Source organism: Streptomyces sp. NPDC111656, from assembly GCF_055656965.1.
On sequence record NZ_JBVKCA010000012.1, the window covers coordinates 1 to 110642 of the forward strand.

General features: G+C 70.8%; 113 protein-coding genes (1 of these 113 running past the window's edge). 60 read left to right on the forward strand and 53 right to left on the reverse strand.

All coding sequences use genetic code 11. The features are described from left to right. From ACZ7M3_RS30695 to ACZ7M3_RS30705, 3 genes are all read right to left on the reverse strand, one after another. Window positions 1–993 (reverse strand): alpha-amylase family glycosyl hydrolase (locus tag ACZ7M3_RS30695; RefSeq protein WP_472067307.1); only part of this gene is annotated, 993 nt, incomplete at its 3' end. Next, window positions 990–2993 carry an alpha-1,4-glucan--maltose-1-phosphate maltosyltransferase gene (locus ACZ7M3_RS30700; protein ID WP_472067309.1) on the reverse strand — a complete coding sequence of 668 codons (2004 nt, stop codon included), beginning with the start codon at window positions 2991–2993 and terminating at the stop codon, window positions 990–992. The genes ACZ7M3_RS30695 and ACZ7M3_RS30700, both read right to left, overlap by 4 nt. A 77-nt stretch (window positions 2994–3070) precedes the next feature. Next, window positions 3071–3382, reverse strand: coding sequence for a DUF5133 domain-containing protein (locus ACZ7M3_RS30705; RefSeq protein WP_472067311.1), 312 nt, complete (start codon window positions 3380–3382; stop codon window positions 3071–3073). Between the two features lie 303 nt (window positions 3383–3685). Here ACZ7M3_RS30705 and ACZ7M3_RS30710 point away from each other — a divergent pair, with 303 nt between their 5' ends. Both ACZ7M3_RS30710 and ACZ7M3_RS30715 read left to right on the forward strand, forming a co-directional pair. Continuing rightward, window positions 3686–4201 carry a pep a2 gene (locus tag ACZ7M3_RS30710; RefSeq protein ID WP_472067313.1) on the forward strand — a complete coding sequence of 172 codons (516 nt, stop codon included), beginning with the start codon at window positions 3686–3688 and terminating at the stop codon, window positions 4199–4201. Window positions 4202–4335: 134 nt separating this feature from the next. Beyond that, window positions 4336–5733, forward strand: a complete 1398-nt coding sequence (locus ACZ7M3_RS30715; protein WP_472067315.1) for an FAD-binding oxidoreductase — start codon at window positions 4336–4338, stop codon at window positions 5731–5733. Here ACZ7M3_RS30715 and ACZ7M3_RS30720 read toward each other — a convergent pair whose 3' ends face one another. The 4 genes from ACZ7M3_RS30720 to ACZ7M3_RS30735 all read right to left on the reverse strand — a co-directional run bounded on the left by ACZ7M3_RS30720 (window position 5734) and on the right by ACZ7M3_RS30735 (window position 8340). After that, window positions 5734–6543, reverse strand: a complete 810-nt coding sequence (locus tag ACZ7M3_RS30720) for an SAM-dependent methyltransferase (RefSeq protein ID WP_472067317.1) — start codon at window positions 6541–6543, stop codon at window positions 5734–5736. A 30-nt stretch (window positions 6544–6573) separates the two neighbouring features. Further along, window positions 6574–7074: a hypothetical protein gene (locus tag ACZ7M3_RS30725; RefSeq protein ID WP_472067319.1), complete on the reverse strand. Its 501-nt coding sequence runs from the start codon at window positions 7072–7074 to the stop codon at window positions 6574–6576. A gap of 195 nt (window positions 7075–7269) precedes the next feature. Next, entirely contained in the window at window positions 7270–7515 is a 246-nt protein-coding gene (locus tag ACZ7M3_RS30730; protein WP_097226850.1) for a DUF397 domain-containing protein, read from the reverse strand. A 3-nt stretch (window positions 7516–7518) separates the two neighbouring features. Beyond that, window positions 7519–8340 carry a helix-turn-helix domain-containing protein gene (locus ACZ7M3_RS30735; protein WP_097227732.1) on the reverse strand — a complete coding sequence of 274 codons (822 nt, stop codon included), beginning with the start codon at window positions 8338–8340 and terminating at the stop codon, window positions 7519–7521. 295 nt (window positions 8341–8635) lie between these two features. Between ACZ7M3_RS30735 and ACZ7M3_RS30740 the strand changes: the two genes are divergently transcribed. After that, on the forward strand, window positions 8636–10048 hold the full coding sequence (locus ACZ7M3_RS30740; RefSeq protein ID WP_472067321.1) for a hypothetical protein: 1413 nt from the start codon (window positions 8636–8638) through the stop codon (window positions 10046–10048). 104 nt (window positions 10049–10152) lie between these two features. On the opposite strand, the gene ACZ7M3_RS30745 is transcribed toward ACZ7M3_RS30740, so the two are convergent. Then, window positions 10153–10965, reverse strand: a complete 813-nt coding sequence (locus ACZ7M3_RS30745; protein WP_472067323.1) for an SDR family NAD(P)-dependent oxidoreductase — start codon at window positions 10963–10965, stop codon at window positions 10153–10155. A 153-nt stretch (window positions 10966–11118) separates the two neighbouring features. Between ACZ7M3_RS30745 and ACZ7M3_RS30750 the strand changes: the two genes are divergently transcribed. The 3 genes from ACZ7M3_RS30750 (at window position 11119) to ACZ7M3_RS30760 (ending at window position 12888) form a co-directional block, all read left to right on the forward strand. Further along, window positions 11119–11601, forward strand: a complete 483-nt coding sequence (locus tag ACZ7M3_RS30750) for an ATP-binding protein (RefSeq protein WP_472067325.1) — start codon at window positions 11119–11121, stop codon at window positions 11599–11601. Beyond that, on the forward strand, window positions 11598–12188 hold the full coding sequence (locus ACZ7M3_RS30755; protein ID WP_472067327.1) for a DUF6624 domain-containing protein: 591 nt from the start codon (window positions 11598–11600) through the stop codon (window positions 12186–12188). The genes ACZ7M3_RS30750 and ACZ7M3_RS30755 overlap by 4 nt, the downstream gene beginning before the upstream one ends. Window positions 12189–12369: 181 nt before the next feature. Then, complete coding sequence (locus tag ACZ7M3_RS30760; protein WP_099925902.1) at window positions 12370–12888, forward strand: hypothetical protein; 519 nt, start codon at window positions 12370–12372, stop codon at window positions 12886–12888. A 20-nt stretch (window positions 12889–12908) separates the two neighbouring features. Here ACZ7M3_RS30760 and ACZ7M3_RS30765 read toward each other — a convergent pair whose 3' ends face one another. After that, window positions 12909–14060, reverse strand: coding sequence for an MFS transporter (locus ACZ7M3_RS30765; protein ID WP_472067775.1), 1152 nt, complete (start codon window positions 14058–14060; stop codon window positions 12909–12911). A gap of 467 nt (window positions 14061–14527) precedes the next feature. On the opposite strand from ACZ7M3_RS30765, the gene ACZ7M3_RS30770 reads away from it, so the two are divergent. Continuing rightward, complete coding sequence (locus tag ACZ7M3_RS30770; protein ID WP_472067329.1) at window positions 14528–14980, forward strand: hypothetical protein; 453 nt, start codon at window positions 14528–14530, stop codon at window positions 14978–14980. 34 nt (window positions 14981–15014) lie between these two features. Beyond that, complete coding sequence (locus ACZ7M3_RS30775; protein WP_351302054.1) at window positions 15015–15581, forward strand: hypothetical protein; 567 nt, start codon at window positions 15015–15017, stop codon at window positions 15579–15581. Between the two features lie 44 nt (window positions 15582–15625). On the opposite strand, the gene ACZ7M3_RS30780 is transcribed toward ACZ7M3_RS30775, so the two are convergent. The 4 genes from ACZ7M3_RS30780 to ACZ7M3_RS30795 form a co-directional block, all read right to left on the reverse strand. Continuing rightward, window positions 15626–16501 (reverse strand): LysR family transcriptional regulator, encoded by an 876-nt coding sequence (locus ACZ7M3_RS30780; protein WP_472067331.1) that lies wholly within the window; start codon window positions 16499–16501, stop codon window positions 15626–15628. Between the two features lie 97 nt (window positions 16502–16598). Next, the gene (locus ACZ7M3_RS30785; RefSeq protein WP_472067333.1) at window positions 16599–17279 is read right to left on the reverse strand and encodes a response regulator transcription factor; all 681 of its coding nucleotides are present in this window, start codon (window positions 17277–17279) and stop codon (window positions 16599–16601) included. Continuing rightward, window positions 17276–18490 carry a sensor histidine kinase gene (locus ACZ7M3_RS30790; RefSeq protein ID WP_472067335.1) on the reverse strand — a complete coding sequence of 405 codons (1215 nt, stop codon included), beginning with the start codon at window positions 18488–18490 and terminating at the stop codon, window positions 17276–17278. The genes ACZ7M3_RS30785 and ACZ7M3_RS30790 overlap by 4 nt, the downstream gene beginning before the upstream one ends. 210 nt (window positions 18491–18700) lie before the next feature. Further along, window positions 18701–19300, reverse strand: a complete 600-nt coding sequence (locus tag ACZ7M3_RS30795) for a TetR/AcrR family transcriptional regulator (RefSeq protein ID WP_351301963.1) — start codon at window positions 19298–19300, stop codon at window positions 18701–18703. Window positions 19301–19507: 207 nt separating this feature from the next. On the opposite strand from ACZ7M3_RS30795, the gene ACZ7M3_RS30800 reads away from it, so the two are divergent. From ACZ7M3_RS30800 to ACZ7M3_RS30815, 4 genes are all read left to right on the forward strand, one after another. Then, window positions 19508–20038, forward strand: a complete 531-nt coding sequence (locus ACZ7M3_RS30800) for a MarR family winged helix-turn-helix transcriptional regulator (RefSeq protein WP_472067337.1) — start codon at window positions 19508–19510, stop codon at window positions 20036–20038. Window positions 20039–20138: 100 nt separating this feature from the next. Continuing rightward, a complete protein-coding gene (locus ACZ7M3_RS30805; protein WP_472067339.1) occupies window positions 20139–20828 on the forward strand; it encodes a response regulator transcription factor in 690 nt (229 codons plus the stop codon). A 222-nt stretch (window positions 20829–21050) separates the two neighbouring features. After that, window positions 21051–21248 carry a ferredoxin gene (locus ACZ7M3_RS30810; protein WP_054235675.1) on the forward strand — a complete coding sequence of 66 codons (198 nt, stop codon included), beginning with the start codon at window positions 21051–21053 and terminating at the stop codon, window positions 21246–21248. Next, window positions 21245–22444, forward strand: coding sequence for an NAD(P)/FAD-dependent oxidoreductase (locus tag ACZ7M3_RS30815; protein ID WP_472067341.1), 1200 nt, complete (start codon window positions 21245–21247; stop codon window positions 22442–22444). Before ACZ7M3_RS30810 ends, ACZ7M3_RS30815 begins: the two co-directional genes overlap by 4 nt. A 60-nt stretch (window positions 22445–22504) precedes the next feature. On the opposite strand, the gene ACZ7M3_RS30820 is transcribed toward ACZ7M3_RS30815, so the two are convergent. Together ACZ7M3_RS30820 and ACZ7M3_RS30825 are read right to left on the reverse strand one after the other, a co-directional pair. Beyond that, window positions 22505–23557: an NAD(P)H-dependent amine dehydrogenase family protein gene (locus ACZ7M3_RS30820; RefSeq protein WP_472067343.1), complete on the reverse strand. Its 1053-nt coding sequence runs from the start codon at window positions 23555–23557 to the stop codon at window positions 22505–22507. A gap of 98 nt (window positions 23558–23655) precedes the next feature. After that, entirely contained in the window at window positions 23656–24336 is a 681-nt protein-coding gene (locus ACZ7M3_RS30825) for a TetR/AcrR family transcriptional regulator (protein WP_079174160.1), read from the reverse strand. A gap of 113 nt (window positions 24337–24449) precedes the next feature. Between ACZ7M3_RS30825 and ACZ7M3_RS30830 the strand changes: the two genes are divergently transcribed. The 7 genes from ACZ7M3_RS30830 (at window position 24450) to ACZ7M3_RS30860 (ending at window position 31469) form a co-directional block, all read left to right on the forward strand. After that, on the forward strand, window positions 24450–25052 hold the full coding sequence (locus ACZ7M3_RS30830) for an AMP-binding enzyme (RefSeq protein ID WP_472067345.1): 603 nt from the start codon (window positions 24450–24452) through the stop codon (window positions 25050–25052). A gap of 1 nt (window position 25053) precedes the next feature. Further along, the gene (locus tag ACZ7M3_RS30835) at window positions 25054–26331 is read left to right on the forward strand and encodes an acyl-CoA dehydrogenase family protein (protein ID WP_472067347.1); all 1278 of its coding nucleotides are present in this window, start codon (window positions 25054–25056) and stop codon (window positions 26329–26331) included. Between the two features lie 318 nt (window positions 26332–26649). Further along, the gene (locus ACZ7M3_RS30840; RefSeq protein ID WP_472067349.1) at window positions 26650–27666 is read left to right on the forward strand and encodes a phosphotransferase family protein; all 1017 of its coding nucleotides are present in this window, start codon (window positions 26650–26652) and stop codon (window positions 27664–27666) included. Beyond that, window positions 27663–28604: an NADPH:quinone oxidoreductase family protein gene (locus ACZ7M3_RS30845; protein ID WP_472067351.1), complete on the forward strand. Its 942-nt coding sequence runs from the start codon at window positions 27663–27665 to the stop codon at window positions 28602–28604. Before ACZ7M3_RS30840 ends, ACZ7M3_RS30845 begins: the two co-directional genes overlap by 4 nt. Continuing rightward, window positions 28594–29517, forward strand: coding sequence for an acyl-CoA dehydrogenase family protein (locus ACZ7M3_RS30850; RefSeq protein ID WP_472067353.1), 924 nt, complete (start codon window positions 28594–28596; stop codon window positions 29515–29517). Before ACZ7M3_RS30845 ends, ACZ7M3_RS30850 begins: the two co-directional genes overlap by 11 nt. Next, window positions 29514–30662: an acyl-CoA dehydrogenase family protein gene (locus tag ACZ7M3_RS30855; RefSeq protein WP_472067355.1), complete on the forward strand. Its 1149-nt coding sequence runs from the start codon at window positions 29514–29516 to the stop codon at window positions 30660–30662. Before ACZ7M3_RS30850 ends, ACZ7M3_RS30855 begins: the two co-directional genes overlap by 4 nt. A 15-nt stretch (window positions 30663–30677) precedes the next feature. Next, window positions 30678–31469 carry an enoyl-CoA hydratase gene (locus ACZ7M3_RS30860; protein ID WP_472067357.1) on the forward strand — a complete coding sequence of 264 codons (792 nt, stop codon included), beginning with the start codon at window positions 30678–30680 and terminating at the stop codon, window positions 31467–31469. 86 nt (window positions 31470–31555) lie between these two features. Here ACZ7M3_RS30860 and ACZ7M3_RS30865 read toward each other — a convergent pair whose 3' ends face one another. Genes ACZ7M3_RS30865 through ACZ7M3_RS30890 form a run of 6 tightly spaced genes read right to left on the reverse strand, consistent with a single transcriptional unit; the run spans window position 31556 to window position 36419 of the window. Further along, entirely contained in the window at window positions 31556–32779 is a 1224-nt protein-coding gene (locus ACZ7M3_RS30865) for a metal-dependent hydrolase family protein (protein WP_472067359.1), read from the reverse strand. A gap of 1 nt (window position 32780) precedes the next feature. Next, window positions 32781–33101, reverse strand: coding sequence for a hypothetical protein (locus tag ACZ7M3_RS30870; protein WP_472067361.1), 321 nt, complete (start codon window positions 33099–33101; stop codon window positions 32781–32783). Then, window positions 33088–34350, reverse strand: a complete 1263-nt coding sequence (locus ACZ7M3_RS30875; protein WP_472067363.1) for an aromatic ring-hydroxylating oxygenase subunit alpha — start codon at window positions 34348–34350, stop codon at window positions 33088–33090. Before ACZ7M3_RS30875 ends, ACZ7M3_RS30870 begins: the two co-directional genes overlap by 14 nt. A gap of 34 nt (window positions 34351–34384) precedes the next feature. Next, window positions 34385–34915, reverse strand: a complete 531-nt coding sequence (locus ACZ7M3_RS30880; protein WP_472067365.1) for a carboxymuconolactone decarboxylase family protein — start codon at window positions 34913–34915, stop codon at window positions 34385–34387. Next, window positions 34912–35616, reverse strand: coding sequence for an SDR family NAD(P)-dependent oxidoreductase (locus tag ACZ7M3_RS30885; RefSeq protein WP_472067367.1), 705 nt, complete (start codon window positions 35614–35616; stop codon window positions 34912–34914). The genes ACZ7M3_RS30880 and ACZ7M3_RS30885 overlap by 4 nt, the downstream gene beginning before the upstream one ends. Continuing rightward, complete coding sequence (locus ACZ7M3_RS30890) at window positions 35613–36419, reverse strand: TauD/TfdA dioxygenase family protein (RefSeq protein WP_472067369.1); 807 nt, start codon at window positions 36417–36419, stop codon at window positions 35613–35615. Before ACZ7M3_RS30890 ends, ACZ7M3_RS30885 begins: the two co-directional genes overlap by 4 nt. A gap of 236 nt (window positions 36420–36655) precedes the next feature. On the opposite strand from ACZ7M3_RS30890, the gene ACZ7M3_RS30895 reads away from it, so the two are divergent. From ACZ7M3_RS30895 to ACZ7M3_RS30945, 11 genes are all read left to right on the forward strand, one after another. Next, the gene (locus tag ACZ7M3_RS30895) at window positions 36656–37390 is read left to right on the forward strand and encodes an SDR family oxidoreductase (RefSeq protein WP_388124131.1); all 735 of its coding nucleotides are present in this window, start codon (window positions 36656–36658) and stop codon (window positions 37388–37390) included. After that, window positions 37387–38823, forward strand: a complete 1437-nt coding sequence (locus ACZ7M3_RS30900) for an aldehyde dehydrogenase family protein (protein WP_472067371.1) — start codon at window positions 37387–37389, stop codon at window positions 38821–38823. The genes ACZ7M3_RS30895 and ACZ7M3_RS30900 overlap by 4 nt, the downstream gene beginning before the upstream one ends. After that, on the forward strand, window positions 38823–40025 hold the full coding sequence (locus ACZ7M3_RS30905; protein WP_472067373.1) for a CaiB/BaiF CoA transferase family protein: 1203 nt from the start codon (window positions 38823–38825) through the stop codon (window positions 40023–40025). The genes ACZ7M3_RS30900 and ACZ7M3_RS30905 overlap by 1 nt, the downstream gene beginning before the upstream one ends. Window positions 40026–40062: 37 nt before the next feature. Further along, the gene (locus ACZ7M3_RS30910) at window positions 40063–41421 is read left to right on the forward strand and encodes an ABC transporter substrate-binding protein (RefSeq protein WP_472067375.1); all 1359 of its coding nucleotides are present in this window, start codon (window positions 40063–40065) and stop codon (window positions 41419–41421) included. Window positions 41422–41448: 27 nt separating this feature from the next. Next, a complete protein-coding gene (locus ACZ7M3_RS30915) occupies window positions 41449–41640 on the forward strand; it encodes a ferredoxin (RefSeq protein ID WP_054235694.1) in 192 nt (63 codons plus the stop codon). 15 nt (window positions 41641–41655) lie between these two features. Next, the gene (locus tag ACZ7M3_RS30920; RefSeq protein ID WP_472067377.1) at window positions 41656–43023 is read left to right on the forward strand and encodes a cytochrome P450; all 1368 of its coding nucleotides are present in this window, start codon (window positions 41656–41658) and stop codon (window positions 43021–43023) included. A 61-nt stretch (window positions 43024–43084) separates the two neighbouring features. Then, window positions 43085–44746 (forward strand): thiolase C-terminal domain-containing protein, encoded by a 1662-nt coding sequence (locus ACZ7M3_RS30925; protein ID WP_472067379.1) that lies wholly within the window; start codon window positions 43085–43087, stop codon window positions 44744–44746. Beyond that, window positions 44743–45639 (forward strand): alpha/beta fold hydrolase, encoded by an 897-nt coding sequence (locus tag ACZ7M3_RS30930; protein ID WP_472067381.1) that lies wholly within the window; start codon window positions 44743–44745, stop codon window positions 45637–45639. Before ACZ7M3_RS30925 ends, ACZ7M3_RS30930 begins: the two co-directional genes overlap by 4 nt. Next, the gene (locus ACZ7M3_RS30935; RefSeq protein ID WP_472067383.1) at window positions 45636–46154 is read left to right on the forward strand and encodes a DoxX family protein; all 519 of its coding nucleotides are present in this window, start codon (window positions 45636–45638) and stop codon (window positions 46152–46154) included. The genes ACZ7M3_RS30930 and ACZ7M3_RS30935 overlap by 4 nt, the downstream gene beginning before the upstream one ends. Further along, window positions 46154–46972 (forward strand): NAD(P)-dependent oxidoreductase, encoded by an 819-nt coding sequence (locus ACZ7M3_RS30940; protein WP_472067385.1) that lies wholly within the window; start codon window positions 46154–46156, stop codon window positions 46970–46972. Before ACZ7M3_RS30935 ends, ACZ7M3_RS30940 begins: the two co-directional genes overlap by 1 nt. 112 nt (window positions 46973–47084) lie before the next feature. Further along, a complete protein-coding gene (locus ACZ7M3_RS30945) occupies window positions 47085–47651 on the forward strand; it encodes a TetR/AcrR family transcriptional regulator (protein ID WP_472067387.1) in 567 nt (188 codons plus the stop codon). Here the strand turns inward: ACZ7M3_RS30945 and ACZ7M3_RS30950 are convergent. From ACZ7M3_RS30950 to ACZ7M3_RS30960, 3 genes are all read right to left on the reverse strand, one after another. Continuing rightward, window positions 47605–48333, reverse strand: a complete 729-nt coding sequence (locus ACZ7M3_RS30950) for an alpha/beta hydrolase fold domain-containing protein (protein ID WP_472067389.1) — start codon at window positions 48331–48333, stop codon at window positions 47605–47607. The two genes, ACZ7M3_RS30945 and ACZ7M3_RS30950, sit on opposite strands and share 47 nt — an antisense overlap. Next, a complete protein-coding gene (locus tag ACZ7M3_RS30955) occupies window positions 48323–49042 on the reverse strand; it encodes an enoyl-CoA hydratase/isomerase family protein (protein ID WP_472067391.1) in 720 nt (239 codons plus the stop codon). The genes ACZ7M3_RS30950 and ACZ7M3_RS30955 overlap by 11 nt, the downstream gene beginning before the upstream one ends. Before the next feature lie 109 nt (window positions 49043–49151). Then, window positions 49152–50159: a 2Fe-2S iron-sulfur cluster-binding protein gene (locus ACZ7M3_RS30960; protein ID WP_472067393.1), complete on the reverse strand. Its 1008-nt coding sequence runs from the start codon at window positions 50157–50159 to the stop codon at window positions 49152–49154. A gap of 64 nt (window positions 50160–50223) precedes the next feature. On the opposite strand from ACZ7M3_RS30960, the gene ACZ7M3_RS30965 reads away from it, so the two are divergent. The 7 genes from ACZ7M3_RS30965 (at window position 50224) to ACZ7M3_RS30995 (ending at window position 58582) form a co-directional block, all read left to right on the forward strand. Beyond that, complete coding sequence (locus ACZ7M3_RS30965; RefSeq protein WP_472067395.1) at window positions 50224–51774, forward strand: AMP-binding protein; 1551 nt, start codon at window positions 50224–50226, stop codon at window positions 51772–51774. Between the two features lie 35 nt (window positions 51775–51809). Then, window positions 51810–52988: an amidohydrolase family protein gene (locus ACZ7M3_RS30970; protein ID WP_351301864.1), complete on the forward strand. Its 1179-nt coding sequence runs from the start codon at window positions 51810–51812 to the stop codon at window positions 52986–52988. Beyond that, window positions 52985–54412 (forward strand): FadD3 family acyl-CoA ligase, encoded by a 1428-nt coding sequence (locus ACZ7M3_RS30975; RefSeq protein ID WP_472067397.1) that lies wholly within the window; start codon window positions 52985–52987, stop codon window positions 54410–54412. The genes ACZ7M3_RS30970 and ACZ7M3_RS30975 overlap by 4 nt, the downstream gene beginning before the upstream one ends. Further along, the gene (locus tag ACZ7M3_RS30980; protein ID WP_472067399.1) at window positions 54409–56037 is read left to right on the forward strand and encodes a methylmalonyl-CoA mutase family protein; all 1629 of its coding nucleotides are present in this window, start codon (window positions 54409–54411) and stop codon (window positions 56035–56037) included. The genes ACZ7M3_RS30975 and ACZ7M3_RS30980 overlap by 4 nt, the downstream gene beginning before the upstream one ends. After that, a complete protein-coding gene (locus tag ACZ7M3_RS30985) occupies window positions 56037–56450 on the forward strand; it encodes a cobalamin B12-binding domain-containing protein (protein ID WP_351301855.1) in 414 nt (137 codons plus the stop codon). The genes ACZ7M3_RS30980 and ACZ7M3_RS30985 overlap by 1 nt, the downstream gene beginning before the upstream one ends. 141 nt (window positions 56451–56591) lie before the next feature. Then, the gene (locus ACZ7M3_RS30990; RefSeq protein ID WP_472067777.1) at window positions 56592–57533 is read left to right on the forward strand and encodes an LLM class F420-dependent oxidoreductase; all 942 of its coding nucleotides are present in this window, start codon (window positions 56592–56594) and stop codon (window positions 57531–57533) included. After that, entirely contained in the window at window positions 57530–58582 is a 1053-nt protein-coding gene (locus tag ACZ7M3_RS30995; protein ID WP_472067401.1) for a CaiB/BaiF CoA transferase family protein, read from the forward strand. The genes ACZ7M3_RS30990 and ACZ7M3_RS30995 overlap by 4 nt, the downstream gene beginning before the upstream one ends. A 67-nt stretch (window positions 58583–58649) precedes the next feature. Here ACZ7M3_RS30995 and ACZ7M3_RS31000 read toward each other — a convergent pair whose 3' ends face one another. Then, window positions 58650–59396: an SDR family NAD(P)-dependent oxidoreductase gene (locus ACZ7M3_RS31000; RefSeq protein ID WP_472067403.1), complete on the reverse strand. Its 747-nt coding sequence runs from the start codon at window positions 59394–59396 to the stop codon at window positions 58650–58652. Between the two features lie 14 nt (window positions 59397–59410). Continuing rightward, the gene (locus ACZ7M3_RS31005; protein WP_472067405.1) at window positions 59411–60172 is read right to left on the reverse strand and encodes an SDR family NAD(P)-dependent oxidoreductase; all 762 of its coding nucleotides are present in this window, start codon (window positions 60170–60172) and stop codon (window positions 59411–59413) included. Between the two features lie 54 nt (window positions 60173–60226). Between ACZ7M3_RS31005 and ACZ7M3_RS31010 the strand changes: the two genes are divergently transcribed. Then, window positions 60227–61654 (forward strand): class I adenylate-forming enzyme family protein, encoded by a 1428-nt coding sequence (locus tag ACZ7M3_RS31010; protein WP_472067407.1) that lies wholly within the window; start codon window positions 60227–60229, stop codon window positions 61652–61654. Further along, window positions 61647–62798 (forward strand): thiolase family protein, encoded by a 1152-nt coding sequence (locus ACZ7M3_RS31015; RefSeq protein ID WP_472067409.1) that lies wholly within the window; start codon window positions 61647–61649, stop codon window positions 62796–62798. Before ACZ7M3_RS31010 ends, ACZ7M3_RS31015 begins: the two co-directional genes overlap by 8 nt. Before the next feature lie 85 nt (window positions 62799–62883). Here the strand turns inward: ACZ7M3_RS31015 and ACZ7M3_RS31020 are convergent, their stop codons facing one another. Both ACZ7M3_RS31020 and ACZ7M3_RS31025 read right to left on the reverse strand, forming a co-directional pair. After that, window positions 62884–63696, reverse strand: a complete 813-nt coding sequence (locus ACZ7M3_RS31020) for an acyl-CoA thioesterase (RefSeq protein WP_472067411.1) — start codon at window positions 63694–63696, stop codon at window positions 62884–62886. Window positions 63697–63780: 84 nt separating this feature from the next. Continuing rightward, window positions 63781–64785 carry a TIGR03617 family F420-dependent LLM class oxidoreductase gene (locus ACZ7M3_RS31025; protein ID WP_472067413.1) on the reverse strand — a complete coding sequence of 335 codons (1005 nt, stop codon included), beginning with the start codon at window positions 64783–64785 and terminating at the stop codon, window positions 63781–63783. A gap of 93 nt (window positions 64786–64878) precedes the next feature. Here ACZ7M3_RS31025 and ACZ7M3_RS31030 point away from each other — a divergent pair, with 93 nt between their 5' ends. Further along, window positions 64879–65685 (forward strand): enoyl-CoA hydratase, encoded by an 807-nt coding sequence (locus tag ACZ7M3_RS31030; protein ID WP_472067415.1) that lies wholly within the window; start codon window positions 64879–64881, stop codon window positions 65683–65685. A 104-nt stretch (window positions 65686–65789) separates the two neighbouring features. Here the strand turns inward: ACZ7M3_RS31030 and ACZ7M3_RS31035 are convergent, their stop codons facing one another. From ACZ7M3_RS31035 to ACZ7M3_RS31050, 4 genes are all read right to left on the reverse strand, one after another. Next, window positions 65790–66572, reverse strand: a complete 783-nt coding sequence (locus tag ACZ7M3_RS31035) for an acyl-CoA dehydrogenase family protein (protein WP_472067417.1) — start codon at window positions 66570–66572, stop codon at window positions 65790–65792. A gap of 6 nt (window positions 66573–66578) precedes the next feature. Next, complete coding sequence (locus tag ACZ7M3_RS31040) at window positions 66579–67679, reverse strand: acyl-CoA dehydrogenase family protein (protein WP_472067419.1); 1101 nt, start codon at window positions 67677–67679, stop codon at window positions 66579–66581. Next, complete coding sequence (locus ACZ7M3_RS31045) at window positions 67676–68107, reverse strand: nuclear transport factor 2 family protein (protein WP_472067421.1); 432 nt, start codon at window positions 68105–68107, stop codon at window positions 67676–67678. The genes ACZ7M3_RS31040 and ACZ7M3_RS31045 overlap by 4 nt, the downstream gene beginning before the upstream one ends. A 103-nt stretch (window positions 68108–68210) precedes the next feature. Further along, window positions 68211–68681, reverse strand: a complete 471-nt coding sequence (locus ACZ7M3_RS31050; RefSeq protein WP_472067423.1) for a pyridoxamine 5'-phosphate oxidase family protein — start codon at window positions 68679–68681, stop codon at window positions 68211–68213. Window positions 68682–68992: 311 nt separating this feature from the next. On the opposite strand from ACZ7M3_RS31050, the gene ACZ7M3_RS31055 reads away from it, so the two are divergent. The 7 genes from ACZ7M3_RS31055 (at window position 68993) to ACZ7M3_RS31085 (ending at window position 75251) form a co-directional block, all read left to right on the forward strand. After that, window positions 68993–71110, forward strand: coding sequence for a branched-chain amino acid ABC transporter permease (locus ACZ7M3_RS31055; protein WP_472067425.1), 2118 nt, complete (start codon window positions 68993–68995; stop codon window positions 71108–71110). Continuing rightward, window positions 71091–71801 (forward strand): ABC transporter ATP-binding protein, encoded by a 711-nt coding sequence (locus ACZ7M3_RS31060; protein ID WP_229889501.1) that lies wholly within the window; start codon window positions 71091–71093, stop codon window positions 71799–71801. The genes ACZ7M3_RS31055 and ACZ7M3_RS31060 overlap by 20 nt, the downstream gene beginning before the upstream one ends. After that, the gene (locus ACZ7M3_RS31065; RefSeq protein WP_067374631.1) at window positions 71798–72505 is read left to right on the forward strand and encodes an ABC transporter ATP-binding protein; all 708 of its coding nucleotides are present in this window, start codon (window positions 71798–71800) and stop codon (window positions 72503–72505) included. The genes ACZ7M3_RS31060 and ACZ7M3_RS31065 overlap by 4 nt, the downstream gene beginning before the upstream one ends. Beyond that, complete coding sequence (locus tag ACZ7M3_RS31070) at window positions 72502–72885, forward strand: hypothetical protein (protein WP_472067427.1); 384 nt, start codon at window positions 72502–72504, stop codon at window positions 72883–72885. The genes ACZ7M3_RS31065 and ACZ7M3_RS31070 overlap by 4 nt, the downstream gene beginning before the upstream one ends. Further along, window positions 72851–73168: a hypothetical protein gene (locus ACZ7M3_RS31075; RefSeq protein ID WP_355304732.1), complete on the forward strand. Its 318-nt coding sequence runs from the start codon at window positions 72851–72853 to the stop codon at window positions 73166–73168. Before ACZ7M3_RS31070 ends, ACZ7M3_RS31075 begins: the two co-directional genes overlap by 35 nt. A gap of 62 nt (window positions 73169–73230) precedes the next feature. Next, a complete protein-coding gene (locus ACZ7M3_RS31080; RefSeq protein WP_472067429.1) occupies window positions 73231–74526 on the forward strand; it encodes an amidohydrolase family protein in 1296 nt (431 codons plus the stop codon). Next, entirely contained in the window at window positions 74523–75251 is a 729-nt protein-coding gene (locus ACZ7M3_RS31085) for an enoyl-CoA hydratase-related protein (protein WP_472067431.1), read from the forward strand. The genes ACZ7M3_RS31080 and ACZ7M3_RS31085 overlap by 4 nt, the downstream gene beginning before the upstream one ends. A gap of 66 nt (window positions 75252–75317) precedes the next feature. Here the strand turns inward: ACZ7M3_RS31085 and ACZ7M3_RS31090 are convergent, their stop codons facing one another. Next, a complete protein-coding gene (locus tag ACZ7M3_RS31090) occupies window positions 75318–76355 on the reverse strand; it encodes an enoyl-CoA hydratase/isomerase family protein (RefSeq protein WP_472067433.1) in 1038 nt (345 codons plus the stop codon). 101 nt (window positions 76356–76456) lie between these two features. On the opposite strand from ACZ7M3_RS31090, the gene ACZ7M3_RS31095 reads away from it, so the two are divergent. Together ACZ7M3_RS31095 and ACZ7M3_RS31100 are read left to right on the forward strand one after the other, a co-directional pair. Further along, entirely contained in the window at window positions 76457–77437 is a 981-nt protein-coding gene (locus ACZ7M3_RS31095) for a CoA transferase (protein WP_472067435.1), read from the forward strand. Window position 77438: 1 nt separating this feature from the next. Beyond that, window positions 77439–78704 (forward strand): amidohydrolase family protein, encoded by a 1266-nt coding sequence (locus tag ACZ7M3_RS31100; RefSeq protein WP_472067437.1) that lies wholly within the window; start codon window positions 77439–77441, stop codon window positions 78702–78704. A 12-nt stretch (window positions 78705–78716) separates the two neighbouring features. Here ACZ7M3_RS31100 and ACZ7M3_RS31105 read toward each other — a convergent pair whose 3' ends face one another. From ACZ7M3_RS31105 to ACZ7M3_RS31165, 13 genes are all read right to left on the reverse strand, one after another. Next, entirely contained in the window at window positions 78717–79487 is a 771-nt protein-coding gene (locus ACZ7M3_RS31105; RefSeq protein ID WP_472067439.1) for an SDR family NAD(P)-dependent oxidoreductase, read from the reverse strand. Window positions 79488–79492: 5 nt separating this feature from the next. After that, window positions 79493–80641 (reverse strand): acyl-CoA dehydrogenase family protein, encoded by a 1149-nt coding sequence (locus ACZ7M3_RS31110; RefSeq protein ID WP_472067441.1) that lies wholly within the window; start codon window positions 80639–80641, stop codon window positions 79493–79495. A 20-nt stretch (window positions 80642–80661) separates the two neighbouring features. Next, on the reverse strand, window positions 80662–81819 hold the full coding sequence (locus tag ACZ7M3_RS31115; RefSeq protein ID WP_472067443.1) for a thiolase family protein: 1158 nt from the start codon (window positions 81817–81819) through the stop codon (window positions 80662–80664). Further along, on the reverse strand, window positions 81804–82640 hold the full coding sequence (locus ACZ7M3_RS31120; protein WP_472067445.1) for an enoyl-CoA hydratase/isomerase family protein: 837 nt from the start codon (window positions 82638–82640) through the stop codon (window positions 81804–81806). Before ACZ7M3_RS31120 ends, ACZ7M3_RS31115 begins: the two co-directional genes overlap by 16 nt. After that, on the reverse strand, window positions 82637–83824 hold the full coding sequence (locus ACZ7M3_RS31125; protein ID WP_472067447.1) for a CaiB/BaiF CoA transferase family protein: 1188 nt from the start codon (window positions 83822–83824) through the stop codon (window positions 82637–82639). The genes ACZ7M3_RS31120 and ACZ7M3_RS31125 overlap by 4 nt, the downstream gene beginning before the upstream one ends. Before the next feature lie 4 nt (window positions 83825–83828). Further along, on the reverse strand, window positions 83829–85418 hold the full coding sequence (locus tag ACZ7M3_RS31130; protein WP_472067449.1) for a FadD3 family acyl-CoA ligase: 1590 nt from the start codon (window positions 85416–85418) through the stop codon (window positions 83829–83831). Window positions 85419–85685: 267 nt separating this feature from the next. After that, on the reverse strand, window positions 85686–86870 hold the full coding sequence (locus tag ACZ7M3_RS31135; protein ID WP_472067451.1) for an acyl-CoA dehydrogenase family protein: 1185 nt from the start codon (window positions 86868–86870) through the stop codon (window positions 85686–85688). Continuing rightward, window positions 86867–87859, reverse strand: coding sequence for an acyl-CoA dehydrogenase family protein (locus tag ACZ7M3_RS31140; RefSeq protein ID WP_472067453.1), 993 nt, complete (start codon window positions 87857–87859; stop codon window positions 86867–86869). Before ACZ7M3_RS31140 ends, ACZ7M3_RS31135 begins: the two co-directional genes overlap by 4 nt. Before the next feature lie 2 nt (window positions 87860–87861). After that, entirely contained in the window at window positions 87862–88668 is an 807-nt protein-coding gene (locus ACZ7M3_RS31145) for an enoyl-CoA hydratase/isomerase family protein (protein ID WP_472067455.1), read from the reverse strand. 107 nt (window positions 88669–88775) lie between these two features. After that, entirely contained in the window at window positions 88776–89534 is a 759-nt protein-coding gene (locus tag ACZ7M3_RS31150; protein ID WP_472067457.1) for a FadR/GntR family transcriptional regulator, read from the reverse strand. 90 nt (window positions 89535–89624) lie between these two features. After that, window positions 89625–90392 carry an SDR family NAD(P)-dependent oxidoreductase gene (locus tag ACZ7M3_RS31155; protein WP_472067459.1) on the reverse strand — a complete coding sequence of 256 codons (768 nt, stop codon included), beginning with the start codon at window positions 90390–90392 and terminating at the stop codon, window positions 89625–89627. Then, complete coding sequence (locus ACZ7M3_RS31160) at window positions 90392–91558, reverse strand: acyl-CoA dehydrogenase family protein (protein ID WP_472067461.1); 1167 nt, start codon at window positions 91556–91558, stop codon at window positions 90392–90394. The genes ACZ7M3_RS31155 and ACZ7M3_RS31160 overlap by 1 nt, the downstream gene beginning before the upstream one ends. Before the next feature lie 135 nt (window positions 91559–91693). After that, a complete protein-coding gene (locus ACZ7M3_RS31165; RefSeq protein ID WP_355304766.1) occupies window positions 91694–92236 on the reverse strand; it encodes a hypothetical protein in 543 nt (180 codons plus the stop codon). A gap of 140 nt (window positions 92237–92376) precedes the next feature. Between ACZ7M3_RS31165 and ACZ7M3_RS31170 the strand changes: the two genes are divergently transcribed. Then, entirely contained in the window at window positions 92377–92949 is a 573-nt protein-coding gene (locus ACZ7M3_RS31170) for a YbhB/YbcL family Raf kinase inhibitor-like protein (protein ID WP_472067463.1), read from the forward strand. A gap of 253 nt (window positions 92950–93202) precedes the next feature. Beyond that, complete coding sequence (locus ACZ7M3_RS31175; RefSeq protein ID WP_095856635.1) at window positions 93203–93853, forward strand: DUF4360 domain-containing protein; 651 nt, start codon at window positions 93203–93205, stop codon at window positions 93851–93853. Window positions 93854–93956: 103 nt separating this feature from the next. Here ACZ7M3_RS31175 and ACZ7M3_RS31180 read toward each other — a convergent pair whose 3' ends face one another. Next, the gene (locus tag ACZ7M3_RS31180) at window positions 93957–94163 is read right to left on the reverse strand and encodes a hypothetical protein (protein ID WP_095856636.1); all 207 of its coding nucleotides are present in this window, start codon (window positions 94161–94163) and stop codon (window positions 93957–93959) included. Between the two features lie 196 nt (window positions 94164–94359). Here ACZ7M3_RS31180 and ACZ7M3_RS31185 point away from each other — a divergent pair, with 196 nt between their 5' ends. Then, window positions 94360–94593: a chaplin gene (locus ACZ7M3_RS31185; RefSeq protein WP_472067465.1), complete on the forward strand. Its 234-nt coding sequence runs from the start codon at window positions 94360–94362 to the stop codon at window positions 94591–94593. Window positions 94594–94789: 196 nt separating this feature from the next. On the opposite strand, the gene ACZ7M3_RS31190 is transcribed toward ACZ7M3_RS31185, so the two are convergent. The 3 genes from ACZ7M3_RS31190 to ACZ7M3_RS31200 form a co-directional block, all read right to left on the reverse strand. Continuing rightward, a complete protein-coding gene (locus tag ACZ7M3_RS31190) occupies window positions 94790–95128 on the reverse strand; it encodes a hypothetical protein (protein ID WP_472067467.1) in 339 nt (112 codons plus the stop codon). A 100-nt stretch (window positions 95129–95228) separates the two neighbouring features. Beyond that, window positions 95229–96758 carry a M81 family metallopeptidase gene (locus ACZ7M3_RS31195; RefSeq protein WP_472067469.1) on the reverse strand — a complete coding sequence of 510 codons (1530 nt, stop codon included), beginning with the start codon at window positions 96756–96758 and terminating at the stop codon, window positions 95229–95231. Next, the gene (locus ACZ7M3_RS31200) at window positions 96755–98005 is read right to left on the reverse strand and encodes an ROK family protein (protein ID WP_472067471.1); all 1251 of its coding nucleotides are present in this window, start codon (window positions 98003–98005) and stop codon (window positions 96755–96757) included. The genes ACZ7M3_RS31195 and ACZ7M3_RS31200 overlap by 4 nt, the downstream gene beginning before the upstream one ends. Before the next feature lie 208 nt (window positions 98006–98213). Here ACZ7M3_RS31200 and ACZ7M3_RS31205 point away from each other — a divergent pair, with 208 nt between their 5' ends. The 8 genes from ACZ7M3_RS31205 (at window position 98214) to ACZ7M3_RS31240 (ending at window position 107060) form a co-directional block, all read left to right on the forward strand. After that, complete coding sequence (locus ACZ7M3_RS31205) at window positions 98214–100007, forward strand: peptide ABC transporter substrate-binding protein (protein WP_472067473.1); 1794 nt, start codon at window positions 98214–98216, stop codon at window positions 100005–100007. A 4-nt stretch (window positions 100008–100011) separates the two neighbouring features. Further along, entirely contained in the window at window positions 100012–100971 is a 960-nt protein-coding gene (locus ACZ7M3_RS31210) for an ABC transporter permease (protein WP_472067475.1), read from the forward strand. Then, window positions 100968–101849, forward strand: coding sequence for an ABC transporter permease (locus ACZ7M3_RS31215; RefSeq protein WP_121417462.1), 882 nt, complete (start codon window positions 100968–100970; stop codon window positions 101847–101849). The genes ACZ7M3_RS31210 and ACZ7M3_RS31215 overlap by 4 nt, the downstream gene beginning before the upstream one ends. Continuing rightward, window positions 101846–103510, forward strand: coding sequence for a dipeptide ABC transporter ATP-binding protein (locus tag ACZ7M3_RS31220; RefSeq protein WP_472067477.1), 1665 nt, complete (start codon window positions 101846–101848; stop codon window positions 103508–103510). Before ACZ7M3_RS31215 ends, ACZ7M3_RS31220 begins: the two co-directional genes overlap by 4 nt. Window positions 103511–103542: 32 nt before the next feature. Continuing rightward, window positions 103543–104457 carry an ROK family protein gene (locus tag ACZ7M3_RS31225; RefSeq protein ID WP_472067779.1) on the forward strand — a complete coding sequence of 305 codons (915 nt, stop codon included), beginning with the start codon at window positions 103543–103545 and terminating at the stop codon, window positions 104455–104457. Window positions 104458–104589: 132 nt separating this feature from the next. Beyond that, window positions 104590–105471, forward strand: a complete 882-nt coding sequence (locus ACZ7M3_RS31230) for a hypothetical protein (protein ID WP_472067479.1) — start codon at window positions 104590–104592, stop codon at window positions 105469–105471. Between the two features lie 108 nt (window positions 105472–105579). Next, on the forward strand, window positions 105580–105831 hold the full coding sequence (locus ACZ7M3_RS31235) for a hypothetical protein (protein WP_095856645.1): 252 nt from the start codon (window positions 105580–105582) through the stop codon (window positions 105829–105831). An 11-nt stretch (window positions 105832–105842) separates the two neighbouring features. Continuing rightward, window positions 105843–107060 (forward strand): SPFH domain-containing protein, encoded by a 1218-nt coding sequence (locus ACZ7M3_RS31240; RefSeq protein ID WP_472067481.1) that lies wholly within the window; start codon window positions 105843–105845, stop codon window positions 107058–107060. Between the two features lie 504 nt (window positions 107061–107564). Here ACZ7M3_RS31240 and ACZ7M3_RS31245 read toward each other — a convergent pair. The 3 genes in view from ACZ7M3_RS31245 to ACZ7M3_RS31255 are tightly spaced (each overlapping or abutting the next) and all read right to left on the reverse strand, a layout consistent with a single transcriptional unit that may run on beyond the window. Next, window positions 107565–109058, reverse strand: coding sequence for an NADase-type glycan-binding domain-containing protein (locus tag ACZ7M3_RS31245; RefSeq protein WP_472067483.1), 1494 nt, complete (start codon window positions 109056–109058; stop codon window positions 107565–107567). Beyond that, window positions 109055–109612 carry a phage tail protein gene (locus ACZ7M3_RS31250; protein WP_095856649.1) on the reverse strand — a complete coding sequence of 186 codons (558 nt, stop codon included), beginning with the start codon at window positions 109610–109612 and terminating at the stop codon, window positions 109055–109057. Before ACZ7M3_RS31250 ends, ACZ7M3_RS31245 begins: the two co-directional genes overlap by 4 nt. Then, on the reverse strand, window positions 109609–110642 hold the 3' portion of the coding sequence (locus tag ACZ7M3_RS31255) for a putative baseplate assembly protein (protein ID WP_472067485.1). It continues 925 nt past the right edge of the window; the window shows 1034 of its 1959 coding nt (coding positions 926–1959); the start codon falls outside the window, past its right edge — the gene reads right to left on this strand; its stop codon occupies window positions 109609–109611. The genes ACZ7M3_RS31250 and ACZ7M3_RS31255 overlap by 4 nt, the downstream gene beginning before the upstream one ends.

The following is a 110642-nucleotide window of genomic DNA, read 5'->3' on the forward strand; positions in this document are numbered from 1 at the left end:
CTCGTCGTGGTTGCGCAGGAAGATGCCCCACTGGCAGCCGGACGGGATCGCCGGGGTCTTCGACAGGATTTCCGAGACCGGGTACCGGGATTCCCTGCGGACCGCCATGAAGATCCGCGGCATGACGGGGAAGTGGAAGGCCATGTGGCACTCGTCGCCGCCGGCGGGGAAGTCGCCGAAGTAGTCGACGACGTCCTCGGGCCACTGGTTCGCCTCCGCCAGCAGCACCGTGTCCGGATACTGGGAGTCGATCTCCTTGCGCACCCTTTTCAGGAACTCGTGCGTGGCGGGGAGGTTTTCGCAGTCGGTTCCCTCGACCTGGTAGAGGTAGGGCACCGCGTCGAGACGGAACCCGTCGATTCCGAGATCCAGCCAGAAGCGGAGGGCCGCGAGGATCTCTTCCTGGACGGCGGGGTTCTCGTAGTTGAGGTCGGGCTGGTGGGAGAAGAAGCGGTGCCAGAAGTACTGCTTGCGGACCGGGTCGAAGGTCCAGTTGGAGGCCTCGGTGTCGACGAAGATGATCCGGGCGTCCTCGTACTGTTTGTCGTCGTCGGCCCAGACGTAGTAGTCGCCGTAGGGTCCGTCGGGGTTGGTGCGGGACTCCTGGAACCACGGGTGCTGGTCGCTGGTGTGGTTCATGACGAAGTCGATGATGACGCGCATGCCGCGCTGGTGGGCGGCGTCGACGAATTCGACGAAGTCGGCGAGGTCACCGAACTCGGGCAGGACGGCGGTGTAGTCGGAGACGTCGTAGCCGCCGTCCCTGAGGGGTGATTTGAAGAACGGGGGCAGCCACAGGCAGTCGACGCCCAGCCATTGCAGGTAGTCGAGTTTCGCGGTGAGGCCCTTGAGGTCGCCGATGCCGTCGCCGTTGCTGTCCTGGAAGGAGCGGACCAGGACCTCGTAGAAGACGGCGCGTTTGAACCAGTCGGGGTCGCGGTCCCTGGCCGGGGTGTCCTCGAAAGTGTCCGGGACGGGCTCGTTGACGATCATGTGGTGGGTGACCCTCCGATCCGCGGTGAGGTGTCGACGGCGAGCACATGCGCACCGCCCGGCCCCAGTCGCACGAAGTTGGCCCTGCCCCAGTTGTAGGCCTCGCCGGTGAGCTCGTCGTGCACGGGCACGGACTCGTGCCAGTCCAGGCCGAGTCGCGGCATGTCCAACGAGACCGTCGCCTCCTGGGTGCGGTGAGGATCGAGGTTGGCCACCACCACGACCGTGTCGTCGGCCGAGCGCTTGCTGTAGGCGATCAGGGCCTCGTTGTCCGTCTGGTGGAAGTGCAGGTTCCGTAGCGCGTGCAGAGCCTTGTGGCGCCGTCTGATCCGGTTCAGCTCCGTGATCAGCGGTGCGATCGTGCGGCCCTCGCGCGCCGCCGACTCCCAGTCACGTGGACGCAGTTCGTACTTCTCGGAGTTCCGGTACTCCTCGCTGGCGGGCCCGACCGGAGCGTTCTCGCACAGCTCGTACCCGGCGTAGACCCCCCACGAGGGCGAGAGGGTGGCGGCGAGCACGGCGCGTACTTCGAAGGCGGGCCGACCGCCCCGCTGGAGATGGCCGGGCAGGATGTCGGGGGTGTTCACGAAGAAGTTGGGCCGCATGAAAGCGGCCGTCGCGCCCGACAGTTCGGTGAGGTAGTCGGTCAACTCCTGCTTGGTGGTGCGCCAGGTGAAGTACGTGTACGACTGCTGGAAGCCGACCGCCGCGAGCGTGTGCATGATCGCGGGCCGGGTGAACGCCTCGGCCAGGAAGATCACGTCCGGGTCGGTGCGGTTGACGTCCGCGATGACCCGCTCCCAGAAGACGACCGGCTTGGTGTGCGGGTTGTCGACGCGGAAGATCCGCACGCCGTGGCTCATCCAGTGCCGCAGCACCCGCAGCGTCTCCTGGACCAGCCCCGGCATGTCCTGGTCGAAGGCGATCGGATAGATGTCCTGGTACTTCTTCGGCGGATTCTCCGCGTACGCGATCGACCCGTCGGCCCGGTGGTGGAACCACTCGGGATGCTTCTCCACCCACGGGTGGTCCGGGGAGCACTGGAGCGCGAAGTCGAGCGCGACTTCGAGCCGCAGTTCCGTGGCCTGGCGCACGAACGCGTCGAAGTCGTCGATCGTGCCGAGATCCGGGTGGATCGCGTCGTGGCCGCCCTCGGGAGAACCGATCGCCCAGGGCACGCCGACATCCCGACGGCTCGCCGACAGGCTGTTGTTGGGGCCCTTGCGGAAGGTGGTGCCGATGGGGTGGACCGGCGGGAGGTACACGACGTCGAAGCCCATCCCGGCGATGGCGGGCAGGCGTTCGGCGGCGCTGCGGAACGTGCCGTGCACCGACGGGTCCAGCTGTCCGCTCTCCGAACGCGGAAAGAACTCGTACCACGCTCCGTACAACGCCCGCTTCCGTTCCACGAGAAGGGGGATCGGCAGCGAGCGGGAGACCCGTTCGCGCAGGGGGTGTGCGGTGAGAACGGCGGTCGCTTCGGGGGCCAGGGCGGCGGCGAGACGGGCCGTCGGCCGCCAGGAGTCGTCGCGCAGGGCGTGCGCCGCGGCGCGTACGATCGCTTGGCCGGACGGGTCCGGTACCGCGGCCGCGGCCCGCTCGTACAGCGCGGCGCCCTCCTCCAGGACCAGACCGACGTCGATCCCGGCCGGGACCTTGATCGCGGCGGTGCGGTGCCAGGCGGCCACGGGATCGCTCCAGGCCTCCACCAGACAGGTCCAGTGGCCCACGGATTCCGGTGTGACCTCGGCGCCCCAGCGGTCGGTGCCCGGGGCGAGTTCACGCATCGGGGCGCGCGGGCCGGGCCGGCCGCTCTGGTCGCACAGGACGACCTCGGCGCCGAGCACATCCCGGCCCTCGCCGAAGACGGTGGCGGTGACCTCGAAGGTCTCCCCGACCACCGCCTTCGCGGGGCGCCGGCCGCAGTCGACGACCGGCTGGACGTCCACGATCGGGATACGGCCGATCGGGTCACGGCCATGGGCCGGATGTGCCTCCATGTTTCGCCTCCGCCGTCCTCGCGCCCTGCCCCCTCGGTTCAGAGCTGCACCGAAAATTCCCGACACCACGGTCCGTCTCAGGGACGCCTGCCGACCGCTCGACCCGCTCCCCGCCCCTGAGGCTCCTGGGAGAGCTGAGAGCCCTGCGCGCCGCGCGCCACCGTCATCGACGACAGCGCGGCAGCCGGTGCCCCGTCCCGCAGATAGTGCTCGGCGGCGTCCACCGCCTCCCGCGCGCAGCGCTTCCCCATCAGCACGCACAGGGTGTACCCCGAGTTCTCGAAGTTGCCCCGCACCACGTGGTCGGCGGGGGCCACGAGCAACAGGCGTTCCCAGGCCCGGTATTGCTCCAGATGCCTGGCGACCTCGGCTTTGGCAGGAAGCAGCATGGGCCGGTCACCTTTCCACTCTCGCGACTGCGCACGGGACCCGGCTGAATGCCGGACGGCCGTGCACGGAAGGGCACCGACCCACTACGGAGGGCGGTGCCCTCACTCATGGTGCCTGTACGGGCACCCAGCGTCTTGTTGGCTGTTCAACAACACGGGGTCGGGCCCTCGTGTTGCACGAACGGAGTAGCACTCGCACTCTGGGACTGACTCAAAAGCGATCAGTGCTCACGCTTCGTGATCGGGGCTCGGTCCGAGAAGGGCGAGGAGAGGCGAGAGCTTCGCCGTGAGGAGCCAACGAAGATGAAACCTGCAGTGCCCTGCTACTACCACCTCGACGTGGAGGTCAGCCCGGAGCGGGTTGGCCAGGTCAAGCGCATATTGGGGGCCCATCTCCGGTACTGGAACCTGGATACGCTCGTCGATTCCGTCTGTCACTGTGCGGAAGCGCTGCTGCACACGATCGACCTGCACGCGACGGACAAGAACACCACCATCGAGATGTGGTGGAACGGTTCCCACCTCATCACCGCGGTCTCCGACAACGACCAGGATCTCCGCCCGCACAACGAGCCCCAGGGCTGTCTGGCGCAGATCGCCGCCCTCAGCGACGGCTGGGGCTGCTGCGCCACCGGCGCCGGCGGCAAGATCATCTGGTTCTCCTGGCGGGCCCGCGCTGCCGAGCATGCTCCGCTGGTCCCGACCACGCCCATGCCCAGCCTGCGGGAGGCGCGCCGAACGCCGCGTCAGGTGGCCTTGCCGGAACCGGCGCTCGCGGCGTCCCGTCATGACACGGAGGCCGTGATCGCCGTGACGTGATCACGACGACCGAGGGGCGGGGACCACCCGCCCCGGCGGTTGTGCAGAACAGGCGCGTCGGATCCATCGGAGGGAGACTGGAGCCAGGCCCCGGACACGGGTGCCCTGAACCGGCCCCAGGCGGGGGGAGGCGTATGTCCATCACGACGGCAGAGGCAGCGCGCCGGGAACTGACGGAATTCAAAGGGCAGTTGGTTGCACCCGGCGACTCCGGGTATGACGAGGCACGTACCGTCTACAACGCGATGATCGACCGGCGGCCCGCCCTGGTGGCGAGGTGCAGCAGCGCCGAGGACGTCTCCTACGTCATCGGCTTCGCCCGCGATCACGGCCTGCCGCTCGCCGTGCGGGGCGGTGGCCACCACGGCGCGGGCCTGGGGGTCTGCGACGACGGCGTGGTGCTCGACCTCTCACCGCTCAAGGACATCGAGGTCGATCCTGGGGCCCGCACGGTACGGGTCGCAGGCGGCTGCGTGTGGGGCGAGGTCGACCGTGCCACCCACGAGTACGGCCTGGCCACACCCGCCGGCATCATCTCCACGACGGGAGTCGCCGGCCTCACCCTGGGCGGCGGCATCGGGCATCTCACCCGCAAGTTCGGGCTGACCGTCGACAATCTCCTGGCGGCCGACCTCGTCCTGGCGAGCGGCGAGCGCGTGCGCGCGAGCGACACGGAGAACACCGACCTGTACTGGGCGATCCGCGGGGGCGGCGGCAACTTCGGAGTCGTCACCTCGTTCCTTTTCCGGCTGCACGAGGTGAGCACAGTCGTCGCGGGCCCGACCTTCTGGCCCGTCGAACTCGGTGCCGAAGTCCTCACCGTCTACCGCGACTTCCTCGCGAACGCCCCCCGTGAGCTGAACGGCTTCTTCCTGTTCGGCTCCGTGCCGCCCGGCCCGCCGTTCCCCGAGGAGATCCATCTGCGCAGGGTCTGCGGGGTCGTCTGGTGCCGCGTCGGGGACGACACCGAGGCGGCGGCCGCGGAGATGGTGCCCCTCCTCGACGCCGTGCCCGAGCCGCTGCTGCACGGAGCCGCGCCGATGCCGTACCCCGCGCTGCAGTCCGCGTTCGACGGGATCTACCCGCCCGGCGACCAGTGGTACTGGCGCGCGGACTTCGTCGACGAGATCCCCGACGAGGCGATCGCGTCGCACCTCGGGTACGGCGCCGAACCGCCGACCTGGAAATCGACGATGCACCTGTACCCGATCGACGGCGCCGTCCACGACATCGCGCCGGCGGACACCGCCTGGAGCTACCGGAACGCACGCTGGGCGACCGTGTACGCGGGCGTGGACTCCGATCCGGCCGGCGCCGAGCGCGTCAAGCGGTGGAGCGTCGACTACTCCGACGCCCTGCACCCGTACTCCGCGGGCGGGGCCTACGTGAACATGATGATGGACGAGGGCCAGGAGCGCGTACGGGCCAGCTACCGCGACAACTACGCCCGCCTGGCCCGTATCAAGGCCGACCGCGACCCGGACAACCTGTTCCGCCTCAACCAGAACATCCGACCGGCGCCGCGCACCTGATCACGGCTTGCGGGCCACCCCGCCGTGCACGTCCGTGGGCTCCGGCGCGGTGCCGGGCCCGGGGCGCCACAGGGGACAGGAGACGATGCCGGGTTCGATCAGCTCCAGGCCCTCGTAGTACGCGGTGATCTGCTCCGGGCTGCGCAGCACGTAGGGGACGGCGCCCGTGTCGTCGTAACCCTGCTGGGCCTGCTTGAGCGCGGCGTCGGTGTCGGTGCTGTCGTAGTGCACGAAGTAGCTGCCGGAGGGCAGGGCGGCCTGGAGGGTGCGGACGATCGACCTGGCCTCCTCGTAGTCCTGGATGTGACCGAGGATGCCCATGAGCATCAGGGCGACGGGCCGGCCGAAGTCCAGGATCCGGCTCGCCGCTTCGACGATCTTCTCGGGCTCGTGCAGATCCGCGTCGATGTAGTTGGTGACGCCCTCGGGGGTGCTGGTCAGCAGCGCCTGGGCGTGCCGCAGCACCAGGGGGTCGTTGTCCACGTAGACGATGCGCGACTCGGGCGCCACCCGCTGGGCGACCTGGTGGGTGTTGTCGTACGAGGGCAGACCGGTGCCGATGTCGAGGAACTGGCGGATGCCGAGCTCACCGGCGACGAAGGTCACGGTCCGGATCAGGTACTCGCGGGAGGCCCGGGCCATCGTCTCGATGTTCGGCGCGACCTCGCGGTAGGCGTCGCCCGCGATCCGGTCGACCTCGTAGTTGTCCTTCCCGCCCATCCAGTAGTTCCAGATGCGGGCCGAGTGCGGCACCGTGGTGTCGATCTTGGACAACGCCTCTTGGTCGGGGTTGGGCCGGCCGTCTGCCATGGATGTCTCCTGCCTCCGTCACGTGGTCTGTCAATAACCTACCGTCAACTGCCTTTCACACGGCTTGAGTTGATCGCGTGGGCCAGCGGGGCCGCGGATGGGATGGCCGAGGTCCTTGGCCTCCAGGGTCACCACGGGGACATGCTGCGCGAGGGTGTGCAGCGCCCGCTCGTACGCGTCGACCGCCTCCGTGTCGTCCGTCTCACCGGTCACGTGGACCAGGGCCCCGTCGCGTTCCGCCACCGCTTCGGCGAAGTCGAGGGCCTGGATCCAGGTCACCCGGGAGCGTCCGCGGCGCAGCGGTCCGTAGACCAGCTCGTGGACGAGACTGCCGTCGACGGCCAACCGGCCCGACGCGGCGAGGAGTTCGCGGTACGGCTGGGTGGGGTCCACGTGATGGAGCGGTCCGCGGCAGAGCCGGACCAGGAAACCGTGCCGGGCCAGCTCGGCGATCAGGGTGCCTCTGCCGATTCCGTCCGGACCGTCGACGACCAGGGTCCGGCACTGGGCGAGGGCCTGGCCGAGGATCATCCCCGCACCTCGCGACAAGGACCGGTGCGCATACCGCTCCCTCCGGGACGACCGATTCCCTCAGTGTGAACGGACGACCCGCACGGCGGGAGTGGGCGTGCGGGTTGTCCGGTTGTGCGGGCGTAGTGGTGGTGCGGGCGTGGTGGTTGCCCGAGGGCGGGCGGCTCTCCCGGCCTCAGGCGGTCTGTGAGCGCGTCAGGCGACGAGGAAGTCGGCCTGGCCGGACTTCGCGCCTTCGAGGAACGAGATCATCTCGTCCCGGGTGTACACCAGCGCGGGCCCGTTCGGGTCCGTGGACTGGCGGAAGGCCACACTGCCGTCGGGCAGCCGCTTGGCCTCGACACAACTCCCGCCGTTCGTACCGCTCCAGGGCTTCTCCCAGCCCTCGGTGCCCAGGTCGACGGCCGGCATGCCACTGTAGATGGGGCCCTTTGATCCCATGGATCACAACTCCTTACGCAATTCGGCCAGGATGGCCCTGGTCCGAGCGACCGGTTCCGCCTGCACGGACATCCGGTCGAGTACTTCGAGATAGGTGACGACATCGCCGGGCCGGTCGACATAGACCGCGCCGGCGAGGCTTTCCGTGTAGATGACGTCGGGCAGTTCGGAGAAGCCGAAGCGGAAGTGGTGGAACGGGCCGAAGGCGCCGGGGTGTGCCCCCACTCCGAAGCGCATGACCTGGATCCGGACCTTCGGCATGTCCAGGACCTCGTGCAGCCGGTCGATCTGGGCCCGCATCACCTCGGCCCCGCCCACCGGGCGGCGCAGCACCGTCTCGTCGAGGATGGCCCAGATGGCGGGCGCGTCCGGCTTGGCGAGCAGGTCCTGCCGCCTGGTCCGCAGGGCGACACGACGGGCGACGTCCTCCTTCGACTCGTTGGGGAAGCCCACGCGCATGAGCGCGGTGGCGTAGTCGTTCGTCTGCAACAGGCCCGGAACGTAGTGGGGTTCGTAGAGACGGATGACGCTGGCTTCGCTCTCCAGGCTCACGTAGGCGCTGAACCACTCGGGCAGCACGTCGCGGTACTTGTACCACCAGCCCGGCTGGTTGGCCTCCCGGGCCAGCGCGAGGAAGTCGTCGATCTCCGTCGCCGGCACCCCGTAGGTGCGCAGCAACTCCTTTACATAGGGGATCCGGAGGCCGACCTCGGCCTTCTCGATCCGGCGGACCGTCAGTGGAGTGACCTCGATCGCCCGTGCCGCCTCCTCGAACGACACTCCCGCCTGTTCCCTCAGCTGCTTCAGCCGTTTGCCGAGAACCATCCGCAGGACCGTGGGTGCGCTGCCGCCCGAGCGGTTGTCACTCACGTCCTACCTCCCGGTACGGCTGTATCACAGCGTGCAGTGTGCCACGCGGTCGTTGACAGAGACAGGGTGATGCGGATCGTTCTGAAATTATCAGAACGCCGGTTGCGTGTTGAGCCTGTCGGCGACCATAGTGACCGAGTGACCTGTCGCACAGTCCCTGGCGACATACGTTCAACTGTGCTGTGTCGTAGTGAAGTTGATGGACCGACAGATACGGGCGCAGCCGTACGGACCGTGATGCGAGACGTGGGTGGCCACCGTGAGCGACGGACAATCAAGGAGCGCGGGCAAGGGCCCCGGCGGGGCCAACTCGGCGCTGGCGGTCGCCCTCAAGGAAGCCGGTTGCTCCTACGCGTCACTCGCCCTCAGGGTCAACGAACTGGGCCGCCGCCAAGGCGCGGACTCCAACTACGACAAGGCGTCGGTCACCCGCTGGCTCCAGGGTCAACAACCGCGGGGCACCACACCGGAGTTGATCGCCACCGTGCTCTCCGGACGGCTCGGCCGCGCCGTGTCGCCCGCGGACCTCGGCTTCCACTCCGATCAGCAGCGCCCGGTCGCGGGCCGGGCCCTGGTCTATGGCGAGGACGTGACGGAGACCCTGCACACCCTGGCCGAACTGGGCTCCACCGACATCTCCCGCCGCAGCCTCCTCGGCTCGGTGCCGTTCGTCGCCGCCGCGCTGACGAACCCCCAACGCGAGTGGCTGCTGTGGCTGTTGGAGCAGCAGGAGGCCTTTCGCCCGACGGTGGTGACGACCGGGGGGCCCGTCGAGCAGGTGCACGCGATGATCGCCATGTTCGACCAGATGGACAACCACTACGGCGGTGGCGGGGTGCGCACCAGCATCGTGCACTACCTCTCCACCGAGGTCGTCCCCCTGCTCCAGCGCCGCGGCACCCCGCCACAGCTGCAACGGCAGTTGTACGCCGCAGCCGCGCGCCTCGCCGCGATGGCCGGCTGGAGCTCGTACGACGCGGGGGAGTACGGGCTCGCGCAGCGGTACATGACCCAGGGGCTGCGCCTGTGCGCCGAGGGGCGTGACCGGGTGCTGGGCGGCCAGATCCTGGCCGGGCTCTCCCATCTGACCACCAACCTCGGCCGCCCCGACGAGGGGGTGGCACTGGCCCGGGCCGGACTCGCCACCGCGAAGGGGACGGGCAGCCCGCTCGGACTGATGCGCCTGTACGCGATGGCGGCACGCGGACATGCCGCGCAGGGGCACTCGTGCGAGGCCTCGGAGGCGCTGCGCCTGGCGGAAGGGCAACTGGACATGAGCCGGGGCCCCGACCAGGAATCCGTCTGGGTGCGCTACCTCGACCACCACTATCTCCAGGCCGAGGCCGCCCTGTGCTTCCGTGACCTGGGGCTCGCCGCCCAGGCCGAACGTACGGCGAGCGAGTCGCTGAGCGCGAACGCCGACCGGCGCAGACGCCAGGCCATCAGCCGCTCGGTGCTCGCGACCGCGCATCTCCAGCAGGACCGGCTCGACGAGGCCGTCGGCACCGCCACCGAGGCGCTGGACACTCTCAGTACCGTGCACAGTGAACGGTCGATCCAGGCCCTGCGCGACTTCCGTACCCGTCTGGAGCCACGCCGCCACGAGCCGATGGTGCAGGAGTTCGAGCGCAGGTCCCGTGCGGTGCTGGGGGCGGTCGCATGACGGGGAGCGCGGCGGTCGGCCCGGTGGGTGACTTAGCGGGAGCGGTCGCTGAGATGAGAGCGGTCTTTGGGGCGGGCAGGGTCCCTGAGGCAGGAACGGCCGGCTCAGTAGCCGTCCGGCGAGGGTGCGTTCTGGGCGCGGTCGACGGGCAGGTGCGCTCCGGAGATACCGCTCGACCAGTCGGACAGCAGAAACGCCACCACCCGGGCGACCTCCTGCGGAGCGACCGGCGCTCCGCTCGGAAGTTCCGTCGCCACGAATCCCTCGTACGCCTCGGGGTCCTCCCGGCGCATCCGGTCCCAGCGCCTGCCCGGGATGAGCATCGACCCGGGGGAGACGGCGTTCACCCGGATTCCGTCCGGCCCCAGTTCACGGGCGAGAGAGGCGGCCAACTGGATCTGGGCGGACTTCGCCACCCCGTACTGGACGGGCGGCCCCGGCTTCCAGCCGGAGATCGACGAGATCACCACGACCGATCCGCCCCCGGCGGCCCGCAGATGCGGCACCGCGGCCCGGACCAGACGCGCGGCATGGCCGACGTTCACTTCCCAGGTCGCCGTCCAGTCCTCGGCGTCCGTCTCCTCGAAGCGGCCGCCGCGCGAACCGCCCGCACAGGCCACCACCCCGTCGAGCCCGCCGAAACGATTCGCCATGGCCGCGACAAACTCCTCCAGACGCTCCGGCTCGGTGACGTCCAGCGCCTGGGTGAACAGCGGGGAGTCCAGCGATGCGGCCAGCGCCGCCAGGTCGCCCGCGCCACGCGCGCAGGTCGCCACCCGGGCCCCTTCGGCGGCGAGCAGCCGCACGATCTGCTCGCCGAGACCCCGCGTTCCACCGGTGACCAGGACGCGCTTGCCGCGCACCCCCGACCACCCGGTGGGATCGCCTGGGCGCACCGGGGTCCGGCTCCCGCTCACGTTCCTCACCTGATCGAACATACATCCCATGCCACTACGTGCCTGCAACCGGACAACCCCGATACCCCCTGGTCGGCGGAGGGCCGTGCCCTGTTGGCTGCACGGGCAGCCACCGAGCACACCCCCCACCCGCGCTGCAACGAAGGAGAACCGATGACGGCATCCAGGGCTCATCGCCGCGGGCCGTCGCCCTCACCGCGGCACGACGCCGCCGTGCTGCCCAGGACGCACCCCAGCCTGGTGCGAACCACGGTCCCCGCCCAACCCACGCGCGCGGCCGGCGTGCGGGACATGGTCGCCGAGCACCTCACCCCTCTGCGCCTGGCCTCCGAATGCCTCGACAACGCTGTCCTCGCCACGGACGAGCTGTTCGCCAACGCGGTCAGACACGGCAGTCCCGGCCCCCGCGACACGATCACCGTCACCCTGGAACACATCGGGCACGAGCTGCGTGTGACGGTCGCCGACCGTTCGTCCGCACTGCCGCGACCGCGCGACCCGGGCGGCGCCGAGGAGTCGGGACGCGGACTGGCCATCGTGGCCGCTCTGACGGACGACTGGGGCATCGCACCGGCCGACCCCGGCACCACGGGCAAGAAGGTGTGGTTCACGCTGGCGCTCCGGGGCATGCCATGAAGCGATTACCGGGGCACCTCACGGTCGGCACGCCGACCGAGCCGGACGGAGCACCGGTGCAGCCGGGGCCCGCGTCCGCGGGGATCCTCCCGGCACTCGCCGCCGCGCTCGCCCGGGAACTCTCACGCCGGGCCGACGAGGAGCGGCACCTGATGCGGCAGGCACGGACGAACCCCACCCCAGGGGTCCGGCGCGGCCTCGTCGAATGCCGCAGGACCAATGCCGACGCCCTCGGGACGATCGTCCGCCGCCACGGCTGGCCGACCGCGGACCTGGTCGGCGCGCCCGCCTCGACCGCGGCCCTGATGATCCTGCTGCACGCTCCGGACCTCGACTTCCAGCTCCGCTGCCGCGACCTGATCGCCCAGGCCACCGCGGACGGCCGCTGCCCCGCCCCGCACCACGCCTACATCGCCGATCACTGCGCGGTCGAACTGGGCCAGCCCCAGTTCTACGGCACCCGGGTCGACCCCGCGACCTTCCGCCCGTATCCGATCCGGCGGCCCGAGACCCTCGAGGAGCGGCGCCGCGACGTCGGCCTCGGCCCCCTCGACGAGCAGATGCGGACGCTGCGCCGCGGCGCCTGAGAACGTGATGTGCAGCACGCACGGAAATGTCCCCCGGGTGGCAGGGACACGGGTTCTGGCTGGGCACGGCTTGATCGCCGATCAAGGAGGGCAAAAACGCTGGCCACGGTGCGTTCCGCCCATTTGACACCCCGTTGAGGGCACAGATAGGAAACAGCTCTCTGAGGTGGAGAGGTGGACCGTGCACGAACCGAACGTGGTCGGGGACTGGCAGGAGTACGACGAGCATGCCGGCCTGCGCGTCCGCGTCCATGGGGTGGAGCGGGCGGAGCCGCCGCGCGGACGCGACGACGCCGCTGAAGGGCTGACCTACTTCCGGTGCCGGGTGACCGTCGAGAACCGTGGTGGCGAGCACTTCGGCATCCATCTCGAGGACGGCCAGATGGACATCCGGGTCGGCCCCGACGGCGAGAGCGCCTTCCTGGACTGGCGGAACTCCCAGTTCATCGAGGGCTACGACGTCTACCCCCTGCGCCGGGCCACCGCGGTCCTCTTCGCCGCGGGCCCGGACGCCTCCCTGCCCCGGGTGGACATCCAGATCCAGCTGAAGGTCGACGACGAGTGGACCGACCGGTACCTGTGGGTCGGCGGCATCGACCTCTACGAGGGTTCGGTCGACGCCGCCGCCCGCTCCGACTCGGCGAGGGACAGCCTCGCCTGTCAGGTGAGCAACTTCCTGCGGGGGGAAGCGGGATCGTGACCCGCTCCCCGGGCCACTGATCAGGCCGTACGGCGTTCCGTCGTCCAGTGGAGCAGGCCCAGCACCGGCAGGGCGGCGCCCAGGACGGTGACCGCGGTCCAGCCGGCCGCGTGGTAAGCGATCGAGCCGAGCTGGGAGCCGAGCGCGCCGCCGACGAAGAAGATCGCGATGAACGCGCTGTTGAGGCGGGCGCGGGCGTTCGGGTCGAGCTGGTAGATGGTGTGCTGACCGAGGATCAGGGTGGACTGCACGGCCGTGTCGATCAGGATCGCGGCCAGGGCGATCAGCGTGATGTGGGACTGACCGAAGCCCGCGAGCGCGAAGGCCAGGGCCGCGACGGCGAAGGCGATCCCGGTCATGGGACGGACGAGCCCGCGGTCGGCCCAGTGACCGGCGAACGGGGCGACGGCCGCACCGGCCGCGCCGACGAGCGCGAAGAGGCCGACTCCGATGGGGGAGTAGTGGAAGTGGGGGCCGGTCAGGACGTACGACACGGTGGTCCAGAACGCGCTGAACGCGCCGAACATCGCCGCCTGGTAGAGACCTCGACGCAGCAACACGGGGTGCCGGCGCACCAGTTGGAGCGTGGAGCGCAGGACATGGGCGTACGGCATGGTCGTGGTCGGCGCGTGCTGCGGCAGGGCCGCGCGCAGGGCCAGGGCCAGCAGGGCCATCAGGGCGGCGGAGCCGAGGTACACCACCCGCCAGCCCGCCACGTCGGAGACCAGGCTGCTGAGGGTGCGGGAGAGCAGGATGCCGGTGAGCAGGCCGCTCATCACCCGTCCGACGATCCGGCCACGGGCGTGGTCGGGGGCGAGGCTCGCCGCGAAGGGGATCAGTATCTGGGCGACGACCGAGGTGCCTCCGCTGATCAGGGAGGCGATCAGCAGCATGGGGAAGTTGGTGGCGAGACCCGCGGCCACCAGGGCGAGCGTGGTGACCGTCAGGAGCACGCTGATCAGTCCGCGCTTCTCCAGCCGGTCGCCGAGCGGGACGAGGAAGAGCATGCCCAGGACATAGCCGATCTGGGTGAGGGTGATGAGTCCGCCGGCGGCCGCCGTGCCGACATGGAACACGTCGCGCAGCGAGGACAGCAGGGGCTGGGCGTAGTACAGGTTGGCGACCGTCATGCCGGAGGCGACGGCGAAGAGGGCGACCAGCCAGCCCGGCACGCCGTGCGCCGCCTGCGCGGTGGCGGTCTGACCCGGTGACTTGAGGACGGGAGACGACTTGGACACGGACACGGGCACCTTCTCGGGAAGGGAACCGGTGGAGCGGTTCGGGAAACGCTGGGTGGTGGTCGAGCGGCCTCGTTGCCGCTCGCACGGTTTCCTCAGCGCCGGGGGAGCCTCCGTGCTTCCCCTGCCGTGGCGATGATTTCGAATGTCAGTCATCTCCGAACGAGATGGGCTGAGACCCGACAGCCGCGGGCACGACGCGGGCCAGAAGGTGGCGGGCCGCGAGCGCCGCGTGATCGTGGAAACGATCGGCGAAGCGCGCCGAACGGGACCGTGTGCCGGGAGTGGCTCGACCGCACCGGTAACCCCTTCCTGACACTCCTCCCGGCGGAACCGTTTCACCGGGCGCCGTGTCCTCCTTCGCGGAGGGTGGTTCCACGCGGAGCCACCTGCGAAGGGGGATGGCCATGGGGCAGGTACGCGAGGGGGCACGCTTAGGGGCTTGGGCCGTTGCCGGGGTCATCGGCCTGGCGGTGTTGTACGTGATCGGGGCGTTCGCCTTCGGCGCCGCGGGGTGGATCACCGCCCCGTTCCGCGGTGAGGCGGACAAGCGCGAGAACACCGTCGGCTCGGGCGAGTTCCGGCAGACCACGTACGAGGAGTTCTTCGATCTGTGCGAGGCCGTGCAGAACGCCGAAGGGACGATCCAGGTGCTCCAGGAGGAGCGGAAGTCCGCTTCGCAGACCCGCACGACGCAGATCGACCAGTCGATCACCGCGCTGAAGGCCAGCCGGATCGAGTCGGTCAACGACTACAACTCGAAGGCCGCCCAGGAGCACCGCGCGCCCTTCCACGACAAGGATCTGCCGTACCGGCTGGATGCCACCGCCGAGCGCACGACGTGCACCAACTGATCCCCATCTCATCCCGGGAAGAGGGCAGCACCGCATGAAGAAGTTCGTACGCATGGCCCTGGCCACCGTCATCGCGCTCGTTGTGGGTCTGGCTCTGACGTCCTGCACCGAGGACTCCAGCCAGGACAAGGAGAACCAGCGCAAGCAGGACACCTACGACCACCTCGTGGCCCAGCAGCCGGCGGGCCGCATGGAGTACTCGCCGACCCGCGAAGCGATCAACCAGTGGATCAAGACGTGGGGGAAGCGGGGCAAACTCTCGTACGTCTACATCCAGAACGCCAACGGCGAGTACGGGTACTTCATCATGAAGGGCCTGCCCGTGCCGCGCTGCAAGATGCTCACTCCGACGGAGAGGGTGGAGTCCTACTCCAACGGCGTCGCGGTCCTCGCGCAGCCCGGCATGGACGGCACGTACACGACGGGTTCCACCTGCAACGCCTACTACGGTTTCGACGCCACGACGGGCGCGTACATGGAGTTCACGGTCGGCACGAACCAGTCGTTCTTCCTGTTCGACAAGCCCATGACGATGCCGGAGTACGCCAGCGCCAAGCAGTTGGGGCCGACCTCGGTGAAGGACGTCGCGAAGCAACCTTGAGCGGTCGGGGGGCCGGTTGGAAGGGGTCCGGCCCCCGTGTCCCGTCAGGCCATGTGCCGCAGCAGGGCCGCGACCGCCGGAGGCGCCTCCCCGCGCGGCTGGACCACCATGACCTTCCAGCTCGGCGCGTGCCGGTCGAACCGGTGTTTGTCCAGGTCGGGGAAGCGGTCGGCGATCGAGAGGGGTATGACGCAGACACCCAGGTCGGCGCGGACGAGTTCGGACGCCGCGACGATGTCGTTCACCTCGAAGGTCGACTCGCGCTCGACGACGGCGGCACGGAACGCCCGGTCGACGGCGAGGCGGATCGCCCAGCCGGGCGTGAAGTCCACCAGAGGCAGCCGGGCCGCTTCGGCGAGCGTGACCCTTCCGCCGGGCCCGGCCCCGGTCCCGCCCAGGACCCGGCCCGGCGCGGACACCAGCACCATCTCCTCCCGGGCGAGCAGCCGGGTCACAAGACCGCGCTGCTGCTGACGGTCGAGGGCGACCACCGCCAGATCCACCGTGCCCTCGCGCAAGGCCTGGCGGATGTCGGTCACGGCCCCCTGCCGCAGCCGCACCACCACTCCCGGATGCTCCGCGCGCAGCGCGGCCAGTGGGCGGTGCAGGTCGGCCCACACCCCCTGCATCGTGCCGACCGTCACCCGTCCGCGCAGCTGTCCCCGCGCGGCGTCGACCGCCGACCGCGCCTGTTCGGCGGCCCGCAACGTCGCCCGCGCGGCCGGTACGAAGGCCTCGCCCGCCGGGGTCAGCGACACCCGGTGCGTGGTGCGGTCGAACAGCGGGGTCCCGAGCTCCCGCTCCAGCGCGCGCACGGTGCTCGACACGGCGGACTGCACCACGTGCAGCCGCTGCGCCGCGGCGGTGAACCCGCCCTCCTCGGCCACCGCGACGACGACCTCCATCTGCCGCAGGTCCATGTCCTCTCCCGATGCCCCGGTCCATCTCTCGCAGAGATGGTGGTCCTCCTGGGTTATCACAGAACGGGGCGGGGCGGCTTCCCGGAGCGGTGTGGGGTCAGGGGGCGGGGGGTGTGGGGGTGACGAGGCCGGTTTGGTAGGCGATGACGACGAGTTGGGCACGGTCGCGGGCGCCGAGTTTGGTCATGGCGCGGTGGACATGGGTGCGGACGGTGAGGGGGCTGACGGTGAGTTGGTCGGCGATTTCGTTGTTGGAGTGGCCTTCGGCGGCGAGGGCCATGACTTCGCGTTCGCGGGCGGTGAGGGCGGTGAGGGCTTCGGGGGGTGCGAGGGGAGCGTTGGGGGTGGGGGTGGTGAGGAAGCGGGTGATGAGGGTGCGGGTGGCTTGGGGGGAGAGGAGGGTGTCGCCGGCGGCGACCGTGCGGATGGCGTCGAGGAGGGCGTCGGCGCCGACGTCTTTGCCGAGGAAGCCGCTGGCTCCGGCGCGGAGGGCCTGGGCGACGTATTCGTCGATCTCGAAGGTGGTGAGGATGAGCACGCGGGTGGTGTCGAGGCCAGGGTCGGCGCAGATGGTGGCGGTGGCGGTGAGGCCGTCGGTGTGGGGCATGCGGATGTCCATGAGGACGATGTCGGGTCGGTGGATGCGGGCGAGGTCGACGGCTTCTTTGCCGTTGGTGGCCTCGTCGACGACTTCGAGGTCGGGGCAGGAGTCGATCAGGATCCGGAAGGTCGCCCGGAGCAGGGCCTGGTCGTCGGCGAGCAGCACGCTGATGGTCATGGGGTGCGGTCCTCTTCCGGGGCGGGGGTGTACAGCGGCAGATCCGTGGTGACCTCGAAGCCGCCCCCGGCCCGGTGATCGGCCTTGAGCCGGCCGCCCACGGACAGGGCGCGCTCACGCATGCCGATGAGACCGAAACCGTGGCCCGGGGCCGGAGCGGCGGTCACCGTGCTTTCTCCCTCGTCGGTGACCGTGATGGCCAGCCGGTGGTGGGAGTAGACGAGCCGTACATGTGCGGTGTCCGAAGCAGCGTGTTTGGTGACGTTGGTGAGCGCCTCCTGAATGATGCGGAAGGCGGTCAGGTCCACTCCCGGTGACAGTGGGCGCACCGCGCCCTCGGTGGTGACGTCGACCTTGAGCCCGGCGGTCGCGAACGCGGCCGTGAGTTCCGAGAGCCGGTCCAGGCCCGGGGAGGGTTCCAGCGGCGCGTCGGGGTCGGTGGTCTGGCGCAGCAGTCCGACGGTGGCCTTGAGTTCGCGCAGCGCCGATGCGGTGGTTCCGGCGAGGTCGTCGAGGATGTTCTGCACTTGCTGGGGATGGGTGCGCTGGAGATGGGCGGCCGTCCCGGCCTGCGCGTTGGCCAGCGCGAGGTGGTGGGCGACGACGTCGTGCAGCTCACGGGCGATGCGCATGCGCTCCTCGGCCACCCGGTGCCGCGCCTCCTCCTCACGGGTGCGCTCGGCGATCTCCGCGCGGGCGTGCACGGCCTCCAGGTAGTCGGCCCGCAGCCGGGTCGCGGTGCCCCAGGCGATCGGCACCAGCACCCAGAAGACGGGGCCGACCGTCACGAGGAGGAGGGACAGCGGATGGTGATAGGAGTCGACGAGCAGCGCGGTCGTGACCAGTAGCGCGGCGGTGCCGATCAGGCCGATGCGCGCGGTCCTGCGGTCGGTGTGGAGAGCCAGCCAGTACAGCGCGGCCATGAGCGGTGCCAGCAGCAGGGGAGTGATCAGATAGCCCAGGGCGTTGGCGGCGTTGGCGGCGGCCGCGGTCACCGCTACCACCGTGAGCGGGTACCTGCGGTGCCACGTCAGGGCCAGGGCACCGACGCCGCCCAGGAGAATGCCGGGCCACGGGGAGATGTGCCGGCCGATGGGTTCCGCGCTGGTCCAGGTGCTGCCGAGAGCGGCGGCGACGAACAGCAGCAGGACGACCGCCACCTGCAGGACGCGGGGGTGGTCCTTGGCGAACCGCTGCCAGCTGGTGTGCATCGGGAGGCTTTCCTGTCGGGTGCTGTGACCATGGTGAACCTTTTCAGCTTGCCTGAGCAGGGGCGTCCCGTCGTCATGTGTCGGCCGACTCTCCCGGCTACTGAGAACGCAGTACCAAACGGCCGGTATGTCCTACCTGAGCATGACGAGCGGTCCGGTGTGCACGCCCGCCGCGCGCGGGGGACACCGGTGCCGAACGGGGGCGTCGCTCTAGTCGTCAGCCACCAGGATCAGATCGAGGAAACGGTTCAGCGGTTCGATGATGTCGAGGCGCTGGTTGAGCAGCCACTGTGCCTGCAGGCCGTTGAGCACCGCTTGGAAAAGGGTCGCCGCACTGTCCGGGCCGAGGCCCTCGCGCAGCTTCCCCTGCGCCTCAAGCTCCCTCAGGCGCCGCGTGACATGGGTGCGGCTGCGCTCGTACCGCTCGACGAAGTAGCCGTGCGCGGGGTGGTCCGGCCGCGAGGCGGCCGCCGCCAGCTCCAGCCACAGACGCATCAGCTCGGGGGTCTTCTGGTGGCGCACCAGCAGAGTGCCGAGGTAGGGCGCGAGCGCTTCCAAACTGTCGACCTCGGCCACGCCCTCCTCCCACTCCTCGGTGTCGCGCTGGGCGAGCACCTCGGCGAGCAACTCGTCCTTGCTGCGGAAGTGGTGCAGGAGACCGGCGTGGGTGATGCCGGCCCGCTCGGCGATGTCGCGGAGCGAGGCCCGGGCGTATCCACGCTCGGCGAAGCTGTCGCGCGCGGCGCGCACGATCTCCGCTCGCCGGGCCGGTGTCTTCGCGTACGGGCCACGTGCCTTCCCCTGATCCACCAGCGCATCGTAGCGCTGTGTGAGCGCTTGCTACGCGGACGGCATCAACCCGGTCCGCGCGGCAAGGTCCGGACGACGTGCTCCGCCCGGTCCCTGTGTGCCTTCGCGGGCAGCACTTTCGCGCCTTGCTCGGCGAAGGGGATTGCTTGTCGTAGGTAAGCGCATTGGAACTTACTTGAGTCAGGCAAGTAGTGCTACCTTGGGGATATGCCTACGCCAGTGCCACGGGCGCCCGCGTCGTCCTACGTGATCGAGATCGAGCGAGCCCTCAATCGCATCTCCTACCTGAACAGCCGGGTCCGGCAGCACGATCGCCTGATGGCCATGGCCGGACTGCGGTTGGACCGTGCCGCGGTGGCGCTGCTGCGGCAGATGGCCGACTCCGATCCCATGCGTCCCGGTGAGCTGGCGGCCCGGTTGGAGGTGGAGGCGTCCCACATCACCCGGCAGGTGCAGCAACTGCAGAGGGCGGGCCATGTGAGCAGCGCGCCGGACCCCGACGACCGGCGGGCCCAGCGCATCGAGCTGACCCCGGCCGGCCGGGACGCGATCGACCGGATCCGTGCGACGAGCTCGCGGGGCATGCAGATGGCGTTGGCGGAGTGGACACCGGCGGAGCTGCAGTGCCTTGCGACGCTGTTCCACGGGATGGTCGACGACTTCCTCGCGCATGCCACCGAGGACGAGGAAGGCGACGGCCGGGCCGGCGTGCCGGCGGCCGTCATTCGGACGTTCTGACGCACCGGCCGGCGAGGTCGACCGTGTGGGGTCGACCGTGTGAGGTCGTGAAGTCGTGATGCTCCAGCTCCGCGCGAATGGTCGTTCCAGGGACGGAAACATGAGTGAGAAGCGGTCGCCGGCTCGCGGCGACGGACAACACGTCCTGGTCGTCGTCGAGGACGCCGAGACCACTGAACTGCTCGCGACGACCATGGAGTTGGCGGGCTATCGGGTCAGCACGGTGAGCACCGGCGCCGAGGCCATGGTGCGCCTCGTCGATCAGCGCTTCGACCTGGTCGTCCTCGACGTGACCCTGCCCGATCTGCAGGGCCTCTCCCGCGGGAGCCGCTTCACGCCCGCCGATCGTCCCCCGGTGCTCTTCCTGACCGCCTACCAGACCCTGGGTCGACTCGTCCCCGAACTCGGTGCCGGCAGGGAGGACTACGTCACCAAGCCGTTCCGGATCGCCGAGGTCCTCGCGCGGGCCGAGGTGCTGCTGCGCGACCGCGGTCCCGTAGGGGAAGGACCGTCCTACGGAGACCTGGTCCTCGACGACGACACCTGTCAGGCATGGCGCGGCCAACGGGAGATCGGCCTCACCCCCGCGGAGTACCGACTGTTGCGGCATCTGCTGGTCAACGCCGAGCGGGTGCTGTCCAAGGAGCAGATCTGCCGTCATGTGTGGGGCGAGGGCCGTGCCGACAACGCGATCGAGAAGCTCGTCTCCCGGCTGCGGCACAAGGTGGACCGGGAAGGTCCCGTGCTGATCCACACCCGCAGGGGCTTCGGGTACTGGCTCGGCCACTGACCTCGCCCGGGACGGTGATCTGCGTCACGTCAGCTTGTGGTCAGGAATCTGGCCGGAGCGTGTCAGTCCGGTCCGGTTGCCTATGCGTACTTGACCTTTCCGCCGGGACGAGCGCACACCTTGGCTCATCGCCCACTTGGGCGGTTTCCGCATGTGACCGAACGCCGGGAACGGATTGCGAAGAGCCGCGTACCGAGCTGTACCGACCGAAAGGAAAAGATCATGCGTGTGGAACTGGACGAACCGAAGTGCGTCGCGTCGGGGCAGTGCGTGATGGCCTCTCCCGAGGTGTTCGACCAGCGGGAGGACGACGGCGTCGCGATCCTGCTGGCGGAGGAGCCCGGCGCCGAGCTGCTCGACGGCGTGCGTGAGGCCGTCGCGATCTGCCCGGCAGCGGCGATCCGGCTGGTCGAGAAGTGAGGCGGATCCTGGTCGTCGGCGCCTCGGCCGCCGGGCTCGCGGCGGCCGAGACGCTGCGCCGGGAGGGGTACGACGGCACGCTCACCCTCGTCGGTGAGGAGGCCCACCTGCCCTACGACCGTCCGCCGCTGTCCAAGCAGATCCTCTCCGGCGAGTGGAGCCCGGAGCGGTTGCCGCTACGCGCCCGCGCCGATCTCGACGCGCTCGACCTCGACCTGCGTCTGGGGCACGCCGCGACCGGCCTCGACCTCGCCGGGCGCGCGGTACTGCTGGCCGACGGGGCGCGACTGCCGTACGACGGCCTGATCGTGGCGACCGGGGTGCGGCCGCGCAGGCTGCCCGGCGAGGGGGACGCGCATGTGCTGCGCACCCTGGACGACGCGCTGGCCCTCAGGGACCGGCTGGGGCCCGGCCGGCGACTCGTGGTCGTCGGTGCGGGGTTTCTCGGCGCGGAGGCCGCCGCGGTGGCGCGGGGGCTGGGTGCGGAGGTCACGCTCCTTGAGCCGGCGCCGGTTCCGCTGGCCCACGCGGTCGGTGAGCAGGTGGGACGGGTCCTGTCGGGGGCTCATCTGGACCACGGTGTGGACCTGCGCACCGGGGTCGGTGTGGCCGAGGTGTCCGACACCGGCGTACGGCTCACGGACGGGGAACTGGTCGCGGCCGACGAGGTGTTGGTGGCGATCGGTTCGCTGCCGAACACCGAGTGGCTGGAGGGCAGCGGTCTGAAGGTGGCCGACGGGCTGGTGTGCGACGAGTACAGTGCCGCCGCGCCGGGTGTGTACGGGGCCGGGGATGTGGCCCGCTGGCACAATCCGCTGTTCGGTACGTCGATGCGGATCGAGCACCGGACCAACGCCGCCGAACAGGGCATGGCAGCCGCCCGCAATCTGTTCCGTCCGGACGCGCGCAAACCGTTCGCGCCGGTGCCGTACTTCTGGTCGGACCAGTACGACATGAAGGTGCAGGCGTTCGGCCATCTGCGCGGACACGACGAAGTCGCCGTGGTAGAAGGCGAGTTGGCCGCACGTCGGTTCGTGGTCGCCTACCGTACCGGTGACCGGCTGGTGGGGGCCCTGGCGATCGGCATGCCGCCCAAGGCGATCCGCGGCTGGCGCCAAGCCGTGGCCACCGGCATGTCATGGCACGAGGCCGTCGACGCGCCGCCGCCCTCCGGGGCCCCGGCCCGCCGGACGTAGGCCAGGGCGCCGAAGATCCCGTAACGGCCGATGGCCGGTGCGCTGTTGTCGCTCAGCGGCTCAGCCGAGTCGGGCCACGATGTGCGGGAGGTCGGCCGTCGTGCGGATCCCGGGGGACGCCTCGCACAGGACCGGTACGGCGTTGACGGCGCGGTTCGCCGTGTACGAGGGCGACATGGCGGCCATCCGGTCGAGGGGTACCGGGAAGCGCAGGTCGATGTCGAGCGGTGCGTCGCCGTCGACCGTGACGTGCCAGCCGGTGGCGCGGACGTCCCAGGCGCGGTCGAGGTCGGTGGTGCAGTACCAGGTGGCCCGGAAGCGCAGCAACGGTCGGCCGCCGCGCAGTCCCGAGACCGTGATCCGCTGGGCGGCCACGGTGCCCCGCCGCAGGGTGCCCGCCGCGATGTGGACCGGGCGGGGCGCGGTCGCGACCTCCCCCTCGGCCTCCACCGAGTCGAGCGGGATCGAGAGCGTGTCGGCGACCAAGTGCAGCGACGGGCCGAAGCTGTCGCGCACCACGGACAGCCGGCGCTCGTCGTACTCGGCGGGGGGTTTGCCGAACCCCATGACGTCGAAGAGGAGTCCGGGTGAGTCGCGCCGGGAGAGATCGGCGAACTCCTCGATCGTCAGGCCGTCGAGTCGCCGTTGGATCGAACTCAGGGCGAGGGGCAGCGCCTCCGTGATGAACCCCGGGCTGCTGCCGGTGCTGTGGATCGAGGACTTGCCGCTCTCGCACGCGGCCTCGACCCGCTCGCGCACCGCGGGGTCGAGGCTGGCGGCGCGATGGAACTCGCCGCGCGTCGTCACGACGTTCGCGCCCGTGGCCAGCAACCGGCACACCTCGTCCATGTCGCAGGCGCGCGGCATGTAGAGGACGCAGTCGGCGCCGAGCGCCACGATCTCGTCGATGTCGTGGGTGGCGATCACACCGGTCGGGCCCAGGCCGCACAGCTCGCCCGCGTCACGTCCCGCCTTGTCCGGCGTGTGCGCGTACAGCCCGGCCAGCGTCAGGTCCGGATGTTCGAGGACCGCCCGCAGCGCGCGGGAGCCGATGTTGCCGCTGGCCCATTGGACGACCCGGAGTTGAGGCCTGGCGTCCGTCCGTACGGTCATGGGAACCCCCTGATCCTCCGGCACGATGGTGAGAACCATACTCTCCGAAGTGGAGAATGGAACTCCCGGCGCGGGTGAACCAGGGGGTGGGGTCCGTGTTACGCGGAGGCGGACCTGCCCGCCGTGGCCGGAACGCCCGAGATGCCGCCCAGGCAGAACTGCCAGACCTCCTCGGAGGTCACCGGGTGGGCGTGGCTGTCGGCGGGGACGCCGTGGGCCTGCGAGGCGAACATGACGGTCTGCATGACGAGGGCGGCCTGACGGCGGGGTTTCCCGCCGGCGATCAGACCCGCCTCGGCGGCCTGCTCGATGATCTCGGTGAAGACCGTGAGCAGCGGGATGTGGGCGGTCGCCACCTGCTCGGGGTGCTTGACCAGGAGTTGCAGCGCGAAGTCGTTGAACAGCGGGCGCTGGACGCCGGGGCTGGGGTGCGACTGCTCGTAGAGCGTCTCGACGGCGATCCGCAGGCGCTGCAGGGGGTCGCTCTCGGTGGCGGCCGCCTCGCGGACCTTGGCGGCACCCATCGAGAGGGCGTCCTCGAACAGGGCGAGGAGCAGCTCGTGCTTGCCGTCGAAGTGCTGGTAGAAGCTGCGCAGGGACTGCTTCGAGCGGTCGACGACCTCCTGGACGGTGAAGTCGGTCGTGCCCTTCTCGACGATCAACTCCTGTGCCGAGTCCAGGAAGCGCTGCACGCGTTGCTCGGCGCGAAGCTTCGCGGCACGGGTCGATCGCTCTACGGCGCGCTGGCGCCACGCTGGTTCTTCTGGGACTGCGGTCACATTGCAGAACGATACTCCACTTCAACGGGAATAAGTCGCGGCGCCCTACCGAATCACGCAGCGCAGGATACGAGACTCTTACTTGCGTTCACTGAGAATGATATTCTCACCGCATGCATCTGGGATGGCAGGCGAAGCAGCGCCCCGACGCGATCGCGGTCATCGAGAGCGGCGGCAGGACCGTCACGTACGCCGAGCTCGACGCACGGTCCCGGCAGCCGGCGGAGGCGCTCGGCCTCAGGCCGGGGGACGCCCTCGCGATCCGTATGCCCAGCGGCGCCCACCTCCTCCCCTCGGAGATCGACGAGACGGCCGAAAGTAAGCTGCCCGCCGCGCGGCGCGCCCGTGACCTGAGCAGCCTGCGCCTGATCCACGAGTGCTACTCCGGGACAGAGGTCTACGGCTTCACGGTCATCGGTCCGCAGGAGTGGCCGGCCCACCCGGGATCGGTGGACCGGGCGGGGGTCGCCGACGTCGCGGTGATCGGGGTCCCGGACCCCGAGAGGGGCGAACGGGTCCTCGCGGTGGTCCAGCCCGCCGCCGCCGAGGTGACCGCCGACGAGCTGCTCGCGTACTGCCGGGAGCGTCTCGCCACGTACAAGTGCCCGCGCGCCGTCGACTTCGTCCTCAGTCTGCCCAGGGACCCCAGCGGAACGTTGCGCAAGGGCCTGCTCCAGGAGACGTACTGGCGGAACCACGAAACGAGGATCGTCTGACATGGCATGGGACTTTTCCACCGAGCCGGAGTTCGAGAAGAAACTGGAGTGGATCAGGTGGTTCCGCGCCGAGCGTGTGGACCCGCTGGACCTGGTCTACCCGGACCGGGCCTTCCACCCCCTCGACGAGGAGACCGGCCCGGTCGTCCGGGCCCTCAAGCAGCAGGTGCGTGACCAGGGCCTGTGGGCGCCCCACCTCGGTCCGGAGCTCGGTGGACGCGGCTTCGGACAGCTCAAGCTGGCCCTCATCAACGAGATCCTGGGCGAGTCCAGTTGGGCCCCCGTCATCTTCGGCACGGCCGCGCCGGACACCGGCAACGCCGAGATCATCGCCCGCTACGGCACCGAGGAGCAGAAGGAGCGCTATCTCACCCCGCTGCTCGAAGGCGAGTGTTTCTCCTGTTTCTCCATGACGGAGCCGCAGGCCGGCGCCGACCCGAAGATGTTCACCACACGCGCCGAACGGGACGGCGACGACTGGGTCATCACGGGCCGCAAGTTCTTCTCCTCCAATGCGCGCACCTCGACATTCGTCATCGTGATGGCGGTGACCGACCCGGACGTCAGCGCGTACCGGGGCATGTCGATGTTCCTGGTGCCCAGCGACACCCCCGGTATCCGGATGGAGCGCCACCTCGGTCTGATGAGCGAGGCCCCGGACGAGGGCATGCACGCGCTCATCGAGTACGACGGCGTCCGCGTCCCCGGTGACGCGTTGCTCGGCGGCGAGGGCCAGGCCTTCGCCATCGCGCAGACCCGGCTCGGCGGCGGACGGGTCCACCACGCGATGCGGGTCGTGGGCCAGTGCCAGAAGGCGCTGGACATGATGGCCGAGCGCGCCCTGTCCCGGGAGACCCAGGGCAGCAGGCTGGCCGACAAGCAGCTCGTCCAGGCCGACCTGGCCGACTCCTACGCGCAGTTGCAGCAGTTCCGGCTGTTCGTGCTGCACACGGCCTGGCAGATCGACCGGTACCAGGACTACAAGCGGGTCCGCAAGGACATCTCCGCCATCAAGTTCCTGACACCGAAGGTGCTGCACGACATCGTGTACCGCTCCATGCACCTGCACGGCGCCCTGGGCGTGTCCAACGAGATGCCCTTCGCCGACATGTGGACCGGCGCGGCCGTCATGGCCGTCGTCGACGGGCCCTCGGAGATTCACAAGGTCACGGTGGCCAAGGACCTCCTGCGCGGCTACGAGGCCGCGTCGGGGCCCTGGCCCTCACAGCATCTGCCCGCTCGCCGGGAGTGGGCCCGCAAGCAGCTGGAGAACATTTGAACCCTTCCCCCCCGCTGAAGCAGGGGGATTCCTGGCTCAGGTTGCCCGCGGGTCCAGCGGACCTACGGGTCTTGCACCCTCAACACCAGCCGGGTCGGAACCTGCCCGGTTTGGTACTGCAAGCAAAGGAGTTGCTGTGCTGGCTTGGCTCTCGCTCAGCACGGTGTGCGCGCTTGGTTCTCGCAACGCACATCGAGCACCGTACCCGATCGCGTGGACGGTCTTTCGCCCTGGAGGCGAAACCCCGTTCTCTGCCCTGCTCCGCAGGAGTCCGATTCCTCCCCGGTCTGAAGGCCGGGGCATCCTCGGAGGAACCAAGTGAACATCGAGTCGCTCGCCCGCTGGCTGGACGGTCGGGACATCGCCCCGGGTGAACCGGTCGAGGTGTCCCTCATATCCGGGGGCACCTCCAACGACATCTTCGACATCCGGCGCGGCGAACGGCGGATGGTGCTGCGCAAGCCCCCGGAGAAGGTCCCGCCGGGCCGCAACGACACGATGCTGCGGGAGTTCCGGGTGCTGAACGCGCTGGGCGGGACGGAGGTGCCGCACCCGGAGGCCATCGCGGTCTGCGACGACACCGACGTGATCGGCTCGTGCTTCTACCTCATGGGCCATGTGAACGGCTGGTCGCCGATGAACACCGACGGCTGGCCCGAGCCCTTCAAGAGCGATCTGTCCCTGCGCCCCGGTCTCGCCTACGAGCTGGTGGAGGGCATCGCCAAGCTCGGCAACGTCGACTGGCGGGCCCAGGGACTCGAGGGGTTCGGCCGGCCCGACGGCTTCCACGACCGCCAGGTGGACCGCTGGCAGGCGCACCTGGCGAAGTTCAGGTTCCGCGAGATACCGGGACTGGACGCGGCGGCCGCCTGGCTGCGCACCCACCGGCCCCGGCACTGGGAGCCGGGCATCATCCACGGCGACTACCAGTTCGCCAACGTGATGTTCAAGCACGGGGCGCCCGCCGAGCTCGCCGCCCTGGTCGACTTCGAGATGGCCACCGTGGGCGACCCGCTGCTCGACCTCGGCTGGGTCGTCATGGGCTGGCCGAACGCCGACGAGGACCGGGACACGGCGGGCAGGTACGCCGACTACACGGGCATGCCGGACCGGGCCGACATCATCGAGCACTACGCCAAGGTCAGCGGCCGGGACGTCGCCGACATCGACTACTACGTGATCCTGGCCCGGTTCAAGATGGCGATCGTGCTGGAGGGCGGCTACGCCCGCCATGTGAAGGGCGACGGCGGCAACCCGAAGATGGCCTACTACGGGGACGCGGTCCTGCAGATGGCGGCCCAGGCGGCCGAACTGGCCGCGACGACACGGCTATGAGAGCGGCCCGATGCCATGCCGTCGGCGGCCCGGTGGTCGTCGAGGAGATCCCCGACCCGGACGGTGAGGTACCCGTCGACGTGCACTACGCGGCGGTGAACTTCGCCGACGTCCTGGTGATCCAAGGCACCTACCAGGTGAAGGCGGAGCCGCCGTTCACTCCGGGCAGCGAGTTCGCCGGGGTGGTCGCCGAGTCGGGGCACGGGTTCGACAAGGGCGAGCGGGTCTTCGGTTCCGTCTTCGTCGGTGCCTTCGCCGAGCGGGTCGCCGTCCGGGCGGCCAGCCTGTACCGGATCCCCGACCCGATCCCGACCCGGCGCGCCGCGGCCTTCGGGGTCTCGCACGCCACCGCCTACAACGCGCTGACGCTGATCGGTCGCCTCCAGGAGGGGGAGCGGGTGGCGGTGCTCGGCGCGGCCGGCGGGGTCGGTCTCGCGGCCGTCGAACTGGCCGCGCTGCTCGGCGCGGAGGTGGTCGCCGTGGCCTCCACCGAGCAGAAGCGGGCGGCCTGCCTCGCACAGGGCGCCCATGAAGCGCTCCCGTACGACGACCTCAAGCGGCGGCTGCGGGACTCGGGCGGCGCCGACCTCGTGATCGACCCGGTCGGCGGACCGCACTCCGAACAGGCGCTGCGGGCCATGCGCTGGGGCGGCCGGTTCGTGAACGTCGGCTTCGCCAGCGGCGAGGTGCCCCGGCTCCCGCTCAATCTGGCGATGCTCAAGGGCGTCACGATCCACGGCTTCGACTTCGGCGGCTGGGCGCGGCACGGCCGGGAGCGGCTGGCCGTCACCCGCGGCGAGTTGAACCGCATGTTCGCCGAGGACCTGATCCACCCCCGGGTCCACGCCGTCCACCCGCTCGACGAGGTGGCGACGGCCCTGGACCTGGACCGCCGTGCCATCGGCAAGACCCTTCTGGAGGTGGGCCGTGGAGTGTGAGTTCGACGAGGACCAACGGCTGCTGCAACGGCTGGTACGGGAGACGGTCGCCAAGTCGCGCTCGCAGCCCGCGGACCAGCTCTGGGCGACCTATCTGGAACTGGGGTGGCTGGAGGCCCCACCGGTGGAACTCGCCATCGTCCTGGAGGAGTTGGGGTACGCCGCCGACCCGACCCCCTTCCTGGCCACGGCCACCTGGTTCGCTCCGCTCGCCGGGCGGCTGCCGAGCGGCTCGGGAACCGCAGTCTTCGACGGCTCCGGCCGGTTCGTCCTCGACGCGGACCGGGCGGACGAGATCGCCCTGCTCACCCGCGACGGCGTGCGGATCGTGGCGGGCCCGGAGCTCGGCGCGGCACGCGTCGACATCTTCGATCCGACCCTCCACGTGGCCCATGTGGAGGCGCCCGACCTGGTCCCCGGGATCCCGGACCTCGCCCTGATGGGCCTGGCGATCTCCACGGTCGGCAGCTGCCGGCGCATCCTGGATCTGGCCGTGGCCCATGTGAAGGAACGCGTCCAGTTCGATGTGCCCATCGGCTCCTTCCAGGCCGTCAAGCACAAGGCGGCGGACATGTATGTCGCCATCGAACGGGCCCGGGCCCTCGCCTACTTCTCCGCGCTGACCATCGCCGAGGACGACCCACGGCGTGGCAGGGCGGCCTCGATGGCCAAGGCCGCCGCCGGGGAGTGCCAGCGGATCGTCTTCCGTAACGGCTTCCAGCTCTTCGGAGCGATGGGCTTCACCTGGGAGAACGAACTGCAGATCCACCTCAAGCGGGCCAAGGCGGGCGATCTGCTGCTGGGGACGGCGGCCGTGCACCGCAGGGCGTTGCTGGAGAAGACGCGGCAGGAACGGGAGAGATCAGGGCCGCAGCGAGAGACGAGCGGGCAGGACGAGGTGGTGGCGGGATGAAGCTGGACTCCGGCTCCGAAGTGGAGGCGTTCCGCGTCGAGTTCGCCGCCTTCCTCGACGCCCATCTGCCCACCCCGGACGAGGCCGACCCCGCGTCGCGGTCGAGCGCCGACGTCCCCGCCTGGGCGCGCCGCTGGCAGCGCACGCTGTTCGACGCGGGCTGGCTGCTGCCCGGCAACCCTCCTGAGTACGGCGGCCGGAACGCGACCCTGCCGCAGCAACTCGCCCACCTGGAGGAGCTGTCGAGGCGGCGGATCTACCACAGCTTCAACCCCCAAGGCATCGGCATCGTCGCGGCCTCGATCCTCACCTTCGGGACCGAGGAGCAGAAGAAGCGGTGGGCGATTCCCCTCCTGCGCACCGAGATCACGGCGGCGCTCGGCATGAGCGAGCCGGGCGCCGGATCCGACCTCGCCGGGCTGCGTACCCGCGCGGTCCTGGACGGCGACCACTTCGTCGTCAACGGGCAGAAGGTGTGGACGTCGGGCGCGCACGACGCGGACGTCCTGCTGACGTTCGTCCGCACCGACCCGGCCGCGCCCAAGCACAAGGGCATCAGCGTGCTGCTCGTCCCCACCGACACCGAGGGTGTGGTGCGCAGGCCGTTCGCGTCCATGGCCGCGCAGGACGACCTCGACTTCAACGAGGTGTTCTTCACCGACGTCCGGGTCCCGCGTGAGAACCTCGTCGGTCCTTTGAACAAGGGCTGGTCGGTGGCGCACGGCTCGCTCGGACACGAGCGGACCATGCTGTGGCTGAGCTTCGCCGAGCGCCTCGACGACCTGATCCGGGACGCGCCCAGCGACGAGGAGTGGTACGCGACCCTCCTCATGGACGCCCAGGCGCTCAGGCTGCTCGGCTACCGCCAGCTGGGCGGCGACCGCGACCCGGCGGAGCTGTCGGTCCTCAAGCTGCTCGGCTCCGAGGCGATCCAGGTCGCGAGCCTTAACGCACTGGAGGACCGCGGGCCGGAGGGCCTGCTCCATCCCGAAGTGACCGGCCCGCCGAATCACATGAGCATCGACAACTTCATCTCCAGCTGGTTCGAGCGGTACGCGCGCAGCTTCGCCGGGACGATCGCGGGCGGCACCTCGGAGATCCAGCGCAACATCATCGCCGAGCGCGTCCTCGGCCTGCCGAGATAACCCAGGAGGACGTGGATGGACCAGATTCTGTACGAGGTCGAGGACCGGGTCGCGGTCATCAGCCTCAACCGGCCCGAGGTCGCCAACGCCCAGACCATGGGACTCCTCGACGACCTGGACGCGGCCTGGACCCGCGCCGCGGCCGACGAGGACGTACGGGTGATCGTGCTGCGGGGCAACGGACGGCACTTCTCGGCCGGCCACGACCTGAAGGACCGCTGGCCGAGCCCCGACAAGATCACCCTGGAGTGGATCTACACCGCCGAGGCGCGCAGGTACCTGGAGTACACCCTGCGCTGGCGCAATGTGCCCAAGCCGTCGATCGCCGCGGTCCAGGGCAAGTGCATCGCGGGTGGCCTGATGCTGTGCTGGCCCTGCGATCTGATCGTGGCCGCCGTGAATGCCGAGTTCTCCGATCCCGTCGTGCACATGGGCATCGGGGGAGTGGAGTATCACGGTCACACCTGGGAGCTCGGACCGCGCAAGGCGAAGGAGATCCTCTTCACCGGCCGGGCCGTCACCGCCGAGGAGGCGGAGAAGGTCGGCATGGTCAACCGTGTCGTCCCGCTCGACGAACTCGACACGGCCACCATGGAGTTGGCCGGGCAGATCGCGCGGATGCACCCCTTCGCGCTCCGCCAGGCCAAGCGGGCCGTCAACCAGACCCTGGACGTGCAGGGCTTCTACGCGGCCGTCCAGTCGGTGTTCGACATCCACGAGACCGGGCACGGGAACGCGCTGAGCGTGGGCGGCTACCCGATCCTCACGCGGTTGGAAGAGATGAAGGACCACATCAAGGCGCAGTGAACGCGGCCCACTTGAGGACGACGTCCTGAGGGGCGGGGCGCGAAACGCGCCCCGCCCCTCGGAACAACCCCGTGGGCAGACCTTGTTCAGCCGCGCTCGTGACGGAAGACCTTTCCTCCCTTCATCACGAAGCGGACGTCGGCCATCACCGAGATGTCCTCCAGCGGATTGCCGGGTACGGCGATCAGGTCCGCGAGGAGCCCTTCGGCGATCCGTCCGCGGTCCTCGGCATCGATCAGCTCGGCCGCGTTGACCGTCGCCGCCCGGAGCACCTCCAGTGGGGTCATCCCGCGCTCGACGAGCGCGATGAGCTCCTGGGCGCCGCGGCCGTGCGGGATCGCCGGCGCGTCGGTGCCGACCGCGATCTTCACGCCCGCCTTGAGGGCCCGGGCGACGACCGTCCTGGCGTGCGGGAAGATCTCGCCGGCCTTGGCCTTCAGTTCGGGCGGGGCCTTGGAGATGTCCATGCCGTCGATCAGGGCGGTGGTGGCGACGAGGAAGGTGCCGCGCTCGGCCATCAGCTCGATGGTCTCGTCGTCCAGCAGGAAGCCGTGCTCGATGCAGTCGATGCCGGCCTCCACGGCCGACCGGACGGCGGCGGCGCCGTGGGTGTGCGCCGCCACCTTGAGGCCGCGCCGGTGAGCCTCGTCCACGATGGCCCGCAACTCCTCGGCGGAGTAGTGCTGGGCGCCCGCGGTGCCGGTGTGGGACATGACCCCGCCCGACGCACAGACCTTGATCAGCTGGGCGCCGTACTTGATCTGGTGGCGGACGGCCTTGCGCACCTCGTCGACGCCGTTGGCGATGCCCTCCTCCAGGGAGAGGGGCATGATGCCGGGGGCGTACGCGGCGAACATCGTCGGGTCCAGATGCCCTCCGGTCGGGGTGATCGCGTGCCCCGCGGGGACGATGCGGGGGCCGTCGATCCAGCTGGCGTCGATGGCCTTGGCCAGCGCGACGTCCAGCAGATAGCCGCCGGTCTTCACGAACAGGCCGAGGTTCCTGACGGTGGTGAACCCCGAGCGCAGTGTCCGGCGTGCGTTGGCGACCCCGCGCAGCATGCGCAGCGGCGGGTCGTCCTGGACGGGAGAGAGGCCCGGGACCTCGCCCCGGCCTCCCATGAGGAGGTTGACCTCCATGTCCATCAGGCCGGGCAGCAGAGTGACGTCGCCCAGATCCAGGACGTCACCCTCGCCTCCTCCTCCGCGGCCGCCGCTCGTGATGCGGTCGCCGTCGACGGTGACCAGGCCCGGTTCCTCGATCCGCCCCGTCTCGACGTGCAGGAGGCGGGCGGCCTTGAGCGTGACCACCTCAGACCTGCGGTTCGGCGATGACGTCGAGGTAGGCGGCGCCCGAGTCGGGGACGCGGGGCTGCTTCCAGACCTCGATGGGGAACGACACCATGACGAGGGAGAACATGAGCAGCATCAGGTTGCGTTCGGGCTCGGGCAGGTCGTCGAGCGGGAACGTGTCGAGGTGTGTCGTCGCGCGGTCCAGCAGGGGGAACGCCGCGTCGTAGAACGCCTGCATGTCCGTCATGCTGCTGGCGAGACGCTTGGCGTAGCGTTCGCGTTCGCTGCCGAGGATCCAGTCGCTGTAGGGCTCGAGTCCGGCGAAGTCACTCGGCAGCATCGGCATGCTCCTTCACGTAGTCCCTCACGACCTTGTGGAGGTGGCGCAGGAGGATCTCCTGGTCGTTGAGGGGGAAGTCGGTGACATAGCGGCCCTTGAGCATGGTCTGCGTGGCCTCGAGGGTGTTGCCGTCCTGGAGGGCGTACTCCTTGAAGGTGACGGCGGTGAGTTCCTGGGCGAGGCGCTCGCGGGCCGTCTTCGCGGGGACGAAGTAGAGGTTCGCCTCGAACAGGTGCTTGTCCACGGCCGTCGGCCAGTAGTGGTACGTCAGATACCAGCCCGGTGCCCACAGGAGCAGCATGAAGTTGGGGAACAGCACGAAGGAGTCGGTGCCCCAGGAGCGGTGGCGGCCCGGATTGACACCGGCCGGCAGTGGGTCGAGGCCTGCGATGTCGGGCCGGTCCCAGGGGCCGAACAGACCGCTGCGCAGCTCCCGTTCGATCGGCTTGACCATCGAGGGGTCCTTCGGCGGCGCCATGCCGCCCCAGGACGAGATCATCGAGTGGGGGCTGTGCAGCTCGTAGTGGAGCGCCTCGAAACCGTAGCCCAGGAGCTTCTCCGCCTCCTCCTTGGTGGCCTGCTTCTGGTGCAGGACGGGAGCGTGGTAGAACTCCGCGAAGGCGTCGATGAACAGCTTCCAGTTGCTGCCGACCTCGGCCTTGTAGGTGAAGACGTCGGTCATCTCGTGGAAGGGGTAACCCTCCAGGCCCTTGGCCATGTCCCCGAGATACTCCCGAAGGCCCTGCTGGGGGTCGAGGTTGACGAAGACGAAGCCTTCCCAGATGTCGCAGGCGACTTCCTTGAGGCCGTAGTCGTCCTTGTCGAGGTCGAAGAACTCGCCCTCCTGCTGGACGAAGGTGAGCTTGCCGGTGAGGTCGTAGCGCCAGGCGTGGTACTTGCAGGTGAACTGGCGGCAGGTGCCCTTGACCTCCTCGCCCGGGAAGTCGTTCCACACCAGCTTGTTGCCGCGGTGGCGGCAGACGTTGTGGAAGGCGCGGATCTGCTGGTCGCGGCCGCGGACGATGATCAGTGAGGTGCCGGCCGCGGCGAGTTCCTTGGTGAAGTAGTGGCCGGGCTTGGGGACCTGCTCGACGCGGCCGACGTTGAGCCAGGTCCGCTTGAAGATGGCCTCCCGCTCGGCCTCGTAGTAGGCGGGATCGATCGAGTCCTCGTAGTTCACGGGACTCGTGCCCAGTTCGGGGTACTGCTCGGTCCAGCTCCCGGCCTCAGGCTTGCTGAAGTGTGGCATGGCTGCTCCCCTTTCCAGAGTGAGAATAGCATTCTCACTCAGTGATAGTGAAGTTCTCCGCAGGTAGGCCGGGATCGAGCTCCACCTCGAAGGTGTTGAGGACCATGGCCAACAGGCCGTACGTGCCGACGGTGAAGACCAGATCCATGAGCTGCCGGTCGTTCAGTTCGGCGGCGAGCGCCCGGTAGGTGTCGTCGGACAGGCCCGAGTCCGTCTCGAGTTCGTCCACCGCCCTGGTGATCGGGGTCGGCTTGCCGACGCGGATCGCGTCGATCTCCTCGTCGGTGACGCCGGCCTTCCGGGCGATCAGCACATGCTGGGACCACTCGTACTGGCAGCGTCTGCGCCAGGCCACCCGCAGGATGGCCAGTTCGCGGGTGCGCGGCGACAGTGTCGAACGGCGGCTCAGTAGATATCGGCTGTAGCCCAGGAAGGCCGTGGCCAGTTCGGGGTGCTGCGCGAAGAGCCCCAGGGCGTTGGACGGCAGCAGTTTGCGCCCCGGCGCGAAGGACGCCATCGCCTCGGTGTCCCACTCGTCGTAGGGGAGTGGCGGGATGCGGTTCATGTGTTGCGGCCCCCGTTCACGCCCAGGATCTGGCCCGTGATGTAGCCGGCCTCCTCCGACACGAGGAACGCGCAGGCCGCGGCGATGTCCTCCGGGCGGCCGACCCGTCGTACCGGAGTGCGCTGAATGTGCTCCGCGACCGTCCCGCCGAGCAGTTCGCGCGCCTCCGCCTTGCGCAGCATCGGGGTGTCGATGAAACCGGGCGGCACCGCGTTGACGGTCACGCCGAACGGGCCCAGCTCCAGGGCCAGCGCCTTCGTCAGGCCGTTGACCGCCGACTTGGACGCCACGTAGTGCGTCATGAACGGCTGGCCCGACTGGGCGCTCGAGGAGGAGATGTTGACGATCCGTCCCCAGCGCGCCTCCAACATGTCGGGCAGCGCGGCCTGCACGCAGTGGAAGACGCCGTTCAGATTGACGTTGATCACCCGGTGCCAGGCCTCGAAGGTGAGGTCGGAGAAGCGCTTGAAGCCGTCCATTCCAGCCGCGTTGACCAGGATCGTGACCGGTCCCAGCCGCTCCCTGACCGCGGCAAGGGCCGCATCCACCTGGGCCCGGTCGGCGACGTCGGTGGCCGGAACGACACTCGTGTCCGACGGGTTGAGGTCGAGCGCGGCGACCTGGTAGCCGTCCTTGGCCAGCCGCTCCGCGATGGCCAGACCGATACCGGAAGCGCCGCCGGTGACGACCGCCGTCCTCATGACAGCTCCTCGTCGCCGACGATGGTGGTGCGCTGGAGAGTCCGCTGCGAGTCGGCGCTGTACGGCAGCGCCCGGTGCAGCATCCCGGTGTTGTCCCACATCACCAGGTCGCCGACCCGCCAGTCGTGGGTGTGGCGGAACCTCTCCTGGGTGGTCCACTCCAGCAACTGGTCCAGCAGGGCCCGGCTCTCGGCGGCAGCCATGCCGACGATGTGGTCCGCGGTCGCCCCGATCACCAGCGAGCGGCGGCCGTCCCGGCGCTTCCACACCAACGGCGTCTCGTGGGTGGGGACTTTGCGCCAGCCCGCGAGCACCTCGGGACCCGGATCGGGCGTCACCAGCCGCTGGGCCGCCTCGAAGCTGTGCACCACGCGCAGGTCGTCGTACTGCTTGCGGTCCGCCTCCGGAAGGTTCTCGTACGCCGCGTAGGTACTGGCGAACTCGGTTCCGCCGCCGGTCATGGCCACGTGCCGGGCGGTCAGCGTGGTCGTCCTGGTCGGTACGGGGTCGGTGGTGCCGTCGATGTGCCAGTGGAACGTCCCCTTGAGGTACTCGGCCGTGGGGTTCCTGGCCGGGTCGAGCGAGACGGTGAAGATCTCCTTGCCCCGCACCGCGAAGACCTTGCCCAGCTTGCGGCTGAAGGCCAGTTGGCCTTCGTCGTCGAGGTGCAGTCCGCGGATGAGGAGGATGCCGCGCCACTGGAGCGCCTCCGCGCACCGGCTGATCAGTTGATCGTCGAGCAGATTGCCGACGCCGGTGACCTCTACGCCCAGGCTCGGGCTGAGGGCCTTCGTTGCGATCATGAAAATCTCCCTTCCGGATGCGAGAATAGTATTCTCGCCGGTTGGTCTACCGGAAGGCCCGGGACGGCGGGCCTCTCGCCTCCCGCTGTCCGTCGAGACGGGCCTCCGATCCTGAATGATGGTCAGGTTTGGCCGGTCCTCGCCTTCTCTTGTCCGCCATGACGTTCTCGTTTCCGGAATATTGATTTGCGTAGGCTGAGAATGTAGTTTCCACCACATCCGAGCAAGGAGGCAGGATGCGGTTCCAGGACAAGGTTGCGATCGTCACCGGCGCGGGCCAGGGCATCGGCGAGGGCTATGCCAGGGCACTGGCGGCCGAGGGCGCTCGCGTGGTGGTCGCCGAACTCAACGAGGAACAGGGCGAGCGGGTCGCCAAGGAGATCGGCGACGCGGCTCTGTTCGTCAAGGTGGACGTGGCCGACCCGGCGTCGGCGGAGGCGATGGCGGCCGCCGTGATGGCGGAGTTCGGACGCATCGACTACCTGGTCAACAACGCCGCCATCTTCCACAGCATGAGGCGCGACGGCCTCACCACGGTCCCCCTCGACTACCTCAACCGCTTCCTCCAGGTGAACCTGATGGGCGCGCTGCACTGCACCCGCGCCGTCGTCCCGCACATGCCCGAGGGCGGCGCCATCGTCAACCAGTCGTCCACCGCCGCCTGGCTCGGAGGGGGTTACTACGGACTGGCCAAGGCAGGGATCAACAGCCTGACCGCCTCGCTCGCCGCCGAACTCGGCGGCAAGAACATCCGGGTCAACGGGATCGCGCCGGGACCCACGGACACCGAAGCCACCCGGAGCATCGTGCCCAAGGAGTTCCAGGAGCAGATGACGAACAGCCTGGCCATCAAACGGATGGGCACGCCCGAAGACCTGGCGCCCGCCGTCCTGTTCCTGCTGTCCGACGAGGCGCGCTGGCTGACCGGTCAGGTCGTCAGCGTCGACGGCGGACAGGTGGTCCGGCTGTGAAGCGCCTGCTCATCGACGGCCGGCTCGTCGAGACCGAGAAGACCTTCCCCTCGCTCAACCCCGCGACCGGCGAAGTGCTCGACCAGGCCCCCGACGCCACGGCCGCCGACGCCGAAGCCGCCGTCACCGCCGCCCGCCGCGCCTTCGACACCACGAGCTGGGCGACCGACACCGCCCGGCGCCTGCGCTGCCTCCGCCAGCTGGACCAGGCGCTGACCGACCATCAGGAAGAGCTGCGCGACCTGACGATCGCCGAGGTCGGCGCGCCCCGCATGCTCACCCACGGCCCCCAGCTGGACGAGCCGATCAAGCTGGTCTCGTACTACACCGACCTGCTGGAGAAGTACCCCCTGACCGAGGAGCTCGGCGAGACCGAGATCCGCGGGCAGCGCCACCGCCGCTGGGTGGAGAAGGAGGCGGCCGGGGTCGTCGCCGCGATCATCCCGTACAACTACCCGAACCAGCTCGCGCTCGCCAAGCTGGTCCCCGCCCTCGCCGCCGGCTGCACGGTCGTCCTCAAGGGCGCCCCGGACACCCCGCTGACCACGCTGTACCTGGGCGAACTGATCGCCGAGCACACGGACATCCCGCCCGGCGTGGTCAACGTCATCGTCTCCTCCGGGGTCGAGGCCGGCGAGGTGCTCACCAAGCACCCCGACGTCGACATGATCACCTTCACCGGCTCCACCGCGACGGGCCGCCGGATCATGGAGGCCGCGAGCGCCACCGTGAAGAAGGTCTTCCTGGAACTCGGCGGCAAGTCCGCCATGATCGTGCTCGACGACGCCGACTTCCGCGCCGCCTCCATGTTCGCGGCCTTCACCATCTGCTCCCACTCCGGACAGGGCTGCGCGCTCACCTCCCGGCTGCTCGTGCCGAGGGAGCACCACGACGAGATCGTCGCCATGGTCGCGGCCGGCCTCGAACGCGTGTCGTACGGCGATCCGACCGACCCCAAGACCTTCATGGGGCCGCTCATCAGCGAGCGCCAGCGCGACAAGGTCGACGGCATGGTGCAGCGGGCCGTCGCGGCCGGCGCCACGCTGGTCACCGGCGGCAAGCGCGTCGACCCGGGCTTCTTCTACACGCCCACCCTGCTCGCCGACGTCGACCCGGCCAGCGAGATCGCGCAGGACGAGGTCTTCGGACCTGTGCTCGCGGTCATCCCCTACGACGGCGAGGACGACGCCGTACGCATCGCCAACGACTCGATCTTCGGCCTGTCCGGCGCGGTGCACAGCGCCGACGCCCAACGGGCCATTGCCGTGGCGCGCCGGATCCGTACCGGCACCTTCAGCATCAACGGCGGCAACTACTTCTCCCAGGAAGTCCCCTTCGGCGGCTACAAGCAGTCGGGCGTCGGCCGGGAGAGCGGCGTCGCCGGACTGGAGGAGTTCCTGGAGACCAAGTCCTTCGCGGTGGTGGTCCCGTAATGCGTCCGCTCGAAGGCATCCGCGTCCTCGAAGTCGCCATGTACGGCTTCGTGCCCTCGGCGGGTGCCGTGCTCGCCGACTGGGGCGCGGACGTCATCAAGGTCGAACACGCCGTCACGGGCGATCCACAGCGCGGCCTGCGGCAGACCGGCACACTGCGCGTCGAGGGCGACCCGAACCCCAACATCGAGCACGCCAACCGGGGCAAGCGCAGCCTCGGCCTCGACATGACCCGGCCCGAGGGCAAGGAACTCCTCCACGACCTGGCCCGCCGCTCCGACGTGTTCCTCACCAGCTTCCTGCCCGGACACCGGCGGCGGTTCGGCATCGACGTCGACGACATCCGCGCGGTCAACCCCCGCATCATCTACGCCCGAGGCAGCGCGCTCGGGCCGCGCGGACCGGAATCCGAGAAGGGCGGGTACGACATGACCGCCTTCTGGGCCCGGGGCGGCACCGCCGCCAGCATCACCCCGCCCGGCGTCGAGGGCATGATCAGCCCCACACCCGCCTACGGGGACACCATCTCCGGCACGAATCTCGCCGGAGGCATCGCGGCGGCACTGCTGCGGCGCGAGCGCACCGGCGAACCGTCGGTCGTGGACGTCTCCCTGCTCGGCAGCGGCGTCTGGGCCAACGGCCAGGCCACCGCGGTCTCGCTGCACCTCGACAAGTCCTGGGTGGCACCGGTGCCCGGTGCCCACGGCTCGCCGATCAACCCGCTGTCCGGCATCTACGCCACCGCCGACGACCGCTATCTGGCCTTCGTCATGCTCCAGCCCGGAAAGTTCTGGGCCGACGTGTGCCACCACATCGACCACCCGGAGCTGGCCGACGACCCCCGCTTCGCCACGGCGGAGCTGCTCGCCGCGAACACCGAAGAGGCCGTCAAGATCCTGCGGACGGTGCTGGCCGGCCGCACCCTCGCCGAGTGGACCGAACGCTTCGCCACCCTTGCCGGGCCGTGGGCCCCGGTGCAGGACACCCTGCAGGTGGGCGCCGACGCGCAGATCCGGGCGAACGAGTACCTGCTCCGGGTCGGCGAGATCGATCTGGCCGCCAGCCCCGTGCAGTTCGACACCACCGCTCCCGCACTCGGGCCGGCGCCCGAGTTCGCTGCCCAGACCGAGGAAATCCTCAGGGAACTGGGACTGGACTGGCCCCGCATCATCGCGCTGAAAGAAGCGGGCGCGGTCACCTGACCACCCTTTTTTCGGGGAACGAAATCGAGGAGAACCGATGAGACGCTTGCTCATCGCTGTGGCCGTCCTGGCCCTGGCCGGGTGTTCCGCCCGCTCCACCACGTCGCCGAGCGGCGACAAGCCCTCCGCGCCCGCGTCCGACTCCGCCGCGGCGGCCGACTTCGGCACGCTCAGACACGTCTGCCACTCCGGCACCGGCAAGGCCTCCACCGCCCAGGGAGTCACCAACTCCGAGATCAACGTCGGTGTCTTCAGCGATGTCGGCTTCACCAAGAACCCGGAGTTCGTCGACGCGGCCAAGGTGTTCACCTCGTGGTGCAACGACGCGGGCGGCATCAACGGGCGCAAACTCGTTCCCGTCACCCACGACTCCAAGCTCGTCGAGGTCCGCCAGCGGATGATCGAGGCCTGTCGCTCGGACTTCGCGCTCGTCGGCGGCGGCGCCGCGCTCGACGGCATGGGCGTCAAGGACAGGCTGAACTGCCTGCTCCCCGACTTCCCCGGCCAGACCAGCCAGGCCATCGGAGCGGACCTCCAGGTGACCGTCCAGGGCGCCGCCACCGGTTACTCACCCTACGGGGGCTACTTCTCCTGGCTGCTCAAGGAGGCCTACCCGGACTCGGCGAGCAGCGTCGGGATCATCGCCGGTGACTCCCCGGTCGTCAAACCCATCACCGCGCAGGACAAGGAGACGCTGATCTCGGCGGGAGGCAAGATCACCTACTCGGACCTGTACCCGGCCCAGGGAGTGTCCGACTGGACGCCGTACGCCCAGTCCATCAAGAACAAGAAGGTCAAGGGACTGGTCTTCCTCGGTGACTTCGCCAGTCTGGCCAAGCTGGAGCAGGTCCTCACCAACATCGGCTACGCACCCGACTGGATCGACGCCAACAGCAACGCCTACGGCCCCGCCTTCATCCAGCTGGCCGGTACCGCGCTGGCGAAGCAGGCCAACTTCGCCGACCTCGGGGGCTTCGCCCCGCTGGAGGACTCCTCCAACCCGGCGACCAAGGCGGTCGAGGACCTCTACAAGAAGTACGCCCCCGACGCCCAGGTCACCCTGCCGGCGCTGAAGGCCTTCTCCAGCTGGCTGCTGTTCGCCACCGCCGCCGGCGACTGCGCCGAGCTCACCCGCAAGTGCGTGTACGACAACGCGCTCAAGCAGACCGCCTGGACCGGCGGTGGCCTGCAGGCCCCGATGGACCTGTCGTCCCCCACCGTGCCTCCCAAGTGCTTCGACCCGGTCAAGGCGACCGCGAAGGGCTGGGTGGCGGCCGACTTCAAGCCCGACACCGGCGCCTATCGCTGCAACGTGACCCCCTACAAGTTCAAGGGCACCTACACCAAGCCCCTGACCCTGGCCGATGTCGGCAAGTCCCTGGCCGACCTCAAGTAATCATCCCGGCGGCAGGAAGGAAGCGACGTGAAGGTACGGGTAGACCCGGAGCGCTGCCAGGGTCACACGCTCTGCGCCATGCGTGCTCCGGACATCTTCGAGCTCAGCGAGATCGACGGTCACTCATCGGTGATCAAGGAAGAGGTCTCGGACGACCAGCAGGACGAGGCCGTCGAGGCCGTCAGGTCCTGCCCCGAGCGAGCGATCTTCATCTCCTGAGGGGAGAGCAATCCGATGACCACGGACGACACCGTCAACGACGACCCCAAGAGGAAACCGGTGCACTTCGACCGGCACACTCCCCAGTACCGCCACGAATTCCAGGCGGTCACCCAGGAGTTGCAGTCCAAGTGCCCCATCGCCTGGTCGGAGACCTACGGCGGCCACTGGGTCGCCAGTGGCAACCGCGAGGTCTTCGAGCTGGCCCGGTCCGCCGAGTTCCTCTCCAACGACCACGACGTCAAGGGCGAGCGGCGCGGGTACCAGGGCATCACCATCCCGCCGCCGCCCCGGGCGAAGGCCGTCAGGGGCGGGTTCCTGGAGATGGATCCGCCCGAACAGCGCTACTACCGCCAGACGCTCAACCCCTATCTGTCGCCCGCCGCCATCAGCCGCTGGATTCCGCTGATCGACGAGGTGGCCCGCGCCTGCATCGACGAGAGGATCGAGTCGGGGCGGATCGACTTCGTCGACCACCTCGCCAACGTCGTACCGGCCGTGCTCACGCTCGCCATGATGGGCATCCCGGTCAAGAAGTGGACCATCTACAACGAGGCGGCGCACGCCTCGGTCTACACCCCGCCGAACTCGCCCGACCAGGCCCGCGTCGTCGAACTGCAGAAGGCGATGGGCATGGATCTGGCCATGACCGTCGCGGAGGTCCGGCAGACCCCGCGACCGGGCCTGGTCGACGCCCTGGTCCGCGCGGAGATCAACGGCCAGTCCCCGCCCGACGACGAACTCCTGGGCGTGCTGGCCCTGTTGATCGGAGGCGGCTTCGACACCACCACGGCGCTCACCGCGCACGCGCTGGAGTGGCTCTCGGAGCACCCGGCCGAACGGGACCGCCTCAGCCGGGACCGCAAGGCACTGCTGGACTCCGCGACCGAGGAGTTCCTGCGCTTCTACGCCCCCGCGCCCGGTGACGGACGGACCTTCTCCGCGGACTGCGAGATCGCCGGCACCCGGTTCAAGGAGGGCGAACGGCTCTGGCTGTCCTGGGCGATGGCGAACCGGGACCCGCAGGTGTTCCCGGAACCCGACTCCATCGACATGGAACGCAAGGGCAACCGGCACAGCAGCTTCGGCCTCGGCATCCACCGCTGCATCGGCTCCAACGTGGCACGCACGGTGTTCAAGCGGATGGTCACCCAAGTCCTCGACCGGATGCCCGACTTCCGCTGCGAACCCGAGGGCGCGGAGCACTACGAGACCATCGGCGTCATCCAGGGCATGCGGCACCTCCCGGCGACCTTCACGCCGGGCCCCCGGACCGGTGCCGGGCTCGACGAGACCCTGGAGACCCTCCAGAGGGTCGTCGACGAACAGCGGCTCGCCGAGCCGGTCACGGTACGCAAGGGGCAGGCGAGGATCGACCGCTGATCTTCGACGGCCCGTCAGGAGTACGTGTGCCACCCGAGCGGTGGCACGGTGAGGAGACGATGTGGCCGGACCCACGGGACGTCCGCTGCCGGTGATCACAGAGGAGAACGAGTTCTTCTGGACCTCCGGCGCGGACGGCCGGTTGCGCCTGACGGAGTGTGAGTCCTGCTCGGCCCTGCTGCATCCACCCCAACCCGTCTGCCGCTACTGCCGGGGGCACGAGACCGGGGTGCGGGCCGTCTCCGGGTACGCGACACTGATCGGCTTCACCGTCAACCACCGGTTCAGCGCGCCCGGCATGCCCGCGCCCTACGTGGTGGCGCAGGTCGCCCTGGAGGAGGACACCAGGGTCCGGCTCACCACCAACCTCGTCGAATGCGACCCCGACGAGCTCGAACTGGGGATGCGGCTTGAGGTCGTCTTCGAACAGATCGAGGACGTATGGCTGCCGCTGTTCCGCCCCGCGGCCGAGCAGGGGCCCCCGGCTCCGCTGCCCTCGGACGAGGTGGAACCCGAGCACATGCGGCGCCACGTACGCCCCATGGCCACGCCCGAGAAGTTCGAGGACAAGGTCGCGATCAGCGGCATCGGGATGTCGGAGATCGGGCGCCGGCTGATGGTCCCGCCGCTGTCGCTGACCGTGCGGGCCTGCGAACGCGCCGTCGCGGACGCCGGCCTGACCCTCGACGACATCGACGGCCTGGCCACCTACCCGGGCGCGGGCGCCTACGGCGGCTTCGCCGAGGGCGGCATCACCGCGCTGGAGGACGCCCTCGGCATCAGGCCCACCTGGTACAACGGCGGCGCCGAGACCTTCGGTCCCGGCGGCTCGCTCATCGCCGCGATGCTGGCCGTCGCGGGGGGACTCGCCCGGCATGTGCTGTGCTTCCGTACGGTCTGGGAGGCGTCCTACGGCGAGCTGATCCGACGCGGCCGGATCACCCAGGAAGCCGGTCGCAGGGTCACGGGCTGGCAGAAGCCCTTCGGGGCGGTCTCGGCGGCCCACACCCTGGCCCAGAACGCCCAGCGGCACTTCCACCGCTACGGCACCTCGCGCGAGACGCTCGGCTGGATCGCGCTCAACCAGCGCGCGAACGCCGCGCTCAACCCGACCGCGATCTACCGCGACCCGATGACCATGGACGACTACCTGTCGGCCAGGACGGTCACCACCCCCTTCGGGCTGTACGACTGCGACGTGCCCTGCGACGGATCGGTGGCCGTCATCGTGTCGGCCGTGGACGCCGCACGGGACCTCGCGGGGCCGCCCGTCCTGGTGGAGGCCGTCGGCACCCAGATCATGGAGCGGCTCGCATGGGACCAGAGCTCCCTCACCCATGAACCACAGGTGCTCGGCCAGTCCGCCCACCTGTGGACGCGCACGTCACTGCGTCCCTCGGACGTCGACGTGGCCCAGCTCTACGACGGCTTCACCTTCAACTGCCTCTCCTGGATCGAGGGGCTCGGCTTCTGCGGCATCGGTGAGGCCAAGGACTTCCTCGACGGAGGCAAGAACATCGCCAGGGACGGAATTCTCCCGCTGAACACCCACGGCGGCCAGCTCTCGCACGGCCGCACCCACGGCCTGGGGCTCGTCCACGAGGCCGTCACCCAGGTGCGCGGCGAGGCCGGAGCGCGCCAGGTGGACGGTGCGCGGGTCGCCGTGACGAGCACCGGCGGTCTCACCCCGAGCGGGGTCATCCTGCTGCGGGCGGACACATGACCGGCGTCTCCCGTGCCGTCGACGTCGACGGCATCCCCGTATCGGCGCTGCTGCAGGAGGCGCGTCGGCCCCGGGCCGTCGTCCTGGCGCTGCACGGCGGGGCGGCGCACTCGGGGTACTTCGACTACCCGGGCAGGCCGCATCTGTCGCTGCTGCGCACCGGTTCGGCGCTCGGGTTCACCGTCCTCGCGCTCGACCGGCCGGGGTACGGCAGCTCCGCCCCGCACGGTGGGGAGCTGGCCCCGGTGGAGCGGCGGGTCGATCTCGCCTACGCGGCGGTGGACCGGCTGCTCGCCTCGCGTCCGCGCGGGGCGGGCGCCTTCGTGCTGGCGCACTCGATCGGCTGCGAGCTGGCGCTGCGCATGGCGGCCGACGAGCGGGGGAGCGACCTGCTGGGCGTGGAGATCGCCGGCACCGGGCGCCACCACCACGACGACGCGGTGGACATCCTGGGCGTACGGCACAACGAGTCGTGGCCGAGGCAGGCGGCCGGCAGCGTCCGGGACCTGCTGTGGAATCCCTCGCACCTCTACGAGGACGATGTCGTCGGCGGCGCCCGGTTCGCCTCGCCCTCGCCCTCCTACGAGGGGGTCGTGGCCAGGAGTTGGCCGCTGCTCCTTCCCGAACTCGCCCCGCAGGTGCGCGTCCCCGTGCACTACAGCCTCGGCGAGCACGAGCGGGTGTGGCGGTCCGGGCCCGCGGCGCTGGCCGACATCGCGTCCCTGTTCACCGCCTCGCCGCGCGTCGTCGTCGACGAACAGGCGGACGGCGGCCACAACTTGAGCATCGGGCTGACGGCGATGGCGTACCACCTCAAGATCCTGTCGTTCGTCGAGGAGTGTGTGCTGGCTCGCGCGAGCGCGGCACAGGAGCGGCCCGGGAGGGCGAGTTGAGCGACGCGGACGTGGCAGCGCTGCTGCTGGTACGGGTGGTCCTGGGGATCGTGATGATCGCGCACGGGCTCAACCACTGGCGGGGCGGCGGCCGGATCGAGGGCACCGCCCGCTGGTTCACCGGCCTCGGCCTGCGTAGCGGCACGCTTCAGGCGTGGATGAGCGTGGTCACCGAAGTCGGCGCGGGCGCCCTGCTGATCGCGGGGCTGCTCACCCCGCTGGCCTGCGCCGCGGTCATCTCGGTGATGCTGGTCGCGGGCGTCCTCGCGCACCGGCCCAACGGATTCTTCGTCTTCAAAGAGGGCTACGAGTACGTCCTCGTCCTCGCGGTGGTCGCGTTGGCCCTGGCGGTACTGGGACCCGGCCGACTCTCCGCGGACCACGCCGGGGACATCGAGGTGACCGGCTGGGCCGGCGGCGGCGTCGCCCTCGGGGTGGCCGTGGCGGCGACGGCCGGTCTGCTCGGCGTGTTCTGGCGCCCGGCACCGAAGCCGGCCGAGCAGGAGGCCCGTTGATGCGTATCGGATTCATAGGACTGGGCAGTCAGGGCGCCCCCATGGCACGCCGGATCGTCGACGCGGGTTTCGAGACGACCCTGTGGGCACGCCGTCCCGCCTCGCTCGCCCCCTTCGACGACACGCCCGCGAAGCGTGCCGTGTCCCCCGCCGAACTGGCCGCTGCCAGCGACCTCGTGTGCGTCTGTGTCGTCGATGACGCGGACGTCGAGGAGGTCGTCGCGGGGGATCGCGGGGTGCTGGCGGGGCTTCGGCAGGGAGGGGTGATCGCCGTGCACAGCACCGTCCACCCCGACACCTGTCGCCGTCTCGCCGACCGGGCCCGCGCCCACGGGGTCACGCTGATCGACGCGCCGGTGAGCGGCGGCGGCCCGGCGGCGGCCGAGGGCCGTCTGTTGGTGATGGTCGGGGGTGAGTCCGGCACCGTCCGGTTCTGCCGCAAGGTGTTCGAGACGTACGGCGATCCCGTGGTCCACATGGGCCCGTCGGGATCCGGGCAGCTCACCAAACTCCTCAACAACGTGCTGTTCACGGCGAATCTCGCGACCGCGGCGGGCACTCTCGCCCTCGGCCGGGAGTTCGACGTCGACCCCGCCGCTCTCGCCGAGGTGATGGCCCACGGCAGTGCATCGAGCTTCGCGCTGGGCCGGATCGCGGCGGCCGGCGGGAGGCTCGCCCGCATCGCGGCCCAGGCGGGACCGCTGCTGCGCAAGGACGTCCGGCTGGTGGCCGATCTGGCCGGCGAGGCCAAGGCCTCGACGGGCATCGTGCTGGACGCGGCTGACGCCACCCTCGCCCTGATCGACCACGAGCGCTGATCCCCGGCCGTACGGGCGCCGGGCGCCGAACGGTGCGTGTTCGAGGGGTCCCCTGACGGCGACGGCAAACGTAGTGTTACGTCGGCACGGTCCGTCGCGGGAGGGGTACCGGATGAAAGAGACCCGGCGCGAGGAGATCCTCGAGGCGGCCCTGCGGGTGTTCGCGGAGCGGGGCTACCGGGGGACCTCGATCGACGCGGTCGCCGAGCGGGCGGGACTGACCCGGCAGGGCGTGCTGCACTACTTCCCGAGCAAGAAGAAGCTCTTCATGGCACTCCTGCGCTTCAGGGAGGACCTCAACCGCGAGCACCTCGTGGGCCATGACGACAAGGACGACTGGCCGGGGCTGTTCGCCGAAGTGGTCGCCTACGACCACACCCACCCCTGTCTGGCCCAGGTCCACAGCGTGATGCTGGCCGAGGGCGTCACGGGAGGCGACCCGGCGCAGCAGTACCTGCACGACCACTACGAGACCATGCAGGCGCTGATGATGGCCCGGCTCACCGAGCGGTACGGCGAGCGTCTTCCCAGTGGTCTGGCCCCGCGGGCCGCGGCCCGGGCCATGCTGGCCATGCTCGACGGCATGCAACAGCAGTGGCTGCTGGACGGCGAACAGGACGACTATCCCGAGATCATGCGGGAAGTGCTGTCCGTGCTGCTGGGGTCCACGCCCGTATGAAGTCGCCCATGGCGGTGACGGTCTCCGGGTGCAGGCTCGTCGCGTCGGGCCGGATCCGCAGGTCCACCGTGACCCCGGAGTGCGCCGCGCGGGTGGCGAACCCCAGGGAGTCGTCCAGCAGGGGATCGGTGCCCGCCGCGAGCAGCTGGACGGGGGGCAGTCCGTGGAGGTTGGCGTGCAGCGGGCTCAGCAGCGGATCGGTCGGCGAGGTGCCCGCGGCGTAGTGCGCGCAGCGGCGCCGCAGTTCGGGGACGTCGAAGGTCGGATCGGCCGCCGCGTTGAGCAACAGGCTCGGGGAGTCCAGGGTCAGGTCGAGCAGCGCCGAGTGGAGCACCCCGCACAGCGGCGGCGGGGCTCCGAGGTCCCGCAGCCGCACCAGCAGGGCGGCCGCGAGCCCGGCCCCCAGCCGCTCGCCGGCCACCGCCACCGGTCCCCTGGACTCGCAGTAGTCGTACGCGGCGTGCACGTCGTCCAGCGCGTCCGGGAAGGTGCCCCCGTAGCGGGCGCAGACCACGGCGGCGTCCGTCCACAGGGCGAGGCGGCCGGCCAGGTCGAGCGCGGCCTCCGGGGTGCACGAGAGGTGCCGGTCGCCGTGCAGATAGAGCACGACCAGTTCGGTGCCGCCGGGTGGCCGTACGACCGGACCGACGGGGCTCGTCTCCACCTGGACCTCACTTGCCACGGGACGTCACCTTCTCCGCTGCTTGCCAGTGTGCGTCGGCCACCCACAGGTGGGCGAAGGCGCGCGCCGCCTCGGTCGCCGGTACGGCGCCGCTCACGACGTGCTTGATCTCCCGCGCAGGGACGGAGGCGAGGGAGCGGGCCAGGGCGCGCCAGCCCTGGTCGAAGTCGGCCCGCGGCAGCACCCGGTCGATCACCCCGAGCCGCTGGGCCTCCTCGGCGCCGAGCACGGTTCCGGATCCGGCGAGCATCAACGCCCGCCCCTTGCCGATCAGTTCCGCGAGCCGCTCGGCGCCGCCCCACGCGGGCATGATCGCGAGGTTCACCTGGGTGAAGCCGATCCTGATGTCGTCCGCGGCCACCCGGATGTCGGCGGCCATGGCGAACTCGGCGCCGCCGCCCAGGGCATGGCCGTTCAGGGCGGCGATCACCGGGCCGGGGAAGTGCGCGAGCCGGTCGCAGATCCCGCGCATCCGCAGGGCCATGGCCGTCGCCTCGTCCTCGGTGCGGATCGCGGCCAGTTCCTTGAGGTCCCCGCCCGAGACGAACGCCCGGTCGCCCGCGCCCCTGACCACCAGGGCCAGGGCGTCCGCGGCCGCGTCGAGGGCCTTGTCCAGCTGGTCCATGGTGGCCGGCGCGATGGCGTTGCGGGCGTGCGGACGGTCGATGGTGATGACCGCGAGCCCCTGGTCCAATTCAAGGTCAACCATGCAGGCTTCTCCATGTGGGAGAGTGACATTCTCGCTGAGCGAATATCATATTCTTGCGAAGGGTGGCGGTCCAGACCGGCGCCGCCCCCTTCTGGTGGCGCGGCGCACGTCAGTCCTCGTAGACGACGGTGATGTCCGATGTCACCGGCTCGCCCTGACAGGTCAGCACCCAGCCCTCGGTGACCTCGTCGTCGTCGAGCGCGTTGTTGACCCGCATCTTGGCCTCGCCCTCGGTGACCTGGGCGATGCAGGTGCCGCAGTTGCCCGACTCGCAGGAGAAGGGCGGCAGGAGACCGGCCCGGCGCGCGCTCTCCAGCAGGGTCTCGCCGGAGTGCCGCGGCACCGAGCGGCGCTTGCCCGCGAGGACGATGCTGACCGTGCCCTCCTTCTCCGCCGGGGCCGCGCTCCCGCTTCCCGGGCTGCCGGGACGCTCCTCGGCCGCCGGGGTGAAGCGCTCGGCGAAGATCTGCTCGGCCTCGATGCCGTGCACGAGCAGGGCGCGCTCCGCCAGGTCCATGAACGGCGCGGGGCCGCAGAGATAGAAGTCCGCGTCCACGTCGACGCCGGCGAACTCGCGCACCTGGAGATCGGTGAGGAAACCCCCCTGGTCGTCCAGATGGTGGCGGATCCCGAACCGGTCCGGGTGCCGCTCGGCCAGTTCGGTCAGCGCCGACCCGAAGATGATCGAGTCGGCGTCCCGGTTGGCCGACAGGACGCGGACGCGCCGGTTCGTCGTCGCCAGCGCGGTCTTGACGAGCGACAGGACCGGCGTGATGCCGCTGCCCCCGCTGTAGGCCACCAGGGGCTCGTCGGTCTCCCGGAGACAGAACACCCCGGCGGGTGCCGTGGTCTCTATGACGTCGCCGGGTGCGAGGTGTTCGTGCATCCAGTTCGACACCAGGCCGCCCGGCACGCGCTTCACCGTCGTCATCAACTCGTCGTCGGTCTCCGGGGAACTCGACATCGAGTAACTGCGCAGGGCGCCGCAGGCCCTGACCGTCAGGAACTGCCCGGCCCGGTAGGGGAACGGGGCGTCGAGCACGTATGTGCGCGTGTCGGCTGTCTCCTGGACGATCCGCTTGATCCGGACCGGGTGGAAGCCGTGGTCTCGTACCATGTATGGAATTTAGCTTCTCCCTCTGCGAGAGTGCAATTCTCGCGCCGAGGAGGGAGCTCTCGCCATGCGGACCGCCATGCGAACGATGCCCGCCGAGCTGATCGAACGGTACGAAGCGGAGGGCTGGTGGACTCGGGAGACGATCGGGGATCTGCTGGCGTACGGCCTCGACGCCGCCCCCGATGTCGAGTTCCGCGTGCACTCGGCCGTCCGGCCCTGGGAAGGGACCTTCGCCGACGTCGAACGGACGGCCCGCAGGCTCGCCGCGGGGCTGCGCGCCCGGGGGGTCGGCCCCGGTGACGTCATCGCCTTCCAACTGCCCAACTGGATGGAAGCCGCCGCGGTGTTCTGGGCCTCGGCCTTCCTCGGGGCGGTCGTGGTGCCCATCGTCCACTTCTACGGGCGCAAGGAGGTCGGTTACATCCTCGACGCCGTCGCGCCGCGCGTCTTCGTCACGGCCGACCGCTTCGGCCGGATGGAACACCAGCCGGACCTGAGCGCCGCGGTGCCCGTGGTCGGCGTCGTGGAGCGGGACTTCGACGACCTGCTCGCCGACGAGCCGCTGCCCGGTGTCCTCGCGACGGACCCGGCCGCGCCCGCGTTGATCGCGTTCACCTCCGGGACCACCCGCGATCCCAAGGGTGTCGTCCACTCCCATCAGACGCTGGGCTTCGAGACGCGCCAGCTCGCCGGGCTCTATCCGCCCGACCGCGGCCGCCAGCTCACGGCGGCTCCTGTCGGGCACTTCATCGGGATGGTGAACTCCTTCCTGATCCCCGTCCTCGACGGCTCACCGGTGAACCTCGCCGACGTCTGGGACCCCGGGCGGGTGCTGGAGTTGATGGAGAGCGACGGACTCACCGTGGGCGGCGGGGCGGCGTACTTCATGACGAGCCTGCTCGACCACCCCGACTTCACCCCCCGGCACCTGGCCGCCATGAAGTACGCGGGCCTCGGCGGGGCGGCGGTCCCGGTCGCGGTCACCACCCGCCTCACGGAACTCGGCATGACGGTCTTCCGCTCGTACGGCAGCACGGAACACCCCTCCATCACCGGCTCCCGGTACACCGCTCCCGAGGCCAAGCGGCTCCACACGGACGGCGACGCCCTGCCCGGCACGGAGATCCGGTTGGCGCAGGATGGTGAGATCCTCAGCCGCGGACCCGACCTGTGCCTCGGGTACACCGATCCGGCCCTGACCGAGCGCGCCTTCGACGGCGAGGGCTGGTACCGCACCGGTGACATCGGGGTGATCGACGAGGACGGCTACCTCACCATCACCGACCGCAAGGCCGACATCATCATCCGCGGCGGCGAGAACATCGGTGCCCTGGAGGTCGAGGAGGCGCTGCTCGCCCTGCCGGCCGTGGCCGAGGCCGCCGTGGTGGCCGCCCCCGACGCCCGCCTCGGCGAACACGCGGCGGCGGTGCTGCGGCTGAGGCCCGGTCACCCCGCGCCCACCATCGACGAGATGCGCGCCCACCTCGAACGGGCGGGCCTGGCCCGGCAGAAGTGGCCGGAGGAGCTGCATGTCGTGCCGGAGTTCCCGCGGACGGCGAGCGGCAAGGTGCAGAAGTTCGTTCTCCGTCGGGACATTGCCGCACGAGCAAGTTGAGAATAGGATTCTCGTAATCAGCGAAGGAGGATCTCATGCCGTCGCGCGTGTTGCCGTATCCGTTGTTCGACGCCGACAACCACCTGTACGAGACGGAGGATGCGCTCACCCGGTACCTGCCGAAGCAGTACGAGGGCGCCATCCAGTACGTGCAGGTGAAGGGTCGTACGAAGATCGCGATCCGCGGTCAGATCAGCGACTACATCCCCAACCCCACGTTCTCGGTGGTCGCCCGGCCGGGGGCGTGGGAGCAGTACTTCCGGGAGGGCAATCCGGAGGGCAAGTCCCACCGCGAGCTGTTCGGCGAGCCGATGAAGTCCATTCCCGCGTTCCGTGAGCCCGGGCCGCGTCTGGAGCTCATGGACGAGATGGGGATCCAGCAGGCGCTGAACTTCCCGACTCTGGCCAGCCTGATCGAGGAGCGGATGCGGGACGACCCCGAGCTCATCCACGCGGTCGTCCACTCGCTCAACGAGTGGCTGTACGACACCTGGAAGTTCAACTACAAGGACCGGATCTTCACCACGCCGGTGATCAGCCTGCCGATCCTGGACAAGGCGATCGCCGAGCTGGAGTGGTGCCTGGAGCGCGGCGCGCGGTCGATCCTCGTCCGGCCCGCCCCGGTCCCCGGGTTCGGCGGCTCGCGGTCCTTCGCGCTGCCGGAGTTCGACCCCTTCTGGAAGCGGGTCGAGGAGGCGGGGGTGCTGGTGTCGATGCACTCCTCCGACAGTGGCTACTCCCGCTACTCCAGCGACTGGGAGGGCAAGAGCCAGGAGATGACGCCGTTCCAGGCACAGACCTTCCGGATGCTGGGCGAATGGCGGCCGGTCACCGACTCCGTGGCCTCCTGGGTCTGCCACGGCGCGCTGTTCCGCTTCCCCGAGCTCAAGGTCTCGGTCATCGAGAACGGATCCTCCTGGCTGGTGCCGCTCCTCGACCAGCTGGCCGACGTCTACAAGAAGCAGCCGCAGGGCTTCCTGGGCGACCCGGTCGAAGAGGTCAAGAACCGGATCCACATCAGCCCGTTCTGGGAGGAGGACATGGCCGAGCTGGCCGGGATCATCGGTGTCGAGCGGGTGCTGTTCGGCTCCGACTACCCCCACCCCGAGGGTCTGGCCGACCCGGTCACCTACATCGACGCGATCCAGGGCATGAAGGAGGCCGACCAGGCCAAGATCATGGGCGGCAACCTGGCCCGGTTGATCGGCGTATGAAAGGCGAGACCATCCCGCGGATGGTGCTGAGCGCGGCGGACCGCTTCGGTGACGCCGAAGCGGTCGTGGACGGTCGACTCCGGCTCACCTTCGAGGAGTTGGCCGATCGCGTGCGCACCGCCGCGGGGGCGTTCGCGGCGGCCGGCGTCGGCAGGGGCGACCGGGCGGCGATCTGGGCGCCCAACTCCGCCGAGTGGATCATCGCGGCCTTCGGGCTGCTGACCGCCGGCGGCGTCCTGGTCCCGGTCAACACCCGGTTCAAGGCGGACGAGGCGGGCGACATCATCCGCCGCAGCGGAGCCAAGGTCGTCCTCGTCGAGAAGGGCTTCCTCGGTCTGGACTTCGAGGTGCCGGCCGGCGTACCCGTGATCGACATCAAGTCGGACTTCCTCGCGAGCGGTTCGCCCTACGAGGCCGAGGTGAGCGGCGACGACGTGTGCGACATCGTGTTCACCTCGGGGACCACCGGGCGGCCCAAGGGCGTGCTGATGACACACGCCCAGACACTCCGGCTGTACGCGGAGTGGTGCGACCTGGCGGACCTCAGGGAGGGCGACCGCTATCTGATCGTCAATCCGTTCTTCCACATCTTCGGCTACAAGGCGGGCTGCATCACGTCCCTGATCCGGGGCGCCACCATCCTCCCGGTGCCGGTCTTCGACGTGGACCGGGTCCTCGAACTGGTCGAGCGCGAGAAGGTGACGGTCCTGCCGGGCCCGCCCACCCTCTACCACTCCCTGCTGGCGGCACAGGGAGGCCACGACCTGTCCTCGCTGCGGGTGGCCGTCACCGGAGCCGCCGACATCCCGGTCGACCTCGTCCGCAGGATCGTCACCGACCTGCCCTTCCGCACCGTCATGACGGGCTACGGCCTGACCGAGGCGGGCACGGCCACGGCCTCGCGCCCCGGCGACTCCTTCGAGGACATCGCGACGACCGTCGGAACCCCCTGCGACGGCGTCGAGATCAGGATCGCGGACGACGGAGAGGTCCTGGTGCGCGGGTACAGCGTCATGCGCGGCTACCTCGACGACCCGGCCGCGACCGCCGAGGCGATCGACCCGGAGGGCTGGCTGCACACCGGGGACCTCGGGACGCTCGACGACCGGGGCCGGCTGCGGATCGTCGGCCGCAAGAAGGACATGTTCATCGTGGGCGGCTTCAACGCCTACCCGGCCGAGATCGAGGGCTTCCTGATGGAGCATCCGGCCGTCGCCCAGGCCGCCGTGATCGGCGTACCGGACGAGCGGCTCGGCCAGGTGGGCAAGGCCTTCGTGGTCCTTCGCGGGGTCCTCGCGGCGGGCGAGCTGATCGCCTGGAGCCGGGAGCGGATGGCCGGGTTCAAGGTGCCCAGGTATGTGGAGTTTCTCGAAGAGCTGCCGCTGAACGCCACCGGCAAGGTGATGAAGGACCGATTGCGATGACGTCTGAAGCGAAGCCGCCGGAGAAGAGTCCCGTGAAGCCGCCGGAGAAGGACGACTTCTCCCACACGGCTTCCGGGATTCCCCTCAAGGCGGTCTACGGGCCCGCGGACCGGCCCGTCGAGCCGCCCGCGCCGGGGCGCTTCCCCTTCACCCGCGGCAACTACCCCTCCGGCTACCGGGGGCGGCTGTGGACGCTGCGCCAGTACTCCGGCTTCGGCACCGCGGAGGAGTCCAACCGGCGCTACCGCTACCTCCTCGAACAGGGCGGCACCGGACTGTCCGTGGCGCTCGACCTGCCCACCCAGTGCGGCTACGACTCCGACGATCCGGAGGTGAGCGAGGAGGTCGGCCGGGTCGGCGTCGCCCTCGACACACTCGCCGACGCCGAGGTGCTCTTCGAGGACATCCCCCTCGACCGGATCAGCACCAGCTTCACCATCAACGGCACGGCGGCGGTCCTGCTGGCGTTCTACGTGGCCGCCGCAGAGCGCGCCGGAGTACCCCGGGCGAAGCTCACCGGGACGATCCAGAACGACATCCTCAAGGAGTACGCCTCCCGGGGCACCTGGATCTGGCCGCCCGAACCGTCGCTGCGGCTGATCGCCGACACCATCGAGTTCTGCGCGGCCGAGGTGCCGCGGTTCAACGCGATCTCGGTGGCGGGCGCGCACTTCCGGGACGCCGGCGCCAACGCCGTGCAGGAGATGGCGTTCACGCTCGCCGACGGCGTCACCTACTGCGACACGGTGCTGGCGCGCGGCCGGATGACGATCGACCGGTTCGCCCCGCAGATCTCCTTCTTCTTCTACACCCATGGCGACTTCTTCGAGGAGATCGCCAAGTACCGTGCGGGCCGCAGACGTTGGGCGACGATCGTCCGTGAGCGGTACGGCGCGAGCACCGACAAGGCGTCGATGTTCCGCTTCGGCTGTGTGGCCGGCGGGGCCTCCCTGTACGCGCCGCAGGCGCAGAACAACACGGTCCGGGTGGCGTACGAGGCGATGGCGTCGGTGCTGGGCGGCGTGCAGTCGATGTTCACGGCGGCCTGGGACGAGCCGTTCGCGCTGCCCAGCGAGGAGTCGGCGACGCTCGCCCTGCGCACCCAGCAGATCCTCGCCCACGAGACCGGCGTCGCCCGGGTCGCGGACCCGCTCGGCGGCTCGTACTTCGTGGAAGCCCTCACGGATGCCACCGAGGAGCGCATCGCCGAGATCATGGCGGACCTGGAACACCACGGGGGAATGGTCAGGGCGATCGAGGACGGCTACCTCCAGGGCCTCATCGCCGACGAGGCCTACCGCCTCCACCAGGACGTCGAGGCGGGCACCCGGCCGGTCGTCGGGGTCAACCGCTTCGCCACGCCCGAGCCGCCGCCCCAGCTGGAGACGTACGAGCTCGACGGGGAAGGCCGCGACCGGCAGTTGAAGCGGCTCGCCGACGTCAAGGCCACCCGCGACGCCGCGGCCGTACGGGACCGCCTCGCCGCCCTCGCCCGCGGCGCCGAGGGCACCGACAACCTCATGCCCCTGCTCATCGACTGCGCCAAGGCCTACTGCACGGTCGGCGAGATGGTCGCCGCCCTCAAGGCGGTCTGGGGCGAGTTCCGGCAGCCGGTGGTGTTCTGATGTCGTCCCGTGTGCTCATCGCCAAACCCGGTCTGGACGGCCACGACCGCGGGGCCAAGATCGTCGCACGGACGCTGCGCGACGCCGGGTTCGAGGTGGTCTTCACTGGCATCCGCCAGCGCGTCGACACCATCGTGGCGACCGCGCTCCAGGAGGACGTGGCCGTGGTCGGCCTCAGCATTCTCTCCGGCGCGCACCTGGCGCTGACGACGCGGGTCGTGGAGGGGCTGCGGGCCGCCGGGGCCGAGGACATCGCCGTCGTAGTGGGCGGCACCATCCCCCTGGCCGACGTGCCCCGCATGAAGGCGGCGGGTGCGGCGGCGGTCTTCCCCACCGGAACACCCCTCGACGCCATCGTGGCGCAGATGCGCGCCCTGACGGCGGTCGTCCCCGCCTCACCCGCGACCCCTTGACCTGCCGCTGCCGGATGACGCGGGAGGCCGGCCGCTCGAAACATCGGCACCTCGAGTCATCGGCACCTCGAGTCATCGGCACCTCGAGACAACGGAACCCCGAAACCCCGAGAATTGGGAGGCACTGTGCGGGTCGGTGTGATGATCGGGCCGGAGCGTGGGGACTCCGCGCGCAAGGTCGCGCGGATGATCGACGACGTGACCTGGGCGGAGCGGGCGGGCCTCGACACCGCCTGGGTGCCCCAGATCCCCACGGACTTCGACGCGTTGACGGCGGTGGCCCTGATGGGCGCGCGGACCGAGCGGATCGAGATCGGGACCGCGGTCGTACCGCTCCAGACACAGCACCCGATCGCCCTCGCGCGCCAGGCGCTGTCCGCGCAGGGCGCCGCGGGTGGGCGGCTCGCCCTGGGCCTCGGACCCTCCCACCACTGGATCGTCCGGGACATGCTCGGACTGCCCTACGAGCGGCCCGCCGCCTTCACCCGTGACTATCTGGACGTCCTGGACGCGGCGCTGCGCGGACCGGGCCCGGTCGACGTCGAGAACGGCACGTTCACCGTGCACAACCCGCTCGACCTCGCCCCCGTGGCCCCTCTTCCGGTGCTGCTCGCCGCGCTCGGCCCGGTCATGCTGGCACTCGCGGGCGAGCGGGCGGACGGGACCGTCCTGTGGATGGCCGACGAACGCGCGGTCGCCGACCACGTCGTACCCCGTATCGCCAAGGCGGCGGACGACGCGGGGCGTTCGGCGCCGCGGATCGTCGCGGGCATCCCGGTGTGTCTGTGCCTGCCCGCCGAGGTCGACGCGGCGCGCGAGCGGGCCAACCGGATCCTCGGGGAGGCCGAGATCTCGCCCAACTACCAGCGGCTCCTTGACTACGGCGACGCCCGGGACATCGGCGACCTGTGCGCGGCCGGTGACGAGACGGCCATCGCGGCCCGCTTCCGGCGCTTCGCCGACGCCGGGGTCACCGATCTGTCGGTACGGCTGCTGCCGATCGGCGAGGGCCGCGAGGAGCTGATCGCCTCCAAGCGCCGGACCCGTGAGGTGCTCGCCGGGATCGCGGCGGACTTCCGATGACCGCCGGCCCCGCGACCGCCGGGCCGCTGGCCGGCCTCCGCGTCCTGGAGGTCGGTCACATGCTGGCGGGCCCGTACGCCACGATGATGCTCGCCGACCTCGGTGCCGAGGTCGTCAAGATCGAGCCGCCGGGCGGGGACATCTCCCGGCAGGTGAGCGACGCGTACTTCGCCAGCCTCAACCGGGGCAAGCGCAGTGTCCGCCTCGACCTGACCACGCCGAGCGGTCAGAAACGACTCGGTGAACTCGTCTCGGACGCCGAGGCGTTGCTGGTCAACCTCAAACCGTCCGCGATCCACCGGCTCGGGCTCACCTACGAGGCGCTGAAGAAGTGGAACGCACGGATCGTCTGCGTCGCGCTCACGGGCTTCGGCCTGGACGCGGGCGACGACCCGGCCTTCGACTACGTCGTCCAGGCGGCCACCGGCGTCGCCGCGCTGACCGGTGACCCGGCAGGCCCGCCGACCCTGCCCGGTTACTCCTCGGCCGACAACTCCTCCGGCCTCACCGCGGCACTGGGTCTGCTCGCGCAGATCGTCTCGGGCCGCGGCGGGCAGGTCGAGGTGTCGCTGCGGGACGTGATGCTCTCCCAGCTCAACTACCGGGCGTCCGCCTACCTCAACGAGGGGGTCGAGCCGCGCCGTCTGCCGCTGGGCGCGCACTCCTACTACGTACCGGCGCAGCTCTTCCCCACGGCGGACGGCCACTTGGCCCTGTTCATCACCCACGACGGCTTCTGGAAGTCCTTCGCCGCGGAGGCGGGCATCGTGGGCTTCTGGGCGATGGCCGAACGCGCGGCGCGCCGCGAGGAGGTGCTCGACGTGGTGACGAAGGCCCTGGCGAGCGACACCGCCACCGCCTGGGAGACACGGCTGCGTCCCCTGGGCGTTCCCGCGGCGGCCGTACGGACGTTGCCGCAGGCGCTGGCGGCGATACCGGAGGCGATCGTGACGGCCGGGGAATTCCGGCTGGTACGCGGTCCCGTGCGGGTGGCCGGCTACGAGCCCGCGTACGGGCCGCCGCCCCACCTGGGCGAGCACGGCCCGTAGAGCGTGGGCGGTTCGCAGCGGACACGAGGAGGGGTCCCGGGAGTTCGACTCCCGGGACCCCTCGCGTTCACCCCGGCATCGACTCCGACTTCTGCACCGTGCCGGTGATCCCGCTCGCGTCCTGGCCGGCCAGGCGTACCGCGGCGTGGGCCATCGCCTCCGGGGGTTCGATCATCTCCGGTGGGATCTCGCGTCCGCCGCCCCCGGCCTGCCAGCCCTCGGTGACGACGACACGCGACGGGGCCAGGCAGTTGACCGCGATGTTGTCGGACTTGAGGGTGGCGGCGAGCCCGAGATAGAGGCGCTCGACGCCCGCCTTGGAGACCCAGTACGCGTTGGCGCCCCTGTCGGTCATGCCGACCCCGTTGGTCGTCACCGCCACCAACGAGCCCCCGCCGCGCGCCCTGATGTGCGGGATGACGGCCTTGGTGACGAGGAAGACCCCGGTGAGATTGACGTCCAGGCACAGCTGCCAGCGCTTGAGCGGTGTGGACTCGACCGGGCCGAGCCACATGACCCCGGCGTTGGCGATCAGGATGTCGATCCCGCCGAACTCCGTGACGGTCGCGTCCACGGCGGCCTCGACCGACGCCTCGGAGGTCACGTCGCATGCGACCGCGAGGGCGCTGCCACCCGCCGACGTGATCCGCTCGGCGACGGCGTGGATCGTGCCGGGTGTCCGGCCCTCCTCCTCGGAGCGCGCGGCGACCGCGACCGCGGCTCCGGCCTCCGCGAGCCCGCGCGCGATGTTGCGGCCGATGCCCCGGCTCGCCCCGGCGACGAACGCCACCTTCCCCTTCAGCCCGTCGCTCACGTTCGGTCGGCCGTTCACTTCGGCGGGAACCGGAGGGCGCCGTCGAGGCGGATGACCTCGCCGTTGAGATAGTCGTTCTCGCAGATGTGCTCCACGAGAGCCGCGTACTCGGGGGAGCGGCCCATGCGCTTGGGATGCGGGACCTTGGGCCCCCAGTAGGCCTCCAGTTGGTCGCCCGCCGCGCCGTAGGCCGGGGTGAGGAAGGTGCCCGGAGCGATCGTGACGACCCGGATGCCGAGCGGCGCGAGGTCGCGCGCGGCGACGAGGGTCATGCCGACCACCCCGCCCTTGGCGGCGGCGTACGGGATCTGCCCGATCTGCCCCTCGTACGCCGCGATCGACGCGGTGTTGACGATGACGCCCCGGTCGCCGTCGACCGCCTCCTGGCGTGCGATGGCCGCGGCCGCCAGGCGCATGACGTTGAAGACGGCCGTGAGGTAGAAGTCGATGGTCTTCCGGAAGCCCGCGAGATCCAGGGGTTCGCCGTCCTTGCCGACGAGCCGGCCGCCACTGGCCGGGCCGCCGTGCGCGTCCACCGAGATCCTGAGCGGTCCCGCCGCCGCGGCCTCGGTCATCGCCGCCTTGACGTCGTTCTCGTCGGTGGCGTCCGTGCGTACATAACGGACGCCCAACTCCGCCTCGAGCGCCTTGCCCTTCTCGTCGGCGAGGTCGGCCACGACCACCTTCGCTCCTGCCGCGTGGAGGCGACGGACGGTGGCCTCGCCCAGGCCCCCCGCCCCACCGACCACGACCGCGGAACTCCCACTGATCTGCATCAAGGTTATCCTCTCTTGCAAGCAGGGCTCTGTGTATATGAGAATAGCATTCTCATGAATATCACCATGATCCTTGAGATGGCGGCTTCGGCCGGCGATCGGGCGGTGATCACGGCGGGCGGCCGTTCGCTGACCGCCGCCGAACTGCTGCGCCGCGCCCATGCCGCCGCCCACCGCTTCCGGGGCCGTCAGGCCGTCGTCCATCTCGGCGCCAACCAACTCGCCTACCCCGTCGCCCTGTTCGGAGCCGCTCTGGCGGGCGTTCCCTTCGTCCCGGTCAACTACCGGCTCGGCGAGCAGCAGTTGAACGCCCTGCTGGCCCGCCATCCCGGCGCCGTGGTCCTGCGCCCGGCCGACCTCGACGCCCTCCTCGATGAGCGGCCGGACGTGGAGTTCCTGGACCCGCCCCAGGACCGGGACTCGGTCGCCGTGCTGCTCTACACCAGCGGCACGACCGCCGAGCCCAAGGCGGCCGTGCTCCGGCACCGCCATCTGCTCGCCTACGTGCTGAACACCCAGGAGTTCGCGTCGGCCGAGGAGGGCGACGCGTCGCTGGTGGCGGTACCGCCGTACCACGTCGCGGGATTGATGAACCTGCTGACGAACCTCTACTCCGGCCGCCGGATCGTGTACCTGCAGACGTTCGAACCGGGGCAGTGGCTGGAGACCGTACGCGGGGAGCGGATCACCCACGCCCTCGTGGTCCCCACCATGCTCGCCCGGATCGTCGCCGAGGTACCCGGCGACGACGCCGGGACCCCCCTGCTGCGCAGCCTCGCCTACGGCGGTGCGCGCACCCCGGGGCCCATCGTGGAACGGGCGTTGCGCATCTTCCCGCAGACCGGCTTCGTCAACGCCTACGGCCTGACCGAGACCGCCTCCTCCATCGCCGTCCTCGGCCCCGACGACCACTGGCAGGCGTCCGTGTCGGACGACCCCGCGGTACACGACCGCCTCGGCTCGGTGGGCCGGGCGCTGCCCGGAATCGAGATCCAGATCCGCACGGACGACGACAAGCCGGCCCCGGCGGGGGAGACCGGCCTTGTCTTCGTACGCGGCGAGCAGATCTCCGGCGAGTACGGCGGCCGCAGCGCCCTGGACGCCGAGGGCTGGTTCGCCACCCGGGACCGCGGACGGCTCGACGCCGACGGCTACCTCTTCATCGAGGGGCGCGCGGACGACACCATCATCCGCGGCGGCGAGAACATCGCACCGGCCGAGATCGAGGACGTACTCCTCGCCCACCCCGGCATCGTCGAGGCGGCCGTCGTCGGGCTGCCCGACCCCGAGTGGGGGCAGCGGATCGTCGCCATTGTCGTCGGCGCGGGCGAGCCGGCCGAGATCCGGCAGTGGGTCAAGGACCGGCTCCGCTCGTCCAAGACGCCGGACGCCGTCGTGTTCCGCGCCGAACTCCCCAAGACCGAGACCGGAAAGCTGCTGCGCCGCACCCTCCTGGCCGAGTTGGAGACCACCCATGCCTGAAGCAGTCATCGCGTCCGCCCTGCGCACCCCCATCGGCACCGCCGTCAAGGGCACCCTGCGCGACACGACCGCGTTCGACCTGGCCCACCACATCGTCACCGCGGCGGCCGAAGGCCTCGACCCGGCCCTCATCGACGACGTGATCCTCGGCGAGGGCCTCTACGGCGGTGGCGTCCTGGCCCGCCACGCCGCGGTCACCGCGGGGCTCACCTCGGTCGCGGGGCTGGCCAACAACCGGCACTGCGCCGCGGGCATGGCCGCCGTCCAGAGCGCCGCCGCGAGCGTGATGGCGGGCATGGACGAACTCGTCATCGCCGGCGGCGTCAACTCGGCCTCCACCTCCCCGAAGGCGCTCTTCCGCGTCGACGGCGAGTGGGAACCCTGGATGTCGCCCACCCACCCCGACCGCCCCGACGCCCCCAACAAGGACATGTCGATCACGGTGGGCTGGAACACCGCCGTCGCGGCAGGCCTCACCCGCGCCGAACTGGACGCCTGGGCGCTGCGCTCGCACCGCAACGCCGTGGCGGCCATCGACGAGGGCCGCTTCAAAGAGGAGATCGTCCCGATCGAGACCCCGCACGGGCTCTTCTCCGTCGACGAGCACCCGCGCCGGGACACCAGCGCCGAGAAACTGGCCAGGCTGAAGCCCCTGCACCCGGAGATCGACGGGTTCAGCATCACGGCGGGCAACGCGGGCGGTGCGAACGACGCCGCGGTCGCTCTGGTCGTCGCGAGCGAGGCGACGGCGGCCCGCGAGGGGCTGGCGGCCCTCGCCGCCGTACGGTCCTGGGCGTCCGTAGGCGTCGACCCCGCGGAGATGGGCCTGGCCCCGGTGAAGGCGATCCCCAAGGCCCTGGCCCGAGCGGGTCTGTCGATCGCCGACGTCGACCTGTTCGAGATCAACGAGGCGTTCGCCTCGGTGCCCGTCGCCGCCGTCCGGTTGCTCGAACTCGACCCGGACACGGTGAACTTCAGTGGCAGCGGCTGCTCCCTCGGCCATCCGGTCGCCGCCACCGGGGCCCGCATGCTGGTCACGCTCGTCCACGAACTGCGCAGGCGTGGCGGTGGCATCGGGGTGGCCGCCCTGTGCGCGGGTGGCGGTATGGGCTCGGCGACGGTCATCGAGGTCCAGGCTCCCTGACCTGACGGTGCGCCCCGGCGTATGGCGCGTGGCCGCGCCGGGGAGCCCCAATGATCGACACCCCGGGCGCCCCCCCGCCGGTGGATCAGCTTCGGAAGCGGAGCACCGCCTCCTGGGCGTACGAGGCGACGAGAGAGCCGTCCTCGGTCAGGACGTCCCCCCGGCCGAAGCAGCGGCCGTGGGCGAGGATCGGGCTGTGCTGGTGCAGCAGCAGCCAGTCGTCGGTGCGCAGAGGCCGGTGGAACCAGAGGCTGTGCGAGGTGACGGCGGAGGTGAACGCCGTGCGCGAGTCCCGCTGGGAGATCCCGTCGAGGCGGCGCACGGCGGTGCCGATGAGCGTCAGGTCGGTGGCGTACGCGATGAGCGCCGGGGCGAGTTCGGGGGCGACCTCCGGCGTGCGCATCCACAGGTCGTACTCGGGCGGCTCCGCCTTCGGGGACTCGAGGTCGGTGGTCGACCGGGTCGTCCAGGGGATGAGGCCGAGGTCCACGTCGTGCTCCGCGCCGGGCACGGAGGGGACCTTGAAGTCGCTCTGCTGGTCGAGTCCGTCCTCCGCGGCGTGCAGGGACGCCGAGGCGGTGGCGATGACGCCCGGTGTCTGCCGGGCGACGATCGTCAGCGTCGCGAAGGTGCCGCCCTCACGGTGGCGCGTCACTTCGTACCGCACGGGTTCGTCGGTCAGGCCCTCGCGCGGGAACTGCGCGTGCAGCGACTTGACGGCCTTGTCCGGGCAGGTGAGAGCGGCGGCCCGGACGAACTGGGCCAGCAGCTGCCCGCCGAACAGCCGGTGATAGCTGAGGTGTTGGTTGGATCCCTCGAAGCCTGTGACGGGCTCGGGTGCCGAGAGGTCGGGGCGCAGCTTCAGGCAGGTGAGCAGGTCGTTCCAGAGGTCGGTCACAGGCACTCCCGGTGCGGTTCGGTGGGATGCGAGGGGATGTGGGGGACGCGGTGGGTTGTGGTGCGGTGTGGTTCAGCGCGTGGTTCAGCAGGCGCGCAGACGCGCGACGAGGTCCATGGCGGCTTCACGGTCCAGGCTCGGCGGAGGGGTGAACGAGAGACGGGTCAGCAGCCCGCCGAAGCGTTCCGCGACCCGGCCGGGCAACTCGTCCGCGGGGGCGACGATCGCGAACGCGTCGACCATCTCGTCCGTGATCAGCCCCGCCATGTCCTGCCAGCGCCCGGCCTTCGACAGCGCGGTCAGCTCCTCGCTCGCGCCGTCCCAACCGTGCAGTGCGAAGACGCCCCGGTACGCCGGTGTGGAGGCGTAGAAGGCGATACGGCCGCGGAGCAACGGCAGGGTCGTTTCGATCTCCTTGTCGGTGCCCGTGACGAGGAACGGGGTGCCCAGTACCTCGAAGCCGTCGAGGGACGCGCCGGCGCGTGCGCGCCCCTCGCGCAGGGCGGGCAGTGTCCGTTCGCGGATCCAGCGGGCGGTGGTGTAGCCGTGGCAGAGGAAGCCGTCCGCGACCTCACCCGCGACCCGGGTCATCAGGCCACCGACGCCGGCGAGCAGCACGCGCGGCGGCCCGAAGCCGTGCGGGGGCGGGACGAAGTCCGGGGGCATCAGGGTGTGGCGGTAGTACTCGCCCTGGAAGTCCAGGGGGGTGCCCTCGTGCCAGGCCGACCAGATCGACCGCAGGGCGAGGACGTACTCGCGCATCTGCGCGGCCGGTCTGCCCCACGGCATGGAGAAGCGGCGTACGACATGGGCCTTCACCTGGGAGCCGAGACCGAGCACGAACCGGCCGCGGCTGTGCCGTTGGAGGTCGTCGGCGGTGTGGGCGAGGGCCATCGGGGAGCGGGCGAGCGCCACCGCGATGGACGTGCCCAGGGTGATGCGTCCGGTCGCCCCGGCGGCGACGGCCAGGGGGAGGAAGGGGTCCTGATTGACCTCTCCGGCCCACGCGGCGTCGTAGCCGTGCTCCTCGAGGGTGCGGGCCCGATCCGCGGCGTCCGACAACCCGCGGACCGTACCGTCGATTTTCATGTGACGATAGTAGGGTATGCATATTCTGAGAACGAGGTTCTTGCCGCTGTGAGGTTCGTCGGCTGTGAGGTTCCTTCGGGTGGAGGTGGCGCTTTGGCCGGGCGGGAGCCTGTTGTCCTTGTCGACGTCGAGGAGCGGATCGCGACGGTGACGCTCAACCGGCCCGAGGCGCGCAACGCGCTGAGCCGGGAGGTCACCTTCGCGCTGTGGGACGCGGTCACGGCCGCGGGCAAGGCCCTCGACGTCGATGCCGTGATCGTGACCGGCGCGGATCCCGGGTTCTGTGCCGGGGTCGACCTCAAGGAGGTGTCGGGGGAGTCGCCGCCGACCGCGGTTCCCCGGGCGCCCGGTCAAGGGCCGGAGCGCGACGCCAATGGGCTCTTCCGCTTCCTGCCGGTGATCGGCAAGCCCGTCATCGGGGCGGTGAACGGCGTCGCGGTGACGGGCGGGCTCGAAGTGGCCCTGCAGTGCACGTTCCTGGTGGCGTCGCGGCGCGCCCGGTTCGCCGACACCCACGCCCGGCTCGGCATCATGCCGGGCGGTGGCGCGACCGTACTCCTCGCCCAGGCCGTCGGGGAGCGGCGGGCCGTGGAGATGTCGCTGACCGGCAACTTCCTGACCGCCGAGGAGGCGCTCGGCCTCGGACTGGTCAACCACGTCGTACCGCACGAGGAGTTGCTGCCCTTCACCCGGAGGCTGGCCGCCGACATCGTGAACAACGACCAGCGCGGTGTCCGCCGGCTGCTGCGGCACTACCGCCAGATCGCGGGCGCGGCCACTCTCGACGAGGCGCACCTCATCGAGGGGTACATGGCCGAGACCTGGCAGCAGGGGACGAGCGAGGTCGCCGCCCGGCGCGCCGACGTCACCGCGCGGGGACGGACCCAGGCCCGGTCCTGACGTCCAGGTGCGTGGCGTCGAGATCGACGCGGGCGGCCTCGCCCGGCGCGGCATCCCCTACGCGGCCGCGCGTCACAGCTGATCGACGCCTTCACGGGCCCGTGTCACAGCTGAACGACCCGCGGCGCCGAGCGGCCCTCGCGTATCAGCGCGCCGGCCTCCCGCGTCAACTCGCGTGCGCTGTACAGCAATCCGTCCAGCACGAGGGTGCGCCGGACGTGCCGGTGCAGGTCGTGCTCGGCGGTGAAGCCGATCCCGCCGAGGACCTGCTGGCAGTGGCGGGCGGCTGTCAGCGCCGCCTGTCCGGCCGCCGCCTTGGCGAGCAGGCAGCCGAGGTCGTCCTCGGCGGCCACGAGGGTCGCCTCGGCCCCGTCGAGCGCGACGAGGGTCTCGGCGAGCCGGTGCCGTACGGCCTGGAAGGAGGCCAGGGGACGGCCGAACTGGGTCCGGTCGAGCACGTGCGAGCGGGCGAGCGCGAGCATCGCCCGGCCGGTGCCCAGGAGCCACCAGCCGAGCGCCCGGCGTCCCGCGGCGAGTGGGACGGGATCCCCGGCCGCGACGGTCCGCAGCGGCAGCTCGCCGTCCAGCGCGCCGCCCGCCTCGTCCGTGCGCTCCCACACGACCCACGCGCCGCCCGTGTACGGCAGGGGCAGCGTGCCCCCGACGGCGCGTCCCGCAGCGTGCAGCAGGACGTCGTTGAGCAGCGGCGCGTGCGCGCCGGTCTCGCCTAGCAGACCGAACGTGAGCGGGACCGCCACGTCCGGCACTTCCGTCAGCAGGTCGGACCATCCGAGGTCGGCCAGGGCCGTGTCGAGGGCGCGGCCCGACGCCGCCGTCATCGTCTTGCGCAGCGTCTGCGCGAACAGGTCCCGCTCGGCGGCATCCATCGTGTGTCAGTCCCTTCCCAGGTCCAGCAGCCGACGGGCGATGATGTTGCGCTGGATCTCCGCGGTGCCGCCGTAGATGGTCGCCGCCCGCGAGTACAGGTACTCCTCCCGCCATGGCGCGTCCGTCAGTTCCAGCACGCCGGGGAGCAGGTCCCGGGCGGTGTCGAAGAGTTGCTGCTCCGCGGTGGCCAGCAGCACCTTGTCGACGGAGGTCTCCGGGCCGAGCCGGGCGCCCGCCGCGAGTCGCCGCTGGGTGCCGTGGGAGCGGCAGCGCACGGTGTGCAGCGCCAGATAGGCGGCGCCGAGGGACAGGTCGTCGCTCGTGTCGCCCGGTTCGGTCCTCTCCACGAGCAGCCGGTCGAGCCGGGTGTAGAGGTGGGCGACGCGGTGCCAGAAGCAGGTGGAGCGCTCGTGGGGGAGCAGGTCCATCGCGAGTCGCCAGCCGTCGCCGGGGCGGCCGAGCATACGGTCGGAGGGGACTACCACGTCGTCGAAGAACACCTCGGCGAACTCGTCCACGCCGTGCATCGTGCGCAGCGGCCGCACGGTGATGCCGGGGGTGTCCATGTCGACGAAGAACGCGGTGATCCCGTCGTGGCCCGGCGCGGTGCGGGTGAGCAGGACACAACGCGCCGCGTACTGCGCGAGGCTCGTCCACACCTTCTGGCCCGTCACCACCCAGTCCCCGCCCCGGGGGACGGCCCGGGTGGTGAGAGAGGCGAGGTCGCTGCCCGAACCGGGTTCGGAGAAGCCCTGGCACCACTGCTCCCCGCCGCCGAGCAGCAGCGGGACCATCTCCGCCGCCAGCTCCGGACGGGCGTAGGAGATCATCGTCGGGGCGAGCACCTCGATCATCGAGTAGATGCCCGGCTCGGCCAGACCCCGGGAGGCGACCTCCTCGCCGAGCACGGCCCGCAGCACGGCCGGTCCGCCGAGACCGCCCACCTCGGCGGGCCAGCCGTACCGCATCCAGTCCGCCTCGTAGAGCGCGCGCCGCACCCGGGCCAGCTGCGCGACCTGGCCGTCGAGGGAGTGATCGGGCCCGGGGGAGAGGTCGTTCCGGTCGAGCCAGTGGCGCAGACCCGACCGGAACTCCGTGACGTTCACGCGCCCGGGCGTTCGAAGGCGTGCGGGCGGCCCGAGTCGTGCGCCCCGCTGCGGCGGATGAACGTCATCGCCCGCGTCCGCAGCCGCCAGCCGTCGGCGGTCCGCAGATAGGTGTCGTTGTAGTAGCCGATCCGCATGGCGTGGGTGGCGTGCTCGATGAAGCACAGCGGCTGGGTGCCGGTCGCGGTGTTCCCGTCCGTCTCCCCGTGCTCGGGCGGCTCGATCACGGCCGTACCCACCAGGAACAGACCCTTGGGCGCGGCGGCGACCAGGGCCGGGAACTCGTCGAGGCCGTAGGTGTCCCCGAAGGCGCTGTAGGTGCCGTCGGGGGTGAAGACCGCGAGTACCCCGTCGATGTCGCCCCGGGTCATGTGGACCGCGTAGCGGCCCAGCAGCTGCTGAATCTCCATCAGGTCGTCAGTGGACAAGGACCTGTCCGCCCTTCGGTGAGAATGACATTCTCATTTACGAGTGGCAGGTTTCCATGTGTCGGTCATGACGTCAACGGTTACGGCGTCAACGGTCAGGGCGTCAGCGGTCGCGACGCAGCTTCGCGAAGTCCCAGCTCACGACCTTCTCCGCGGTGAGCCGGAGCCAGCCGTGCTTCCCGTCGTACCGGAACGCGCCGCCGCCCATGTACTTGTCCGCGAAGAGCTGTTCGGGGTCCATGAGTTCGTCGAGGGGATCTCCCTTGCGGGGCGCCTCGCCGACGACCTCGACGCTGCCCCGTAGTTCGACGCCGCGCAGGGCCATGAAGTCCGTGCCCCCGTCGTCGACGATCACGCTGAGCCGCCGATCCCGGTCCAGATCGGTCCAGCGCTGGCTGCGTACCAGCGAGTTGAGCCACAGCGTGGACCCGTCCCACACGAACCACAGTGCGCTGACATGGGGATCTCCGTCCCGTCCGACGGTCGCGACCCGGCACAGCGGCTGGGTTCGCAGGAAGGTGTCCCGCTCGGGGTCGGTCATGGCGATCGCGGTTCCCCTGCGCTGTCCGCTCATCGTCTCTCCTGCCTTTGTGTGAATGGTTGATTCTCTCTTAGTGAGAAGCTAGTTTCCACCAATAGAGAGGAGGAGAACCACCTCGCGCTCAAGGTGGCCGGGGCGATCACCTGTTCCCGCCGGCCGCTCGGGGACAGCACCGAGGAGGAGACCCCTTGAACCAGCCCACACCCTTCGCCGCCCTGGGGGCGGTCGCCAAGTACGCCTTGCAGCAGATGGCACCACCGCCGCCGCCACCGCCTCCCGGCCGACCGGCCGCCGAGACCGTTCGTCCTCGCCGGCCCCGGCGAGAGTGTGAGTGACGGCCCGTCATGGAGCAGTTCCTCACCTTCGGGATCGTCGGCCTGAGCACCGCCGCGATCTACGCGGTCATCGGCAGCGGACTGGTGCTCACCTACACGACGACCGGCGTCTTCAACTTCGCGCACGGCGCGGCGGGCATGCTGTCGGCCTTCACCTACTGGCAACTCACCGGCGGCTGGGACTGGCCGGTACCGGTGGCGCTGGCCGTGGTCCTGCTCGTCCTCGCCCCGGCCTTCGGCCTGTTCGTCGAGAAGGTCGTCCTCCGGCCCGTCCAGGCGCTGGGCGAGGCCGAACGGCTGGTCACGACGGTGGCGCTGCTGAGCGGCCTCATCGCCGTCGCCCGCTGGGTCTGGGATCCCAACGTGCCGCGCACGCTGCCCACGTTCTTCGCCGACCGGAAGCCCTTCCACATCGGCTCGGCCGTGGTCACCTGGCACCAGGCCCTCACCATGACCGTCGCGGTGCTGGTCGCGGTCGGCCTGCGGATCCTGCTCTACCGCACCCGCCCCGGCGCCGAGATGCGGGCGACCGTCGACGACCGCGCCCTGGTCGGGCTGACGGGAGCCCATCCCGTACGGGCCAACAAGACCGCCTGGATCCTCGGCACCCAACTCGCCGCGATCGGCGGCATCCTGATCGCGCCGACCGTCACCCTCGACGCCGCCCAGCTCTCGCTGCTGATCGTCAGCGCCTACACCGCGGCCATCTTCGGCCGGCTCCGCAGCGTGCCCCTGACCTTCGTCGGCGCGATCGTGGTCGGCTGCATGGAGAGCTATCTGACCGGCTATCTCCCGCAGAACGCCTACCTGCCCGGCCTCAGGCTGGCCGCCCCCGCGCTGCTGCTGTTCGTGGCCCTGCTGGCGTTCCCGCACCGGCGACTGCGCGGCCGGGACCGCAAGCTGCGCCCGGTGCCGGTTCCGACGGCCCGCGGCACGGCCGTGTTCGCCGTCTGCGTCGTCGCGTTCGGCGCGGTACTGGCCTCGGTCCTCGGCGAGGCCGACCTCATCACCTACGGCGCCATCTTCTCGCTCGGCGTGGTGGCCCTGTCGTACGTACCCCTGGCCGGGTACGCCGGGCAGATCTCGCTCTGCCAGCTGAGCATGGCCGGGATCGGGGCCGTCGTCTGGGCCCACCTCGGCGCGCACGGGGAGTTCTGGGCCCTCGGAGCCGCGATCCTGGTCTCCGCGGTGGCCGGCGCCGTCGTCGCGCTGCCCGCACTGCGGCTGTCCGGGGTGTACCTGGCGCTCGGGACCGCCGCCTTCGCGGTCGCCCTGGACCGGTGGATCTTCACCCTGCCGTCCTTCCATCTGTTCGGGATGCGGATCGCCCTGTTCGACCAGGGCGCGGTGGACGTGGCCGGACCCCGGCTCTTCGGCCTCGCACTGGACACCGCGGCGAAGCAGCTGGTGTTCGCGGCGGTCTGCCTCGCGCTCGCCTCACTGGTCGTGGCGGCGGTGCGCCGGGGCCGGTTCGGGCGGCGGCTGATCGCGCTGCGCGACAGCGAGGCCGCCTACGCGACCCTCGGCGGCAGCCTGCTGCGGGCCAAGGTCCTGGTGTTCGCGCTCTCCTCGGGCATCGCCGGGCTCGGCGGCGCGCTGTACGGAATGCAGCAACGGTCGATCACCGCCGACCAGTTCAACCTGGTGGCGGGACTGCCGATCTTCCTCGTCGCGGTGGTCGGCGGCCTCGGCGCGGTGGGCAACGGACTGTTCGCCGGGACCGCGTACATCGGCCCGACGAACGCGCTGGTCGCCGTGGCGCCCTGGGCGCAGAACCTCGTCGCCCTGCTGCCCGGCCTCGCCGGCATCGGACTCGGCCACAACCCCGACGGCATCGTGGTCCGCCTCCGCCGCGAGTGGGAGCCGCTCGGCCGGGACCGGATCGCCCTGCCCGGCCTGCTCTGCGTACTCGCCCTGCTGTGGGTCCTGCGGCTCGGCGACCTGATCAACGGCTGGACGTTCCTGGGCTGTTCGGTGGCCACGGGGGTGGCGCTGCGGATCTGGGCGACGGCCCGGCAGACCGCCGCACCGACCGAACCGGAGGTTCCCGTCGAGTGGTGGGGACTGCGGCGCGCCTGGCGCCCCGAGGACAGGGAGGTGCTCGCCCGTGGCCTCGCTGCGGATTAGCGGAGTGACCGTCGCCTTCGGCGGCAACCGGGCTCTGGACGGCGTCGCCCTCAGCGCCGAACCGGGCCGCGTGACCGGACTCATCGGCCCCAACGGAGCCGGCAAGAGCACCCTGTTCGACGTCGCCTCCGGACTGCGCAGACCCTCCTCCGGACAGGTCTTCCTCGACGGCCAGGACGTCACCCGCACCAGCCCCGCAGGCCGCGCCCGGCGCGGACTCGCCCGCACCTTCCAGCGGCTGGAGCTCTTCGGCCGACTCACCGTCCGCGACAACCTCCTCGTCGCGGCCGAACTCGGTCCCGACCGGCGCCGGGCACACCACGCCGTCACCGAGACCCTCACCAGGCTCGGCCTGACCCACCTCGCCGACAGCCCGCCCGACGCACTGCCCACCGGAGTCGGCCGACTGGTCGAGGTCGGCCGCGCGATGGTCATCCGGCCCAAGGTGCTCCTCCTCGACGAACCCGCCGCAGGACAGGACAGCGAGGAGACCGAACGGTTCGCCGCGCTGCTGCGCTCGCTGACCGACGACGGCACGGCCGTGGTCCTCGTCGAACACGACATGAGCCTCGTCATGGGGGTGTGCGACGAGGTGTACGTACTCGATCTCGGCAAGGTCATCGCGTCCGGCCCGCCCGAGGTGATCCGGAACGACGAGACCGTCCTGGCGGCCTACCTGGGGGACGCGTGAGCGCCATTCTCGAACTGAGCGGCGTCCGTGCCGCCTACGACCGGATCACGGTCCTGCACGGCGTCGACCTCCAGGTCGCCGCCGGGCAGGTGGTGGCCCTGCTGGGCCCGAACGGGGCGGGCAAGACCACCACCCTGCGCGTCGCCTCCGGAGTCCACCCCCTCGAATCCGGCCGTCTCCGGCTGGGCGGCCGGGACATGACCGGAGCCGACCCCCGCGACCTGGCACGCGCCGGGGTCTGTCTGATCCCCGAGGGCCGCGGCGTGTTCCCCAACCTGTCCGTCCGCGACAACCTCCTGATGATGACCTTCACCGGCCGCAGCCGCGCGGAGATCGAGGAGATCGCCTTCCAGCGCTTCCCGATCCTCCACCGCCGCGCCTCGCAGGCGGCCGGCACCCTCTCCGGCGGTGAGCAGCAGATGCTCGCCCTCGCCCGCGGCCTCGCCACCGACCCCGCCGTCCTGCTGCTCGACGAACTCTCCATGGGACTCGCTCCGTTGATCGTCGGCCGGCTCTACGAACAAGTCGCCGAGATCGCCCGGCAGGGCGTGGCCGTCCTGGTGGTCGAGCAGTTCGCGGCCGCCGTCCTCGACATCGCCGACCACGCGGCCGTCCTCGTCCGTGGCCGGGTCCAACGGCAGGGCCACCCCGACGGCGGGCTGCGCGCCGAACTGTCCGCCCTCTACCTGGGGAGTTCCGCATGACCACCACCGAGCCGCGCGCGGACCGCTTCGTCCGAGAACTGGCGGGACTGAAGATCCCCGACCCGGCCGCCGCCCGGGCCACCCTCTGGCTGCGCCTCGGAGTCCTGCTGATGGTGGGCGGTCTGGTGCTCGGCGTGTCGGGCTACCTGGTGTCCCACAACACCGTCGACCCGCTCGTCCAGGGCGACGGACTCGCACTCGGACTGGGGGGCGTCTGCGCGACCGTGGTGGGCTCGGCGCTCTTCCTGCGGTACTCGCTCACCGGCTTCCTGCGGTTCTGGATGGCCCGCCAGTCCTACGACATCAACCTGCTCGCCGATCGCCTGCTCGAAAGGGACATCCACCATGACCCCACCGGTAACGACGCCGCGCCCCGGTGACCAGCTCGCCAGCGCCGTCTGCAGCACGCGGGTGGTCGTCGTCCGCGCCCCCGCCGGCGGCTCGGTCCGGCTCTCCTGCGGAGGCGCTCCGATGGTCCCCGCGACCGCCGCGAAGCCGGCGCCCGGCGGCGCGGCTGAGGCCGTGACCCTCATCGGCAAGCGGTACGTGGACGCCGACGGGGCCCTCGAAGTGCTCTGCACCTCCTCCGGCACCGGCGAACTGAGCTGCGACGGCGTCCCGATGACCATCAAGGCGGCCAAGCCGCTGCCCGCCTCCGACTAGCCGTACGCACTCAAGCCCGCACCCGAGCCGCCTGCCTCTCCCCTTCCGGAAGGGAACCCGTCATGGATCGAGACGATCTCGTCCTCATCAGCGTCGACGACCACATCATCGAACCCCCCGACATGTTCGTGAACCACCTCCCCGAGCGGTACAAGGACGACGCGCCCCAGCTGGTCCACCAGGACGACGGCACCGACACCTGGACGTTCCGGGAGACGGTGATCCGCACCGCCGCGCTGAACGCGGTGGCCGGTCGGCCCAAGGAGGAGTACGGCCTCGAACCGCAGGCCCTGGACGAGATCCGTCCCGGTTGCTACGACGTGAACGAGCGCGTCGCCGACATGAACGCGGGCGGCATCCTCGCCCAGATGAACTTCCCGTCCTTCCCGGGGTTCGCGGCCAGGCTGTTCGCCACGGAGGACGCCGACTTCTCGCTCGCGCTGGTACGGGCGTACAACGACTGGCACATCGACGAATGGTGCGGGGCGCATCCCGGGCGGTTCATCCCGATGGCGATCCCGGTCATCTGGGACGCCGAACTGTGTGCGGCGGAGGTCCGCCGGGTGGCCGCCAAGGGCTGCCACTCGCTGACCTTCACCGAGAACCCCGCGGTGCTCGGGTACCCGAGCTTCCACGACCCGTACTGGAACCCGCTCTGGCGGGCGCTGTCCGACACCGACACCGTCCTGTCGGTGCACATCGGCTCCTCGGGCAAGCTGGCGATCCCCGCGGTCGACTCGCCGCCCGACGTCATGATCACCCTGCAGCCGATGAACATCGTCTCGGCCGCCGCCGACCTGCTGTGGTCCCAGCCGGTCAAGGACTTCCCCGATCTGAAGATCGCCCTGTCGGAGGGCGGCACGGGCTGGATCCCGTACTTCCTGGAGCGGGTGGACCGCACCTTCGAGATGCACGCGGCCTGGACCCTCCAGGACTTCGGCGGGAAGCTGCCGTCGGAGGTCTTCCGGGAGCACTTCCTCACCTGCTTCATCAGTGACCCGATGGGGGTGAAGCTCCGTCACGAGATCGGCATCGACAACATCGCCTGGGAGTGCGACTACCCGCACAGCGACTCGATGTGGCCGGAAGCACCCGAGGAACTCATGGGCGTGATGGAGCGCTTCGACGTGTCCGACTCGGACATCGACAAGATGACCCACGAGAACGCCATGCGCTGGTACTCCTTCGATCCCTTCACCCATGTCCCGCGCGAGCAGGCCACGGTGGGAGCGCTGCGCAAGCGGGCCGAGGGCCACGACGTCTCCGTCCAGTCGCGCAGCCACCGTCTGATCGAACCCGCCGAGAAGCTGGAGGCGTACCGCTCCCGGGCGCGCGCGGCGACGGGCGCCGCCCGATGAGCGACCTGGTCCTGATCGAACGGATCGACAACGTCCTCGTCGCGACCCTGAACCGGCCCGAGGCCCGCAACGCCCTGTGTCCGGAGCTGATCGACGACCTGTCGGACGTCCTGCGGGAGGCGGACGCCGATCCGGGGGTCCGGGCGATCGTCCTGACGGGCGCCGGAACCGTGTTCTGCGCCGGCATGGATCTCAAGGCGTTCGCGAAGGGCGGCGGCAAGTTCGACGGCCTGGTGTGGTTCTTCCGCGACGGCATCGGCACCCCCGTGATCGCGGCGCTGAACGGCTCCGCGCTCGGTGGCGGCTTCGAGATGGTGCTGGCCTGCGACCTGGTCGTCGCGGCCGAGGACGCCAGGCTCGGGATCGCCGAGGTCAAGCGGGGCCTGTTCGCGGCAGGGGGCGGTACGACGCTCGCCGACCGGGTGCCGCTGGCGGTCGCCCTGGAGATGGGCCTGACCGGCGATCCGGTCACGGCTGCGCAGGCCGAGCGGGCCGGCCTGGTGAACCGTGCCGTCCCCGCCGACCGGGTACGGGAGGAGGCGCTCGCCCTGGCCGGGCGGATCGCCGCCAACGGTCCGCTGGGCGTCGCCATGACCAAGAAGCTGATAAGGGAACGCCGTTGGGCCGAACCGGACGAGGTCCTGTCGGTGTTCCGCAGCAAGGACGCGGCGGAGGGCGCCCGCGCCTTCGCGGAACGCAGGACGCCGGTGTGGAACGGCAGCTGACGCGCGGCGTCCCCCGACGGCCGTCGTACGGTGCCCACGGCGCCCGCTGACCGGAGCGCGGGGGGTTCAGCGCTCGGCCGCCGTCGCGTCGGACGAGGAGGGGGCGTCCGACGCCGTGGCGGACGGGGTAGCGGTGGCCGTGGCGGGTGGCGAGGGGACGCCCGCCACGGTGACCTCGCCGATCTCGTCGACCAGGCCCCAGCCGAGCGCCTCCGCTGCGCTCAGCGTGCCGCCCGACAGGGCGAGATACGCGGTGCGCTCCCGGCCGATCCGGACCGGGAGACTCGCCGTGCCGCCCGCGCCCGGGATCAGCCCCATCCCGACCTCCGGCAACCGGATCACCGTGTCCGGCGCGGCCAGCACCCGCCCCGCGAACGCCGCCAGTTCGATCCCGGCGCCGACACAGGCGCCGTGCAGATGCGCGGTCACCCGGGGACCGCACTCCTGCAGCAGCGCGGCCGGACTGCGCCGCACCCTCAGCAGGTGCGCCTGCGCCGGATCGCGGGAGGTCCCGAACTCCGCCAGGTCACCTCCGCTGCAGAACGCGGAACCGCTGCCGTACAGGTCGACGTGCGCGATCGACGGATCCGCCACGGCGACGTGCAGCGCCTCGCAGAGGGCGTCCCGGGTCCCGGCGTCGAACGCGTTGCGCACCCACGGCCGGTCGAAGGTGATGGAAAGCCGGTCGCCGTCACGGCGCAGCCGTACGGGCTCGGCGGCCGGACGTGGAGTGCGCGGGCGCGCCGAGGCCAGCCAGGCACGGAAGCCCGCGCCGCTCTGGAGCACCGAGTAGGCGAGGGACTCGAGCACCAGCCGCTCGGGCGCAGTGACATGCCCGCCCATGCGCAGCACCTGTGTCAGCGCGACGGAGGCGGCCGGCTGCGCCGCGACGACCGCCGCGAGGCGCTGGGCGACGGCGTCCAGGTCCGCGCACCCCACCCACGGTCGCGGGGGAGCGGCGACACCGGTGAGCAGGATGTCGAACTCCGGGCCCGCGTCGACCGGTTCCGCCGCCACGCCGACGAGAACCCGATCCTTCGCGTCGGCCCGCACCGGCGCCTCCCGGTCGAGGTCGACCAGGTGGAAGGGCGAGTCCAAGGCCATGTCGTTCCCCTCCCCAACCGGCGGCGACTGGAGTGTAATGGGAGATCGCCACGGACGAGAAGGGGGTTCATGAATTGGAGAACGACACTCTCCGGAGTTGGATGGAGCCCGTCGAGCCGTTCCTCGGCCCCCTCCACGACGTGGCGAAGGCCTTCACCGGCCTCACCGGCGTGCCCGTGGACCTGCCGACCGCCCTCTTCCTCCGTGCCCGCCTCACCGGCCGCCCTCTCCCCGGCAGAGTTTCGGCCGGCGGCTCCTGCCATCTCCTCGAGACCGCCGACGGCTGGGCCGCCGTGAACCTGGCCCGCCCCGACGACCTGGCCGCCGTGCCCGCTCTCGTCGCGCTGCTCGGGGGAGCCGGGACGGAGGAACCGCACGAGGCGGCGCACCGCGCCGCGGCGACCGACGTCGCCGCGCACGCGCAACTGCTCGGGATCGCGGCCGCCGCCCACGGTTCGGCCCGCGGCACCCGCGCTCCCGTACGCGCCGAGCGAGGCGGGGCGGCGAACCCACGGGACCTGGCAGAGCTGCGGATCATCGATTTCTCGGCCCTGTGGGCGGGCCCCCTGTGCGCACGGCTGTTGGGGGAGGCCGGGGCCCGGGTGGTAAAGGTGGAGAGCACCACCAGACCGGACGGCGCGCGCAGGGGATCGCCCGCCTTCTACCGCTGGCTGCACGACGGACACGAGAGCCTGGTGCTCGACTTCGCCTCCGGCGTGCCCGCCGAGGTCGTCGCCGAGGCGGACGTCGTCATCGAGGCGTCACGCCCGAGGGCACTGCGCCGACTGGGCATCCACGCAGAGGAGTTCCTCGCGGCCCGCCCCGGCCGTGTCTGGCTGAGCATCACCGGCTACGGGCGCGACGAGGACCGTATCGCCTTCGGCGACGACGCGGCGGTCGCGGGCGGGCTCACCGGCCTCGACCGCGTCGGCGACCCCGTCTTTCTGGGTGACGCGCTCGCCGACCCCGTCACCGGCGTCTTCGCCGCCCACGCCGTCGCCCGCTCACTGGCCGACGGCGGAGGCGAGCTGCTCGGCCTCTCCCTGGCCGCCTGTGCAGCCGCCCTCACCGACAGCCGTTGACGTGCTGATCACGGACGTGGAGGTCGAGGGGTACGGCAGGGTGGACGTGCGCCTCGGGGGAGGACGGGTCGTCGGGATCGGCCGACGGCGGGCGGGGCGCGGCGATGTCGTCGGCCGGGGCGGCGCGTTGCTGGTCGGCCTGCACGACCACCACGTACACCTGGCGGCACTGGCGGCCGAGGCCGCGTCGGTACGGGTCGGTCCGGCGGAGGCGGGCGACAGGGACGGACTGGTGGGGGCCCTGCGGAGCGGGCCGCCGGGGGAGTGGGTGCGGGCCGTCGGCTACCACGAGAGCGTCGCGGGCGAGCTCGACCGGTGGGTGCTGGACGACTTCGCGCCCGATCGGCCGGTGCGGGTCCAGCATCGCAGCGGGGCGCTGTGGATGTGGAACAGTGCGGCGTTGCGGGCTGGTCTGGACGGCGGGGGCGACGGGGGTGACGGGCGGTTCTGGCGGGAGGACGAGCGGCTGCGTGGGTTCACTCCGCCCGTACGGCTGGATCTGCGCGGCGTGGGGTCCCGGGCCGCGGCGTACGGGATCACCGGGTTCACCAACGCGGATCCGCATCCGGGCCAGGACCTGCCGGAGTTGCTGTCGGTGCTGCCGCAGCGGCTCGTCGTGATGGGGATCGGCGACGCGCCGGTGAAGTTCCTGCTCGACGACGCGACCCTGCCGACGCCGGGTGAACTGGCGGCATCGGTGGCGGCCGTGCGGCCCCGCCCGGTGGCCGTGCACTGCGTGACCCGAGTGCAGTTGCTCGTGACCCTGCTCGCCCTGGAGGAGGCCGGGCCGGTCGCGGGCGACCGGATCGAGCACGGGTCGGTGATCCCGGCCGAGACCATGCCCTGGCTCGCGCGGCTCGGCGTGACGGTCGTGACGCAACCGCACTTTCCCGTGGAGCGGGGACGGGAGTACGCGACCGATGTGGACCCGGACGACCAGGCCCACCTGTACCGCTGCCGGTCGCTGGCCGAGGCGGGGATTCCGCTCGCCGCCGGGACCGACGCGCCGTACGGAAGTGCCGACCCCTGGGCGGTGATGCGGGCGGCCGTCGAGCGCTCCAACGGGGAGGCGGTGGACCCACGCGCGGCGCTGGACCTGTTCGCGGGGGAGCCCCAACACCCCTCCCGGGTACAGCGGTTGGTGGTCGGCGCGGTCGCCGACCTGTGCCTCCTCCACGTACCGCTGAAAGAAGCCCTCGACCTCATGTCCGCCGACGTCGTACGCGCGACGTTCGTCGGCGGACGGCGGATCACGCCACCGGAGTGAACACCCAGGGCACTACACGCTGTACCCGCCGTCCACACCCAGTGCCTGCCCGGTGATGAAGCCCGCGCGGTCCGAGGCCAGGAACGCCACCGCCTCCGCGATGTCCTTCGCCTCGCCGAAACGGCGCAGCGGGATGTTGCGCCGGGTGATGTCCAGGGCCTCGGTGTCGAGTTCGCCGGAGCTGATCAGACGGGCGGCGATGCCGTCGGTCAGCATGCCGGGGCCGACGCAGTTCACGCGGACCCCGTAGCGGCCCTCCTCGGCGGCCAGCGCCCGCGCCACCGCCTCGACCGCCCCCTTCGTGCCCGACGACAGCCCGTCGCGCACGGGGAACCGGCGGGTGGCCACGGTGGTGACGGCGACGATGGAGCCCCGCGTCTCCCGCAACCGGGGCAGCGCGGGATGGACGAGGTTGAAGAACGCCACCGCGTCTGCGTCGAGCTGGGCCCGGTACTGACTTGGCGTCACCTTGCTGAGGTGCACCATCGGCACATGCGGGCCCGCCGCGTACACCAGCGTGTGCAGGCCCCCGAAGGCGTCGGACGCCTCGGCGACCGCCTCCGCCGTGGCCCGCTCGTCGCCCAGGTCGAGGCGCACCGCGAGGACTTGGCGCCCGTACGCCTTCACCTCGGCGGCCAGGGCGTCTGCCCCGGTTTGGCTGGTGCGGTACGTGAACGCCACGTCGCTGCCGCGCTCGGCCAGCATGCGCACGACGGCCGCGCCGATGCCGCCGGTGCCGCCCGCGACGAACGCGACGCCGGTCCTGCTGGAGAAGTCCGCCATGATGCTCACAGTCCCAGGGATTTGGCGATGATGACCTTCATGACCTCGCTCGTGCCGGCGTAGATGCGGGTGATGCGCGCATCCGCGTACAGCCGGGCGATGGGGTACTCCAGGATGTACCCGTACCCCCCGAAGAGTTGCAGACAGCGGTCGACCGCGCGTGCCTGCATCTCCGTGCAGAACAGTTTGACCTTGGCCGCGTCCGCGCCGGAGAGTTCGCCGTCGACGAGCTCGCGCACCGCGCGGTCGAGCATCGTCTGCGCGGCCTCGATCTCGGCCGCCACCGCGGCGAGTTCGAACTTCGTGTTCTGGAAGGAGGCGACCGGAGTCCCGAACACCTGCCGCTCCTTGACGTATGCGAGGGTCGTCTCGAGTGCCGCCCTCGCCTGCGCGACCGATCCGACCGCCACCGTCATCCGCTCCTGGGGAAGGTTGTGGCCGAGATGGCCGAAGGCCGCGCCCTCCTCGCCGAGCCGGTTGGCGACCGGGACCCGCACCTCGTCGAAGGACAACTCCACGGTGTCCTGCACCTTGATGCCCATCTTGTCGAGCACCCGGCCGCGAGTGAACCCGGTCATGCCGTCCTCCACGACCAGCAGCGTCAGGCCCGCCCGCCGGTCGTCGGGATCGGTCGACGTACGCGCCACCACGATCACCAGGTCGGCGAGGAGACCGCCCGTGATGAACGTCTTGGCCCCGTTGAGGACGTACGCGTCCCCGTCTCGTACGGCGGTGGTGCGGATGCCCGCGAGATCGGAGCCCGTGCCGGGTTCGGTCATGGCGACGGCGGTCAGGAGCCGGCCCGCCGCGAGGCCGGGGAACCAGCGCTCACGCTGGTCCTCGTCTGCGTACGCGAGGAAGTACGGCAGGACGACGTCGAGTTGGGTGCGCACCGTGCCGAGCGTGACGAGAGCGCGGGCTGCCTCCTCCTGGAGTACGACGTTGTAGCGGTAGTCGTGCAGGCCCGCTCCGCCGTACTCCTCGGGTATGGACATGCCCAGTACTCCGAGCGAGCCGAGCTTGCCGAAGAGCTCGCGCGGCAGCCGGCCCGCGTGCTCCCACTCCGTGTAGTGGGGGACCACCTCCTTGGCCACGAACTCCCGGACGAGCTGCCGGAACGCTTCGTGGTCGGCGGTGAAGAGTTCTCGGCGCACGACGTCCTCCGTGAGGGTCCTCAGGATGCGGGGGATACGAGCTCTACGAGGGTCGCGTTGGCGGTGCCGCCGCCCTCGCACATGGTCTGCAGGCCGTAGCGGATCCCGTGGTCCCGCATGTGGTGGACCATGCGGGTCATCAGCACCGCCCCCGACGCGCCGAGCGGATGCCCGAGCGCGATCGCGCCGCCCAGCGGATTGAGCAGCGCGGGGTCCGCGCCGGTCTCGGCGAGCCAGGCCAGGGGTACGGGCGCGAAGGCCTCGTTCACCTCGAAGACGCCGACCGCCGGCAGGCCCACGCCCGCCTTCCGCAGCACCTTCTCGGTCGCGGGGATCGGGCCCGTGAGCATGAGCACCGGATCGGAGCCGGTGACCACGCCCGCGCGGTAGCGCACGAGCGGCGTCAGCCCCAGCTCGCGCGCCTTCCGCGGTGTCGTCACCAGCAGCGCCGCCGCCCCGTCGGAGATCTGGGAGGCGTTGCCCGCGTGGATCACCCCGTCCTCGGTGAACGCCGGCCTGAGCTCGGCGAGGGTCGCGACGCTCGTACCGCGCCGGATGCCCTCGTCGAGGGTCACGGTCGTCGCTCCCTCGGTCGGCACGGCGGTGATCTGGGCCTCGAAGGCACCGGCGTCCTGCGTGGCCGCGGCCCGCTCGTGCGACAGCGCCGAGAACGCGTCGAGCCGCTCCCGTGCGAAGCCCCACTTCTGCGCGATCCTCTCGGCGGAGACGCCCTGGTTGAAGGAGAAGCCCTGGTAGCGGGTGAGGACCTGCGGACCGTACGGCATGCCGGTGGAGCGCGCGGCGCCGAGCGGGACCCGGCTCATCACCTCGACCCCGCCCGCCACGACGACGTCCTGCTGGCCGGACATGACCGCCTGCGCGGCGAAGTCCAGCGCCTGCTGGCTCGATCCGCAGGCCCGGTTGACCGTGGTGCCCGGGATGCTCTCGGGCCAGCCCGCGGCCAGCACCGCATAGCGTCCGACATTGCTCGACTGGTCCCCGACCTGGGAGACACACCCCCAGATCACGTCGTCGACGACTTTCGGATCGATCCCCGTCCGCTCGACGAGCGCGCCCAGGACGACCGCGGACAGGTCGGCGGCGTGCATGCCCGACAGCCCGCCGTTGCGCTTGCCGACGGCGGTACGGACCGCCTCCACGATCACTGCTTCCCGCATGTCGACCCTTCCGGTCGGTGAGATGGCCTCGAACTCGCCACCGCCCAGTGGCCCGTGAAGACCGGCGCACGCTTCTCCTTGAACGCGGAGTACGCCTCCGGGACGTCCGCCGTCGCGAAGTTGACCGCCTGGGCCCGCGCCTCGTTCGCGAGCGCGTCCCGCAGCGTGCGGTCGGCCCCCTCGTTCAACAGCGCCTTGCTCTGGGCGAGGGCCACCGGGGCGCCCGCCACCAGACGCGCGGCGAGGCGCGCCACGAAGTCGTCGATCTCCTCCGCGCGCACCACCCACGTCACCAGGTTCAGCGACCGCGCCTCCTCGGCGTCGATCGTCTCGGCGAGCAGCGCGAGCCGTTTGGCCTGCTGCAGACCCACGAGCCTCGGCAACAGCCAGGATCCCCCGCAGTCGAGGGACAGCCCGCGCCGCGCGAAGATCTGCGAGAACCGCGCCTGGGGAGTGGCGACCACCAGATCGCACCCGAGCGCCAGATTCCAGCCCGCGCCGACCGCCACCCCGCTCACCCTGGCGACGGTCGGGACGGGCAACTCGTGCAGCAGCAGGGTCACTTCGCTCAGCGTGCGCATCCGGTACATGGGGTGCGCGGCACTGAGTCCCCCCGAGATGTCGGCGCCGGAGCAGAACGCGCCACCGGCCCCGGTCAGCACGAGGGCCCGTACGGACCGATCGTTCCCCGCGTCCGTGAGTGCGTCCCGCAGCGCGCGCCACAACTCCTCGTCGATCGCGTTCCTGCGGTGCGGACGGTTCAGCGTCAGCGTCCGTACGCCGCCCGAGTCGTCGCAGAGCAGCACCGGCTCCTCGCTCACAGCAACTCCCCCTCGGCGTCGATCCCCAGCTCGGCGAGGACGGCCGCGGTGTGTTCGCCGAGGGCCGGGATCGGCCCCATCGGCTGCTCGTAGCCGCAGATGACCGGGGGCGGCAGCAGCGCCGGCACCGGACCGCCCGGCGTGTCGATCTCGCGCCAGCGGTCGCGGGCCGTCAGATGCGGGTGTGCGACGACGTCGCTCGGGGTGTTGTAGCGGGAGTTCCCTATCCCCGCGGCATCCGCACGGTCCTGGACGTACGCCAGGTCATGACGTGCGCACCAGGCGCCGATCTCCGCGTCGAGGACCTCACGGTGCGCGACCCGGCCGGAGTTGCTCCGCAAGCGCTCGTCGTCCGCCAGGTCCGGGCGGCCGAGCAGCTCACGCGCGAGCCGCTGCCACTCGCCGTCGTTGGTGGTGCCGAGGACGACGGTGTGACCGTCGGCCGTGGGATAGGCCCCGTAAGGCGCCACCGCGGGCGAGCCCATGCCCTTCGGCTCCTGGTCCACGCCCGTGTGCCGGGTGTAGGTCAGCGAGTAGCCCATCAACTCCGTCATGGTGTCGAACAGGCTGACCGCGGCGGAGGTGGGCCCCTGCACCCGGCCGCGCTCCTTCCCGCAGAGCAGCGCCATGATCGACAGGGCGGCGTACAGACCGGTGCTCACATCGGCCACCGGCGGCCCCGCCTTGGCCGGCGCGCCCGGTCGGCCCGTGGTCGCGCACGCCCCCGACTCGGCCTGGACCAGCAGGTCGTAGGCGCGCTTGTGGGAGAGCGGCCCGCCGGGCCCGTACCCGTCGATCTCCACCGCGATGAGCCCGGGATGGCTCACGGCCAGGTCGGCGGGGGCGATGCCGAGTGTCGCGGTCGCGCCGGGCGCGAGGTTGGAGACCAGGACGTCGGCGCGGTCGAGCAGCCGGCGCAGCACCGCCATCCCGGCCGGGGACTTGAGGTCCAGGGCCACCGATTCCTTGCCCCGGTTGAGCCACACGAAGTGGGCCGCGAGGCCGCCCACCACGTCGTCGTAGTGCCGGGCGAAGTCGCCGCCCCGGGGGTTCTCCACCTTGATCACCCGCGCCCCGAAGTCACCGAGTGTGCGGGTGCACATGGGGGCCGACACCGCCTGCTCCAGGCTCACCACGGTGATGCCCGCGAGGGGACCGGCCGAGCCGTCCCCTATTGCGTCCACGCGATCAGTTGTCACTCGGCCTGCTCCAATCGCGCCGCAGCCCGTCCTTGAGCACCTTCCGACTGGCGTTACGGGGCAGCGCGTCGACGAACCGGACATGCCGGGGGACCTTGAAGTTGGCCATGTTCTCGCGTGCCCACGCGACGACGTCGGCCTCGGTGAGCCGGTGGCCCTGTCTCACGACGAGGAAGGCGCAGCCGACCTCACCGAGACGCTCGTCGGGCACTCCGATGACGGCGGCCTGCTCGATGGCCTCGATCCCGAGCAGCAGCTTCTCGATCTCGGCCGGATAGGCGTTGAAACCGCCGACGATGTACAGGTCCTTCTTGCGGTCGACGATGGAGAGGTTTCCCCACTCGTCGAGGCGTCCGACGTCACCGGTGTGCAGCCAGCCCTCGGCGTCGACGGCCGCGGCGGTGGCCTCGGGGTCGTCCCAGTACCCGCGGGTGACGTTGTAGCCGCGCACCAGGACTTCGCCGTCCTGCCCGGTGGGCACGGCCAGGCCCCGGTCGTCGACGATGCTCACCTCGACGTCCGGGATGGTCCGTCCGGTGGTCCGCGCGACCGTCTCCTCCGAGTCTCCGATCCGGGTGGTCGTCACCAACGCGGTCGACTCCGTCAGTCCGTACGCGCTCATCACGATGTCGAAGGACAGTTCCGACTTCATGGCGCGGATCAGTGATTCCGGAATGGTGGTGCCGCCCGTCATGGACACCCGCAGCGAGGAAAGGTCGAAAGCGGAACGGTCCGGGTGGTTGACCAGATCCTGGAAAATGGTCGGTGGCCCCAGGAGAACGCTGACCCGTTCCCGGCCGATGATCTCGAGCGCCCGGCCCGCGTCGAAGGTGCGCATGGGGATGACCTTCACACCGTGGATCAGGGAAGCGAGCCACCCCGCCTTGTAACCGAAGCAGTGGAAGAACGGCGGGATGATCAGAAAGCTGTCGGAATGCGTGAACGTGTATTCCTCGGACATCCAGCCGTAGGCGCGCAGGGACTGTCCATGGGTCAGTACGACGCCCTTGGGATGACCGGTGGTGCCGGAGGTGAACATCACGTCCGACACGTCGTCCGGAGTGAGCCGGTCGATCAAGTCGTGGGCCGTGGACGAGGAGTCGGCCTCGCCCGCGCGAAGGAAGTCCTCCCAGGCGAGGTCCGCCGCCCCCTGCGGGCCGAGAATCGACACCGTCCTGCGCAACGCGGGCAGATCCGGATCGGCGTTCCTCAACCCGGCTATGTAGTCATGGCCGAGGAAGGACGAGGCGAAGACGGCCTTCGCCCCGGACTTGCGCAGAATGTAGGAGATCTCCGGTGCCTTGAACCTCGTGTTGAGCGGCACCACGATGCCCCCGGCGCCCTGGATGCCGAGCGCGGCCAGGATCCACTCGGCGGAGTTCGGAGCGCACAGACCGACACGGTCCCCCGGCTCGACCCCCAGCGCGACGGCTGCCTGCACGGCCCGGAGCATGTGTTGCTCCAACTCACGGAAACTCCACCGGCGACTCTCGTCGACGAGGGCCGGCGCGTCCGCGAATTGCTTGGCGGCAACTCTGATCACATGGGGAATGCTCCGGTATTCGAGGTCGTATCGCACGGGTGAACTCCCATCGGACATGAAATCCCGTTCATCCAGGACCCAGGGCCTGTCCGGCCGATCACGCCGCAGATGCGGGGTCTGGTGCGCACATCTGCCGCGTTGTCGTCACTCGCCGACTCCCCCGAGCTCTCGGCTTCGCTCGAGCAGGGGGGACCCCCATCGCGTCGACTCCCTCCTCCGCCTTGCAGCTGCACGCACCAGACCCCGCTCACCGGCACTGCCAAGGCCCCTCGTTTTCCCGCGACTTGATCGGCCGGACAGGCCCTAGTTGCCGGACGGCAGACCCAGGACCCGTTTCGCGATGATGTTGCGCTGGATCTGCGATGTTCCGCCGTACACGGACGCGGCTCTGGAATAGAGGTAGTCCCCGAAGAGCTCGCCGGCCCCTGCGCGCTCCTTGCCTGCTTCTCCCGCGCCTGCTCCTTCCTCGCCCCGGAGTTGTTCTTCGGGGAAGACCTTGAGTGCCGTCTCGTAGAGCCGCTGCTCGGTCCTGGTCATCAGCAGCTTGTCGATGGACGACTCCGGTCCTGCGAGCTGTCCGCCCAGCCGCTCGGCGGTGCGGCGCCGGGCGTGCGCCACCAGGACCTCGTAGTCCACGAAGCACCGGCCGATCTCGGACAACAGCCCGTCCGGGAGGTCTGCCCGGCGTTCCCGGGCGGTGCGCCGCAGCCGTTCGACGAGCAGCCCGTACTTCGAGAGGTGGCCGGTGTCGAGGGCGTTGCGCTCGTAGGACACCGTCGTCATGGCCAGTGGCCAGCCGTCGCCCTCGGCGCCGATGCGCTCGGAGCGGGCGATGCGCACGTCGTCGAGGAACAGCTCGCAGAACTCGTCGTCGCCGTTCGCCGCCCTCAGCGGGCGTACCGTCACTCCCGGCCGGTCCAGCGGCAGGGCGAACGCCGAGATCGACCGGTGCGCGGGCGCCGACCGGTCGGTCCTCGCGAGCAGCAGGCACAGACCGGAGTACTGCGCGTAGCTGGTCCAGAGCTTCTGCCCCCGTACGGTGTAGTGGTCCTCGTGCGGGGTCGCGACCGTGCTCATCCCCGCGAGGTCCGATCCGGCTCCCGGCTCGCTGAAGCCCTGACACCACACGTCGTCACCGGCGAGCATGCGCGGCAGCCAGCGCCGGCGCTGCTCCTCGGAGCCGAACTCCAGGAGCGCGTGGGCGAGATAGCCGATCCGGGGGACCCCGGGGGCGTGACAGGCGCCGAGTTCGTCGCTGATGGCGACCTGGTGCAGCGCGCTCAGGCCCTGGCCGCCGTACTGGACGGGGACGTCGAGGCCCACCCAGCCGCCCGAGTGCAGCAGGCGGTGCCACCGGTGGAGAAAGACCGGGACCGGCTCGTCCGGGAGGCGTCCGGGCAGCGGATGGTCGGCCAGCCAGGCACGGAACCGACGGCGGAGCCGGTCGAGGTCCGTGGGGTCGCCGAAGTCCAGGGGCGTGTCGGTCATCGGGTCAGCTCCGGCTGGGCCAGCGTCGTCAGGAGATCGGCCGTCGGCGCCAGCGTCATGGCGCCCAGGCGGACCTTGCGCAGGTACAGGTGCGCGATGTGCTCCCAGGTCTGGGCGATACCGCCGAAGACCTGCATGCCCGTGTACACCGCGTCGAGGGCCGACGTGTTCACCTCGGCCTTGGCGACGCACGCGGCCGTCAGGGCCCTCGCGGGCGACTCGTTGTCCAGGCACCACGCGGCGTACCGGGTGGCGCTGGTGCAGGCCTCGACGAGGACCGTCGCGTCGGCGAGCAGATGCTGGACCGCCTGGAACGAGCCGATCGCCCGCCCGTACTGACGGCGCTCCCGGGCGTACTCGACACTCAGTCGGACGAACGCCCCGGCCGCGCCGACGAGTTCACTGCTCACCATGACGAGCGCGTAGGCCTGCCAGTGCCGGTACTCCTGTGCGTCGAGTCGGCCGAGGACCCGTGCGGGCGACTCGGACGACACCGAGCGGATGTCGCGCAGGAGGTCGATGCCCGGTGCGGTCGCGCCCAGTTCGAGGGCGGTCACCGTTCCATCGGGTGTGACGCACAGCGCGCTGTCAGCTCCCTCGCAGTCCCAGGCGAGGAGTCGGGACGGGGAGGAGTCCGGAGCGGAGTCCGGGAAGCGCAGGTCGTGGGCGAGGGCGATCGTCGGTGCCCCGCCGTGGGCCGAGGGATCGGCCCGCTCAAGGAGTCGCAGCAGCTCCGGGGCGAGGAGCACGGTGCCCACCAGGGAGGTGGTCAGGGGCTGCCGGCCGTGTTCCTCGGCGAGCAGGGCGCACTCCTGGACGGTGGCGGCCGGGGGTGAGGAGCGGCGCAGTTCGGCGAGACCCAGTTCGCCGAGCGCCTCCTGCGCGGCGGTGCGCGCGGTCGGCTTCACCTCGTCGGCCGAGCCGATCCGGAACCGTGCGGCGAACGTGCGGAACATGTCGCGCACGAGCAGGAACTCCTCGGCCTCCACCGTCAGTCCTCCTCGGCCTCGGTGACGGTCGGCCGTCGCCGGGCGCGGGACGCCAACTCCTCGACGATCCGGATGTGGTCCGGGCTGGTCATGGTCGCCCGCTCGGCCATCAGCGCCGCCTCCATGCCGCCCCGGGACACCTGCTCGACCACCACGGCGAGGGCCATCTTGGTGGCGCGCAGCGCCTCGGCCGGCTGGGCCGCCAGCCGCCGGGCCAGCGCGAGGGCCTCCTTCTGCAGGTCCTCGGGGGGAACGGTGCGGTTCGCCAGGCCCAGTTCGACCGCCGTGGCGGCCGGAATGCGGTCGCCGGTGAAGAGATACTCCTTCGCGCGGAGCAGGCTGGTGAGCAGCGGCCAGAGGGTCACCCCGCCGTCGCCCGCCACCAGGCCGACCGAGACATGGGGGTCGGCGAGGTAGGCGTCCTCCGCCATCAGGACCAGGTCGCAGCCCAGCGCCAGACTGCAACCCAGCCCGACGGCAGGGCCGTTGACCGCCGCGACGACGGGCAGCGGGAAGCGGATCATCGCCGTCTGGATGCTGCGGTCGAGGCGGATCGACCGCTCGCGCAGCTCCGGATCGCTGTGGTGGCGCCGCAAGTGGTCGAAGTCGCCGCCCGCGCTGAACGCCCGGCCCGCGCCGGTGAGGACGACGGCCCGTGCGCCGGGATCGTCCGCCAGCTCCCGCCAGACGTCGGCCAGTCGGCGGTGGAGCTCCTCGGACACGCCGTTCAGCCGCGCGGGCCTGTTGAGCGTGACGATACGGATGTCGCCGTCCGCTTCGACGGTGATGACGGAGCTGACCTCGCCCATGGGGACCCCATCTCCAGTGCCTCAGTCGCCCCAACCTCAGATGATATTAAAGGTCAGACCGAATGGTCGTCAATGATCCGGAGAGGCCCGCCTTGAGCGCGCGGGAGTCAGTCCTCCGTGGGCCCGGACAGTTCCACCTGGCCCCGCCGGTCCACCCGCGCGGCCGCGTCGGCGAATCCGCACACATGGCGCGCCATGCGCCGCATCGCCGCCGGACCGTCCTGGTCGCGGATCGCGTCGGTGATCTTCGCGTGCGCGCGGGCGGTGATCGAGCGGATCTCGCCGTCCATGAACTGTTCGAGGTTCGTGGCGGCGTAGATCGACTGCGAGAGCGCGCTCATGAACCCGATCAGGAGTTCGTTGTCGCTGGCCCTCGCCACCGCGCTGTGCCAGTCGATGTTCGCGCGCAGGAAGCGCGGGATGTCGTCCCCGGCCTCGACGAGATCCCGCTGGGCCGCGTCCAGTTCGGCGAGGTCGCGGTCGGTGCGGCGCGCCGCCGCCAGCGCGGCGCAGGTGGGCTCGATGGCCTCCCGCGTTTCGTGCAGCGCCTCCAGCCGGATCCGCTGCCCCCGGATGACCAACTGCACGGTGCTGGCGAGCGATTCGCGGCCGGGCCGGTGCACGAAGGCGCCGCCGCCGCGGCCCGGCCTGATCTGGAGCAGCTTCTCCACCTCGAGAATCCGCAGCGCCTCCCGTACCGTGGCGCGGCTCAGCCCCGTCTGCTCGACGAGTTGACGCTCCGGCGGCAGCGCCATGCCCTCGGTGAACTCGCCGGAGAGAATGCGCTCACGTACCTCCGACGCCAGGACGTCCGATGCCTTCGGAACCGTCAGGGCGTCGAAGCGCGGGTGAGACCTACCGGGCATGTACGTACTCCTGGGACCGATGCCACTGCTTTGGTTGAACCATTCAGCATAGTACGGATGCTCATGGCCACCACGAGCCGCGGCCGCGGGTCACATGACCATGCCGCCGTCGACGGGCAGCACCTGCCCGGTGACGAAGGAGGCGGCGTCCGAGGCGAGGAAGACGAAGCTTCCGGCGATCTCCTCGGGCTCGGCCCAGCGTCCCAGCGGGATCCGGGCGAGCATCGCGTCCGCGAACTTCCTGTGGGTGCGGATCGTCTCCGTCATCGGCGTCGCGGCCAGCGGCGCCAGCGCGTTGACCTTGATCTGCTTGCGTGCCAGTTCACGCGCCAGGGACTTCGTCAGGCCGATGATGGCCGCCTTGGCCGCGGAGTAGTTCACCTGGCCGAGGGTGCCGACGATGCCGGCCGACGAGGTGACGTTGATGATCCGCCCCGTGCCGTCGGTGGGCAGGTACGGCAGCGCGGCCTGGGCGCAGTGGAAGGCGCCCATCAGGTGGATGTCGACGATCCGGCGGAACGCCTCCTCCTGGAGGTTCTCGAACATGTCCGGCGCGACGATTCCGGCGTTGTTGACGAGGATGTGCAGCTTCCCGCCGGTCAGCGCCGCCGCCCGGGCCGCCGCCGCGTCGGCGGACGCGCGGTCCCGTACGTCCAGTACGGCGCTGTCCGCCCGCTCGCCGGCCGCGGAGATCTTCTCGGCGACCGCCGCGGCCGCCGCCCCGTCGACGTCGGTGACGAGCACCGCCGCCCCGGCCTGCGCGAGCGCCTGGGCGACCGCGGAGCCGATGCCCCCCGCGGCGCCGGTGACCAGGGCCGATCGTCCACTGAGATCGAACAGACCGGTGTTGTCGGCCATCAATAGCTCCTCGGCATTCCCAGAGTGTGCGATCCCAGATAGTTCAGGATCATTTCCTGACTGATCGGCGCGATCTTCATCAGACGGGCCTCGCGGAAGTAGCGGGCCACGCTGTACTCCTCGGAGTAGCCCATACCGCCGTGGGTCTGCAGGGCCCGGTCGGCGGCGGTGAACCCGGCGTCCGCGCAGAGGTACTTGGCGGTGTTCGCCTCACGCCCGCACGGCCGGCCGTTGTCGTAGAGCCAGGTGGCCTTGCGCAGGATCAGCTCGGCCGCGTCCAGCCGGGCGAGCGAGTCCGCGAGCGGGAACTGGATGGCCTGGTTCATGCCGATCGGCCTGCCGAACACCACGCGCTCGTTGCCGTAGCTCACGGCCTTCTCCAGCGCCACCCTGCCGATCCCGAGTGCCTCGGCGGCGATCAGCATGCGCTCCGGATTGAGTCCGTCGAGGAGGTGGCGGAACCCCTGGCCCTCCTCGCCCACCCGGTCCTCGACCGGGACGCGCAAGTCGTCGATGAACAACTCGTTCGAGGTCACGGCGTTGCGGCCCATCTTCGGGATGGGGCGGACGTCGATCCTGTCGCGGTCCAGGTCGGTGAGGAACAGCGTCATTCCATCGGTCCGCCTGGCGACCTCGTCGACCTTCGTGGTGCGGGTCAGCAGCAGGATCTTCTCGGACTCCACGGCTTTGGAGATCCACACCTTGCGGCCGTTGACGACGTAGTGGTCGCCGTCCCGCCGGGCGAAGGTCGTGATGCTCGTCGTGTCCAGGCCGGCCTCCGGCTCGGTCACCCCGAAACAGACGTGGAGATCGCCGGTGGCGACACGGGGAAGCGTGCGCCGCTTGAGTTCCTCGGAACCGTGCACCACCACGGGCTGCATTCCGAAGATCGACATATGGATCGAGCTCGCGGCGTTCATTCCGCCGCCGGATCGCGCCACTTCCTCGAGCAGCAGCGTGGCCTCGGTGATGCCGAGACCGTGACCGCCGTACTCCTCCGGAATGGTGAGCCCCAGCCATCCGCCGTTCGCGACGGCTGCGTAGAACTCCTCGGGAAACCGGTGCTCCCGGTCCTGCTCCATCCAGTACCGGTCGTCGAAGTCGCGCAGGAGCCCGACGACTGCCTTGCGGATGGTTTCCTGATCTTCGGTCAGCTCAAAGTCCACGATGTTGGACCCCTCCGCAGCTTTGATATCTGCGAAACATAACAAAGGTCAGACCGTAAGCACAATGCGGAGGCCTCGGCCCTGCGCGAGTGCGTGCATGGCGTCGCGAGGCAGACGGGAGTTTGACGACAGGGCCTAGCGGTCCGCGGCCGGGTTGCCCTCGACCCACTGGATGAGGAGCTGGCGTACGTACGGGTTGCCCTCCTGCGCGGCGTGCGCCAGGCGCTCAGCGCTCGCGCGTGCCGCCCGCCAGGCCACCGGGGTGTCCTCGGTGTGCGCGGTGTCGGCGGCGCCCAGCGCGTCGGCCGCCAGGCCCCGGAGGTCCTCGGCGAGGTCGTCGTGCGCCGCGGCCCGGTATGCCTCCAGGCGCAGCGCCGTCAGTTCCTCGGCGGTGGGGGCGGGCCGCGCCGGGGGCTGGGCGTAGCCGCTGACCGCTATGACCACGCAGAAGGTCGCCACGTCCCGGCGGCTCTCCCGCTGTCCCCGCGCGATGGCGGGCCCGAGCCAGGCGGGGGCCTTCCAATGGGCCACGGTGGTGGCCGCGAGGAGGGAGACGGTGAGCGCGGTAAGAGGAATCCAGCCACCGAGGAAGTAGCCGATCGGGCCGAGCACGAGGAGGCAGGCCCCGCTGAGCATCCAGATGCGACGGCGGCCGATTCTGAGGTGTCGGGACTCCATGCCCTTCAGTGTCGCAGGGGCGCGCGGGGAGCGGTGAGGCGGCGCGGGATTCACGGAGCGCGCCGCCCGGCGCCGGGGGAGCGGAGTCGGGCGGCGCGGTTGCCCGACCGGGCCGCACACCCGGCGCTAACGTGGCGGACATGCGCCGTGGGAACTGGCTCGGAACCGTAGTGATGGCGGCCGTGGTGGCCCTCACCGCGGGGTGCGGGGGTGCCTCGGGGGCACCTGCCGCGTCCGCGGCACCGACACCGGGCGCCTCGGGGGCGATCGCGGTGACGAGCCCGGCGTTCGGGGACGGCGGCACCGTCCCACGCCGTTTCACCTGCGACGGTGCGAACGTGTCCCCGCCGCTGCGTCTCTCCGGTGTGCCGGGTGGCGCGGCCGAGCTGGTCGTGCTGGCCGAGGACCCGGACGCCGCGTCCGGCACCTTCGTGCACTGGCTCATGTGGGGCGTCGATCCGCACGAGACGACGCTGGGTGCGGGCGCCGTCCCGAAGGGGGCCGTGCAGGGCCGCAACGGCTTCGGGCAGCGCCGCTACGGCGGTCCCTGCCCGCCCGCCGGCAAACCCCACCACTACGTCTTCTCGGTCCTCGCCGCCGACGTGAAGCTGCACCTTCCCGGGGACGCCACCGTCGACGCCGTACGGCGCGCGCTGGCCGGTCACACCGTGGGTTCCGGCACCCTCGTCGGGCGCTACGGACGTACGGGCTGAATGGCCGGAGATCGCCCTGCCCAAGCGTGACGGGCGTACATACGATGCGGTCGATCCCGGCCTTCACAGCTCCTTCACAGGGCGGGGTCGCATCGGCATGTACTTGACATGTCCATGCTTCAACGATCCGCGCTTGATCCAACGCACTGGTCCGCGACGGCGCCGCACGTCCGCGTGAGGCGCCGCACCCCCCAATTCACGGCGGCACACGTTCCGTACCGCCGTAGACACCAACGCAACGGATTGGAGCACCATGGCTGGTGGGCTGCTTCTGGGTGGCGCGATAGCCGCCCTGTTCGCCACCGCACTACCGGGTCCGGACCCGTCCTCCGGGATCGTCGACCCGCCCCCGGACAAGATCGTCATCAAGGTCGCCACCGTGAACGGATCCGGCTGCCCGCAGGGAACCGCCGCCGTCGCGGTCTCCCCGGACAACACGGCCTTCACGGTCACCTACAGCAACTACCTCGCCCAGGTCGGAGGCAACGCCGACCCCACCGCCTTCCGCAAGAACTGCCAGCTCAACCTGATCGTCCACGTGCCGCAGGGCTTCACGTACGCCATCGCCAGCGCGGACTACCGCGGCTTCGCCGCACTCCAGTCGGGCGCCAGCAGCACCGAGAAGGCCTCGTACTACTTCCAGGGCTCGTCGAGCACGGCGGCCATCACCCACCCCTTCCGCGGCCCCTACAACGACAACTGGCAGTCCACGGACGTCACCGACTGGGCCCAACTGGTGTGGGCGCCCTGCGGTGTCCAGCGGAACTTCAACATCAACACCGAGCTGCGCGTCAACGCGGGCACGTCCACGCCGGGCAGCTCCAGTTTCATGACCATGGACTCCACGGACGGTGACATCAGCACCATCTACCACCTCGCCTGGAAGGAGTGCCCCGCCGCCTGACCTTCCGGTGCGTCCGCATGACCTTGACCGGCTCCGCCGCATCGGAGCCGGTCAAGGGGAGCCGGCGAACTGGGTGGCCGGGGTAGCCGGGTAGCCGGGCGAGCTAGGGAAGCAGTCGTTCGATGGCTGTGGGGCCGTCCTCCCGCAGCCTGCGCTCGGCCCAGGCGAGGTTCTTCGGGCTGAGGTCGCGACCCGCGGCGAGCACCATGTCCTCGGCGGTCACGGGGCCTTCGGAGCCGGTGTGCAGCAGCGTGTCGGGGGTCGCCCTGTCGTCGGACGGTGAGGACGAATCGGGCTGGCTTGTTGGCATGATCTCTCCCTCTTCCACCTGACCTGTTCTCACGCTACGGGCATTCCGCACACTCCGCGCGACACACCCCGTGCGGACGCGGTTCAGGGAGGGTTCGGGGCGTCCGCGCCCCATTCGGACGTACAACGATGTCGGTCGTCGGCCGCGGAGGTGATGGTGGAGGAACTCGCACCCCTGCGACTGATCGGAGCATGTAATGCGTATTCGTCTGATGGCTGCTGCCGGGCTGGCGGGCGTGGCCCTGCTGGCCACCGCCGGGACCGCCGCCGCCGACCCCGACCCGGTCGGTGTCGCCTCGAACAGTCCTGGTGTCCTGTCCGGCAACGTCATCCAGTTCCCCCTCGACCTCGGCCTCAACTTCTGCGGCAACTCCCTCGACCTGCTGAGTCTGCTGAACCCGGCCACGGGGAACACCTGCACGAACGACTGAACCGGCTGACCGCCGTGCCGCGCCGGGCAGGTCTTCCCCTGCCCGGCGGACGGCCATGGTTTCCCGGCGGACGGCGATCGGCTTGGGCGGGTGGTCTCGTGCCCTGGCGGACGGCTACCGGTCATGGCGGAGGCCGCCGGCAACTTCGCACGGTCGTCGGTGATGGCGAACCGCTGCCGGAGACACTGGTCGGCCATCAGTCCTGCCGGACGATCACCGGCGTCGGCGGCACGGTCGCCGGTCTTCGGCGGACGGCTACCCGTTCCGGCGGACGGTCGCCGGTCCTGGCCGAACCGCTGCCGGTTCTGACGGACGGCCACCGGTCCCTGCGGAGGGGGATCTGTCCTGGCGGACTGCCACTGGTGTCGGCGGGCCGCTGCTCGTCCTGGCCGATGGCCATCGATCCGGGCGGGCCGCCACCGGACCCGGCGGGCCGCCACCCGATCTGGCAGGCGGCCCACCGGTCCCGGCGGGCCGCCACCCGCAGACAGCCGCTGGTTCTGGCGGAGTGCTGCCCGGCCCGGCGATCTGCCATCCGAGCCGGGGATCTGTGCCTCCGACCCGGCAGTCTGCCCCCGACCCGGCGGGGCGCCGCCCGTTCCGACGGAGGGTCGGGACGTGGGGCGCCCGGTGGGTTACTCGTCCGTCCCGCCCAGCGGCTCGTTCGACGAGGGGATGATGCGGGCCCTGAGGTCCGGGTCGGGCATGTGCGGGTCGAAGGGGAACATGGGGCGGCGGATGCGGTGGTGGCCCAGCCGGACGAGGTCCTGGTCGACGCCGCCCGGGGTCAGCGCCATCTTCCAGTCGGCGGACATGGCGAACAGTTCCGGTTCCAGATAGCCGATCTTGACCACGACGACGTCGGCGCCGCGCGGGTCGAGCGCCAAGCCGGTGAAGTCGTGCTCGTGGTGGTACGGCTTACGGAGCCGCGTGATGATCACGTACACGCTTCCGACCCGCAGGACGACCTCCGTCCCGGCGTCCCGGTCCCCGTGCCGGACCGCGTGGACCACCCCGGTCAGGGTGAGCGGCCCGGCGTGCCGGTCGTCCACCTCGGCACCGGCCGTGACCGTGACGGTCGCGCCGACGCCCGCCTGCTCCGCGGTCGCGACGGCGGCCGGCCCCGGCACGGACGCGTAGATGACCGTCGGCCCGGACGGTTCCTTGAACTCCGGCCGGGAGAGGACGTGTTCGAGCCCCCATGTGACATCGCCCGCGCCGCCCGCCGTCGGATTGTCGCCGGTGTCGCTGATGAAGAACGGCCGGGCGCCCGGGGAGGAGGCCAGCGCCTCGTCGAGGCACTCGTCCAGTGACCCGGTCGGCGCGACGAACGCGAACGCGCCCCGCGCCTCCCAGAATCCGCGCGCCAGCCGCTCGGCGCCCTGCGCGACGGCGGCCTCGGACGGCCCGGTGACCACGACCGCGGCGCGGTTGCGCGGCTCGTCCGCCCACGCGTACCCGACCCAGATCGCGGCGTCGGTCACGCCGTCCGTCGCCTCCACCTCGTCGACGGCCGCGTAGACGCTCCTGGCGGGCTCGATGCGTGTCGAGGTCTGCTCACCGGCCAGCAGCACGGGCACCGGGATCCAGGCCTTGACCGGCCGGGGCGCACCGGTGGCGAGCAGTTCCACGAGATGACGGGCGGCCCGCTCCTTCGTCTCCATGTGGTCCTCGTGCGGAGCCGTCCGGTAGCAGGTGATGAGGTCGCTCATGTGCGCGAGCTCGCGCGAGACGTTGCCGTGCAGGTCCATGGAGGTGGACACGATGACGTCGGCTCCGACGGTCTCGCGGATCCGGGCGAGCAGGACGGCCTCGGCGTCGTCGACGCCCTCCACCGTCATGGCGCCGTGGATGTCGTACCAGAGTCCGTCGAGGCGCGGCAGCTCCCCGAGCCGCCGCAGGAGCTCCGCGGAGAGCTCCGCGAACGCGGCCGCGGTCACCGTACCGCCGGGCAGCGCCTTGCCGACGAGCGCGCCGCGCCAGGAGGCCGCGTCACGCAGGGGCGTCCCGGGCGCGAGGAAGGGATAGCGCGTGAGGACGTCCTCGCCGCGCTGCGGGTGGAAGGCGGGTGCCTCGGTCCGCGCCGGTGAGAACGTCGACGACTCGATGCCGAGTCCGGCGATGGCGATGACGGGCCGGGCGACGGCGGTACGGGGATTCGTCATGGCTCCTCGATTCGTATGCGCTGGTCGGTATGGGGTCCCGTTCCTGCTCCCGTTCCCGCTCCCGCTCCGGTCACGGTCTGGAGTGCGTGGACCAGCGCCCGTTGGAGCGCGAACTGGCCCGCGCCTACCAGCCCCGCGTCCGCGCCGAGGCTCGCCCGCTCGATCACCAGGTGCTTGGTCACCAGCGGATGGCACCCCTCGTACAGCTGACTGCGGACGGCGGCGACGAACGGTTCGAGCGTGGAGAGGATGCCGCCGAGGTACACGGCGTCCGGGTTGAAGAAGTTGACGTTCGCGGCCAGCACCATGCCGAGGTAGCGGCCGGCCTGACGGACGGCGCGGGTCGCCTCCGGGTCGGCGTCGGACGCGAACCGGACGACGTCCTCGATCGAGTCGACGTCGAGCCCCCGCTCACGCAGGACGCGCACCAGCGCCGCGCCCGACGCGACGGTCTCCAGACACCCGGTGTTGCCGCAGGAGCAGGGGATGTCGTGGCCCGCTTCGACCCGTACGTGGGTGATCTCGCCGGCGGCGCCGGTCCCGCCCCGGTAGAGCCGTCCGTCGGCGATGACGCCCGCGCCGATCGCGGAGCCCATCTTCACCATGATCGACTGGCGGCGCTCGGCAGGCTGGACACTGTGCTCGCCGACGGCCATGCAGTTGGCGTCGTTCTCGATCGCCGCCGGAACGCCGAAGCGGTCCTCCAGCCAGGCCCGGACCGGGAACCGGTTCCAGCCGGGCATGCGCGACGGCAGTGTCACCACTCCGGAAGCGACGTCGACCGGCCCCGGCAGCGAGAGGCCGACCCCCTTGAGCAGCTCCCGCCCATGCTGCTCGGCGAGGCCCTCCAGCGTCTCGGCGAGCCCGGGCAGCGCGGTCTCGGGCCCCTCCGCCGTCGGGAACGGCACCGTCGACACGTCCGTGAGCCCGCCGCCCGGCAGCACGACACCGACGTGCGCGTGTCTGCCCCCGAGTTCTGCCGCGACCGCGAACCCGTCGCTGCCGCCGAGCCGCAGGACCTTGCGCGGGCGCCCTCCCCTGGAGGAGCGCGTGCCCTGCTCCGCCACCAGCCCGTGGGCCACGAGCTGACCGACCGTCAGGGAGATCGTCGAGGGCGCGGCCCCGAGCAGATCGGCGAGTTCGGTGCGCGTGGTCGCCTGCCCGGAGGCGAGGAGTTCGAGGACGCGCCCGGCCAGGGACGAGACGCCCGTGGCGCCCCTGCGGTGTACCGCACTTTTTTCAGGCATGGACGAAGTAACTTCCGACGACGGGATCGGGACGCCGAGCGTACGTCCCTGAAGCCACCTCTCCACTTTTTTCAGAACAGCAGAAACAGGCTTTTTACAGGAGGGCGTCTGTTTCTTCGAACAGTCGGGTCGTTGACTGGCTCCGCCACACCCCTTGCCCCGCCCCTTTGTTCATCCCTGTTCACCCCTGTTCACCCCGAGGAGAGTCATGTCCCCTGCTCGCGCGACACTCGTCGCCGGTGCCGTCGTCTCGGCGGGCACGTTGCTGCTCGCGGGCTGCTCCGGGACGAGCGGCACGTCGTCCACGTCCCCCGACTCCATCAACTACGCGCTGCCCGCGAACTTCACCCCGAACTGGATCCTGCCGATCGGCACGGCGGCGCATCTCAACACCAACAACATCTCCATCGCCAACAGCCTCTGGGAGCCGCTCGTCGCGTACGACGGCTCGACCGGCAAGATCGCCTGGAACAAGAACGGGTCCATCGCCACCGCCGCCGCCTTCGCCGCCGACGGCAGGAGCGTCACCCTCACGCTCGGCGACCGCAGGTGGAGCGACGGCAAGCCGATCACCTCGCGCGACGTGGAGTTCTGGTTCAACCTCATCAAGGCGAACAAGGAACAGTGGGCGGGCTACAACCCCGGCAAGGCGCCGGACAACTGGACCTCGTTCAAGACCGTCGACGACCACCACTTCACGCTCATGTTCGACAAGGCCTACAACTCCGACTGGATGCTCGCCAACGAGCTGAGCGCGATCAACCCGCTCCCACAGCACGCATGGGACAAGACAGCCGCATCCACCGCGGTGTCGGACGCCGACCGCACGGCCGCCGGCGCCAAGCAGGTGTGGACGTACCTCAACACGGCCGCGAAGAACATCTCCGGCTACGAGAAGGACGCGCTGTGGAAGACCATCAGCGGTCCCTACGCGGTCAAGTCCTTCTCGACCGCGGGCAAGGTCGTGCTCACCGCCAACAAGAAGTACGACGGCGGTGAGAAGCCGGACATCGCCACCGTGAACCTCCTCCCGTTCACGACGGCGGACGCCGAGAAGAACGCACTGCGCTCGGGAAGCGTCGACTACGGCTACATCGAGGCGACCGACCTCGACCAGAAGGACCGGTTCACCGCCCAGGGGTACACGGTCAAGCCCTGGTCGGGCTGGGCGATCACCTACATGCCGTACAACTTCAACAACCCGGCCATGGGCGCCGTGTTCAAGCAGCTGTACGCCCGTCAGGCGGTCCAGCGGTCGATCGACCAGAGCAGCCTGGCGAAGGTCATCTTCAACGGCACCGCGGTCCCCGGCTACGGCCCGATCCCGCAGGCGCAGTCGAGCGACTTCCTCTCGCCCACGCAGAAGGACAATCCGTACCCCTTCTCGACCTCGGCCGCCAAGTCCCTGCTGACCGGCCACGGTTGGTCCGAACAGGGCGGAGTCATGGTGTGCACGGACCCGGGCGCGGGTGCCTCGCAGTGCGGTGACGGGGTCGCCAAGGGCACCAAGTTCCAGATGCAGGTGCTGTCCCAGTCCGGCTCGACCGTCACCGACAACATGATGAGCGCGATCCAGTCCTCGCTGGAGAAGACCGGGATCAAGTTCACGATCAAGACCGCGCCCGTGAACTCGGTGCTGTCCCAGACCCCGCCGTGCACCGCGAGCCAGTCGATCTGCGCGTGGCAGCTGTCGTTCTTCGGCACCGCCGGCAGCTGGTACTTCAACGCCTTCCCGACCGGCGACTCGCTCTTCCAGAGCAAGGGCGGCTCGAACTTCGGCACCTACTCCAACCCGGAGATCGACCAGCTGATCACCGCCTCCACCACGTCCGACTCCGCGCAGGCCGTGCAGGACTACAGCGCGGCCGTCGCCAAGGACCTCCCGGTCATCTGGCTGCCGGAGCCCGACTACCAGATCTCGGTCCTCAAGAACGGCCTCGGCGGCTTCTCGCAGGACTCACTCGCCAACTTCCACCCGGCGCAGTGGAAGTGGAACCGCTGACCGCATGGACACCCTCCTCTATCTCACCCGGCGCGTCCTGCAGTCCCTCGCGGTGATCCTCATCGTGACGGTGGTGGTCTTCTGCCTGCTGCACGCGCTGCCCGGCGGTCCCGCACGCGGGATCCTCGGCCCGCAGGCGACGGCCCAGCAGATCGCGCAGTTCGACCACGAGCAGGGCCTCGACCGCTCGCTCCCCGTCCAGTACCTCTACTACCTGCGCACCCTGCTGCACGGCGACCTCGGCACCTCGTACACCCTGAACGAGGCGGTCTCCCGGCTCATCGAACAGCGCCTCCCGAAGACCCTGGTCCTCACCGTGCTGTCCGCACTGACCGGGCTCGCGCTCGCGATCCCGCTGGGCATGTGGCAGGCGGTCCGGCGCAACAAGCCGGTGGACTACGTCATCACGACGCTGAGTTTCGTCGCGTACTCGACCCCCGTGTACTTCCTCGGGCTCGTCCTGGTCCTGGTCTTCACCCAGTTGCTGCCCTGGTTCCCCTCGCAGGCGCCACAGGGCGACACGCTCGGGCAGGTGCTCGCCCAGCCGAACGCGCTGGTCCTGCCGGTCGTCGCGGGAGCCGCGTCCATGGTCGCCGTCTTCAGCCGGTACATGCGCGCCGCGACCCTGGAGAACCTCTCCGAGGACTACGTACGCACCGCGCGGGCCGGCGGCTCCCGGCCCCGCGCGATCCTGTGGCGGCACGTGTTCCGCAACTCGCTGACCCCCGTCGTCGCGATGCTCGGCTACTACGTGCCCGTCCTCTTCGGCGGCGCCCTCGTCGTCGAGCAGCTCTTCAACTACCCGGGGATGGGGCTGCTGTTCTGGAGCGCCGCGCAGTCCTCCGACTATCCGGTGCTGCTCGGCTGCGTCCTCGTCATCTCCGTCGCGACGGTCGTCGGCACCCTGCTCGCCGACATCGTCCAGCGGATCGTCGATCCCCGAGTGAAGGCGGGCCGGTCATGAGCGCCGTATTGCCGGTGACACCCACCGTGGAGGCGGCCGCCGGCTACCGCCTCGCCCTGCGCCGGTTCACGCGCAACCGGCTCGCGGTCGCGGGTCTGACGGTCGTCGTCCTGTTCCTGCTCTTCTGCTTCGCCGGCCCGCTGCTCCACTCGACCGACCAGACCCACACCCACCTGACCCAGGTGAACCTGGCGCCGAGCGGCGCGCACCTGCTCGGCACCGACGCCGTCGGACACGACGAGCTGGGGCGCCTCATGTACGGCGGCAAGGTGTCGCTGCTCGTCGGCCTCGCCTCCGGCCTGCTCGCGACCGTCATCGGCACGCTCTGGGGCGCGGTCGCGGGCTACGCGGGCGGCTGGATCGACGCCGTGATGATGCGGGTCGTGGACGCCGGAATCGCCATCCCGGCGCTCTTCATCCTCCTCGTCGTCTCCGCCATCACCACCCCGGACACCTGGGGGCTGGTCGTCATCCTCGGCCTGGTCTCCTGGCTGGTCCCCTCCCGTCTCGTCCGGGCCGAGACGCTCACCCTGAAGGGCCGGGACTACGTGCTGACACTGCGCGCCATCGGAGGCACGCACGGCCGCGCGATCGGCCGGCACATCCTGCCGAACTCCGTCTCGACGGTCGTGGTCGCCGCCACCTTCCAGGTCGCCGACGCGATCCTCCTCGTCGCCTACGTGTCCTACCTCGGGCTGGGCGTCCAACCCCCGTCGACCGACTGGGGCGGCATGCTCTCGGCCGGTCTGACAGCCGCGTACTCGGGACGCTGGTGGCTCATCGTGCCGCCCGGCCTCGCCATCATCCTCGTCGTCTGTGCCTTCAACGCCATCGGCGACGGACTGCGCGACGCCTTCGACGTGAGGGGACGCGGATGACCGCCGACATCCTGCGGATCGAGAACCTGGGCGTCACCTTCTCCACGGAGACGGGTGAAGTGGCGGCGGTACGAGAGGTCTCGCTGCGGGTCCGGCCCGGTGAGACGCTCGCCCTCGTCGGGGAGTCGGGCTCCGGCAAGTCGACCGTCGCGCTCGCCGCGATGGGGCTGCTGCCGGGCACCGCCCGCGCCACGGGTCAGGCCGTCGTCGGCGGCACCGACGTCATCGGCGCCACCGAGGCCGACCTCGCGGGCCTACGGGGTCGCACCGCGTCGATGGTGTTCCAGGAACCCGCGACCGCGCTCGACCCGCTCACCCGGATCGGCGCCCAGATCGCCGAAGTCATCCGCAACCACCGTCCCGTCACGGCCAAGGAGGCCGCCGGGGAGGCGGTCGAACTCCTGCGTCGCGTCGGCATCCCGGATCCGGGGACACGGGCGTCCGCGTTCCCGTTCCAGCTCTCCGGGGGACAGCGGCAGCGCGTGGTCATCGCCATGGCGATCGCCAACGCCCCGAGCCTGCTCATCGCCGACGAACCGACCACCGCGCTCGACGTCACCGTGCAGGCCGAGATCCTCGACCTGCTGCGGTCGCTCGCCGCCGACTTCGACACGGGGGTGCTGCTGGTCACGCACAACATGGGAGTGGTCGCCGACTTCGCGGACCGCGTCGCCGTCATGCTGCAGGGGGAGATCGTGGAGACGGGGCCGGTGGAGGAGGTGCTCCTGCGGCCCACGCACGAGTACACCAAGCGCCTGCTCGGGGCGGTGCCGCGGCTGGCCGTCGCCGAACCGGGGGCCGACTCCCGGCGCACCGAAGGGGAACGGCCCGCCGCGGACCCGGTGGTCGAACTGCGGGACGTGAGCGTGCGGTTCGGTCGTGGGCGCCGCGCCGTCCGGGCACTCGACGGCGTGTCGCTGACGGTCGGGGCCGGTGAGACCGTGGGTCTGGTGGGGGAGTCGGGCTCGGGCAAGTCGACCGCGGCGCGCGTCGCGCTGGGCCTCGTACCACCGTCGTCCGGCTCGGTGTCGCTGTTCGGCGCCGACCTCGCCAGGACCCGGGGGCGGGCCCGGCGCGCCCTGCTGGCCGGTGTCGGCGTGGTCCTGCAGGACCCGGTGGCCTCGCTCGACGCCCGCATGAGCGTGGCGGAGTGCGTCGCCGAGCCGCTGCGCGTGCACCGCCGGGGCATGTCGGCGGCCGAGCGTCGGACCCGGGTCGGGGACGCGCTCGAACTTGTCCGTCTGCCAAGGGAGTTGGCTCATCGGGGTCCGCGCGAGTTGTCCGGTGGCCAGCGGCAGCGGGTGAGCCTCGCCCGGGCGCTGGTCCTCGAGCCGCGGCTGCTGGTCGCGGACGAACCGACGAGCGCGCTCGACGTGAGTGTGCAGCAGTCGGTCCTCGAGGTGATCGCGGGGCTCCAGGGCGAGCTGGGGTTCGCCTGCCTTTTCGTGTCCCACGACCTCGCCGTCGTACAGCAATTCGCTCAGCACGTGGTCGTCCTGCGGGCGGGGCGCATCGAGGAGGAGGGCAGTACCGCGACCACGCTCCTGCACCCGCGCACGGACTACACGCGACGGCTCATCGCCGCCGTGCCCGTGCCGGACCCGGTGCTGCAACGCCGTCGGCGCGCGGAACGGCGGGCCGCCACGGGGGTCACGGCGTGACCGCCTCCGGGAGCCGCCCCCCGACGCCCGCGGTGTACGCCGGTGTCGACATCGGCGGTACGACGACGCAGGTCGTGCTCTGCGCGGCCGACCTCACCGTCGTCGATTCCGTGGAGGTGCCGACGCCGGCGGCCGAGGGCGGACGGGCGATGGTCCGCGCCGCGCTCGCCGCCCTCGACCTGCTCCGGGCACGCACGGCCGCGCGACTGCTGGGCGTCGGCGTCGGCGCGGCAGGTGTCGTCGACAGCCGGGCCGGCCGCATCCTCGTGGCGAGCGACTCCTTCCGCTCCTGGGCCGGGTTCCCGGTGACGGCGACGGTCGAGGAAGCGCTCGGCGTACCGGCCTTCCTCGACAACGACGTCAACGCCTTCCTGCGCGGCGAGGTCGCGAAGGGGGCCGTCGCGGGAGAGCCCGCCGCACTCGGGATGACGCTCGGCACCGGGGTCGGGGGCGCGCTGTGGTTGGACGGCGCGCTGTTCGAGGGGGCGCACGGGGCGGCGGGCGAGATCGGCCATCTCCCCGGTTTCGGCGACCTGCCGTGCACCTGCGGCGGCCGTGGCCACCTGGAGACGCTCGCCTCCGGCCGCTCCCTGGCGGTCCGCTACGGCGAGCGGACGGGGCGCTCCCTGACCGCCCGGGGCATCGCCGAGGCGGCGGTCGACGGTGACCCCGACGCGCTCGCCGTCTACGAGGCCGCGGGGGCCGGCGTCGCCCGCGCGATCCTGATCACGGCGGGCCTGGTGGACCTCACGACCTTCGTGATCGGCGGCGGGGTCAGCCGGGCCTGGGACCTCCTCGAACCGTCGATTGGCGCCGCGCTCGCCGCCGAGCCACCGGTCAGCGGACAGCCGATCCGGGTCGTACGGGCCCGGCTGGGGAGCCGTGCGGTGGCGATCGGCGCGGCGTCCCGGGCGCGGACGGAACTCGGGGCGGTGACAAGGGTGTAGGGGGCGAGGTGGGTAACTGCCGTTGACCGGATGGTGAGTTGACGGCCAACGCTCCTTCATTGGCCTGTACATGACCGCAGTTGACGGGTCAGACTATGCGCCGAAACCGCACCCCCCACCGAGGAGCACCTCATGCGCATGCCCGCCCGGCAACGTTGTCACACGGTCCTGGCCGGACTCGTCACCCTCGCCACCGCCGCCGTGCTGTCCGTCTCCGTCACCACGCCCGCCGCGGCCGCCGACACCTGGAACGAGGTGGGCTCCGACCGTGCCGACCCGCTGACCGAGAGCCAGGGTCTGACCTCGGTCGAGGTCCCGGCCGGCAGCCCCAACCACTACACCGGGATCGGCACCATCCCGGTCGGTGTCAGCGTGCGCGGCTGGAACCATGTCGGAGACCCGGACGCCTCCTACAACGGCTACTACGTCGAGCCGTACCAGGCCGACTCCGGCAGCGCCAAGATGTACCGGGTGCAGGCGCCCGGCGGCGCCTGGTCGGAGTACGTCCACGCGCTGAGCCCCGGCGAGGCGCTGAACAACTCCTTCGACACCATCTCCCCGGACGGCCAGTGGATGGTGTCGGGGGAGTGGGGCACGATGACCCGGCTGCTGGTGTTCCCGACCCCCGGGGTGAACCCGAGCACCTCCCCCTCGGCGAACCTCCCGCAGGCCTCCACCATCAACCTCGACCACGCCGTCCGTGACGTACAGGGCTGCGACTTCGTCACCGCGACCCAGTTGCTGTGCGCCTCCGACGACCCGGCGGGCACCCTCTTCGGCATCACCAAGCCGCTGCTGCAGATCGACCTGTCCGCCGCCCCCAGTGGCAGCGGTGACGTGACGGGCCATGTCACCGCCCTGCGTCAGCTCCCGCTGCGCAGCTCCTGCTCGGGCACCTTCGAGGCCGAGGGCATCGACTACGACCGGCGCACCGGCACGCTGCGCGTGATCGTCGTGTCGCCCGGATTCTGCGTCCTGACCGACAGCAAGACCTACCGGTTCACCAAGAGCTGAGCGTCCGCACGCGAGGAGTGACACGGGTAGCGACGGGCGCGTAGGCGTCCGAGGTGGGGGAGGTCTAAGGTCGGAAGCAGAACCAGAGAAACGGGGAGGCGGCCGACAGTGGTGCAGGACGAGGCCGTGATCGGCTGTATCGGGGAGCTGCTCATCGGCACACGGGGAACCGCCGGTCCCGGCGAGATCCTCGTGCGGATCAGAGGCGGATCCGAGACCTTCCTCGCCTGGTCGCAGGAGCCCCTGCCCGTGGGGGCGACCGTGCTCGTGGTCGAATCCCGGGGATGCCGTGAGGTCGACGTCATCCGCTGGGTCGATCCGCTGGACGCGTTGGACGGCGACTCCGTCGACGCCGGTTAAGGAGAAACAGGATGTTCGGTTACCGCGTTCCCGCTCCCGACGAGGCGATGTTGATCTCGGGAGGCAGGCGGGGACTGGGGGGCGCGCCGTTCCGAGTGGTGACGGGGCACGGAAAGTTCGTGCTCCCCGTCTTTCGCAAGACCCGCTTCCTCACCTTGTCGATGTGCGAGGCCGAGGTCACCGAGACCTGTGTGACCCGGCAGGGCATCGCGTTGCACGTCCGTGCCGTGATCGCGTTCAAGGTCGGCAACGACCACGAGAGCATCATCAACGCCGGTCAGCGGTTCCTCTCCGACCAGGACCAGATGTCGGTGCTGACCGGCCGGATCTTCGCCGGTCATCTGCGCGCCATCATCGGCTCGATGACCGTCGAGGAGATCGTCACCGAGCGGCAGAAGCTTGCCGCGGAGGTCCTGGACACCTCGAAGGTCGAGATGGCCAAGATCGGCCTGATCGTGGACTCGTTGCAGATCCAGTCGATCGACGACGGCGACGTCGGTTACATCGAGGCCATGTCCGCACCGCACAAGGCGGCCATCCAGCGGCAGGCCCAGATCGCGCAGGCCCAGGCCACCCAGGCGTCCGTCGAGGCGGAGCAGGTGGCCGCGCGCAACCAGGCCGAGTACGCCCGGCAGACCGCGGTCGTCAAGGCGGAGTACTCGGCCGAGGTGGACCGCGCGCAGGCACAGGCGGCCCAGGCCGGACCGCTGGCGCAGGCGCACGCTCAGCAGGAGGTGCTCGCCGCGCAGACCGAACTGGCCCAGCGGGCGGCCCAGTTGCGTCAGCAGCAGCTCGTCGCCGAGATCGTCAAGCCCGCCGAGGCCGAGGCGGAGCGGATCAAGGTGCTCGCCATCGCGGATGCGGAGCGCATGAAGATCCAGGCCGAGGCCGCCGCCTCGCACGACCGCGTGGCGCTCGACCGGATGCTGATCGACCAGCTCCCGCTGATCGTGAAGGAGGCCGCGGGCGGTCTCGCCGGCGCCAACGTCAACGTCCTGAACGGCGCGGACGGCCTGGGTGAGATCGCCGCCGGGCTGGTCGCCCAGGGACTGACGATCCTGGACTCGGTCCGCCAGAACCTGAACGGTCAGAACGCGGGCGACCAGAAGTCCGGGGGTCGTTCGGAGAAGACGGAAGGACTGCTGGAGCTCCAGAGCTTCCGGCGGGCCCCGGAACAGCAGGACAGGGACGGGAACGAGCCGGAGGGCGGCCCGTCCTCGACGACCTGACCCGAAGTTCCCGTACCGCAACGGCTCGGCGCCCGGTTCGGTGCGGTGATGGACGAGTGACGGAGTGAAGCGGCCGCCGTTCCCTGGGGACGGCGGCACGCTCCACCCGGGCGGCACACCGGGGTTGACGTGCCGTCAGGAAAGCCAGCCGGTGGAGCTGTTCCCGGGAGGAAGAGACGGGGGCAGCGCGCGAGGTCCGGGGCCCGGAGCGCCGGCCGGTCTCGGGGGGAGACCGCCCGACGAGGGATCCCTGTTGAGGATCCATTCGAGTTCGCGCTGGATTCTGCGAGCCTCGTTGCGGACCTGCAGGGGTATGTCCCCTCGTTCGGAGATCAGTTGGGCGTAGATCGGTGCGTCGTGCACAGGTGGCGCTTCTCCTCGGGTCTGGTGCCTTCCCTCTACGGTAAGGCCGCGGCGGTGCCGCGGGACTCATCCTCCCAGTTCGGCCAGAACCGGAAGCACCCGACCAAGGAATGGCACCTTCCCCATGAACGGTCGGTGTCCCTACGAGTCGTTGGCGCTCGAGGGACCGAACAACTCGATCTCGGCTATGGAGACCTGCTTGTCCCCGGCGGCGCCGTAGGCCGAGCGGATGATGAAACGGACCGCCGTGACATCACCCACGCGGAACTTGCGCTGCTGAGCGCCCGCAACCTGGTCGAGGGTGAGGAAGCGGGTGCTCGTCTTGCCGTTCGCCGTGGTGATCCGGGCCTCGATACGGTGCGGCAGCGCCGACTTCGTGAGCTGGTCCGCGCGGTTGGAGGTGCCCGAGGTGATGAGCACGTCCAGCAGCCGGGTGGGCTGTTCGAACCGGGCCTCGAGCCACTCGCCGTCCCCGGACTGCGCGATGCCCGGTCCCCACCAGGTGTTGTTGAGCTTGTCGAAGGCGAGCCCCGCGCCGTGGCCGGGGAAGGAACGCGACGCCTTCACATGGTCCGGGCCGACCGGGACCCGCTTGGCGAAGTGGTCCTTCACCGCCTGCACGGCCGCAGCGGTGTTCGTCACGGCGAACACCAGCAGGCCGAGCACCACCGCGCCGACCACCCAGTTCATGACGCGTCCGAAGCCCCGCCGCAGTCGGGGCCGGTCCCCGGCCCACGGCACCTCTCCGTTACGGGAGTTGAGCACCCGGCGCCACCAGGGCAGCCGGCCCGGCGCCTGCCGTTCCCCGGCCATGGACAGCGCGCAACGCCCGCAGAAGTGCCGGTCCGGACGGTTGGGAGTGGCGCACCAGGGACAGGGCACACCCCCGTCCGCACCGGGCTCCGCGACCGGGGTACGGACCTGGGGGCGGCTCGCCGCGGGGCGGCCGGGCAGTACGGGTGCCACCGACGGCGCGACCCGCGGTTCCGGGTCCGCCACCGGCACCAGCAGGGACCTGGCCCGCTCGGCCGCGGAGTCCCGGTCGGGGGCGGCGGAGGGCAGGGGCTCGGTGGCCGCGGTCTCGTCCGGCCGCGTGGGAGCGGCCGGTACGGAGCCGTGGGCGGCGACGGGGGCCGGGTGGGGACGCGCGGTGTCGTCGCTCATCGGGCTCGGATCCGCCGCGTCACCGGATACCGGCGTACCGGGGGCCGACGCGTCCGGTGCACTGACGGCGGCATCGGCCTCGTGCGGGTCGGGTGCGGGTCGCGCGGTGCCCGCCCTGTCGGCGCCCACGGTGTCCGCCTCCGCGATGGAGCCCGCGGTGTCGTGCGCCGTACGAGCCGTTCCCGTACCGGCGCCCGGTCGCGCGAACGCGTCCCAGCCCGGCTCGCCCTCGGCCGACCCGGCGGATCGCGCCGCCCGGGAGCTCTGGTCGTCGGCTGTCGGCGCCGCCTCGTCGGCGGCAGCAGCGGGACGCCGGGTCCGGGCCGCGACCCCCGCCGGAGCCGGGTCCCCGGCCCAGTCGAGCACCGCGCCGCAGGCGTCGCAGAAGGACTGGCCGGGCTCCGCCCGGGTGCCGCACTCGGCGCAGGCCGGGGCGCGTCCGGGGCCGGTGCCTGGGGTCTGGGTGGTCATTTCTCGGGGATCCTTTCGGCGGCGGTCACCTGGACCGTGTAGGGCATGTGGGCGGGACGGGCGGCCGCCACGAGGTTCTCCAGCCGGTACTCGTCCGCCGGGGTCGGCTCGGGCAGCCGGAGCGTGACGTGCAGCCGGGGGCGGCGGTCGCCGGGGACCGGGCCGAGTGGACGCGGGTCCCAGGCGGCGGCGCCGCTCTCGGTGATCTCCGGCTCGACACCGAAGGCGAGGCGTATCGCTTCGGACAGGCCGCGGCGGGTGCCTCGTACGCGATGCAGGTACGCGGCGGCGGCGACGGCCGCGCGCAGCCGCGCGTCCGGTTCCGTGCCGTCGACCTCGGCGCCGACCCAGGTGCCCAGCCAGCGGGCGAAGTCGGCCGGTGCGAGCGCCGGGTCGAAGTAGGTGTGCAGACAGTCGAGGGCCAGCAGGATCGGCGCGACCACCTCGTCAAGGCCCGCGACGAAGCGCAGCGCCAGGTCGTCGTCGGCGAAGACCGCGGGGAGCATGCCGCCGATCGGCGCCGAGGACTCCAGGCCGTCGATGGAGCCCCTCATGAGCCGTCTCCGATGACGCGGACCCGGTGGTCGAAGGAGAACACCAGTGAAGGGGCCTCCAGGTCGATCCGGTCGGTCGGGTCGCCGCGCTTGCCGGTCAGCGGGTCGGCGGGGTGGAGCTGCACCGCGTCGACGAGTTCGACGCCGGGCACACGTTGCAGCACCGCGAAGACCTCGCCCGCCTGCACGGGGCGGCCGAACGGCCAGCCGGTGCCGTCCGCGCCGCCGGTGAGCGGGTCGAGATGGCGGTAGAGCGCGTCGTGGGCCTGGCGGCGCACCCGGTCGGTGTCGACCCCGCGGAAGGCGTGCACGGTGGCGACGACGGTGACGCCCTGGTAGAAGGGCGGCCCGACCGCGAGCCGGGTGCCGATCAGCCGGCGCTCGTCGAGGTGGCGGGTGATGCGCTGCAACAGGGCGTCGCCGGGGACGAGTTGTTCGAAGCGCAGCCGTCCGCCGGGGTCGGGCACGGCCTGCGGGACGACCAGGACACGGACCGCGTAGGCGCCGTGCTCGCCCTCCTCGCCCTCCAGACAGGTGATACGGGCCGTCTCGGGGGCGGCGCGCCGGGCCAGTTCCTCGTAGTCGCGCAGGGTCACGGCCCGCTCCTGGGCGCGCAGCGTGATGGGCGCCCGGGTCTTCGCCTCCTCGACCGTCTCACCCTCGACGCCGCCCCGGGCGGCCTCCCGGTTGACGACGTCGGCCACGTACGGCACCGAGCTGCGCAGCACCTGGACGGCGCCCCGGGCGACGTTGCCGGCCCGGCCGCCACCGGTGCGGTAGCGGCGGGCGCGGATCACGGCCCCCTTGGGCGCCGCCGTCCCGTACTGGCGCATCGTGCCGTCGGGTTCGCGGACGGCGGGCCCGAAGGCGATCTCGCCGGTCGCCGCGTCCAGGGTGATGTGCCGGTCGGTGGGACCGGACGCGGCGAAGTGCGGGACGACGTCCCAGTCGACCCAGCCGTCGCGCTCGGCGGTCTGCAGCAACACCGGCGGGGTGTCGCCCACGACGGGGAAGTGGGCGAGCCGCAGCC

Coding starts and splice junctions, on each gene's coding strand:
- ACZ7M3_RS30700 (WP_472067309.1), bottom strand. CDS start 2,993: ATGGAGGCACATCCGGCCCATGGCCGTGACCCGATCGGCCGTATCCCG.
- ACZ7M3_RS30705 (WP_472067311.1), bottom strand. CDS start 3,382: ATGCTGCTTCCTGCCAAAGCCGAGGTCGCCAGGCATCTGGAGCAATAC.
- ACZ7M3_RS30710 (WP_472067313.1), top strand. CDS start 3,686: ATGAAACCTGCAGTGCCCTGCTACTACCACCTCGACGTGGAGGTCAGC.
- ACZ7M3_RS30715 (WP_472067315.1), top strand. CDS start 4,336: ATGTCCATCACGACGGCAGAGGCAGCGCGCCGGGAACTGACGGAATTC.
- ACZ7M3_RS30720 (WP_472067317.1), bottom strand. CDS start 6,543: ATGGCAGACGGCCGGCCCAACCCCGACCAAGAGGCGTTGTCCAAGATC.
- ACZ7M3_RS30725 (WP_472067319.1), bottom strand. CDS start 7,074: ATGATCCTCGGCCAGGCCCTCGCCCAGTGCCGGACCCTGGTCGTCGAC.
- ACZ7M3_RS30730 (WP_097226850.1), bottom strand. CDS start 7,515: ATGGGATCAAAGGGCCCCATCTACAGTGGCATGCCGGCCGTCGACCTG.
- ACZ7M3_RS30735 (WP_097227732.1), bottom strand. CDS start 8,340: ATGGTTCTCGGCAAACGGCTGAAGCAGCTGAGGGAACAGGCGGGAGTG.
- ACZ7M3_RS30750 (WP_472067325.1), top strand. CDS start 11,119: ATGACGGCATCCAGGGCTCATCGCCGCGGGCCGTCGCCCTCACCGCGG.
- ACZ7M3_RS30755 (WP_472067327.1), top strand. CDS start 11,598: ATGAAGCGATTACCGGGGCACCTCACGGTCGGCACGCCGACCGAGCCG.
- ACZ7M3_RS30770 (WP_472067329.1), top strand. CDS start 14,528: ATGGCCATGGGGCAGGTACGCGAGGGGGCACGCTTAGGGGCTTGGGCC.
- ACZ7M3_RS30775 (WP_351302054.1), top strand. CDS start 15,015: ATGAAGAAGTTCGTACGCATGGCCCTGGCCACCGTCATCGCGCTCGTT.
- ACZ7M3_RS30780 (WP_472067331.1), bottom strand. CDS start 16,501: ATGGACCTGCGGCAGATGGAGGTCGTCGTCGCGGTGGCCGAGGAGGGC.
- ACZ7M3_RS30785 (WP_472067333.1), bottom strand. CDS start 17,279: ATGACCATCAGCGTGCTGCTCGCCGACGACCAGGCCCTGCTCCGGGCG.
- ACZ7M3_RS30790 (WP_472067335.1), bottom strand. CDS start 18,490: ATGCACACCAGCTGGCAGCGGTTCGCCAAGGACCACCCCCGCGTCCTG.
- ACZ7M3_RS30800 (WP_472067337.1), top strand. CDS start 19,508: ATGCCTACGCCAGTGCCACGGGCGCCCGCGTCGTCCTACGTGATCGAG.
- ACZ7M3_RS30805 (WP_472067339.1), top strand. CDS start 20,139: ATGAGTGAGAAGCGGTCGCCGGCTCGCGGCGACGGACAACACGTCCTG.
- ACZ7M3_RS30810 (WP_054235675.1), top strand. CDS start 21,051: ATGCGTGTGGAACTGGACGAACCGAAGTGCGTCGCGTCGGGGCAGTGC.
- ACZ7M3_RS30820 (WP_472067343.1), bottom strand. CDS start 23,557: ATGACCGTACGGACGGACGCCAGGCCTCAACTCCGGGTCGTCCAATGG.
- ACZ7M3_RS30830 (WP_472067345.1), top strand. CDS start 24,450: ATGCATCTGGGATGGCAGGCGAAGCAGCGCCCCGACGCGATCGCGGTC.
- ACZ7M3_RS30835 (WP_472067347.1), top strand. CDS start 25,054: ATGGCATGGGACTTTTCCACCGAGCCGGAGTTCGAGAAGAAACTGGAG.
- ACZ7M3_RS30845 (WP_472067351.1), top strand. CDS start 27,663: ATGAGAGCGGCCCGATGCCATGCCGTCGGCGGCCCGGTGGTCGTCGAG.
- ACZ7M3_RS30855 (WP_472067355.1), top strand. CDS start 29,514: ATGAAGCTGGACTCCGGCTCCGAAGTGGAGGCGTTCCGCGTCGAGTTC.
- ACZ7M3_RS30860 (WP_472067357.1), top strand. CDS start 30,678: ATGGACCAGATTCTGTACGAGGTCGAGGACCGGGTCGCGGTCATCAGC.
- ACZ7M3_RS30870 (WP_472067361.1), bottom strand. CDS start 33,101: ATGCTGCCGAGTGACTTCGCCGGACTCGAGCCCTACAGCGACTGGATC.
- ACZ7M3_RS30875 (WP_472067363.1), bottom strand. CDS start 34,350: ATGCCACACTTCAGCAAGCCTGAGGCCGGGAGCTGGACCGAGCAGTAC.
- ACZ7M3_RS30880 (WP_472067365.1), bottom strand. CDS start 34,915: ATGAACCGCATCCCGCCACTCCCCTACGACGAGTGGGACACCGAGGCG.
- ACZ7M3_RS30885 (WP_472067367.1), bottom strand. CDS start 35,616: ATGAGGACGGCGGTCGTCACCGGCGGCGCTTCCGGTATCGGTCTGGCC.
- ACZ7M3_RS30890 (WP_472067369.1), bottom strand. CDS start 36,419: ATGATCGCAACGAAGGCCCTCAGCCCGAGCCTGGGCGTAGAGGTCACC.
- ACZ7M3_RS30895 (WP_388124131.1), top strand. CDS start 36,656: ATGCGGTTCCAGGACAAGGTTGCGATCGTCACCGGCGCGGGCCAGGGC.
- ACZ7M3_RS30905 (WP_472067373.1), top strand. CDS start 38,823: ATGCGTCCGCTCGAAGGCATCCGCGTCCTCGAAGTCGCCATGTACGGC.
- ACZ7M3_RS30910 (WP_472067375.1), top strand. CDS start 40,063: ATGAGACGCTTGCTCATCGCTGTGGCCGTCCTGGCCCTGGCCGGGTGT.
- ACZ7M3_RS30920 (WP_472067377.1), top strand. CDS start 41,656: ATGACCACGGACGACACCGTCAACGACGACCCCAAGAGGAAACCGGTG.
- ACZ7M3_RS30930 (WP_472067381.1), top strand. CDS start 44,743: ATGACCGGCGTCTCCCGTGCCGTCGACGTCGACGGCATCCCCGTATCG.
- ACZ7M3_RS30940 (WP_472067385.1), top strand. CDS start 46,154: ATGCGTATCGGATTCATAGGACTGGGCAGTCAGGGCGCCCCCATGGCA.
- ACZ7M3_RS30945 (WP_472067387.1), top strand. CDS start 47,085: ATGAAAGAGACCCGGCGCGAGGAGATCCTCGAGGCGGCCCTGCGGGTG.
- ACZ7M3_RS30955 (WP_472067391.1), bottom strand. CDS start 49,042: ATGGTTGACCTTGAATTGGACCAGGGGCTCGCGGTCATCACCATCGAC.
- ACZ7M3_RS30960 (WP_472067393.1), bottom strand. CDS start 50,159: ATGGTACGAGACCACGGCTTCCACCCGGTCCGGATCAAGCGGATCGTC.
- ACZ7M3_RS30965 (WP_472067395.1), top strand. CDS start 50,224: ATGCGGACCGCCATGCGAACGATGCCCGCCGAGCTGATCGAACGGTAC.
- ACZ7M3_RS30970 (WP_351301864.1), top strand. CDS start 51,810: ATGCCGTCGCGCGTGTTGCCGTATCCGTTGTTCGACGCCGACAACCAC.
- ACZ7M3_RS30975 (WP_472067397.1), top strand. CDS start 52,985: ATGAAAGGCGAGACCATCCCGCGGATGGTGCTGAGCGCGGCGGACCGC.
- ACZ7M3_RS30980 (WP_472067399.1), top strand. CDS start 54,409: ATGACGTCTGAAGCGAAGCCGCCGGAGAAGAGTCCCGTGAAGCCGCCG.
- ACZ7M3_RS30985 (WP_351301855.1), top strand. CDS start 56,037: ATGTCGTCCCGTGTGCTCATCGCCAAACCCGGTCTGGACGGCCACGAC.
- ACZ7M3_RS30990 (WP_472067777.1), top strand. CDS start 56,592: ATGATCGGGCCGGAGCGTGGGGACTCCGCGCGCAAGGTCGCGCGGATG.
- ACZ7M3_RS30995 (WP_472067401.1), top strand. CDS start 57,530: ATGACCGCCGGCCCCGCGACCGCCGGGCCGCTGGCCGGCCTCCGCGTC.
- ACZ7M3_RS31005 (WP_472067405.1), bottom strand. CDS start 60,172: ATGCAGATCAGTGGGAGTTCCGCGGTCGTGGTCGGTGGGGCGGGGGGC.
- ACZ7M3_RS31010 (WP_472067407.1), top strand. CDS start 60,227: ATGAATATCACCATGATCCTTGAGATGGCGGCTTCGGCCGGCGATCGG.
- ACZ7M3_RS31015 (WP_472067409.1), top strand. CDS start 61,647: ATGCCTGAAGCAGTCATCGCGTCCGCCCTGCGCACCCCCATCGGCACC.
- ACZ7M3_RS31025 (WP_472067413.1), bottom strand. CDS start 64,785: ATGAAAATCGACGGTACGGTCCGCGGGTTGTCGGACGCCGCGGATCGG.
- ACZ7M3_RS31035 (WP_472067417.1), bottom strand. CDS start 66,572: ATGGATGCCGCCGAGCGGGACCTGTTCGCGCAGACGCTGCGCAAGACG.
- ACZ7M3_RS31050 (WP_472067423.1), bottom strand. CDS start 68,681: ATGAGCGGACAGCGCAGGGGAACCGCGATCGCCATGACCGACCCCGAG.
- ACZ7M3_RS31055 (WP_472067425.1), top strand. CDS start 68,993: ATGGAGCAGTTCCTCACCTTCGGGATCGTCGGCCTGAGCACCGCCGCG.
- ACZ7M3_RS31070 (WP_472067427.1), top strand. CDS start 72,502: ATGACCACCACCGAGCCGCGCGCGGACCGCTTCGTCCGAGAACTGGCG.
- ACZ7M3_RS31075 (WP_355304732.1), top strand. CDS start 72,851: ATGACCCCACCGGTAACGACGCCGCGCCCCGGTGACCAGCTCGCCAGC.
- ACZ7M3_RS31080 (WP_472067429.1), top strand. CDS start 73,231: ATGGATCGAGACGATCTCGTCCTCATCAGCGTCGACGACCACATCATC.
- ACZ7M3_RS31085 (WP_472067431.1), top strand. CDS start 74,523: ATGAGCGACCTGGTCCTGATCGAACGGATCGACAACGTCCTCGTCGCG.
- ACZ7M3_RS31090 (WP_472067433.1), bottom strand. CDS start 76,355: ATGGCCTTGGACTCGCCCTTCCACCTGGTCGACCTCGACCGGGAGGCG.
- ACZ7M3_RS31095 (WP_472067435.1), top strand. CDS start 76,457: ATGGAGCCCGTCGAGCCGTTCCTCGGCCCCCTCCACGACGTGGCGAAG.
- ACZ7M3_RS31105 (WP_472067439.1), bottom strand. CDS start 79,487: ATGGCGGACTTCTCCAGCAGGACCGGCGTCGCGTTCGTCGCGGGCGGC.
- ACZ7M3_RS31115 (WP_472067443.1), bottom strand. CDS start 81,819: ATGCGGGAAGCAGTGATCGTGGAGGCGGTCCGTACCGCCGTCGGCAAG.
- ACZ7M3_RS31135 (WP_472067451.1), bottom strand. CDS start 86,870: ATGACCGACACGCCCCTGGACTTCGGCGACCCCACGGACCTCGACCGG.
- ACZ7M3_RS31145 (WP_472067455.1), bottom strand. CDS start 88,668: ATGGGCGAGGTCAGCTCCGTCATCACCGTCGAAGCGGACGGCGACATC.
- ACZ7M3_RS31150 (WP_472067457.1), bottom strand. CDS start 89,534: ATGCCCGGTAGGTCTCACCCGCGCTTCGACGCCCTGACGGTTCCGAAG.
- ACZ7M3_RS31155 (WP_472067459.1), bottom strand. CDS start 90,392: ATGGCCGACAACACCGGTCTGTTCGATCTCAGTGGACGATCGGCCCTG.
- ACZ7M3_RS31165 (WP_355304766.1), bottom strand. CDS start 92,236: ATGGAGTCCCGACACCTCAGAATCGGCCGCCGTCGCATCTGGATGCTC.
- ACZ7M3_RS31170 (WP_472067463.1), top strand. CDS start 92,377: ATGCGCCGTGGGAACTGGCTCGGAACCGTAGTGATGGCGGCCGTGGTG.
- ACZ7M3_RS31175 (WP_095856635.1), top strand. CDS start 93,203: ATGGCTGGTGGGCTGCTTCTGGGTGGCGCGATAGCCGCCCTGTTCGCC.
- ACZ7M3_RS31180 (WP_095856636.1), bottom strand. CDS start 94,163: ATGCCAACAAGCCAGCCCGATTCGTCCTCACCGTCCGACGACAGGGCG.
- ACZ7M3_RS31185 (WP_472067465.1), top strand. CDS start 94,360: ATGCGTATTCGTCTGATGGCTGCTGCCGGGCTGGCGGGCGTGGCCCTG.
- ACZ7M3_RS31190 (WP_472067467.1), bottom strand. CDS start 95,128: ATGGCAGATCGCCGGGCCGGGCAGCACTCCGCCAGAACCAGCGGCTGT.
- ACZ7M3_RS31195 (WP_472067469.1), bottom strand. CDS start 96,758: ATGACGAATCCCCGTACCGCCGTCGCCCGGCCCGTCATCGCCATCGCC.
- ACZ7M3_RS31200 (WP_472067471.1), bottom strand. CDS start 98,005: ATGCCTGAAAAAAGTGCGGTACACCGCAGGGGCGCCACGGGCGTCTCG.
- ACZ7M3_RS31205 (WP_472067473.1), top strand. CDS start 98,214: ATGTCCCCTGCTCGCGCGACACTCGTCGCCGGTGCCGTCGTCTCGGCG.
- ACZ7M3_RS31210 (WP_472067475.1), top strand. CDS start 100,012: ATGGACACCCTCCTCTATCTCACCCGGCGCGTCCTGCAGTCCCTCGCG.
- ACZ7M3_RS31215 (WP_121417462.1), top strand. CDS start 100,968: ATGAGCGCCGTATTGCCGGTGACACCCACCGTGGAGGCGGCCGCCGGC.
- ACZ7M3_RS31220 (WP_472067477.1), top strand. CDS start 101,846: ATGACCGCCGACATCCTGCGGATCGAGAACCTGGGCGTCACCTTCTCC.
- ACZ7M3_RS31230 (WP_472067479.1), top strand. CDS start 104,590: ATGCGCATGCCCGCCCGGCAACGTTGTCACACGGTCCTGGCCGGACTC.
- ACZ7M3_RS31240 (WP_472067481.1), top strand. CDS start 105,843: ATGTTCGGTTACCGCGTTCCCGCTCCCGACGAGGCGATGTTGATCTCG.
- ACZ7M3_RS31245 (WP_472067483.1), bottom strand. CDS start 109,058: ATGACCACCCAGACCCCAGGCACCGGCCCCGGACGCGCCCCGGCCTGC.
- ACZ7M3_RS31250 (WP_095856649.1), bottom strand. CDS start 109,612: ATGAGGGGCTCCATCGACGGCCTGGAGTCCTCGGCGCCGATCGGCGGC.